Origin of the sequence: Methylobacterium longum, from assembly GCF_022179385.1 — a bacterium.
GTDB classification, from domain to species: Bacteria; Pseudomonadota; Alphaproteobacteria; order Rhizobiales; family Beijerinckiaceae; genus Methylobacterium; species Methylobacterium longum.
In genome coordinates this window covers 57,672-165,797 of the sequence record NZ_BPQS01000011.1, presented here as the reverse complement: position 1 = coordinate 165,797, position 108,126 = coordinate 57,672, and the positions used below count along the sequence as shown (strand labels likewise).

Annotated in this window: 101 protein-coding genes and 2 pseudogenes (1 of these 103 cut by a window edge); 63 read left to right on the top strand and 40 right to left on the bottom strand. The window is 72.5% G+C overall.

The features are described 5' to 3' along the window. Together MFF58_RS13000 and MFF58_RS12995 are read left to right on the top strand one after the other, a co-directional pair. Positions 1–102: pseudogene (locus MFF58_RS13000) on the top strand (CsbD family protein); the annotation flags it as partial. A gap of 225 nt (positions 103–327) precedes the next feature. After that, positions 328–1,056 (top strand): SDR family oxidoreductase, encoded by a 729-nt coding sequence (locus MFF58_RS12995; protein WP_238287913.1) that lies wholly within the window; start codon positions 328–330, stop codon positions 1,054–1,056. A 40-nt stretch (positions 1,057–1,096) separates the two neighbouring features. Here MFF58_RS12995 and MFF58_RS12990 read toward each other — a convergent pair whose 3' ends face one another. Together MFF58_RS12990 and MFF58_RS12985 are read right to left on the bottom strand one after the other, a co-directional pair. Then, on the bottom strand, positions 1,097–1,540 hold the full coding sequence (locus MFF58_RS12990) for a DMT family transporter (protein WP_238287911.1): 444 nt from the start codon (positions 1,538–1,540) through the stop codon (positions 1,097–1,099). A gap of 45 nt (positions 1,541–1,585) precedes the next feature. Then, on the bottom strand, positions 1,586–2,035 hold the full coding sequence (locus tag MFF58_RS12985) for a DMT family transporter (RefSeq protein ID WP_238287910.1): 450 nt from the start codon (positions 2,033–2,035) through the stop codon (positions 1,586–1,588). A gap of 213 nt (positions 2,036–2,248) precedes the next feature. Between MFF58_RS12985 and MFF58_RS12980 the strand changes: the two genes are divergently transcribed. The 3 genes from MFF58_RS12980 to MFF58_RS12970 all read left to right on the top strand — a co-directional run bounded on the left by MFF58_RS12980 (position 2,249) and on the right by MFF58_RS12970 (position 6,349). Continuing rightward, entirely contained in the window at positions 2,249–4,261 is a 2,013-nt protein-coding gene (locus MFF58_RS12980; protein ID WP_238287908.1) for an OPT family oligopeptide transporter, read from the top strand. 200 nt (positions 4,262–4,461) lie between these two features. After that, a complete protein-coding gene (locus tag MFF58_RS12975; RefSeq protein ID WP_238287906.1) occupies positions 4,462–4,971 on the top strand; it encodes a DUF2243 domain-containing protein in 510 nt (169 codons plus the stop codon). Between the two features lie 451 nt (positions 4,972–5,422). Then, positions 5,423–6,349, top strand: coding sequence for a dihydrodipicolinate synthase family protein (locus MFF58_RS12970; RefSeq protein ID WP_238287905.1), 927 nt, complete (start codon positions 5,423–5,425; stop codon positions 6,347–6,349). A gap of 7 nt (positions 6,350–6,356) precedes the next feature. On the opposite strand, the gene MFF58_RS12965 is transcribed toward MFF58_RS12970, so the two are convergent. Continuing rightward, positions 6,357–7,556, bottom strand: a complete 1,200-nt coding sequence (locus MFF58_RS12965; protein ID WP_238287904.1) for a pyridoxal phosphate-dependent aminotransferase — start codon at positions 7,554–7,556, stop codon at positions 6,357–6,359. Between the two features lie 259 nt (positions 7,557–7,815). On the opposite strand from MFF58_RS12965, the gene MFF58_RS12960 reads away from it, so the two are divergent. The 4 genes from MFF58_RS12960 to MFF58_RS12945 are packed head-to-tail and all read left to right on the top strand — an operon-like array spanning position 7,816 to position 11,007. Then, positions 7,816–9,234 carry a cytochrome ubiquinol oxidase subunit I gene (locus MFF58_RS12960; protein ID WP_238287903.1) on the top strand — a complete coding sequence of 473 codons (1,419 nt, stop codon included), beginning with the start codon at positions 7,816–7,818 and terminating at the stop codon, positions 9,232–9,234. Between the two features lie 7 nt (positions 9,235–9,241). Next, a complete protein-coding gene (gene cydB, locus MFF58_RS12955) occupies positions 9,242–10,249 on the top strand; it encodes a cytochrome d ubiquinol oxidase subunit II (protein WP_238287902.1) in 1,008 nt (335 codons plus the stop codon). Next, positions 10,249–10,371 carry a DUF2474 family protein gene (locus MFF58_RS12950; protein ID WP_238287901.1) on the top strand — a complete coding sequence of 41 codons (123 nt, stop codon included), beginning with the start codon at positions 10,249–10,251 and terminating at the stop codon, positions 10,369–10,371. The genes cydB and MFF58_RS12950 overlap by 1 nt, the downstream gene beginning before the upstream one ends. A gap of 42 nt (positions 10,372–10,413) precedes the next feature. Then, positions 10,414–11,007, top strand: a complete 594-nt coding sequence (locus MFF58_RS12945) for a GbsR/MarR family transcriptional regulator (RefSeq protein WP_238287899.1) — start codon at positions 10,414–10,416, stop codon at positions 11,005–11,007. Positions 11,008–11,111: 104 nt separating this feature from the next. On the opposite strand, the gene MFF58_RS12940 is transcribed toward MFF58_RS12945, so the two are convergent. Next, a complete protein-coding gene (locus tag MFF58_RS12940; protein WP_238287897.1) occupies positions 11,112–11,753 on the bottom strand; it encodes a GntR family transcriptional regulator in 642 nt (213 codons plus the stop codon). Positions 11,754–12,041: 288 nt separating this feature from the next. Continuing rightward, positions 12,042–13,040, bottom strand: a complete 999-nt coding sequence (locus tag MFF58_RS12935; protein ID WP_238287893.1) for a LysR family transcriptional regulator — start codon at positions 13,038–13,040, stop codon at positions 12,042–12,044. A 122-nt stretch (positions 13,041–13,162) separates the two neighbouring features. Here MFF58_RS12935 and MFF58_RS12930 point away from each other — a divergent pair, with 122 nt between their 5' ends. The 4 genes from MFF58_RS12930 (at position 13,163) to MFF58_RS12915 (ending at position 16,339) form a co-directional block, all read left to right on the top strand. Continuing rightward, positions 13,163–14,098 (top strand): ring-cleaving dioxygenase, encoded by a 936-nt coding sequence (locus MFF58_RS12930; RefSeq protein ID WP_238287891.1) that lies wholly within the window; start codon positions 13,163–13,165, stop codon positions 14,096–14,098. A gap of 60 nt (positions 14,099–14,158) precedes the next feature. Continuing rightward, a complete protein-coding gene (locus tag MFF58_RS12925; protein ID WP_238287886.1) occupies positions 14,159–14,791 on the top strand; it encodes an alpha/beta hydrolase in 633 nt (210 codons plus the stop codon). Between the two features lie 38 nt (positions 14,792–14,829). After that, positions 14,830–15,261 (top strand): DoxX family protein, encoded by a 432-nt coding sequence (locus MFF58_RS12920; protein ID WP_238287982.1) that lies wholly within the window; start codon positions 14,830–14,832, stop codon positions 15,259–15,261. Positions 15,262–15,361: 100 nt separating this feature from the next. Next, positions 15,362–16,339 (top strand): Gfo/Idh/MocA family protein, encoded by a 978-nt coding sequence (locus MFF58_RS12915; RefSeq protein WP_238287884.1) that lies wholly within the window; start codon positions 15,362–15,364, stop codon positions 16,337–16,339. Positions 16,340–16,503: 164 nt separating this feature from the next. Here the strand turns inward: MFF58_RS12915 and MFF58_RS12910 are convergent, their stop codons facing one another. From MFF58_RS12910 to argJ, 3 genes are read right to left on the bottom strand one after another with little or no spacing between them, the layout of a single operon-like run. Beyond that, positions 16,504–16,932 (bottom strand): (deoxy)nucleoside triphosphate pyrophosphohydrolase, encoded by a 429-nt coding sequence (locus MFF58_RS12910; RefSeq protein WP_238287883.1) that lies wholly within the window; start codon positions 16,930–16,932, stop codon positions 16,504–16,506. Then, complete coding sequence (locus MFF58_RS12905; RefSeq protein WP_238287882.1) at positions 16,929–17,642, bottom strand: SIMPL domain-containing protein; 714 nt, start codon at positions 17,640–17,642, stop codon at positions 16,929–16,931. Before MFF58_RS12905 ends, MFF58_RS12910 begins: the two co-directional genes overlap by 4 nt. After that, entirely contained in the window at positions 17,639–18,889 is a 1,251-nt protein-coding gene (gene argJ / locus MFF58_RS12900) for a bifunctional glutamate N-acetyltransferase/amino-acid acetyltransferase ArgJ (protein WP_238287880.1), read from the bottom strand. The genes MFF58_RS12905 and argJ overlap by 4 nt, the downstream gene beginning before the upstream one ends. A 196-nt stretch (positions 18,890–19,085) precedes the next feature. Here argJ and MFF58_RS12895 point away from each other — a divergent pair, with 196 nt between their 5' ends. Further along, the gene (locus MFF58_RS12895) at positions 19,086–19,520 is read left to right on the top strand and encodes a response regulator (RefSeq protein WP_238287879.1); all 435 of its coding nucleotides are present in this window, start codon (positions 19,086–19,088) and stop codon (positions 19,518–19,520) included. 429 nt (positions 19,521–19,949) lie between these two features. Here MFF58_RS12895 and MFF58_RS12890 read toward each other — a convergent pair whose 3' ends face one another. From MFF58_RS12890 to MFF58_RS12860, 7 genes are all read right to left on the bottom strand, one after another. Further along, a complete protein-coding gene (locus MFF58_RS12890; protein WP_238287878.1) occupies positions 19,950–20,801 on the bottom strand; it encodes a TetR/AcrR family transcriptional regulator in 852 nt (283 codons plus the stop codon). Between the two features lie 102 nt (positions 20,802–20,903). Continuing rightward, complete coding sequence (gene proC / locus MFF58_RS12885) at positions 20,904–21,707, bottom strand: pyrroline-5-carboxylate reductase (RefSeq protein WP_238287877.1); 804 nt, start codon at positions 21,705–21,707, stop codon at positions 20,904–20,906. Between the two features lie 26 nt (positions 21,708–21,733). Continuing rightward, positions 21,734–22,243: a type III secretion system chaperone family protein gene (locus MFF58_RS12880; protein WP_238287876.1), complete on the bottom strand. Its 510-nt coding sequence runs from the start codon at positions 22,241–22,243 to the stop codon at positions 21,734–21,736. A gap of 287 nt (positions 22,244–22,530) precedes the next feature. Then, entirely contained in the window at positions 22,531–22,806 is a 276-nt protein-coding gene (locus tag MFF58_RS12875) for an accessory factor UbiK family protein (protein ID WP_238287875.1), read from the bottom strand. Positions 22,807–22,958: 152 nt separating this feature from the next. Beyond that, complete coding sequence (locus tag MFF58_RS12870; protein ID WP_238287873.1) at positions 22,959–23,204, bottom strand: hypothetical protein; 246 nt, start codon at positions 23,202–23,204, stop codon at positions 22,959–22,961. A gap of 133 nt (positions 23,205–23,337) precedes the next feature. Further along, complete coding sequence (locus MFF58_RS12865; protein ID WP_238287871.1) at positions 23,338–24,054, bottom strand: PhoH family protein; 717 nt, start codon at positions 24,052–24,054, stop codon at positions 23,338–23,340. A gap of 414 nt (positions 24,055–24,468) precedes the next feature. Next, positions 24,469–26,838 (bottom strand): ATP-dependent helicase, encoded by a 2,370-nt coding sequence (locus tag MFF58_RS12860; RefSeq protein ID WP_238287870.1) that lies wholly within the window; start codon positions 26,836–26,838, stop codon positions 24,469–24,471. Between the two features lie 415 nt (positions 26,839–27,253). Here MFF58_RS12860 and MFF58_RS12855 point away from each other — a divergent pair, with 415 nt between their 5' ends. Next, positions 27,254–30,733, top strand: coding sequence for an AsmA protein (locus tag MFF58_RS12855; protein WP_238287868.1), 3,480 nt, complete (start codon positions 27,254–27,256; stop codon positions 30,731–30,733). Between the two features lie 45 nt (positions 30,734–30,778). On the opposite strand, the gene MFF58_RS12850 is transcribed toward MFF58_RS12855, so the two are convergent. Continuing rightward, a complete protein-coding gene (locus MFF58_RS12850) occupies positions 30,779–32,914 on the bottom strand; it encodes a S9 family peptidase (protein ID WP_238287867.1) in 2,136 nt (711 codons plus the stop codon). A gap of 577 nt (positions 32,915–33,491) precedes the next feature. On the opposite strand from MFF58_RS12850, the gene MFF58_RS12845 reads away from it, so the two are divergent. The 3 genes from MFF58_RS12845 to MFF58_RS12835 all read left to right on the top strand — a co-directional run bounded on the left by MFF58_RS12845 (position 33,492) and on the right by MFF58_RS12835 (position 36,348). Next, complete coding sequence (locus MFF58_RS12845) at positions 33,492–34,910, top strand: TadE/TadG family type IV pilus assembly protein (protein WP_238287866.1); 1,419 nt, start codon at positions 33,492–33,494, stop codon at positions 34,908–34,910. Positions 34,911–35,180: 270 nt separating this feature from the next. Further along, the gene (locus MFF58_RS12840; protein ID WP_238287865.1) at positions 35,181–35,417 is read left to right on the top strand and encodes a hypothetical protein; all 237 of its coding nucleotides are present in this window, start codon (positions 35,181–35,183) and stop codon (positions 35,415–35,417) included. A gap of 79 nt (positions 35,418–35,496) precedes the next feature. After that, positions 35,497–36,348, top strand: a complete 852-nt coding sequence (locus MFF58_RS12835; protein WP_373323340.1) for a DUF6456 domain-containing protein — start codon at positions 35,497–35,499, stop codon at positions 36,346–36,348. 28 nt (positions 36,349–36,376) lie between these two features. Here the strand turns inward: MFF58_RS12835 and MFF58_RS12830 are convergent, their stop codons facing one another. Beyond that, positions 36,377–36,805: a SufE family protein gene (locus tag MFF58_RS12830; RefSeq protein ID WP_238287863.1), complete on the bottom strand. Its 429-nt coding sequence runs from the start codon at positions 36,803–36,805 to the stop codon at positions 36,377–36,379. Between the two features lie 209 nt (positions 36,806–37,014). Then, complete coding sequence (locus MFF58_RS12825; RefSeq protein WP_238287861.1) at positions 37,015–38,112, bottom strand: sensor histidine kinase; 1,098 nt, start codon at positions 38,110–38,112, stop codon at positions 37,015–37,017. Between the two features lie 351 nt (positions 38,113–38,463). On the opposite strand from MFF58_RS12825, the gene MFF58_RS12820 reads away from it, so the two are divergent. From MFF58_RS12820 to MFF58_RS12800, 5 genes are all read left to right on the top strand, one after another. After that, positions 38,464–39,114 (top strand): helix-turn-helix domain-containing protein, encoded by a 651-nt coding sequence (locus MFF58_RS12820; protein ID WP_238287859.1) that lies wholly within the window; start codon positions 38,464–38,466, stop codon positions 39,112–39,114. Beyond that, positions 39,080–40,462, top strand: a complete 1,383-nt coding sequence (locus MFF58_RS12815) for a DNA-packaging protein (RefSeq protein ID WP_238287858.1) — start codon at positions 39,080–39,082, stop codon at positions 40,460–40,462. The genes MFF58_RS12820 and MFF58_RS12815 overlap by 35 nt, the downstream gene beginning before the upstream one ends. Positions 40,463–40,702: 240 nt before the next feature. After that, on the top strand, positions 40,703–41,902 hold the full coding sequence (locus MFF58_RS12810) for a phage portal protein (protein ID WP_238287857.1): 1,200 nt from the start codon (positions 40,703–40,705) through the stop codon (positions 41,900–41,902). 254 nt (positions 41,903–42,156) lie between these two features. Continuing rightward, positions 42,157–42,675 carry an HK97 family phage prohead protease gene (locus tag MFF58_RS12805; protein ID WP_238287855.1) on the top strand — a complete coding sequence of 173 codons (519 nt, stop codon included), beginning with the start codon at positions 42,157–42,159 and terminating at the stop codon, positions 42,673–42,675. Positions 42,676–42,713: 38 nt separating this feature from the next. Then, on the top strand, positions 42,714–44,006 hold the full coding sequence (locus MFF58_RS12800; RefSeq protein ID WP_238287853.1) for a phage major capsid protein: 1,293 nt from the start codon (positions 42,714–42,716) through the stop codon (positions 44,004–44,006). A 254-nt stretch (positions 44,007–44,260) separates the two neighbouring features. On the opposite strand, the gene dps is transcribed toward MFF58_RS12800, so the two are convergent. The 3 genes from dps to MFF58_RS12785 all read right to left on the bottom strand — a co-directional run bounded on the left by dps (position 44,261) and on the right by MFF58_RS12785 (position 46,759). Next, complete coding sequence (dps, locus tag MFF58_RS12795; RefSeq protein WP_238287852.1) at positions 44,261–44,806, bottom strand: DNA starvation/stationary phase protection protein Dps; 546 nt, start codon at positions 44,804–44,806, stop codon at positions 44,261–44,263. Positions 44,807–44,926: 120 nt separating this feature from the next. Beyond that, positions 44,927–45,838, bottom strand: a complete 912-nt coding sequence (locus MFF58_RS12790; RefSeq protein ID WP_238287851.1) for a S1 family peptidase — start codon at positions 45,836–45,838, stop codon at positions 44,927–44,929. Positions 45,839–45,994: 156 nt separating this feature from the next. Further along, positions 45,995–46,759 (bottom strand): S1 family peptidase, encoded by a 765-nt coding sequence (locus MFF58_RS12785; protein WP_238287848.1) that lies wholly within the window; start codon positions 46,757–46,759, stop codon positions 45,995–45,997. Between the two features lie 44 nt (positions 46,760–46,803). On the opposite strand from MFF58_RS12785, the gene MFF58_RS12780 reads away from it, so the two are divergent. The 7 genes and pseudogenes from MFF58_RS12780 (at position 46,804) to MFF58_RS12750 (ending at position 49,793) form a co-directional block, all read left to right on the top strand. Then, complete coding sequence (locus MFF58_RS12780) at positions 46,804–47,358, top strand: head-tail connector protein (RefSeq protein WP_238287847.1); 555 nt, start codon at positions 46,804–46,806, stop codon at positions 47,356–47,358. A gap of 23 nt (positions 47,359–47,381) precedes the next feature. Next, positions 47,382–47,735: a head-tail adaptor protein gene (locus tag MFF58_RS12775; RefSeq protein ID WP_238287845.1), complete on the top strand. Its 354-nt coding sequence runs from the start codon at positions 47,382–47,384 to the stop codon at positions 47,733–47,735. Continuing rightward, positions 47,732–48,148 (top strand): tail completion protein gp17, encoded by a 417-nt coding sequence (gene gp17 / locus MFF58_RS12770; RefSeq protein WP_238287844.1) that lies wholly within the window; start codon positions 47,732–47,734, stop codon positions 48,146–48,148. Before MFF58_RS12775 ends, gp17 begins: the two co-directional genes overlap by 4 nt. 60 nt (positions 48,149–48,208) lie before the next feature. After that, a complete protein-coding gene (locus tag MFF58_RS12765) occupies positions 48,209–48,619 on the top strand; it encodes a phage major tail protein, TP901-1 family (RefSeq protein ID WP_238287843.1) in 411 nt (136 codons plus the stop codon). Between the two features lie 3 nt (positions 48,620–48,622). Further along, a complete protein-coding gene (locus tag MFF58_RS12760) occupies positions 48,623–48,955 on the top strand; it encodes a gene transfer agent family protein (protein ID WP_238287841.1) in 333 nt (110 codons plus the stop codon). Positions 48,956–49,038: 83 nt separating this feature from the next. Next, a pseudogene (locus MFF58_RS12755) lies at positions 49,039–49,206 on the top strand (rcc01693 family protein); the annotation flags it as partial. 8 nt (positions 49,207–49,214) lie between these two features. Next, positions 49,215–49,793 carry a phage tail tape measure protein gene (locus tag MFF58_RS12750; protein WP_238287837.1) on the top strand — a complete coding sequence of 193 codons (579 nt, stop codon included), beginning with the start codon at positions 49,215–49,217 and terminating at the stop codon, positions 49,791–49,793. A gap of 153 nt (positions 49,794–49,946) precedes the next feature. Here MFF58_RS12750 and MFF58_RS12745 read toward each other — a convergent pair whose 3' ends face one another. After that, on the bottom strand, positions 49,947–50,864 hold the full coding sequence (locus tag MFF58_RS12745) for a TauD/TfdA dioxygenase family protein (RefSeq protein WP_238287836.1): 918 nt from the start codon (positions 50,862–50,864) through the stop codon (positions 49,947–49,949). A gap of 39 nt (positions 50,865–50,903) precedes the next feature. Then, positions 50,904–51,185, bottom strand: a complete 282-nt coding sequence (locus MFF58_RS12740; RefSeq protein ID WP_238287834.1) for a hypothetical protein — start codon at positions 51,183–51,185, stop codon at positions 50,904–50,906. Here MFF58_RS12740 and MFF58_RS12735 point away from each other — a divergent pair. Genes MFF58_RS12735 through MFF58_RS12715 form a run of 5 tightly spaced genes read left to right on the top strand, consistent with a single transcriptional unit; the run spans position 51,168 to position 58,132 of the window. Then, positions 51,168–51,809, top strand: coding sequence for a DUF2460 domain-containing protein (locus MFF58_RS12735; RefSeq protein WP_238287833.1), 642 nt, complete (start codon positions 51,168–51,170; stop codon positions 51,807–51,809). The genes MFF58_RS12740 and MFF58_RS12735 overlap by 18 nt on opposite strands. A 10-nt stretch (positions 51,810–51,819) precedes the next feature. Next, positions 51,820–52,695, top strand: coding sequence for a phage/gene transfer agent baseplate hub protein (locus MFF58_RS12730; RefSeq protein WP_238287831.1), 876 nt, complete (start codon positions 51,820–51,822; stop codon positions 52,693–52,695). After that, positions 52,692–53,189 (top strand): NlpC/P60 family protein, encoded by a 498-nt coding sequence (locus tag MFF58_RS12725; protein WP_238287830.1) that lies wholly within the window; start codon positions 52,692–52,694, stop codon positions 53,187–53,189. Before MFF58_RS12730 ends, MFF58_RS12725 begins: the two co-directional genes overlap by 4 nt. Positions 53,190–53,240: 51 nt before the next feature. Next, positions 53,241–57,134, top strand: coding sequence for a baseplate multidomain protein megatron (locus tag MFF58_RS12720; RefSeq protein ID WP_238287828.1), 3,894 nt, complete (start codon positions 53,241–53,243; stop codon positions 57,132–57,134). A 17-nt stretch (positions 57,135–57,151) separates the two neighbouring features. Then, positions 57,152–58,132, top strand: a complete 981-nt coding sequence (locus MFF58_RS12715; RefSeq protein ID WP_238287827.1) for a DUF2793 domain-containing protein — start codon at positions 57,152–57,154, stop codon at positions 58,130–58,132. Between the two features lie 606 nt (positions 58,133–58,738). Here MFF58_RS12715 and MFF58_RS12710 read toward each other — a convergent pair. Continuing rightward, on the bottom strand, positions 58,739–59,296 hold the full coding sequence (locus MFF58_RS12710) for a GDSL-type esterase/lipase family protein (protein WP_238287825.1): 558 nt from the start codon (positions 59,294–59,296) through the stop codon (positions 58,739–58,741). Positions 59,297–59,384: 88 nt separating this feature from the next. On the opposite strand from MFF58_RS12710, the gene MFF58_RS12705 reads away from it, so the two are divergent. The 19 genes from MFF58_RS12705 (at position 59,385) to MFF58_RS12615 (ending at position 79,247) form a co-directional block, all read left to right on the top strand. Next, entirely contained in the window at positions 59,385–59,888 is a 504-nt protein-coding gene (locus MFF58_RS12705) for a phage tail tip lysozyme (protein ID WP_238287823.1), read from the top strand. Positions 59,889–59,955: 67 nt separating this feature from the next. Next, positions 59,956–60,498, top strand: a complete 543-nt coding sequence (locus tag MFF58_RS12700; RefSeq protein ID WP_238287820.1) for a hypothetical protein — start codon at positions 59,956–59,958, stop codon at positions 60,496–60,498. Between the two features lie 70 nt (positions 60,499–60,568). After that, positions 60,569–60,919, top strand: coding sequence for a hypothetical protein (locus MFF58_RS12695; RefSeq protein WP_238287817.1), 351 nt, complete (start codon positions 60,569–60,571; stop codon positions 60,917–60,919). A 1-nt stretch (position 60,920) separates the two neighbouring features. Then, positions 60,921–61,205 (top strand): hypothetical protein, encoded by a 285-nt coding sequence (locus MFF58_RS12690; protein WP_238287815.1) that lies wholly within the window; start codon positions 60,921–60,923, stop codon positions 61,203–61,205. A gap of 124 nt (positions 61,206–61,329) precedes the next feature. Then, a complete protein-coding gene (locus MFF58_RS12685) occupies positions 61,330–61,701 on the top strand; it encodes a PepSY domain-containing protein (protein ID WP_238287813.1) in 372 nt (123 codons plus the stop codon). 35 nt (positions 61,702–61,736) lie between these two features. Beyond that, positions 61,737–62,414 carry a response regulator transcription factor gene (locus MFF58_RS12680; RefSeq protein ID WP_010684559.1) on the top strand — a complete coding sequence of 226 codons (678 nt, stop codon included), beginning with the start codon at positions 61,737–61,739 and terminating at the stop codon, positions 62,412–62,414. Positions 62,415–62,419: 5 nt separating this feature from the next. Beyond that, the gene (locus MFF58_RS12675) at positions 62,420–63,571 is read left to right on the top strand and encodes a 2-methylaconitate cis-trans isomerase PrpF family protein (protein ID WP_373323342.1); all 1,152 of its coding nucleotides are present in this window, start codon (positions 62,420–62,422) and stop codon (positions 63,569–63,571) included. Positions 63,572–63,586: 15 nt separating this feature from the next. Then, a complete protein-coding gene (locus MFF58_RS12670) occupies positions 63,587–65,005 on the top strand; it encodes a sensor histidine kinase (protein WP_238287809.1) in 1,419 nt (472 codons plus the stop codon). A gap of 199 nt (positions 65,006–65,204) precedes the next feature. After that, on the top strand, positions 65,205–66,680 hold the full coding sequence (gene ccmI, locus MFF58_RS12665) for a c-type cytochrome biogenesis protein CcmI (protein WP_238287807.1): 1,476 nt from the start codon (positions 65,205–65,207) through the stop codon (positions 66,678–66,680). Between the two features lie 157 nt (positions 66,681–66,837). Next, positions 66,838–67,344: a cytochrome c maturation protein CcmE gene (gene ccmE / locus MFF58_RS12660; RefSeq protein ID WP_238287978.1), complete on the top strand. Its 507-nt coding sequence runs from the start codon at positions 66,838–66,840 to the stop codon at positions 67,342–67,344. Positions 67,345–67,354: 10 nt separating this feature from the next. Continuing rightward, positions 67,355–69,355, top strand: coding sequence for a heme lyase CcmF/NrfE family subunit (locus MFF58_RS12655; RefSeq protein WP_238287802.1), 2,001 nt, complete (start codon positions 67,355–67,357; stop codon positions 69,353–69,355). Between the two features lie 197 nt (positions 69,356–69,552). Next, positions 69,553–70,023, top strand: a complete 471-nt coding sequence (locus MFF58_RS12650) for a cytochrome c-type biogenesis protein (protein ID WP_238287801.1) — start codon at positions 69,553–69,555, stop codon at positions 70,021–70,023. Positions 70,024–70,121: 98 nt separating this feature from the next. Further along, a complete protein-coding gene (locus tag MFF58_RS12645; RefSeq protein ID WP_238287800.1) occupies positions 70,122–70,778 on the top strand; it encodes a glutathione S-transferase family protein in 657 nt (218 codons plus the stop codon). Between the two features lie 403 nt (positions 70,779–71,181). After that, the gene (locus tag MFF58_RS12640; RefSeq protein WP_238287796.1) at positions 71,182–71,655 is read left to right on the top strand and encodes a formate dehydrogenase subunit gamma; all 474 of its coding nucleotides are present in this window, start codon (positions 71,182–71,184) and stop codon (positions 71,653–71,655) included. After that, entirely contained in the window at positions 71,652–73,211 is a 1,560-nt protein-coding gene (locus tag MFF58_RS12635; RefSeq protein WP_238287795.1) for a formate dehydrogenase beta subunit, read from the top strand. The genes MFF58_RS12640 and MFF58_RS12635 overlap by 4 nt, the downstream gene beginning before the upstream one ends. A 10-nt stretch (positions 73,212–73,221) precedes the next feature. After that, positions 73,222–76,095 (top strand): formate dehydrogenase subunit alpha, encoded by a 2,874-nt coding sequence (fdhF, locus tag MFF58_RS12630; protein WP_238287794.1) that lies wholly within the window; start codon positions 73,222–73,224, stop codon positions 76,093–76,095. A gap of 4 nt (positions 76,096–76,099) precedes the next feature. Next, positions 76,100–76,393, top strand: coding sequence for a formate dehydrogenase subunit delta (locus tag MFF58_RS12625; protein WP_238287793.1), 294 nt, complete (start codon positions 76,100–76,102; stop codon positions 76,391–76,393). A gap of 199 nt (positions 76,394–76,592) precedes the next feature. Next, positions 76,593–78,254 (top strand): OFA family MFS transporter, encoded by a 1,662-nt coding sequence (locus tag MFF58_RS12620; protein WP_238287792.1) that lies wholly within the window; start codon positions 76,593–76,595, stop codon positions 78,252–78,254. A 75-nt stretch (positions 78,255–78,329) separates the two neighbouring features. After that, the gene (locus tag MFF58_RS12615) at positions 78,330–79,247 is read left to right on the top strand and encodes a LysR family transcriptional regulator (RefSeq protein WP_238287791.1); all 918 of its coding nucleotides are present in this window, start codon (positions 78,330–78,332) and stop codon (positions 79,245–79,247) included. A gap of 27 nt (positions 79,248–79,274) precedes the next feature. On the opposite strand, the gene MFF58_RS12610 is transcribed toward MFF58_RS12615, so the two are convergent. Then, positions 79,275–79,451 carry a hypothetical protein gene (locus MFF58_RS12610; protein ID WP_238287790.1) on the bottom strand — a complete coding sequence of 59 codons (177 nt, stop codon included), beginning with the start codon at positions 79,449–79,451 and terminating at the stop codon, positions 79,275–79,277. 292 nt (positions 79,452–79,743) lie between these two features. Between MFF58_RS12610 and MFF58_RS12605 the strand changes: the two genes are divergently transcribed. Further along, positions 79,744–80,142 carry a response regulator gene (locus MFF58_RS12605; protein WP_238287788.1) on the top strand — a complete coding sequence of 133 codons (399 nt, stop codon included), beginning with the start codon at positions 79,744–79,746 and terminating at the stop codon, positions 80,140–80,142. Between the two features lie 41 nt (positions 80,143–80,183). On the opposite strand, the gene MFF58_RS12600 is transcribed toward MFF58_RS12605, so the two are convergent. From MFF58_RS12600 to MFF58_RS12560, 9 genes are all read right to left on the bottom strand, one after another. Further along, positions 80,184–81,455 carry an O-antigen ligase family protein gene (locus tag MFF58_RS12600; protein ID WP_238287787.1) on the bottom strand — a complete coding sequence of 424 codons (1,272 nt, stop codon included), beginning with the start codon at positions 81,453–81,455 and terminating at the stop codon, positions 80,184–80,186. Positions 81,456–81,506: 51 nt separating this feature from the next. Beyond that, complete coding sequence (locus MFF58_RS12595; RefSeq protein WP_238287786.1) at positions 81,507–83,030, bottom strand: lipopolysaccharide biosynthesis protein; 1,524 nt, start codon at positions 83,028–83,030, stop codon at positions 81,507–81,509. Next, positions 83,027–84,250, bottom strand: a complete 1,224-nt coding sequence (locus MFF58_RS12590; protein WP_373323341.1) for a glycosyltransferase family 4 protein — start codon at positions 84,248–84,250, stop codon at positions 83,027–83,029. The genes MFF58_RS12595 and MFF58_RS12590 overlap by 4 nt, the downstream gene beginning before the upstream one ends. Positions 84,251–84,360: 110 nt before the next feature. Further along, positions 84,361–85,608, bottom strand: coding sequence for a glycosyltransferase family 4 protein (locus MFF58_RS12585; RefSeq protein ID WP_238287783.1), 1,248 nt, complete (start codon positions 85,606–85,608; stop codon positions 84,361–84,363). Continuing rightward, positions 85,589–86,725 carry a glycosyltransferase family 4 protein gene (locus MFF58_RS12580; RefSeq protein ID WP_238287781.1) on the bottom strand — a complete coding sequence of 379 codons (1,137 nt, stop codon included), beginning with the start codon at positions 86,723–86,725 and terminating at the stop codon, positions 85,589–85,591. The genes MFF58_RS12585 and MFF58_RS12580 overlap by 20 nt, the downstream gene beginning before the upstream one ends. A 44-nt stretch (positions 86,726–86,769) precedes the next feature. Continuing rightward, positions 86,770–87,996, bottom strand: coding sequence for a glycosyltransferase (locus tag MFF58_RS12575; protein ID WP_238287780.1), 1,227 nt, complete (start codon positions 87,994–87,996; stop codon positions 86,770–86,772). Continuing rightward, positions 87,993–90,194 carry a GumC family protein gene (locus tag MFF58_RS12570; protein ID WP_238287779.1) on the bottom strand — a complete coding sequence of 734 codons (2,202 nt, stop codon included), beginning with the start codon at positions 90,192–90,194 and terminating at the stop codon, positions 87,993–87,995. The genes MFF58_RS12575 and MFF58_RS12570 overlap by 4 nt, the downstream gene beginning before the upstream one ends. 5 nt (positions 90,195–90,199) lie before the next feature. Further along, a complete protein-coding gene (locus MFF58_RS12565; protein WP_238287777.1) occupies positions 90,200–91,369 on the bottom strand; it encodes a glycosyltransferase in 1,170 nt (389 codons plus the stop codon). A 360-nt stretch (positions 91,370–91,729) separates the two neighbouring features. Beyond that, positions 91,730–92,818 (bottom strand): acyltransferase family protein, encoded by a 1,089-nt coding sequence (locus tag MFF58_RS12560; RefSeq protein WP_238287775.1) that lies wholly within the window; start codon positions 92,816–92,818, stop codon positions 91,730–91,732. Between the two features lie 386 nt (positions 92,819–93,204). Between MFF58_RS12560 and MFF58_RS12555 the strand changes: the two genes are divergently transcribed. From MFF58_RS12555 to MFF58_RS12525, 7 genes are all read left to right on the top strand, one after another. Beyond that, complete coding sequence (locus MFF58_RS12555) at positions 93,205–93,459, top strand: acyl carrier protein (protein ID WP_238287774.1); 255 nt, start codon at positions 93,205–93,207, stop codon at positions 93,457–93,459. Further along, positions 93,456–94,619 (top strand): acyl-CoA dehydrogenase family protein, encoded by a 1,164-nt coding sequence (locus tag MFF58_RS12550; RefSeq protein ID WP_238287773.1) that lies wholly within the window; start codon positions 93,456–93,458, stop codon positions 94,617–94,619. The genes MFF58_RS12555 and MFF58_RS12550 overlap by 4 nt, the downstream gene beginning before the upstream one ends. Further along, entirely contained in the window at positions 94,619–95,575 is a 957-nt protein-coding gene (locus MFF58_RS12545) for an amino acid--[acyl-carrier-protein] ligase (RefSeq protein ID WP_238287771.1), read from the top strand. The genes MFF58_RS12550 and MFF58_RS12545 overlap by 1 nt, the downstream gene beginning before the upstream one ends. A 4-nt stretch (positions 95,576–95,579) precedes the next feature. Beyond that, on the top strand, positions 95,580–96,551 hold the full coding sequence (locus MFF58_RS12540) for a DUF1839 family protein (RefSeq protein ID WP_238287770.1): 972 nt from the start codon (positions 95,580–95,582) through the stop codon (positions 96,549–96,551). A gap of 8 nt (positions 96,552–96,559) precedes the next feature. After that, the gene (locus MFF58_RS12535; RefSeq protein ID WP_238287769.1) at positions 96,560–98,995 is read left to right on the top strand and encodes a glycoside hydrolase family 2 protein; all 2,436 of its coding nucleotides are present in this window, start codon (positions 96,560–96,562) and stop codon (positions 98,993–98,995) included. Between the two features lie 49 nt (positions 98,996–99,044). Next, positions 99,045–100,793, top strand: a complete 1,749-nt coding sequence (locus tag MFF58_RS12530; RefSeq protein WP_238287768.1) for an alpha/beta fold hydrolase — start codon at positions 99,045–99,047, stop codon at positions 100,791–100,793. 94 nt (positions 100,794–100,887) lie between these two features. Then, positions 100,888–101,712, top strand: a complete 825-nt coding sequence (locus MFF58_RS12525; protein WP_238287766.1) for an alpha/beta hydrolase — start codon at positions 100,888–100,890, stop codon at positions 101,710–101,712. Between the two features lie 97 nt (positions 101,713–101,809). On the opposite strand, the gene rpmG is transcribed toward MFF58_RS12525, so the two are convergent. From rpmG to MFF58_RS12495, 6 genes are all read right to left on the bottom strand, one after another. Further along, positions 101,810–101,977 carry a 50S ribosomal protein L33 gene (gene rpmG, locus MFF58_RS12520; protein ID WP_238287764.1) on the bottom strand — a complete coding sequence of 56 codons (168 nt, stop codon included), beginning with the start codon at positions 101,975–101,977 and terminating at the stop codon, positions 101,810–101,812. A 106-nt stretch (positions 101,978–102,083) separates the two neighbouring features. Next, complete coding sequence (locus MFF58_RS12515) at positions 102,084–103,214, bottom strand: MFS transporter (protein WP_308445437.1); 1,131 nt, start codon at positions 103,212–103,214, stop codon at positions 102,084–102,086. A 53-nt stretch (positions 103,215–103,267) separates the two neighbouring features. Then, positions 103,268–104,011: an NUDIX hydrolase gene (locus MFF58_RS12510; protein ID WP_238287761.1), complete on the bottom strand. Its 744-nt coding sequence runs from the start codon at positions 104,009–104,011 to the stop codon at positions 103,268–103,270. Beyond that, positions 103,968–104,432, bottom strand: coding sequence for a DUF983 domain-containing protein (locus MFF58_RS12505; RefSeq protein WP_238287760.1), 465 nt, complete (start codon positions 104,430–104,432; stop codon positions 103,968–103,970). The genes MFF58_RS12510 and MFF58_RS12505 overlap by 44 nt, the downstream gene beginning before the upstream one ends. A 23-nt stretch (positions 104,433–104,455) precedes the next feature. After that, a complete protein-coding gene (gene rnr, locus MFF58_RS12500; protein WP_238287758.1) occupies positions 104,456–106,777 on the bottom strand; it encodes a ribonuclease R in 2,322 nt (773 codons plus the stop codon). Between the two features lie 133 nt (positions 106,778–106,910). Next, positions 106,911–107,249: a hypothetical protein gene (locus MFF58_RS12495; RefSeq protein ID WP_238287757.1), complete on the bottom strand. Its 339-nt coding sequence runs from the start codon at positions 107,247–107,249 to the stop codon at positions 106,911–106,913. 118 nt (positions 107,250–107,367) lie between these two features. Between MFF58_RS12495 and ydiJ the strand changes: the two genes are divergently transcribed. After that, positions 107,368–108,126, top strand: the start of a protein-coding gene (gene ydiJ, locus MFF58_RS12490; RefSeq protein ID WP_238287756.1) for a D-2-hydroxyglutarate dehydrogenase YdiJ. It continues 2,328 nt past the right edge of the window; only the first 759 of its 3,087 coding nucleotides appear in the window; the start codon lies at positions 107,368–107,370; its stop codon lies beyond the right edge, outside the window.

The window sequence follows — 108,126 nt, the reverse complement described above, 5'->3', positions numbered from 1 at the left end:
GAGGGCCAGGCGCAGGAGCTGAAGGGCGAGGCGCAGAAGACGGTCGGCGACGTCAAGGACGGCGCCAAGTCCCTGGCCGAGACCGTCACCGGACGGCGCTGAGCGCGCCCCCACGGCGCCGGCCGCGCCGGCGCTGCCCCGGCCGCGCCGCGACCCTGGCGGCGGCACCGGGCGGACCGGTGCCGCCCTGCGTGGCGGCGGCTCACCCACCCGCGCCAGAGTGATCCTTGCGAGTGATCCTTGCGAGCGTGCCTCGCGATTGTGCCTTGCGATCACGGTGATTGAGGCGATTGTCTTCGCCGTCACGCAGCCTGCAGGGAGCACACGATGACAGATCTCGCCGGGAAAACGGTCCTGATCACGGCGGCCGCGCAGGGAATTGGGCGTGCCAGCGCGCTCGCCTTCGCGCGGGCCGGTGCCCGGGTTCACGCCACCGACGTCAACGCGGCGGCGCTGGGCGACCTGCGCGCCGACAACCTCCAAACCGCGATCCTCGACGTTCTGGATGCCGGCGCCGTCACCACGTGCGTGAACCGGATCGGTCCGGTGGACGTGCTGTTCAACTGCGCCGGCGTGGTCCATGGCGGGACCATCCTGGAGATGCCCGATGCCGACCTCGACGTCGCCATCGACCTCAACGTCAAGGCGATGATCCGCACGATCCGCGCGGTGCTGCCCGGCATGATCGAGCGGCGGGACGGCGCCATCATCAACATGGCCTCGGTCGCCTCCTCGGTGAAGGGCGTGCCGAACCGCTTCGCGTACGGGCTCACCAAGGCGGCCGTGATCGGGCTCACCAAGGCGGTGGCGGCCGATTACGTCGCCCACAACATCCGCTGCAACGCGATCTGCCCTGGAACCGTGGAGAGCCCGTCGCTGCAGGAGCGCATCCGCGCGCAGGGCGACTACGAGCAGACCCGCGCGGCCTTCATCGCGCGGCAGCCGATCGGGCGGCTCGGAACGCCGGAAGAGATCGCCGACCTCGCCGTCTACCTGGCGGGGGCGACCTACACCACCGGTCAGGCCGTCACCATCGACGGCGGCTGGACCATCTGAACCCGACGGTACGGCGCCGCCGTCGTCGCCCTGCAGGGTCTCAGAACCGGGCGACGAGGCCGACGCCGCCGATCATCAGGGCGCCGCCGAGGAGGCGCCACAGGCCGGCCGGGTGGACCTTGAAGCCGACGAGGCCGAAATGGTCGAGCAGGATCGAGGTGACCACGCCGGCCGTGACGATCAGGCCGAGGAAGGTGGCGGCCCCGATCTCCTTCGAGAGGTAGAGCTGCGCCGCCGCGAGAACCGCGCTCATCAGGCCGCCGAGCCAGGCCCACCAGGGGACCTGCGCGAGGCGGTCCATCCCCGGCAGCCCGTACCGTCCCGTTACGAGCATGATCACCACGAACGCGCCGATGCTGACGGCGAGGCTCACCACGCCCGCCAGCAGGGGCCGCGCGAGGGATTTGGCGAGGGCCGCATTCTGGCCCGGTTCGACCGCGCTGGCGAGCCCCGCCAGCAAGGCGATGCCGTAGAGGAAGAGCATGATCGCATCCTGTCGGGTGGGGGTTGGGATCGGCGGCCGGACCCGTCAGAAGCCCGCCACCAGGGCGACGCCCGCGATCATCAGGATGCCGCCGAGGACGCGCCAGCGGCTCGCGCTGTGGCGTGCGAAGCCGACGAGACCGTAATGATCGAGGGCGATCGAGCCGATCACGCCCGCCGTGATGACGCAGCCCAGGAACGGCGCCGCCCCGACCTGCTCGGAGACGTAGAGCTGTGCCAGGACGACCGCCGCGCCGAGGATGCCGCCGGGCCACGCCCACCGCGGGACGGGAGTCGCCTCGCCGGTGGACGGCCGGTCGCGCCACCGGACCACCGCCATGACGCCCAGGAAGCAGAGGATCGCCACCGCGAAGCAGAACACCCCCGCCAGCATCGGCTGGCCGGTGACCTTGGCCAGGGTCGCGTTCTGGCCGGGTTCGATGGCGTTGGCGACGCCGGCCAGCAGGGCGAAGCCGTAGAGGTACCACTTGGACACGGTGAGGGATCCCGGCGCGTGACGTGACGGGCGCGCAGGCTGAACCCGGCGCGGGCGGTCTGCGGGGAACCCGCCGGGTCGGCCGGTGACTGCATCACATCGGCGGCATGACCCAGGGACAGATCGACTCAGGCCCTCCGGCCGGACACGTCGTCGGGTCGCGGGAAAGGTTTCGGCCTCCGGGCGGTTTGCGTACGGCAACCCGAGTGAGCGATGGACGCGCGAAGCCCGACGACCAAGCCGACGGGCCAGGACCGTCCGGCCGAACTGACACTGCGCGGCATCGTGCTCGGGGCGGGCATCACCGTCATCTTCATGGCCGCCAACCTCTACATGGGGCTGAAGACCGGGATGACGTTCTCGTCGTCGATCCCGGCCGCGATGATCTCGATGGGCGCGTTCCGGCTGATGGGCGGCGCCGGCCTCCTCGAGAACAACATCGTGCAGACGCAGGCCTCGGCGGCGGGAACGCTCTGCAATGTCATTCTCGCCCTGCCCGGCCTCGTCCTGATCGGGCACTGGCAGGGCTTCCCCTTCTGGCAGACCACGGCCGTCTGCATGCTGGGCGGCCTGCTCGGCGTCGCCTTCTCGATCCCCCTCCGTCGGGCCCTCGTCTCCGGCAGCGATCTTCCCTATCCGGAGGGTGTGGCCGCCGCCGAGGTGCTCAAGACCGGCCAGGAAGAGGAGGGGAGCCACGGCCTGCGCGACCTGCTCGCCGCCGCAGCGGCGGCGGGGACGATCGGCCTCGCCACCAGCGGGCTGCGGATCCTGGGCGACGGCCTGAACGGTGCGATCAGCCTCGGCGGCGCCGTGTTCCGCACCGGGACGGGCTTCTCGCTGGCGCTGGTCGGCGTCGGCTACCTCGTCGGCATCGGCGCCTGCCTCGCGCTGCTGACCGGGGTCCTGATCGCCTGGGGGATCGCCGTGCCGGTGCTGACGGCCCTGTCGCCCGATTCCGCCAAGTCCGCCGGTGAGGCTGCGGAGGCGATCTGGTCCGGGCAGGTGCGCCTCATGGGGGCCGGCATCATCGCGGTGGGCGGTCTCTGGACGGTGGGATCGCTGGCGCGCCCGATCCTGAAAAGCATCCGCTCGGCGTTGTCCGGAAGCGGCGGCCTCGGCAAGGATCATCCCCGCGAGGAGCGCGACCTGCCGATCACCTGGGTCGCCGCCGCGACGCTGGCCCTGTGCGCGCCGCTGGCGATCCTGTTCGGGTATTTTGCCAAGCCAGCCGATCTCGGCGGCCTGACGGTGGTGCTGGCCATCGCCGCGACCCTGTTCACGATCCTGTTCGGCTTCCTGATGGCGGCCGCCTGCGGCTACCTCGCGGGCCTGCTCGGGTCGTCGTCGAGCCCGATCTCGGGAATCGGGATCCTGACCACGATGGCGACCGCGCTGCTCCTGCCCTTCATCCTCGGGCATTCCGCCGGACCGGAAGGCGACCGGTTCGTCACCGGCATGGCGCTGCTGCTGACCGCCGTGGTCATCACGACCTCCTCCATCGCGAACGACAACCTGCAGGACCTGAAGACCGGCCAGGTCCTCGGCGCCACGCCCTGGCACCAGCAGGTCGCGCTCATCATCGGCGTCGGGGTGGGCGCCGTGGTGATCGCCCCGCTCCTGTCGCTGCTCTACGAGGCCTACGGCTTCGTCGGCGCGCCCGCACGCGACGGGCAGGATGCGGGAAGCGCCATGGCGGCGCCCCAGGCGGCCCTGATGACCCAGATCGCCAACGGCATCACGCACAGCGAACTGCCGTGGAACATGGTGCTGATCGGTGCGGGACTCGGCGTGATCCTGGTGGCCGCGGAAACATGGCTGAAGCGGCGCAACCTCACCTTCCCGGCGCTGACGGTCGGCATCGGCATGTACCTGCCGCTGTCGGTGGAGGTGACGATCGCCATCGGCGGCATCCTCGCCTGGGTCGCCGAGCGCCGGCTGCGCGCCCGGGTCGGTGGCAAGGGTGACGCGCGGGCCGCCGACAAGGCTCTGGGGGCGGCGCGGCGCCGCGGCGTGCTGCTGGCCTCGGGCTTCCTCGTCGGTGAGAGTTGCGTCGGCGTGTTGCTCGCCGGGACCGATCTCCTGGCCGGCCACAGCGCGGCGCTGGCCATCGTGGGCAAGGATTTCGCCCCCTACGCCACGGGGCTCGGCCTCGCGGTCTTCCTGGCGGGCCTCGCGGTCTATCACCGGATGGTCTCTGTCCCGGGCGAGGCACCGCGAAGGGGTTAGGGATCCATCGGGGTCCCGGGCGGGTTTCCGCCTCGGGGCCCCAGCACAGTCCGAAAGGCAGTCGAGGAGCGGTCCGAGCGCGGTGGGGTAATTCCGCCCCGCCCTGCTGATCGGTCCCGCGCCGCCCTGGATTGCCGCGCGATCCCGGGAATGAAACCCTCGACCTCCGTCATCCTGATCGTCCGGAGCCGGATTTGCGCATGGAAGCGGCCGAAGCCCGAGAGCGCGTCTTTCCCTTGAGCGCCGGCATCCTGTTCCGACTCGGGCTGGGCGGCTTCTTCGACGGGATCGTGCTCCATCAGGTGCTGCAATGGCACCACATGCTGAGCAGCTGGTACCCGATCGACACGATCGCGAACCTCGAGCTGAACACCCGCTGGGACGGCATCTTCCACAGCGCGACCTACGTCTTCGTCGTGCTGGGACTGTTCCTCCTCTGGCGAACCGCACACCGCGCACATCTCTACTGGTCCAACAAGCTGCTGATCGGGTCGCTGCTGATCGGCTGGGGCCTGTTCAACCTCGTCGAGGGCGTGATCGACCACGAGATTCTCGGCGTGCACCACGTCAACGAGTCGTTGCCGCGGACGCAGTGGATCTACTGGGACATCGGCTTCCTGCTCTGGGGCGGCGCCATGCTGGCGGCGGGGCTGGGCCTCGTGCAGGTCGGCCGGGCGGAGGAGGCGGCGATGGCGCGGGCCTCGGTTTGAGGGCCGGCCCGGATCGCCGGTCCGTCCTGCCCTGGCTCATCCTCACGGCCGGCCTGACCCTCGCAACCCTCCCGGCGTGGCGACCGCTCCTCTTCGGCTCGGCCCTGACCCTCGAAGACCTTCTCAGCCTGCGTTGCCTGTCGCGCTGAACCGCGCCGCCCTGTCGAAGGGGTTGGCCCCTGCGCGGCGGCCGATCTCGGAGCCGGCTCGGGAAGCGGCGCGCACGTCCAGGATTCGGCGGCCAGGTCCGGATCGAGGTCCGAGGTCGGCGCGTCGCGCAGCAGCAGGCGCGGGGAGGGGGCGCACGGGCACTGGTCGGACGCGCCAGGAGGCGCGATGATCGGGTCCGCACCGTTCGGCGCAGGTCCGTCGCGTGCTCAGACTCGGGCACGTCACGGCCGCGGTTGCGAATCGTCCGCGGAGATGCACGATCGCGGCAGAAGGACTGCCCATGACCTCACCCGCCCAAGCCTATCGCGGCGTCTTCCCAGTCGCCCCCACGGTGTTCGATGCCTCCGGCGCCCTCGACCTCGACGGGCAGCGCCGGGCGATCGACTTCATGATCGACGCGGGCAGCCAGGGCCTGTGCATCCTCGCCAATTTCTCGGAGCAGTTCGTCCTCACCGACGACGAGCGCGAGACCGTGATGCACGCGGTGCTCGACCACGTGGCGGGCCGGGTGCCGGTGATCGTCACGACGACGCACTTCGCCACGCAGGTCTGCGCCGAGCGCTCGCGCCGGGCGCAAGCGGCCGGAGCGGCCATGGTGATGGTGATGCCGCCCTATCACGGCGCCACGATCCGCGTGCCGGATCTCGGTATCTACGACTTCTTCCGCGGCGTCTCCGACGCGATCGCGATCCCGATCATGATCCAGGACGCGCCCGTGGCGGGAACGCCGCTCTCGGCGGCCTTCCTCGCCCGCATGGCCCGCGAGATCGAGCACGTCGCCTACTTCAAGATCGAGACCGCGGGCGCGGCGGGCAAGCTCCGCGAGCTGATCGCGCTGGGCGGCGACGCCGTGGTGGGTCCGTGGGACGGCGAGGAGGCGATCACCCTGATGGCCGACCTCGATGCCGGCGCCACGGGGGCGATGACCGGCGGCGCCTACCCGGACGGGATCCGGCAGATCACCGATGCCTACGCGGCGGGCCGGCGGGACGCCGCGATGGACGCCTACGCGCGCTGGCTGCCGCTGATCAACTACGAGAACCGGCAATGCGGGCTGCTCGCCTGCAAGGCCCTGATGCGGGAGGGCGGCGTGATCGCCCACGAGACCGCGCGGCTGCCGATCCAGCCGCTGCACCCGGCGACCCGCTCGGGCCTGATCGAGCTGGCCCGCCGGAACGACGCGCTGGTGCTGCGCTGGGGACGGTGAGGCGGTTTCAGCCCGCGCGGCGCAGGACGGCCGAGAGGCGCTCCACCGCCTCCCGCGCCAGCGCCGGGCTGATGGCGAAGCAGATCCGCACCAGACCCTCGCCCTCCGGTCCGAACGCGGTGCCGGGCGCCACCCCGACCTTCGCCTCCCGCAGCAGCCGAAGCGCCAGGTCGAGGCTGGGCTCGTCGCCGCCCATCCGGGCCATGAGGTAGAACGCCCCGTCCGGCGGCGCGGCGGTGACGCCCGGCAGGCCCGACAGCCCGTCCACCAGGATCGTGCGGGCCTCGGCGCAGCGGTCCACCATGGTGCGGATGAAGCCGTCGCCCTCCGCGAGGGCCGCGATGCAGGCGTGCTGGACGAAGGTCGAGATCGAGGTGGTGCTGTACTGCCCGAGCTTCGCGAACGTGGGTGCGAGGCCGCGGGGATAGATCACCCAGCCGGCGCGCCAGCCGGTCATGGCCCAGTTCTTCGAGAAGGTGTTGGTCACGATCAGCCGGTCGTCCTCGGTGCAGATCTGCAGGAAGGACGGGGCGATCCGATTGCCGTAGGTGAAGTGCGCGTAGACCTCGTCCGACAGGATCCAGAGGCCGCGGTCGCGGGCGAGGTCGCGCAGGGCCGTCATCTCCGCGAGCGGCATCGTCCAGCCGGTCGGATTGGAGGGCGAGTTCACCATGATCACGCGGGTGCGCGCTGTGATCGCCGCCGCGATGTCGGCGAGCGGCAGGGCGAAGCGCCCGTCCGGCAGCCTGCGATAGGGGACCGCGACGGGCACGCCGCCGGCGATGCGCACCGCCTCGCGCAGGTTCGGCCAGGCGGGGGAGGGGATGATGATCTCGTCGCCCGGTTCCAGCAGAACCTGCGCGGCCTGCATGATGGCGTTCATCCCCCCCGCCGTCACGGCGAACCGGTCGGGCGGGATGTCCACGCCCCAGTGCCGCGCATGATAGGCGCCGAGCGCCTCCCGCAGGGCCGGAAGACCGAGCGAGGTCGTGTAGCGCGTATGCCCGTCCAGCATGGCGCGGTGCGCCGCCTCGACGATGAAGGGCGGGGTCGGCAGGTCACCCTCGCCGATCCACAGCTTCACGACCTCCGGGTCGTCGCGCCCGCGGTCCGCCACGAGGCCGATCTGGCTCGTGCCGACACCCCGGATCCGGGCCGACAGGGCGGCCGCGAGGTCGACGGCGGCGGGGCTTGAGGTTTGGGCCATGGGATGCGGGCGGTTCTCGTGGTGTGCTGGCACGGCCGATGGGCGCGCCTCGCGGCGCTGTTGCCCGGAGGGGCACCGTGCCTGCCGGGTCTCGGCTCGTTGGAATGGCCCCGACCCTGCCGCGTTCGGCTCCGCGCGTCCAGGCCCGAGGATCCTCGCGGGTGCGACGCTCGCCGCCGATGGACCAGAATTATCGACTTTTCAGAAATTTCTGAAATTGCTATAACGCGAGTCGCAACCGCTGGGCCGGAGGTCCGTCGTGCTCGCCAATCTCGATCCGCTGATCCTCGCCCGCGTGCAATTCGGGTTCACGGTGGCGTTCCACATCGTGTTCCCGGCCTTCTCGATCGGGCTGGCGAGCTTCCTCGCCGTCCTGGAGGGCCTGTGGCTCGCCACGGGGCGCCAGGTCTTCATGGACCTGTTCAAGTACTGGATTAAGATCTTCGCGATCGCCTTCGCCATGGGCGTCGTGTCGGGGCTGGTGATGTCCTACCAGTTCGGCACGAACTGGTCGGTCTTCTCCGACAAGACCGGCCCGGTGCTGGGCCCGATGATGGCCTACGAGGTGCTCTCGGCCTTCTTCCTGGAGGCGGGCTTCCTCGGGGTGATGCTGTTCGGGATGCGCAAGGTCGGGCCGCGGCTGCATTTCGCGGCGACGCTGATGGTGGCGTTCGGGACCTTCTTCTCGGCGTTCTGGATCCTGGCGGTGAATTCCTGGATGCAGACGCCGGCGGGCTACGGCACGAACGCCGAGGGCCAGTTCGTGCCGCTGGACTGGTGGGCGATCGTGTTCAACCCGTCCTTCCCGTTCCGCCTCGTCCACATGGTGCTGGCCGCCTACCTCACGACGGCCCTGGTGGTGGGTGCGGTCGGCGCGTGGCACCTGCTGCGCGACCGGGCCAACCCGGCCGCCCGGACGATGTTCTCGATGGCGATGTGGATGGCCGCCCTGGTTGCGCCCGTCCAGATCCTCGCCGGCGACGCGCACGGCCTCAACACCCTGGAGCACCAGCCCGCCAAGGTCATGGCCATGGAGGGCCACTTCCAGAGCCACCCGGACGGCGCGCCGCTGGTGCTGTTCGGCCTGCCCGATCAGGAGGCCGGCACCGTGCGCTACGCGGTCGAGATCCCGAAGCTGTCCTCGCTGGTGCTGCAGCACGCCCTGGACGCCCCGCTGAAGGGACTCGACAGCCTGCCGCGGTCGGAATGGCCGCCGGTGCCGATCGTGTTCTGGTCGTTCCGCATCATGGTCGGCCTCGGGATGCTGATGCTGCTCCTGGGCGGCGTGAGCCTCGTGGCCCGCTGGCGCGGGGCGCTCTACGCGTGGCGCCCGCTGCACCGCTTCGCGGTGGCGATGGGCCCGGCCGGCTTCGTGGCGGTGCTGGCCGGCTGGATCACCACCGAGGTCGGGCGCCAGCCCTACACGGTCTACGGCCTGCTGCGCACGGCGCAGTCCGCCTCGCCGCTCCAGGCGCCGGCGGTGGCGGCCTCGCTCACCGCCTTCGTGGTGATCTACTTCGCGGTCTTCGCCATGGGCACCGGCTACATCCTGCGCCTGATGGGCAAGCCCCCGCAGGCCGGCGAGAGCGGGATCGAGCCCGGCGCGCCGATCCGGACGGCGGGCATCACGCCCGCCCCGGCGATCGATCCCGACCGCCACCTCCAGCCGGCCGAGTGAGGAAGCCATGGCCTACAGTTTCGACCTCACGGTGGTGTGGGCGCTCGTCATCGCCTTCGCGGTCTTCGCCTACATCGTCATGGACGGCTTCGATCTCGGCATCGGACTCCTGTTCCCCGTCCTGAGGCCCGGCGCGGAGCGCGACACCGCCATGAACTCGGTCGCCCCGGTCTGGGACGGCAACGAGACCTGGCTGGTGCTGGGCGGCGGCGGCCTGTTCGCGGTCTTCCCCCTGGCCTACGCGGTGATCCTGCCGGCGCTCTACGCGCCCATCATCGCGATGCTGCTCGGGCTGATCTTCCGCGGCGTCGCCTTCGAGTTCCGCTGGCGCGATCCCCGCCACCGCGCCGCCTGGGACTTGGCCTTCGCGGGCGGCTCGCTGGTGGCGGCCCTAGCCCAGGGGATCACGCTGGGCGCGCTCCTGCAGGGCATCGCGGTCAACGGGCGCGCCTATGCCGGCGGCTGGTGGGACTGGCTCACGCCCTTCAGCCTCCTCGTCGGCGCGAGCCTGGTCGTCGGCTACGCGCTCCTCGGCGCGACTTGGCTGGTGATGCGCACCGAGGGCCTGCTCCAGATGCAGGCCCGGCGCTACGCCCTGCGCCTCACCGTGGCGACGGTCGCGGCCATCGCCCTCGTCAGCGCGGTGACGCCCTTCCTCCAGGGCCGCTACTACGAGCGCTGGCTGGCGATGCCGAACGTGCTGATCACCGCGCAGGTGCCGCTGCTGGTGGCGCTCGCGGCCTACGCCCTGTGGCGCACCCTGCGGGGCGGTGCCGAGCGGGCGCCCTTCCTGATCGCGCTGGGCCTGTTCGCCCTGACCTTCCTGGGACTGGGCATCAGCATCTTCCCCGACGTGGTGCCGGGCCGGATCACGATCTGGCAGGCGGCCGCCCCCGAGGCGAGCCAAGTGTTCCTGCTGGTAGGCGCCTCGGTCCTGATCCCGATCATCCTGATCTACACCGCGTATTCCTACTGGGTGTTTCGCGGGAAGGTCGACGCGCACGGGTACCACTGATGACGGACGCCACGGCTCTCCCCCTCTGGAAGCGTCTCGCGTGGTTCGCGGCGATCTGGGCGTCCAGCATCGTCGGCCTCGGATGCGTCGCGACGCTCCTCCGGTTCTGGCTCAAGAGCTGATAAGCCGGCACCGAACCCGGACCCCCGCGTCGGACCGTCACCGTGCATCTGCCTCCCCTCGTCCAGACCTTCGTGCTGCACTTCGGCGAGATGGGCTCGCGCTGGGGCATCAACCGGACCGTCGGGCAGATCTACGCCCTGCTGTTCGTCGCCGAGCGGCCGCTCAACGCCGACGAGATCGTCGAGCGCCTCGGCGTCTCGCGCTCCAACGTCAGCATGGGCCTCAAGGAGCTGCAGGCCTGGAACCTCGTGCGCCTCCAGCACGTGCCGGGGGACAGGCGGGACTATTTCGCGACGCCGGAGGATATCTGGCAGATCGTCCGCACGCTGGTCGAGGAACGCAAGAAGCGGGAGATCGACCCGACCCTGACCCTGCTGCGCGAACTCCTGATGCAGGAGGCCGGCACGGAGGGGGAGCGCCACGCTCAGGCCCGCCTCGGCGAGATGCACGACCTGTTCGAGCTCTTCGCCGGCTGGTACGCGGACGTGCGCCGCCTCGAGACGGAGCGCCTCGTCCAGCTTCTCACCCTCGGTTCCAAGGTCCAGAAGGTGCTGGAGGTGAAGGACCGTCTCGTCCGCCTGCCGGGGCGCATCGGCGGCCGAGCGGCGAAGTCGGACATCAAGCCGACGGATTGAGGACGGCGGCCCGACCCGCGCACGCGGCCGGCCGTCCTCCCTCGGACGCGGTGACGGCCGCGTCGCCGAAGCGGGTCGCGCCCCCTCGGGGCGGACCGCCCCCGTCAGGCGTCCGCGAGCACGCGCCGGTAGATCGCGACGAGGGCGGCGCCGACATGCTCGACATGGGCGCGCAGGGCCGCGGCCGCCTCGTCGATCCTCCGCGCCTCGCACAGGTCGAGGATCCGCCCGTGCTCCTGCTCGGCTCGCGCCATGTCGCCGACCGTCGAGAGCTGGAGCCGGGTCGGCCGGTCGCAGTCCTGAAGGAGCCCGGACAGGATGCTCAGCGAGCGCGGGCGCTGCGCGTGGCGAAGCAGGTCGAGGTGGAAGCGCCGGTTCAGCTCGCCCCAGCGGAGGACCTCGCCCCCGGCCAGCGTATCGCTGTAGGCACTGGCCACGGCGCGGAGCGCCTGGATGTCGGCGGGCGTCAGGTGCATCGCCGAGACGACCAGCAATTGCGGTTCGAGCTGCCCGCGGAGCTGGAAGATATCCTCCAGCTCTTCCAGCGACACGCCCGTCACCACCGCGCCGCGATGCGGCATGATCTTCACGAGGTTGTTCGCTTCGAGCTGCAGGAGGGCTTCCCGGACCGGGATCCGGCTGATGCCGAACTGCTCGGCCAGGGCGTCCTGGCGGAGCTGAACGCCCGGTGGCAGCTCCCCGTTCAGGATTCTCTGGCGCAGCGAATCCGCGACCGCGGCAGCCATCGTCTTGTGCCGCAGCCGGTCTGGCTCCGGTCTGGTGGGGACCGCTATGTCCATCGGGGCCTCAACGTCACCGTATGCATCTAGACATAACGTGAAGCTGCATGAAAGTCTTGTAGATCCGGCACGGATACGACTTTTTGAAACTTCAGGTTTAGCCGGGCGAGCACGTCAGGGACCGAGCCCTCGCAAGTTCCAGGCCCGGGCCGTCCCGCTGCCGGTCTCGCCTGCAAGACACGCGCGATGACGCAGGCCCCGACTGCCTCGGGCGTCCAACCGGACGAGACCCCGTCATAGCGTGGGCGCGGATCCGGCTGGGTCAACTGATCCGCGTCCGGTTCCGTGTGCGGCAAGCGCGTCGGACCGCTCCGCGGGATGGTTCGGCCCGGCCCACGGCGCCCGCGCGAGCGCCTGGCCGAGATAACCGATGAGCGCCGTCACGCGCGCGGGTCGGGGATCGCCGTGCGGGGTTACCAGATGCAGCGCGATCGGGGGCGGCGACCAGCCGGGCAGGGCCCGTTCCAGCCGGCCGGTTTCCAGATCGTCCCAGATCATGAAATCGGGCTGCAGCGCCAGTCCGAGGCCCGCCCGGAGCGCGGGTGCCAGCGCTTCGGCGTTGTTCGCCCGGAGCTGGCCCGCGGGTTGGACCACTGCTTCGACGCCGGCGGCGTCGATGAAGCGCCAGCGGTCGGGACTCGGCAGGTAGGCGTAGCCGAGGCAGGTGTGGCGGGCGAGATCGTCCGGATGCGTCGGGCGGCCGTGCCGGTCGAGGTAATCCGGGGTTGCCACCAGGGAGCGGCGGATCGCGCAGAGGCGGCGCGCCCGCAGGGACGAATCCGGCAGGGCGGCGATGCGCAGCCCGATGTCGAAGCCGCCGCCGACGAGGTCGACCACCGCGTCGGAGAGGTGCAGGTCCACCGCGACGGAGGGGTGCCGGGCCAGGAAATCCGGCAGCAGCGGCGCCACGTGCATCACGCCGAAGGTCATCGGGACGGCCAGCCGCACCAGTCCGCGCGGTTCGGCTGAGCCCGCCATCGCGAGCGCCTCGGCCGCCTCACCCTCCGCCAGGATGCGCGCGGCACCGTCCTTCGCGGCCTGCCCCGCCTCGGTGAGGGCGAGCTTACGCGACGTGCGGTTGAACAGCCGGGCGCCGATCCGAGCCTCCAGCCGCGCCACCGCCTTCGAGACGGTCCCCTTCGATAGCGCGAGCTCCGCGGCGGCACGCCCGAAGGAGCCGGTCTCCACCACCTTGGCGAAGACAGCCCAGGCCTCGAAATCGGGCAGCCGCATGGGTCAATTCCAGAAACGATGGATTTCCATTGTTTCTATTTTATGGATCGGCGGCAAGGGGCACATTCCCGTCATCGGCAACGCGCCGCGCCTCTTGCGGCGGCCTCCCGGGAGACATCGCCATGGTTCAGACCGGCCTCCACCACGTCACGGCCTTCTCCGGCCCGGCCCTGCGCAACCTCGATTTCCACACCCGGATCCTCGGGCTGCGGCTGGTGAAGAAGACCGTCAACTTCGACGATCCGGGCACCTACCATCTGTATTACGGCGACGCCGCCGGACGGCCCGGCACGATCCTCACCTTCTTCCCCATCGAGCACGCGGCCCCGGGCCGCATCGGGGTGGGAGAGACGCAGGAGACCGCCTTCCGGGTACCCCGCGCCTCCATCGGCTGGTGGACCCACCGCCTGATCGAGAAGGGCGTCGCCCACGAGCCGCTCGTCCAAGTCTTCGGCGAGCCGACCCTGCGCTTCCGCGATCCGGACGGCATGATGCTCGCCCTGGTCGGGGTGGACATGGGCGCGGAGGGCGGGGACGCGGAGGGATGGGCCTCCAGCGAGGTTCCCGCCGAGCACGCCGTCCGTGGGCTGCACGGGGTGACGCTCCTCCTGGACAAGGCCGAGCCCACGGCCGCGATCCTCACGGAGGTGCTGGGTCTCGGGGAGGTCGCCCGCGAGGGCAACCTGATCCGCTTCGCGGGCAGCGCCGCGATCGGAGGGCTCGTGACCCTGCGGGCGGTGGGCGGCTTCCTCCGTGGCCGGCCGGGCGCCGGCTCGGTCCACCACATCGCGTTCCGGGCGGCGGACGACGCCGCGCAGGCCGCGATGGGTGAGAGGCTCACCGCCCGCGGCCTCCACGTCACCGAGCAGCGCGACCGGCAGTACTTCCGGTCGATCTACTTCCGCGAGCCCGGCGGCGTGCTGTTCGAGATCGCCACCGACGCGCCCGGCTTCGCGGTCGACGAGCCGGTGGAGGCCCTCGGCAGCGCCCTGAAGCTGCCCGCCGGCCTCGAGCCGCACCGGGCCGAGATCGAGGCCGTGCTGCCGAAGGTCGCCTGACCGTCGGGCCCGCCCCGCGCGAAGCGGGGCGGGCCCGCGATGTACCGCCAGGAGGATGCCATGACCCAGGACACCGTCGAGTTCATCCATCGCTTCGAGCCCGGCGCGGATGCCGCCAGGCCGCTGCTGCTCCTGCACGGGACGGGCGGCAACGAGACCGATCTTCTGCCGCTCGGCCGCATGGTCGCGCCGGGCGCCGCACTGCTCGCCCCGCGCGGGCCGGTGACCGAGAACGGCATGCCGCGCTTCTTCCGGCGCGTGGCCGAAGGCGTGTTCGACGAGGCGGACCTGCGCCGCCGCACCGGCGACCTCGCCGCCTTCGTGGCAGCGGCCCGGGAGCGTTACGGCCTCGGAGCACCCCTGGCACTGGGCTTCTCGAACGGCGCCAACATCGCCGCCTCGCTGCTGCTGCTCTGGCCGGAGACCCTGGCGGGGGCTGTGCTGATCCGCCCGATGGTGCCGTTCGCCGAGCCGCCCGCAGCGGATCTCGCCGGCCGGCCTGTCCTGATCCTCTCCGGGGCGATGGACCCCATCGTGCCGGTGGAGAACGCCCGGCGCCTCGCTGCGCAGCTCACCGCGTCCGGCGCGACCGTCGAGCACCGGATCCTGCCCGCCGGGCACGGCCTGTCGCAGGCCGAGGTCAGCGTCGCGGCCGGCTGGCTCCAGACCGCCGCGCTCCGGAGCGCGGCGTGAATTTCGCTTTCGACCCGCGTACAGGATGGAACATCATCATGATCTCCCCGAACCCGCCTGCCTCCACTGCCGCCGGCACGCGCGTCGCCGGCCTGTCCGCGACGGCCGGCCGCGTTCTACTGAGCGCGATCTTCCTGGTGAGTGGGGCCGGCAAGCTCGCCGCGCCCGGCGCGACGCTGGCCACGATCGAGGCCGCCGGCCTGCCGCTGCCGCCGGTCTCCTACGCGGCGGCCACGCTGGTGGAGATCGTCGGCGGCCTGCTGCTGATCGCCGGCTACCGCACCCGGCTCGTCGCGCTGATCCTGGCGGCCTTCGCCGTGGCGACCGCCGTGACCTTCCACGCGGCGCTGGGCGATCAGAACCAGATGTTCCACTTCCTGAAGAACCTCGCCATGGCCGGCGGCCTCCTGCAGGTCGCGGCCTTCGGGGGCGGCCCCTTCAGCCTGGACGATCGGCTCGGCCGGCGGTGACCGCAGGCGCCGTTCCGCCCGCGCCCTTCCCTGACTCCCGCCGGTTCCCTAAAGGCTGCAGCGGACCGCGGATCGCGGCCCATCACCCGCGGGACCCAGCATGCCGGCCACCGACGAACGCCTCGCCCTCGGGATCATCGGCGCGGGGATCATGGGCGAGCGCCTGCTCGACGCGATCCACGGGGCGCCGGACTCGCCCGTTCGCGTCGCGGCGATCTGGGATCCGGCCCCGGAGGCCCTGGCCCGCATCGCCGCGGCCTTCCCCGGCGTGCCGCGCGTGGCCGATGCCGCCGCCGTCGTGGCGGCGAGCGCCTGCGTGTACGTCGCGTCGCCGCCGGCCTCGCACCTCGCCCATGCCCGCGCCGCCCTGGAGGCGGGGCGAACCATCTTCTGCGAGAAGCCGCTCGCCATCGATCGCGCCGAGGCCCGCGCCTTCGTGGCGGCGGCCGGCGAGGCCGGCGCGGTGAACTTCCCCTTCGCCTCCTCGCCCGGGGTGGCGGCGCTGGAGCGCTGGATCGCGCACGGCGTCGTCGGGCAGGCCGAGCGGCTCGCCATCACGGTGGCCTTCGCGCGCTGGCCGCGCCCCTGGCAGGCCGATGCGGCCGGTTGGCTCGACGGGCGCGCCGAGGGCGGCTTCACCCGCGAGGTCGTCTCGCACTTCCTGTTCCTCGCCCGCCGCCTCCTCGGGCCGCTGCAGGGCCTCGAGGGACGCGTCGCTTTCCCGGAGTCCGGCCGGTCCGAGCGCGCCATCGACGTGACGCTCACGGCCGGCGGGGTCCCGGTGACCCTGACCGGACGGGTTGGCGGCACCGGGGCCGACGACCACAACACTTGGACGCTGGAGGGCGAGGCGGGCGCCGTCCGGCTGCGCGACTGGGCCATCGCCGAGCGCCGCGGGCCGGACGGGTCCTTCGCGCCGGAGCCGGACGCGATCCCCAACGAGCGGTTGCGGCCGATCACGCTGCGGCGCCAGCTCGACGGCGTCGTCCGGATGGCCCGCGGCCAGTCTCACCACCTCGCCACCTTCGCGGAGGCGCTCGACGTCCAGGAGGCGGTCGAAGGCATCCTGGCCCTGTGACGGCGGGCGCCCCGCCCGACCTCCGCTGAAGCCCTGCGCCGCCCCTGCGGGGGCCGCGCAGCAGGCCTGTGCCGTACCCGGAGATCCGAGGTCGCGCTGACCCGGGTCGCTTCGCTCGTGATGACGGGCATGGCCGCATCAACCTTGCGTCCGGAGGAACCCGATCAGACCTCCAGGAGATCGATCAGGAACGGGATCAGCGGCGCGTCCGCGGGGGGCATCGCGAGATCCCGCAGCGCCTTGGGGCGGACCCATTTCAGCGCCTGACCCTCCATCGGGCGCGGGGTGCCCGACCAGCGCCGACAGATGTAGAGCGGCATCAGCAGGTGGAAGTCCGAATAGGCGTGGCTGGCGAAGGTCAGGGGCGCCAGGCAGGGCTCCTCGACCCGGATACCGAGTTCCTCCGCCAGTTCCCGGATCAGCGTCGCCTCCGGGCGCTCGCCGGGTTCGACCTTGCCGCCGGGAAACTCCCACAGGCCGGCGAGCTGCTTGCCCGGCGGACGCTCGCTCACCAGCACCCGGCCGTCGGCGTCGACCAGGGCCACGGCGACCACCAGGAGGAGGCGCAGCGGCGGCTGTTCCGGCCCGCTCACGGCGTCACCGCGAAGGTGGCCGAGACCTCGGCGGACATCTCGATCGTGCCCGCCTCGATCGGGACGCGCCGTCCCTTCGCCGCCATGGGCGCCGGGAGCGCGCGGGCCATCATGGGCGTGGGCGCGGCGCCCGCGGTGCTCAGCGCGCAGAGTGGCCCGAGCTTGGCGCCCACCGCCTCGGCCATCGCCTCCGCCCGGGTTCGCGCATCCCGCGCCGCGGCGGTCTGGAGGGTCGATTCGGTCCTATCCGGATCGCGGAGCCCGAAGTTCACGCCGTCGATCCGGTTCGCCCCGGCGTCGAGGGCTTGGCGCAGGAGGTCGCCCAGGCGCCCCATGTCGCTGAGCCGGACGCTGACGAGGTTGCTGGCGCGGTAGCCGTCGGGCTCCTCCGCACTGGCCCCGCCGGGCCGCGTCACGGAGCGCGTGGCCGTCTGCAGCGTCACGGCAGCCGTGCCGATGTCGGCCGGCGGCACGCCGAGGGCCCGCGCCTGGGCCGAGACGCCGGCGACCGCCTTCGAGGCCGCATCGAGGGCGGCAGCCGCGGTCGCGCCGCGCGCCTCGATGCCCACCGTCACCTCGGCGAAGTCCGGCGCCCGCGCTTCCGCGGCCCGCCCGACGACGCTGATCTGGTGCCGGCACGCGGCGTCATCGGCCCGCGCCGTCGCCGCCAGCGCCGAGACGAGGATGGCTCCGACCAGGACGGCCCTCACGAGCGGTAATCCCCGTTGATCTCGATGTAGGCCTTGGTCAGGTCGCAGGTCCAGACGCGGGCGGTGCCGTCACCCAGGCCGAGATCGACCCGGATGCCGATCTCCGGCGCGCGCATCACGGCGCTCGCGGCGGCCTCGCTGTAAGCGGGGTCCCGTGCGCCCTCCACGGCCACCCGGACGTCCCCGAACCAGATCGCCAGCCGGTCCCGGTCGGCGGGCTCGCCGGCCTTGCCCACGGCCATCACCACGCGGCCCCAGTTGGCGTCCTCGCCCGCCACCGCGGTCTTGACCAGCGGCGAGTTGGCGATGGACATCGCGATGCGATGGGCCGAGGCGTCGCTCTCGGCGCCCGTGACCCGCACAGTGACGAACTTGCGCGCGCCCTCGCCGTCCTTGGCGACGAGCTGGGCCAGCTCGATCAGAAGGCTGTCCAGGGCCTCGCGGAAGCCGGAGAGGGCCGGGTCCGCGGGGTCGGACACCGTGGTGTTGCCGGCTTTGCCGGTGGCGAAGAGCATCAGGGTGTCGGAGGTGGACGTGTCGCCGTCCACGGTCACGCAGTTGAAGCTCGTCCGCGCCCCCGCCGACAGCAGGGCCTGCAGCACGTCCTGGGACAGAGCGGCATCCGTGAAGACGAAGGACAGCATCGTGGCCATGTCGGGCGCGATCATGCCGGCGCCTTTGGCGATGCCGTTGATCGTGACGCGCACCCCCGCGATCTCGGCGGTCCGGGTCGCCAGCTTCGGGAAGGTGTCGGTCGTCATGATGGCGCGGGCCGCCGCTTCCCAGGCGGCCGGCCCCGGTTCGGCCCGTTCCGCGCACGCCGCGAGCACGCCCTCGAATCGCTCCGCAGGGAGCGGCTCGCCGATTACGCCGGTGGAGGCAACGTACACCGCGCGCGAATCGCAGCCCGCCGCCGCCGCGGCGATCGCGACGGTGCGCGCCACGGCCTCGCGGCCGGCGCGCCCCGTGAAGGCATTGGCGTTGCCGGAATTCACCACCAGAGCCCGCGCCGCGCCGTCGGTCAGGGCTTCGCGGCACCAATCCACCGGCGCCGATGGGCATTTCGACCGGGTGAACACCCCGGCCGCCTTCGTGCCGTCCTCCAGGGCGACGTAGAGCACGTCGGTGCGGCCGCTGTAGCGGATGCCGGCCTGGGCGGTTGCGATGCGCACGCCCGGCACGGGCGGAAGCGTGGGGTTCGCCGTCGGCGCCAAGGGAGAGACGGGCGGGGATTTCGCGGACGACATCGGCTCGGGCTCCGGCAGCGCGCGGCGTGAGTCTCCGCGGCCGGCCGGTGTTGCCCGTGCACCCCCGGCGCCGTCAACCGCGCGCCCATCCGACGAACGCGTGATGCCGGCCTGCTTCGAAGCGGCGGACTTGCGCCCGGATTGTATCCCAGATTAGCATGCTGCATCGCAATGCCAGCGCGAAGTCGAGTGCGGAATGCCCCAAGCCGACATCGAGACTGACTCCGGCAAGCTTCCTCAGGGGAGCTGCTATCGGATCCAGGTTCTGGTGGTCGGCCGGCACAAACGCTGGCGCGATGAGGTGTCCGCGCAGGTCCGGATGCTGGGTTATCAGGTTACGGCCTGCGACCGCGGCGTGGACGCAATGACGGTCCTGGCCCTGGGACTGCCCGTCGACGTGCTGGTGGTGGACGCCGCCCTGCAGGGGGGACTGTGCTGCGCGCAGCTGGCGCTCGAAGCGCGCGCCCTGCGACCCGGCCTGCGCATCGTCCTCGCCAGCAATCCGGTCGATGCCCTCGACCGCAAAGCGACCATCGCGGTTCCCGACGCGCTTCTCGTCCCGCGGGACCAGTTCCAGAACGGTCTGATCGCCAGCACGATGCGCGAAGCCCTGGCCAATCGCGCCGCGTGAAGCGGTTTTCCAGCCCCTGCCGGGCTGCGCGCACTGCACTGTCGGGGTCTGAAGGGATTGCGGCGCGGACCCGCGCGGCGGCAGAGACGGTACTCGGCCGGCCCAATCCCGTCTGCCCGACGGCGCGTGGCGCGACGCTGGCGCGGGTTCGATGTGTCACGGTCATGCCGCGCCACGACCCACGACAGGAGGACGGCCTCCGGCAGGGGACGCTTTCACGCGCGCCGGCCCGGGCTTCGATTGCGGTGTTGCAACCTCTCCGTCGGCCGGGATCGCGTCGCGGGCCCGACGCCTGGGAGGCAGCGCCGGTAAGACCGGGGGGCGGCCTGTGCAGGTGATGAACGTCCCGGGCGCGGTCGACGGCTTTCTGGATGACATCCGGGCCGCCAGTCGCAGATCGGCGGCACCGGCTCGAGACCGCGACCCTCCTCAGATCGCGGCGGCGGGATCCGTCTCGTCGCCGTCTCGCCCGCGGCGCTCGCGCGGGCGGCGATCCAGGAACGAGCGCCCCAACGCGCGCAGCGGCGCCGTGAGCCGACGGACGTCCTCCGCCCGCTCCATGATGCGCTCGCCGTTGCGGATCTCCTTGTCGAGCCGCGCCATGGTACGGGCCAGGGCCGGATCGTCGTCGTCGAGCCAGACCTGGGTCACACGGGCGAACGCGATCACCACACCCTGCAGTTTGAGCTGCCCGAGCGGCCCTTCCGTGTCGATCCCGGCGGCGGCCAGCATGTAGCGGTGCGAGTTCAGCATCACGCCGTTCATCGCCAGCATCGAGAGCGGTTCGCCGCGCAGTGCGTAGGCGATCCGGCGCAGGGCGGGCTTGTAGGGCTCCATGGCGTCGAGGCGGCGCATCAGCACGTCGAACAGGCGCTCGCGGGTCGGCTCTTCCTCAAGGCCTTCGAGATCCCCTTCCAAGACCTTGCGGTCGATGATCCGCGTCAGGCCGCCGAGCACGGCTCCCTTGGAGGGAAACAGGTCGCGAAGTTCCGCGAGGCTCAGGCCGGCTTCCCGGGCGATGTCACTGATCTCGATGTCGCTCCAGGGCTGTTCCGCCGCGAGTCGCATGAGGGCTTCGACGGCAGCCTCCCGGGGCGAGGGCTTAGCCGGGCTCTCGCTCCGGGCGGCGCTCTCCTGGGCCGCGCTTCCGTGTGCCGAAGCGTCCTGGATCATGTCGTCCTGGATCATGCCGTCCTGTGTCGTGTTCGCGCCAACGGTGCTCGCCTTGGAGGGGGTCGCAGCCTTCCGGATCCGCTTCGACGGGGTTTTGCTTTCGGTCATGAGTCTGTCGCCCGCTCCTGCCGGTCGTCGGCTCTCATGTAGGCGGGGCGGCGGCGAAGGGCAGGGCCGTCGCGCGGCCATGCCGCACGGACGGGTGTTCCCTCAGCCGGAGAGTTCTCCCGCCCGACGCTTGGCCGCCGCCACGGCTTCCCGCATCAGCGCGGCGAGTCCATCCGGTCGCATCAGGACGTCGAGGGCCGCCGCCGTCGTGCCGCCCGGCGAGGTGACGTCGCGGCGCAACTCTTCGGCCTCGGACGGGCTCGCCTCAAGGAGCGCGCCGGCGCCCGTAACGGTCGCCCGAGCCAAGGTGCGCGCCACCGCCGGGTCGAGTCCGGCGGCGATGCCGGCCTCGGCCAGCGCCTCCACGAGGAGAAAGACGTAGGCCGGACCGGAGCCCGAGACCGCCGTCACGGCATCAATCTGCGCCTCGTCGCCGAGCCAGGCAACGGCTCCGTTCGCGCTGAACAGAGCCTCCGCGGCGCCGCGCTGGTCGGGCGTGACCTCGGCGGACGCGTACGCGCCGGTGGCGCCCCGGCCGATGCTGGCCGGAAGGTTCGGCATCGCCCGGACGACGGCCCGTGCCCGCGGGAGCCGGTCGCGCAGGTCCGCGACGGTCTTGCCGGCCAGGATCGAGACGAGGAGCGTGTCACGCCCGATGAGCCGGTCGAGGCCGGTCGCGGCCGAGGCGAGGCCCTGCGGCTTGATCCCCAGGACCAGCACGGAGCAGGGCCCGGGATCCGGCGGGTTCAGGGCGATGCCGTCCCGCGCGCACAGATCGACGATCTCGCGGGCGGGCACGGGATCGATGAGGGTGGTGCGGCGCGGATCGAGCCCGGCCTCGAGCCATCCGGCCAGCATCGCCCCGCCCATCCTGCCGGCGCCGGCCAGCATCAGGGACGCGGGCATCCCTGCCCCGGAAGGGCCCGGCGCCGTCACGCCTCGCCTTCGGTCTCGAACAGCACGGCGTCCAGCGCCTCGCGGGCGCTCTTGCCGGCCCAGAGCACGAACTGGAAAGCCTGGAAGTACCGCTCGCAGGCGTCGACCGCGCTCTTCATCATGGTCGCGCATTGCGGATGGGTCGGGACGACCCCGCCGGTCAGGAGGAGGGCGTGACGGAACATCACCACGCTGTCGCTTGACCAGAGATCGAAATGGCCGACCCAGAGCTGCTCGTTGATCAGCGCGATCAGGCGCATCACTTCGGTCCGCTGCCGCTCCGGCACCTTCAGGTCGAACGCGCAGGCCACGTGCAGGGCCTCGACGTCTTCGATCCACGTGAAGGCGATGTTGTAGTCGGTCCACCGACCGGGGCTCGTGACCGACATCTCGTCGGTCTCGGCCCGGTCAAAGATCCAGTCGCGCAGGGACGCCAGACGCTCGACGACGTCGAGCGGATGCTCGTTCCGGTCCGGGTCGTGGAAGTCGACGTTGAGAAGCGGCATGACGATCCAAAAGGACGGCCTGGACATGTCCAGGCCCGAAGTGACGGTGACGCGAAACCGGAGCGAGAACGCTCCGAGAACTGGAACGACCGGCAGATCTGCACCGGAGGTGACGCGATCGACTGTCAAAGCTCCGCGGACATCGCCCCGCAGCCCCCGAATCACCCTATGCCCACTATAGACCGGCCGTGACTCGCGACACAAAGTGCAGGCCCGGTTCAGTGAACAGGAAACCGGATCGTCGGCGCGGCTTCCTGTGTAAAAGCCCCGGGCGTTGCCGGGCGGACTCAGACCGCCTCGCTCAGGCCCGCGGCGGCGCTGCCGGCCTTCGCCTCCAGGGCGGCGACGCGGGCCGACAAGGCCTCGTTCTGCGCCTGCAGATTGGTCACGAGGTCGCGCAGCACGTCGAGTTCTTCCCGGGACGCGATGTCGAGGTCGCGGACGACGCGCTCGATCTGGGCCTTGACCACGGTCTCGGCCTCGCGGCGAACACCCTGGGCGGCGCCCGCGGCGTCGGTCATCAGGCGGGCGAGGTCGTCGAACAGTCGGTTGGAGGGGGGCATCCTGGTCTCCCGGATCGGCCGGCTGCCGCGTCGGCCGCCTGACTGCGCGATTCGAGGCGAGGAGATAGGAATCTTCCGGGGCCGGAGCAACGCCCGATGGCGACGGATCGGGGCCGATCGGGCCCCGTCCGCCGCCGATCATCGACCGACGATCACATACGGTGCATGCGGCGGTGCATCTGGTGACGCATCATCCGGCGCTCCATCCGCCGGTGCATCATCCGGCGCTCCATGCGGCGGTGCATCATCCGGTGCTCCATCGGGGTCATCCGGACCTGGGTGACCGCGTCGGGAGCGGCGACGGCGCCCGGCATGACGGGGGCCGCCGAGGCGGGCTGGACGAGGGCGGCGGCGCCGAGGCTGGACAGCACGGCGAAGGCGAAGGTCAGTTTCCTCACGAGGAGACTCCAATTCTCTGATGGCCGGGTATGGTGCCCGGTTCATCCTCCCGGACGGGAGGTGCGGAGAGCCGTCTCGTGCCGGGGGCCGGCACGGCGGGTCGTCGAGGACCCGCCGCCACTAACTGTTAGGTCAGAGATTAGTTTCCTCGAACGCCTTCACCCATTCGGCGCAGATGCCCGAGCGGACGATGTCGTTGCGGGTGAACTCCACCACCGGGATCGGCATCATCCGGCTCTTGATCATGTGCATCACGGTGCGCAGCCCCGAGGTCTCGCGGAGGTCCGTCTGGGAGACGTCGCCGTTGATGATGACCTGGCAGTCGTCGCCGATCCGCGTCAGGAACATCTTGATCTCGTTGACCGTGGTGTTCTGGGCCTCGTCGAGGATCACGAGGCAGTTCTTGAAGGTCCGGCCGCGCATCACCTCGAAGGGGACGATCTCGATGTCGCCGGTCTTCAGGGCGATCTCGAAGGCGGCTTCGCCCATGCGCTCCTTCATGGCCTCGGTCAGCGGGGCCACCCAGGGGGCGATCTTCTCCTCCAGGGTGCCGGGGAAGAAGCCGAGGGACCGGCCAGAGGGCACGTTCGGGCGGGTGATGACGACCTTGGCGATCCGGCGCTGGCGGAGCTGGTCGGCGGCGCGGGTGCCGGCGATGAAGGTCTTGCCGGTTCCGGCCGGGCCCAGGACGATCACCTGCGGCGAGCGGGCCAGGGCGTCGAGATACTCGGCCTGGCGTTCCGTGAGCGGCTGGATCGGGGCGAGGTTGCGTTCTTCGTCGAAGCGCGTGCGGTGAATGCGGGACGTGCGGTCTTCAACCAGTTCAAGTCGTGCGCGGCGTCTCTTCATGGATGTACACTCCAACGGGACTTGCCAACCTGGATCTGTCTCTGAACTGCCGTTTACCTGCGTGCTCCTGGATATACTCGCTTGCGGAACTAAATAGCGGCCCCTGACCGAAGGTTCCGCGCCGCGCTCGTCGGCCTGTGGAGAGCGTTACGACGTGCCGAACGCGACCGATTACGCGATGCAACTGCCGCACCAGCGTGCTTCGCGCCGCACGATGGCGCACGGGGTGTGACTACGGGGTGACGGTGGCGGCGGACGGTGGGAAGAAGCCGCGATGCTGGCGCGGGTGCAACAGGCCGGGGCCGGGAGAGACGGGATGGCGCGGCATCCGGCACGATCTCACGACCTCCCCGCCCGCAGGGGCGAAGCCGGCCGACCCTGCCGCCCTGGGACGTCCGGGCTTGGTCGGCGGGACTAGCTCGATCCAGCCTGGATGAAGCTGTCGAGGACCATCTTCCGGCCGGCCTTGTCGAAGTCAACGGTCAGCTTGTTGCCGTCGACGCCCGCGATGGTCCCGGGGCCGAACTTGGTGTGGAAGACCCGCTGGCCGCCCTGGAAGGCCGAGGGCGTGCCGGTGGATTTGGCGATCAGCTCGCCCTCGATCTGGCGCGGACCGCCCGTCGATCCGCCGGCCCGGCCGCCCGGCACCGAGCCGAAGCCGCGCCCGCCCGCCGCCGTGTTGGCCTGCGCCCGCTGCCAGCCGGGCGTGCCGTAGCTCGATCCGAAGGGCGTGGGGTTGCGGTCGAACCGCGAGGCGCCGGCCGAGAAATGGGCGGGCGCCTCGACCACGTCGACGGCCGATTCCGGCAGTTCGTCGATGAACCGGGACGGGATGGTCGAGGACCACAGGCCGTGGATCCGCCGGTTCACCGCGAAGGAGAGCTTGGCGCGCTTGCGCGCCCGGGTCAGCCCGACATGGGCGAGGCGGCGCTCCTCCTCCAGGCCGGCCCGGCCGCTCTCGTCCAGCGCCCGCTGACTGGGGAACAGGCCGTCCTCCCAGCCGGGCAGGAACACGGTGTCGAATTCGAGCCCCTTGGCGGCGTGGAGCGTCATCAGGGAGACGCGGTCGGCGCCCTCGGTCTCGGAGGCCTCCATCACCAGGGAGACGTGCTCGAGGAACGCCGCCATGTCGGGGAACTCCTCCATGGAGCGGACGAATTCCTTCAGGTTCTCGAGGCGGCCGGCGGCGTCGGCCGAGCGGTCCTTCTGCCACATCTCGACGTAGCCGGATTCCTCCAGGATGGTCTGCGCGACCTCGCTGTGGGGCTGCGACTCGATCAGCCGCGCCCAGCGCGCGAAGCTCTCGGTGACCGCCCGCAGGGTCGAGCGGACCCGGGGCTTCAGCTCGTCGGTCTCGCACAGGCGCTCGGCGGCGATCCGCAGGGGCAGCCGGTTGGCCCGGCCGTAGGTGTGGAGCTGCTGCAGGGTCGCGTCGCCCAGGCCGCGCTTGGGCGTGTTGACGATCCGCTCGAAGGCGAGGTCGTCGCTGACGTTCACGGTGGCGCGCAGGTAGGCCAGGGCGTCCCGGATCTCGGCGCGCTCGTAGAAGCGCGGGCCGCCGATCACCCGGTAGGGCAGGCCGAGCTGGACGAACCGGTCCTCGATCTCGCGCATCTGCGCCGAGATCCGCACCAGCACGGCGATCTCCGACAGGGGGTGCTGCTTCACCTGGAGCGATTCGATCGCCTCGGCGAGCAGCCGCGCCTCCTCCTCGGAATCCCAGGCCCCCGTCACGGTGACGCGCTCGCCCGGCTCGTCGTCGGTGCGCAGGGTCTTGCCGAGCCGGCTCTCGTTCCGGGCGATCAGTCCCGAGGCGGCCGCCAGGATGTGGCCGGTGGAGCGGTAGTTGCGCTCCAGCCGCACCACCACGGCGCCGGGGAAGTCGTGCTCGAAGCGCAGGATGTTGTCGACCTCGGCGCCGCGCCAGCCGTAGATCGACTGGTCGTCGTCGCCCACGCAGGCGATGTTCTTGCGGTTCTGCGCGAGCAGGCGCAGCCACAGGTACTGGGCGACGTTGGTGTCCTGGTACTCGTCCACCAGGATGTAGCGGAACCGGTCCTGGTAATTGGCCAGGACGTCGGGGTTCTCGCGCCAGAGCTTGAGGCAGAGCAGCAGGAGGTCGCCGAAATCGACGGCGTTCAGCGTCGCCAGTCGGGCCTGGTAGGCGCTGTAGAGCGTGCCGCCCTTGCCGAACGCGAAGGAGGCGGCCTCGCCGGCCGGCACCTGCTCGGGGGAGAGGCCGCGGTTCTTCCAGCCGTCGATGGCGTGCGACAGGGCGCGGGCCGGCCAGCGCTTCTCGTCGACGTTCTGATCGGCGATCACCTGCTTCATCAGCCGGAGCTGGTCGTCGGTGCCCAGGATGGTGAAGTCCGATTTCAGCCCGACGAGTTCCGCGTGCCGGCGCAGGATCTTGGTGCCGATGGCGTGGAAGGTGCCGAGCCAGGGCATGCCCTCGCCGGCCGGGCCGATCAGGCTGCCGATCCGGTGCTTCATCTCCCGGGCGGCCTTGTTGGTGAAGGTCACCGCCAGGATGTCGAAGGGGCGTGCCCGCCCGGTGGAGATGAGATGGGCGATGCGGGTGGTGAGCACCCGGGTCTTGCCGGTGCCGGCGCCGGCCAGCACGAGCACCGGACCCTCCGTGGTCTCGACGGCGTGGCGCTGCTCGGGGTTGAGCCCGTCGAGGTAGCCGGCGGCGTCGCGGCGGAGCGCGCCCATGGCGCGGGCGGCGATGGAAGAGGCGGGAGCGCCGTCCCCGGCGGGCTGCGCATGCGGGTTATTCTGCATCCCGCATCCCTGGACCAAATCGCGAACGGCGTCGAGGTGGTTTGGGCGCGACGCCTGCAACCGGCGGTGCGCGAAGTCGGGAGGCGCGGGCCGTCGGCGCGCCGAGAACGACGGTTCGGAGACCGTCGCGGCCGATCCCGGTCACGGGGATGCCCCGTCATGCCGGCGCGGCGCAGCGCAGACCGGAGTCGGGGCCCGCTGCCGCGCCGGGATCCCGCGCGGGCGGCGCCGCCGAGTCCGGGCCCGCCGGCGGCGCCGGAGCGACTGCGGCGCCTGAGGCACAGGGGCGGGATCGCAGACTTCGCCGCTGGCGCCCTGCGCGCCTGATCGTGCTATGGCCGTGGCGGCTTGCCCGCGGGGCACGCGGGACGGCGTCGGGGCAGCCCCGCGCGGACATGAGTGCGGAACGGGACCATTGCGTGATCTTCTGACCGCGCTGGCGGGCGCCGTCATCCTGGTTCTCGTGGCGGCGCTCGCCGTCCCGCCCTTCGTCGATTGGCAGGCCCACCGCGCGCTGGTCGACCGGGCGCTCGCCCGCTCCCTCGGCATCCCGACCCGGACAGACGGGCGGATCGAGGTCCGCCTCCTGCCGTCGCCGCGGCTGCGCGTCGACCGCCTCCATCTCGGGACCGATCCGGACCGGCCGTCCCTCGACGCCCGGTTCGTCAAGGCCGAGATCGCCCTGGCGCCGCTCCTGAAGGGCGAGTTCCGCTTCACCGAGACCCGGATCGGCCGGGCCGAGATCAGGCTCCCGGCCGCGGGGCCGGACGCCGTGAAGCTGCCCCCCGACCTCGGCGAGGCCCTGCGCGCCCGCGACCTCGCCATCGAGGCCCTGCACGTCCAGCAGTTCCTCATCACCACGCAGGTGCCGGCCACGGGCCGGACCGACCAGCTCTACGTGCAGGACCTGACCCTGCAGGCGCCGGCCCTCGTCGGACCGTGGCGGGCGGAGGGGACCAGCGGCGGCCTCCCGTTCCGGGCCGTCAGCGGCACCCCGGGGGCCGACGGGCGGCTGCCCGTGAAGATCTCCGGCGGCGGCGACGCGCATCCGCGCTTCGAGGCGGATGCGCGGTTCGGCCTCGCCCCCGCGGAGGCCGGCCGGGCCTCCCTGGTCGAGGCCGAGGGCACGGTCCGCCTCGTCGTCGGGCCGCCGACCCAGGCCGCGGGGACCTACCTGCCGTTCTCCATCGGCGGGGGCTTCAAGGCGCGCGGGACCCAGGTGCGGTTCGAGAACGTCGACCTCGCGGTCGATCCGGGCGGCCGGGCGCTGCGGCTCGGCGGCACCGGCCGCCTGGACCTGCGCCAGTGGCGCGCCGGGCTGAGCCTGGAGGCCCGCCGCCTCGACCTCGACGCCTTCCTGGCCTCGCCGGAGGGCCAGGCCCTGATCGCCCGCGGGGCCCCCCGGTGGGCCGGCGGCCTCCCGGCCATGCTCGACCTCGACCTCGCGGTGGGCAGCGCCGTGCTCGGCGGCGAGGAATGGTCGGACCTCGCCTTCGCCGGCACGGTGGAGCGGGCGGGCGGGCTCCTGCTGCGCCGCCTCTCGGTGACTGGGCCGGCGCAGGCGGCCCTGACGGCGAGCGGGCAGATCGAGACGGCGCCCCTGCGCCTGACCGGCCCGGTCAGCCTGACCGCCCCCGATTCGGACGCGCTGGGACGCTACCTGCGGCGCCTCGGCCTGGAGGGGCCGCTGCCGGCGCTCCTCGACGGGCGCCGGGTCGAGGCGGCCGCCGAGCTGTCGGCCGCCGCCGACAGCCTGTCCCTGCGCGACCTGCGCCTGACCCTGGGGCAGGCCCGGATCACCGGCAACGCCCGCTACAAGGCCGCGGAGGCCGGCGCGCGCGGGCGGTTCGAGGCCCAGATCCGCGCCCGCGGCATCGACATCGCCGGCCTGCCGCCGCTGGGCACGACGCTCGGCAGCCTGCGCGACCACGACCTCGCGCTGACCCTGGAGGCCCAGGACGTGCGCTTCGGAGCGGCGAATTCCGGGACCGGCACCATCGCGGCCAGCATCCAGTCCGACGGCGGCAGCCTCGTGGTCGACAGCCTCGACGTGACGAACCTCGCGGGCGCCAGCGCCAAGCTGTCCGGGCGGATCGGCGCGGACGGGACCGGCCGCGTCTCCGGCCGCCTGAAGGCCCCGGTGGCGGCGCCGCTGCTGGGCCTGCTCGAGCGGGTCTGGGTCGGCGACATCCGCCTGCTGCCCGCCTTCCTGCGGGACGCCCCCCTCGACCTCGCCGTGACCCTCGACCGGGAGGGCGGCGCCGCGGAGGCGCTCCGCACGCAGGCGAAGGGCGGGGCCGGCGGCGGCACCCTCGACCTGACGCTCGTGAGCCGCGGCACGCGGATCGAGGGCGGGACCGCCATCCTGACCGGCCCCCGGGCCGGCGCGTGGTTCGGCCGGCCCGACATCCCCGGCCTCCAGCTTCCCGCCGAACTGCGCCTGCGCGCCGAACGCGCCGGGCGCCGGGAGGGGGCCGAGCGCGGCGCGGGCGATGCCCTCGCGGTCACGGCCGACGGCAGCGTCGCGGGCCTGAAGATCGCCACCGGGACGCCGCTCCTCCTCGGGCCCGACGCGCTGCCCAGCCGTGGCGTCCTGCGGGTCGACGCGGCCGATCTGGCCCCCTTCCTGACGCTGGCCGGGGCCGCGCGCCTCCAGCCCGGCGCGTGGCCCGCCGAGCTGACCGTCACGCTGTCGGGGGACAAGGGCGAGGTCACCGCCGCCCTCGACGGCCGCGTCGCGGGCGCGGGCCTGAACGGGGCGCTGACGCGGGCGCCCGGCGGCGCCCTGAGCGGCCGCCTCACCCTCGACCGCCTGTCGCTGCCCCAGCTCGCGGCCGCGACCGTGCTGCCCCAGGACGGCAGCGGGCGGTTCGCGGCGCCGGCCGCGGCTCCGAGCCTCGCCCTCGACCTTCGCGTCGCCAGCCTGGACCTCGGGCGCGGGCTCGTGGCGACGGACGCGACCCTCGGCTTCGGCCTCGCCGACGCGGGCCTGACCGTGCGGGACCTGAGCGGGGCGCTGGCCGGGGGCCGGATCGCGGGGTCGGCCACGCTGTCGCGCCTCGGGGCCAGCGGGGCGATCTCCGGGGCGGGCCGCCTCGACGCCGTCGCGATCCCCGCGCTCGCCGGCGGCCCGATCGGCGGCCGCCTGACCGCGGATCTGCGCTTCTCCACCTCGGCCGAGACCGGTCCCGGCCTCGCCGAGAACCTCTCGGGCAGCGGCACCCTGGCGCTCGTCGATCTCACCGTCCCGGAGGCCGATCCCGCGGGGCTCGGCCGCGCCCTGGCGCGGGCCGCCGAGATGGACGATCCGCTGCGCGAGGGCCGGCTTCAGGCGGTGGTCGCCGAGGAGCTCGCCAAGGGTGGCGCGCGGGCGCGCGGCCCCGCCCGCGCCGCCGCCACCCTCGTGGGCGGCGTGCTGCGGGCCGGCCCCCTCGACATCGATCTCGGGGCGGCGCGCTGGTCCGGCACCCTCAGCTACGACCTGCGCGCCGGCCGCCTGGACGCCCGCGGGACCCTCTCGGGCGGCCCGGTGCCGCGGGGCTGGAACGCCGGTGCGCCGATGATCCAGCTCGGGCTCTCGGGCCCGGTCGCCGCGCCCGAGCGGACCCTCGACGTCGGCGCCCTGTCGAACGGGCTCGCCGCCTTCGTGCTGCAGCGCGAGCTGGAATCCATCGAGCTCACCGAGGCCGATCAGGTGGAGCGGCAGCGCCGCCGCGGCCGGATCGAGATGGACAAGGCGCGCGCCGCGGCGCTCAAGGCGGCGGCCGAGAAGGCCGCGGCGGAGAAGGCGGCGGCCGAGAAGGCGGCCGAGCGGGCCGCCGAGGAGGCGACGCGCCGGGCGCGGGCGCAGGAGGGATCGGCCCAGCCGGTCGAGCCCGCCGAAATCCGTCCCTGAGGCGCGCCGGTCCCGCGGTCGGACCCCGCCCCGGAGCCCGCCGGCCTAGGCCTTCCCCACCGCCGCGAGGGCGAAGGCGTAGATCAGCGCCACCTCCTCCAGCCGGTCGAACCGGCCGGCGGCGCCCCCATGGCCCGCCTCCATGTTGATCCGCAGCAGGACCGGGCCGCCCCCCGTCATGGTGGCCCGCAGCCGCGCCACCCACTTGGCCGGCTCCCAGTAGGTCACCCGTGGATCGGTGAGCCCGCCGAGCGCCAGGATCGCCGGATAGGCCTTGGGGGCGACGTTGTCGTAGGGCGAGTACGACAGGATCGTCCGGAAGGCGGTCTCGCTCTCGGCGGGGTTGCCCCATTCGGGCCATTCCGGCGGGGTCAGCGGCAGGTCCGCGTCGAGCATCGTGTTGAGCACGTCGACGAAGGGCACGTCGGCGACGATCCCGGCGAACAGCTCCGGCGCGAGGTTGGCCACCGCGCCCATCAGCATCCCGCCCGCCGAGCCGCCATGGGCGACGATGCGCGCCTCGGCCGTGTAGCCGGCCGCGATCAGCGCGCGGGCGCAGGCGATGAAGTCCGTGAAGGTGTTGGGCTTCTTCTCGCGCTTGCCGTCCAGGTACCAGCGCCAGCCCTTCTCGGTGCCGCCGCGGATATGCGCGATGGCGTAGACGAAGCCGCGGTCCACGAGGCTCAGCAGGTTGGTGCGGAACCCGGCCGGCATCAGCGTGCCGTAGGAGCCGTAGCCGTAGAGGAGCAGCGGCGCGCTGCCGTCGAGGATCAGGTCCCGGCGGTGCAGGAGCGAGACCGGCACCTGCTCGCCGTCCGGCGCGGTGGCGAACAGCCGCCGGGTGACGTAGGCGGCCGGGTCGTGCCCGCTCGGCACCGCCTGCCGCTTGCGCAGGGTCCGGGCCCGGCTGTCGCACGCGTAGTCCCAGGTCTCGGACGGCGTCGTCATCGAGGCGTAGACGAAGCGGATCGTGGCCGTGTCGAAGGCGAGCCCGGCGCGCAGGCCCAGCGAGTAGGCCTCCTCGTCGAAGGCGACGCTGTGCTCGGTGCCGTCGGCGAGGTCGCGCACCACGATCCGCGGCCGGGCGTTCTCGATCTCCAGCCGGACCAGGTGGCCGGCCAGCAGGTGGAGGTGACGGATCATCACCCCGGGCCGGTGGGGCACCAGGTCGGTCCAGTGCGCGCGCCCCGGATCGTCCAGCGGCGCGGTGACGATCTTGAAGTCCTCGGCCCCGTCCGCGTTGGTGCGGATGTACAGCCGGTCGCCCCGGTGCTCGACCCCGTAGATCAGCAGCGGCGTCCGCGGCTCGACGAGGCGCAGGGGCGCGGCCTCCGCGTGGCGGTCGAGCAGCCGGACCTCGGAGGTCTCGTGGTCGCTCGCGGTCACGTCGAGGAACGTGCCCGACTGGGTCTTGCCGATATGGACGAAATAGCCGGCATCGGCCTCCGTGTAGACCGTCTCGTCCTCGCTCTGCGCGGTGCCGAGGCGGTGGCGCATGACCTTGGCGGGGCGGTGGTTGGCGTCCACCGCCACGTACCAGAAGCTCTCCGCGTCCGCCGCCCAGACCGCCTCGCCGGAGGTCGCCTCGACCCGGTCGTCGCGGTCGAGGCCGGTGGCGATGTCGCGCACCCGGATCGTGTAGAGTTCCGAGCCCTTGGTGTCGGCGCTCCAGGCCAGCCGGCTGTGGTCGTCGGAATGGACCGCGGCGGCGATCTCGAAGAAGGGATGCCCCTCGCCCTCCCGGTCGCCGTCGATCAGGATGGTCTCGTCCGGGTCCGGCCCGGACTCGGGCACATCGGGCGCGGTCGACGGCCGCCGGCAGATCAGCGGGTGCTGCCCGCCCTCGCGGTGGCGGGTGTAGTAGGCGAAGGGCCCGTCCGGCTCCGGGACGCCGCTCTCATCCTCCTGGATCCGCCCGCGCATCTCGGCGACGAGCCGCCGGCGCAGCGCCGCGGTCCCGGAGAGCGCCGTTTCGGCGAAGGCGTTCTCGGCCTTGAGGTAGGCGGCGATGTCGTCCGGCAGGGCGGCCGGGTCCTTGAGGACTGTCTGCCAGTTCTCGGCCTTCAGCCACGCGTAGGGATCGGTGATCTCCTGCCCGTGGACGCTGAAGCGCCGCGGCCGAACCTCGGCGACCGGCGCGCCGGTGGGTTGAGCGAGCAGGCCGTGGCCGATCTCCGTCATCGTGTCTCCCGTCGGGTCCCGTCACGTTCGGGTGAGGGGATGTGTCCCGCCGGGCGCCGGGATGCAAGGTGGTGCGCGGCAGGGCGGCGCGATGCGGGGCGGCGGCCGACGGGCGACGACGGGGAGCCACGACGGGGTCGGGGTGCCCGCGGAACGCCCCTCGGCCGCATCGCCCCGGCGCGTCGAGACCATCCCGGCCACTCAGCCCCCCGGCCTCTCAGCCCCCCGGACGTGATCGGACCGGCGGCTCGGGCGGCGGCGCCCGGCCCGTTGCCGGCTCCCGCGGCGTCCGCATCCGGGGCGCTCCGCCGGGCGGAGCCGGGCGATCGGACGCGACGGTCTCGGGCCCATCGGCGGACAGGGGGCCCGCGGCCGCGGAAATCCGGCGGGCCGGAGGATCGGGATCGCCCGCTCGGCCCTCCGTCCATGGGCCCGGATCGCGGCCCCGATACCCGAGGCATTAAGCATAGTCCGACGCGTTCGGAGCAGCGGCGACTGCTGTGGGCGCTATTAACCGCCGCATCATCCGTAACTGCGAAGACCTTGGGCTCTATTGTTCGTCCAAGGCGCGAGCGGAATGTCGAAATCCGAAGGGGTCGTGCTCCGGCGCATCGAAGCGGTTCTGCGCGGGATCGCCTCAGGCGGACGCGACCTCGGCGGAAATCGCCGCGGCGGCGTCGCGGTGACTTTCGCCCTCGGTTCGACGGTGCTGATCGGCTTGGTCGGCGGCGGGATCGACTACGCGCATCTGGCCACCCGCCGCTCCCAGTTGCAGAACGCCGTGGACGTCGGCGTGCTCACCGGCGGCAACACCCTCAAGCTCGCCGCCTCCAGCATCGCGTCCGTCCAGGGCGTGACCGAGCAGGCCATACGCAACAACGCGCCGCCGTCGCCCGATCAGCCCTTCGCCGTGACGGTCGACGTGGCCGCCGACAAGACCAGCGTCTCGGCACGGGTCCAGGAGAGCGTGAAACTCGCCTTCGGCGGCTTCCTGGGGATGAGTGCCCGCACCGTGTCGGCGCAGGCCAGGGCCAGTGTCGTGGGCAAGATGCGGCTGTGCATGCTCACGTTGGACGCCGCGGCGCCCGGGGCTTTCAACCTTCAGAAGAACGCCCAGGTCACCGCCAACGGCTGCTCGCTGTACTCGAACTCCCTGAGCCCGACCGGGATGGTCGGCGGCGACAGCGCGATGGCCCGCGCCGACACGATCTGCTCGGCTGGCGGCTACCTGGGCCTGCGCGCCAATTTCGCCCCGACCCCGCAAACGGGCTGCCCGGTCATCGCGGACCCGTTGAAGGGGCGTGCCAACCCGCCGATCGGAAGCTGCGCGACTCTGCCCTATCCGTTCAACCTCTTGCCGATCGGCAAGACCGCGACGATCGACAAGGACGTGACGCTCTACCCGGGGACATACTGCGGCGGCCTGCAGATCAAGAAGAATGCCATCGTGACGCTGGCCCCCGGCATCTACGTCTTCCAAGACGGGCCGCTGATCGTGAAAGACAAGGCCTCGCTGACCGCGTCCGGCGTGGGGTTCTACTTCACCGGCGACAAGGGCGGCCTGCTCTTCGACAAGGATACCACGATCAGCCTCACGGCGCCGACGTCGGGGGAGATGGCGGGACTGTTGATGGCCGAGCAGACGACGGTCTCTGCCCCGCTCGACCCGGCACTCATCGCCAATGCCCTCGATCTCGGCGTGAGCATCCCGCCGACCCCGGCGCCGCTCGGGCAAACCAAACCGATGCGCATCTACCGGATCATCAGCAACAACGCCCGTTTGATGCTCGGCACGATCTACTTGCCGACGGGGCGCCTCGTCATCGATGCGACGCAGCCGGTGGCCGATCAGTCGGCCTACACGGTCGTGGTGGCGCAACAGGTGAATCTCTACGAGGGACCGAACCTCTACCTCAACGCCAACTACGATGCGACGAGCGTACCGGTGCCCAAGGGCGTGGGTCCGCTCAGCGGCAAGATCCTGATCACCCAGTAGGCCCCGGCCCGCGGCTGCGTCGGGGCACGATCGGCCGGGCGTCCCGCGGCGGGGTATCCCGCGGCGGCGTGCCCCGCCGCGGGCCTGGGTCGAAGGCCGAGGGTTGTCCCGGCCGGAAGACCTGCCCCTCCCGCCCTCGATCTGCCCGGCTCGCGATCCCGGAGCGGCCGACGCCCCGCCGCGACGGGAGCCCGTTCCAACCTCGGGCGTTGAACCGCCGGCCATGGCGCGTCCGCGCGGCGGCCGCCGGTTCGACGCCGAGGTGCCGTCATGGTCGCGATTTCCGATCCGCAGGACGATCCGCCCGAGCCGGATCTGGAGGGGATGAACGACCTCCTCGCCGAGTGGGCGGCGCGCTCGGCCGTCGCCAGCGCGGCGCTGATCGAGCGGTTCGAGGCGATGGGCTACGAGGTCCGCGGCAAGTCCGAGGACGAGATCGCCGAGATCCTGCACCGGCCCCCGACCCGCATGGCCCAGGGCGGCGCACCGCGAGAGCCAGGATCGTAGGTAAATATACCTTGACGCGCGGCCGGGTTGTGAGAGGATGGGACCCCGGCGACGTCCTGCGTTGAGACTGGAACAAATCATGAACAAGATGCCCGTCAATGCATCCGGCCGGGTCAATCGTCCCGGGCGTCCGCCCAGCGCGTCGGTGGCGCTGCCCGCGGAGGCGGCCCGCCTGCTGACGCGCCTGGGCGAGGCCGGCGCCTACGCGCGGCCCGATCCCCTCGCGGAGGAGGCCCTCCTGGTCCGGCGGGGCGGCGACGGGATCTCGGTGGGCAGCGGGCGCTTCGCCGCCGCGTCCGGCCGCTGCCTCGCCGCGGCCGACCTGGCGGCGTGGAACGACGCCGGCACGCAGCTGACGATCACCGCCGCCGGGCGGGCGCGCCTGCGCCGGCAGGCGATGCCGGGCGCCCTGGCGTATGCGGCGCAGCATCACGACCTCACCCTCGTGGACGGCGGCGCAGACGGCCCGACCCTGCGCAACGCCGCGGAGAATCCCCTGGCCTGGATGGTGCGCCGGCGCGACCGGGACGGCGCGCCGCTGCTCGACCCGGCATCCTTCGAGGCCGGGGAACGGCTGCGGCGGGACATGACCGCCGCCGCGCTGCTGCCCCGGATGGGATCGGATTTCGGCGCCCCCCGGGTCGACGGGGGCGGTCCGCGTGACCCGGCCGGCGCGGCCGACCACGTGATCGCCGCGCGGCAGCGGGTGCGCGGCGCCCTCGACGCGGTCGGGAGCGACCTGTCGGGCCTGCTGATCGACCTCTGCGGCTTCCTGAAGGGCCTGGAGCGGATCGAGGTCGAGCGGCGCTGGCCGGCCCGCTCGGCCAAGGTCGTGGCGCGCATCGCCCTGGGGCGGCTGGCCGAGCATTACGGGCTGGAGCGGGAGGCCACCGGGCCCGAACGCGGGCGCCTGCGCCTGTGGCGGGGCTGACGGGGGCGCCGCCCGCGGGCGGCGGCTCTCAGGCCTCCGCGGCGAGCCGGACCGCGTCGTGGTGGATGCGCTCGGCCATCGCCCGCACGCCGTTCGAGCGCTTCGACGTCACGTGGGAGCCGAAGCGGAGCTGGCGGAACAGGTCGAGGCCGTCGGTCTCGGCGGCCTCCTTCGGGGTCTTGCCGGTGTAGAGCGCCACCATCAGCGCGACGAAGCCGCGGACGATGAACGAATCGCTGAAGCCGTGCAGGACGAGGCGCGGCCCCCCGTCGGTCCGCTCCACCCCCGTGTCGATCCAGACCTGGCTCTCGCACCCGTGGACGCGGTTCGCGTCGGTCCGCTCCGCCTCGGGCATCGGCGGCAGGGCGCGGCCGAGCTCGATGAGGTACTCGAGCCGCATGTCGTCGTCCTCGACGATCTCGAAATTGTCGATGATGGTGTCGATCGGGGGAAGCATGCTCGGCCGGATCCGCGGTGATCTGCACCGCTATAAGCCGCCGGCCCCGTCGTGGCGACGGGGCCCGGCGCCGCGGCAGGGGTTGGTGTTGGTGTCAACGCGCCACCATCCGGCCCGGACCCCTGCCGGATCGTCGCTTCCGCCCGCCCGGTCCCGGCGGTGGCGATCCCGACGCCGGATCGTGGGCCTGCCGATGACCCAGCCGGCGCTCACGACGGGCCGGGATGCACCGGCGGCAGGGTCAGACGCAGGGGGTCGCCGGGGCTGGCATCGCCCCTGACGGCGATCTCGGCCTGGGCCGCGTAGGCTGCGATGAGGCGCGGCCCGAGCTTCGGCACGTTCGGCCGGCCGGAAGCGGTCATCTCGCTCACGCCCGAGACGATCGCCAAGCGCAGGGGCTCGCCGGCCTGGGCCTCCATGTCGATGGCGATCGAGCAGGCGACGTGCTCGGCGGTGGCGTCGAGGCACTCGGCCACGATCTCCGCGACGATCATGCCTAGGGCGTTGGCGGTGCGCGGTTCGACGAGGCCGTTCCCGGTCCCGCCGACCTGGACGCTGATGCGCCCCGCCCGTCGAAGCTGCCCGAGGCCGGAGGCGAGGCGGTACAGGTAGTCCTTCAGGTCGATCGACGCGATGTGGGGCGCCTCGTGGAGGTGCTGCTGCACGAGCGCGATCGCCCGGACCCGCTGGCCGAGCGCCTCGAAGCTGCCGCGGCAGGCATCCGGCGCCGCCCGTCCGTAGAGGCCGATCAGGCTCACCATCACCTGCAGGTTGTTGCGGACGCGGTGATAGACTTCGGCGAGCAGCGCCTCCTTCTCGGCCAGCGCATGCTCGATGTGCTCCTCCGCGTGCTTGCGGTCGGTGATGTCGAAGCAGGAGCCGAGATAGCCCTGGAACTGGCCGTCCTCCATGAGTGGGCGGGCCGTGTCCAGGAGCCAGCGGTAGACGCCGTCGTGCCGCCGCAGCCGGAACTCGACGGTGAACGGCTCCCGCGCCTCGAAGGCACTCGCGACGATCTGGGCGTGCCGCTCGAAATCCTCCGGGTGCAGCCCGTTGCGCCAGCCGAGGCCGAGCTCCTCCTCGAGGGGACGGCCGGTGAATTTCAGCCAGCACTCGTTGTGGTGGATCGCGTGGCCGGCCCTGTCGGAGCGCCACATCATCAGGGGCACGACGTCGGCGAAGCGCTTGAAGCTGTCGCTGAGGGCGGCGGCTTCCGCGGTTCCCTGCGCGGGACCCGTCCCGGGATCACCCGCGGGGCCGTCGTCCAGCGGCTTTGCCGCTTCGGACCCTGGTGGCTCACCGACCATTCTCTACTCGATTCGCTCTGAGGCTGTGTGTGTGTGAGACGAGGTGGCTGCGTGCGGATGGCGCCGGTCAACGTGTCGACCCGATTGCCGTTCCGGCTTCGGACAGCCGAACGAGCCTTGATTCATAGGGTTGATCGCGGTGAGACCGGTCGGCGCGTGCAGGATCCGCACGGCGGCGGCCGGCCCGACCCGCACGGTCTCGGGCCCGACCCGCAGTGCGGCGACCCCGCCATCGCACATTCGATGAGCCAAAAATCCTAAAACCTCCGAGTGATAGGAATTCTTGCTTGACGCCGGGCCGCTGCCGGGCTATCACCGGGGCACGGTCGAGACGTATGCGGAGAGGCGGCGATGCTCCGAAGCAGGGCTCACCCGGCCGGGTTGCGGGCCGAGGCCCTCCGGCTCCTCGCTGAGACCAATCTTCCCGTCTGCGAGATCAGCGCCCGGACCGGCGTCACCGCGCGGACCGTATGGTCGTGGAACGTCCGGGCCGGCTGGCTCAGGCCGCCGCGGCGCCGGTGGGTGGCGACCGCGCGCTGGCCGGCGGAGCGCCGGGCGGCCCTCGTCCGGCTGCTCTGCGCGCCGGGCAACGACCCCGGCGACGTCACCCTGGCCCTGGGCCTCGGGCGGCTCACGCCGGACATGATGGTCACGGCCTTCGGGACGGCGCTGCGGCTGCCGGCGGAGGTGCTGGTGCGCCCGGATCGCGGCGCGGCGACGGATCCGACGACCCTACGGCTGCACCTGCGGGCCCACATCGTCCGGCAGATCGCCGCCTTCGACGCGGCGCTGAGCGGCGCGGGGCCGGCCCTGCGCGATTCCGCCCGGGTTCTGCGCGACCTCGGCGGGCTCAAGCGGCTCCTCGACACGGTGGATGCGGACGGCGCCCGGCGCGCGGGCGGGGAGGAGGACGATGGCGACACCGAGCCCGACCTGCCCGCCCTGCGCGCGGAGCTCGCGCGCCGCTATGCTGGCTTTGTCGGCGGCCGGGCGGCTGCCTGACTTCCTCGCGACCCTGCCGCCGGCGCTGATCCGCGCGCTCGCCGACGACTGGCTGCACCAGGCCCGGCCCGACCAGCTCCCGCCGGCCGACCCGGAGCCCGGGTCCGGGGCGGCGAGGGCCGGGGAGATCCGGACCGGAGACGTCTGGACCGGAGGCCCCTCGACCGGAGGCCCCTGGACCACCTGGGCCGTGATCGGCGGCCGCGGCAGCGGCAAGACGCGCACCGGGGCCGAGTGGGTCGACGCCCTGGCGCGCGGCGATCCGGCCTTCACGGCGGAGCCGGTGGGCCGGATCGCGCTGGTCGGCGAGACGCATCTGGACGTGCGCGACGTGATGGTCGAGGGGCCGTCGGGCCTCCTGAGCCTGCCGGCGCGCGGCCGGGCCCGGCCGGTCTGGTCGCCGAGCCGGCGGCGCCTGGAATGGGCCAACGGCGCGGTGGCGCTCGCCTTCTCGGCCGAGGAGCCCGACGCGCTCCGCGGCCCGCAATTCGGCGCCGCGTGGTGCGACGAGGCCGCCAAATGGCGCCGGCCGGAGGCCACCTTCGACATGCTGCAATTCGGCCTGCGCCTCGGCGCCCGGCCGCGCAACCTCGTGACCACGACCCCCCGGCCGGTGCCGCTGATCCGGCGGCTGCTGGCCGACCCGCGCACGGTGATCAGCCGCGCCCGAACCCGCGACAATGCCGGCCACCTCGCGCCGGACTTCCTGGAGCGGGTGGTCGGGCGCTACGCCGGCACCCGTCTCGGCCGGCAGGAACTCGACGGCGAGCTGATCGCCGACCGGGACGACGCCCTCTGGGACCGCGCCGCCCTCGAAGCCGCCCGGGTCGCCGCCGCGCCGGAGCTGGGCCGCATCGTGGTGGCGGTGGATCCGCCCGCGACCTCCGGGGCGCGCTCGGATGCCTGCGGGATCGTGGCGGCCGGCCGCGCCGGAGGGCACGCCTACGTGCTCGCCGATGCGAGCCTCGCCCGCGCCACCCCCCAGGCCTGGGCCGGGACCGCGCTCGCCCTCTACCACCGCCTCGCGGCCGACGCCCTGGTGGTCGAGGTCAACCAGGGCGGCGAGATGGCCGCGGCCGTGCTGGCCCAGTGCGACCCCGCCGTCCCGGTGACGCGGGTCCATGCCACCCGCGGCAAGTATCTGCGGGCGGAGCCGGTCTCGCTGCTCTACGCCCGCGGTCTGGTCCACCATGTCGGGGCGTTCCCGGAGCTGGAAGACGAGTTGTGCGATTTCGGGCCGGACGGCCTGTCCGGCCACGCTTCCCCCGATCGGCTCGACGCTTTGGTCTGGGCGCTCACCCATCTGATGCTGGAGGCGCGCGCGGAACCGCGCATCAGGCGCCTGTAGAACGCTTTGAGACGAACGCCAAAACAATACGGCGCGCTTCGATGAGAAGCGCGCCGGGAGTCGGTTCGTGGTCTCTGGAACGAACTGCATCCTGTATACACAATTTCTTGAGCCATGCTGTAGCCGGGAGGCCACGGCGCGGCTTCCAACGGTACAAATTCCCCGGATTGTTGTGGGGTCGCGCCCGATAACTTGGGCACGATCAATCTGCGCGCGACCACAGCTCAGGAGCGGACCGGAATGGCGACTGTCGTCGAACGGCTGGCGCGGCTCGCGCGCCGCGCCGCGGGTGGCTCCGGCCCGGCGCCCGCCACCAAGGCCGCCCCGGCGCCGGCCTTCGCCCTCTATGCGGACGGGCGGGCCAACTGGACGCCCCGCGACCCAGCCGCGCTGGCCCGGGCCGGCTACGAGGGCAACCCGATTGTCCACCGGGCGGTCCGCCTCGTCGCCGAGAGCGCGGCGCGTCTGCCGCTGATCGCCACCGGGCCGGGCGCGGCGCGGGCCTGCGATCTCCTGGCGCTGCTGGCCCGGCCGAACCCGCGGGACAGCGGCACCCAGCTCCTGGAGACCGTCTACGCGGACCTCCTGCTCACCGGAACGGCCTACCTGGAGGCGGTCGACCTCGACGGACGGGTCGCGGCCCTGCAGACCCTGCGGCCGGCCCGGATGCGGATGCTGCCCGGGCCCGACGGCTGGCCGGCCGCCTATCTCTACACGGTGGGGGGACGCAGCCGCCGGTTCGACCTGCCGGCGCCGGGCGCGGCCGAGGTGGCGCCGGTCCTGGCGCTCGCCCTGTTCCACCCGGACGACGATGCCGGCGGCCTCGCGCCCATCGCGGCGGCGGCCACGGCGCTCGACATCCACAACGCCGCGAGCGCCTGGAACAAGGCGCTCCTCGACAACGCCGCGCGACCGTCCGGAGCCCTGGTCTTCGCCGGGGCGGGACTCTCCGAACCCCAGTTCGACCGGCTGAAGGCGGAGCTGGAGGCGAACTACCAGGGCGCCGCCAATGCCGGCCGGCCGCTCCTGCTGGAGGGCGGCCTCGACTGGAAGCCGCTGGCCCTGTCGCCGCGGGACATGGACTTCGTCGAAGCCAAGAACGCGGCGGCGCGGGAGATCGCGCTGGCCTTCGGGGTGCCGCCCCTGCTGCTCGGCCTGCCCGGCGACAACACCCACGCCAACTACGCCGAGGCCAACCGCGCCCTGTACCGGCAGACCCTGATCCCGCTCGCCGCCCGCACCGCGCAGGCGCTGGCCGGCTGGCTGGAGCCCGCCTTCGGGCCGGTGGACCTCGAGCCGGACCTCGACCGGATCGAGGCGCTCGCGGCCGAGCGCGAATCCCTGTGGCGCCGGATCCAGGCCGCGGACTTTCTGTCGGTGGCGGAGAAGCGCGAGGCGGTAGGCTACCCACCGGAGCGGGCCGGCGGGGCGGCGGCCTGACACGGCGCGCATCTCCCTTCCGCTCCGCGGGGGCGGGCGCGTCGGTCACCGGACCGCCGATCCATCGACCGGACGACGATCCTGAACCCGGCGCCCGAACCCGCTGCTCGAACCCGCTGCCCGAACCGGCCTGCCGGATCCCGAGAGGGGCCCGCCGCACGCGTCGGCCGCCCTGGGCGTCGCAGCGCTGAAGGGCGGGCGTGCGTCCGATCCAGGTCCGCTCCCCAGACACGTCCCACAGCCGAGGATACCCGATGGACGGCCACTTCACGGGCTATGCCAGCGTCTTCGGCGTGCCCGATCTCGGCCGCGACGTGGTCGTGCCGGGCGCCTTCGCGGCGAGCCTCGCCGGGCGCGGGCCGGCCGGCGTGCGCCTGCTGTTCCAGCACGACCCCGCCGAACCGATCGGCCGCTGGATCACCCTCCGCGAGGATGCCCGCGGCCTGTTCGCGGAAGGGCAGCTCAACCTCGCGGTGCAGCGCGCCCGGGAGGTCGACGCCCTGATGCGCGGGGGCGGCCTGGACGGATTGTCGATCGGCTTCCGCACGCTGCGCGCCCGGAAGGGTGGCGGGGGCGAGCGCCGGCTCCATCAGGTCGATCTCTGGGAGATCTCCCTGGTGACCTTCCCGCTGCAGCAGGCGGCCCGCGCGAGTCCGCGCCCGGATACGGGCGCGACGCCCCTGTCGGAGGAGATCCGCGGCCTCGCCCGCAGGATCGCGCCGCCGCGGCGCCCGCTTCCCGCCGTCCGTCCGCAGCCGGGCCTCCGGCCCTGACCGCCACCCCGACTTCCGCCCCCGCCGACGAGGACCCCATGAACGCCCATACCGCGCTCGCCAGCGCCGCCTTCGAGACCAAGGACGCTCTGCCCGACCTGGAGAACAAGGCCGCCCGCCCCGAGGGCGGCGAGGTCCGCTCGGCCCTCGACGACCTCGCCGCCGCCTTCGCGGCCTTCAAGGAGACGAACGACGCGCGCATCGGCCAGATCGAGGGCCGGCTCGGCGCCGACGTCCTCACCGAGGAGAAGCTCGCCCGGATCGATGCCGCCCTCGACGCCGCCCGTACCCGCCTCGACCGGATCGGCCTGGAGCGGGCCCGGCCGCCCCTGGGCCGGCCGGATCCCCGGGAGGGCACGGCCGCGCACGAGCACAAGGCCGCTTTCGACCTCTACGTCCGGGCCGGCGAGAGCGCCGGCCTCAAGCGCCTGGAGGCCAAGGCCCTGTCGGCCGGCTCCGGTCCGGACGGCGGCTACCTCGTGCCCGACACGATCGAGCGGACCGTGCTGACGCGGCTCGGCCAGATCTCGCCGATCCGGTCGATCGCCAGCGTGCAGCAGATCTCGGGCGCGCAGTACAAGCGCGCCGTCTCGGTCGGAGCGCCGATCACCGGCTGGGCGGCCGAGGCCGCGCCGCGCCCGGAGACCGCCGCACCCGCCCTGTCGGAGATCGCGCTCCCCGCCCTGGAACTCTACGCGATGCCGGCCGCCACGCAGACGCTGCTGGACGACGCCGTCGTGGACCTCGACGCGTGGCTGTCGTCCGAGGTGGAGACGGCGTTCGCCGAGCAGGAGGGCGTCGCCTTCGTCACCGGCAACGGCGCCAGCCGCCCCCGGGGTTTCCTCGCCTACGACACCGTGGCCAACGCCGCCTGGGTGCCGGGCAAGCTCGGCATCGTGGCGACCGGCGCGGCCGGCGCCTTCCCGTCGACCAATCCGGGCGACGTGCTGTTCGACCTGATCTACGGCCTGCGGGCGGGCTACCGCCAGAACGGCGGCTTCGTCATGAACCGGCGCACCCAGAGCGCGATCCGGAAGTTCAAGGACGCGGAGGGCAACTACCTGTGGCAGCCGCCGCTCGCCGCCAACCGGGCCGCGACGCTGATCGGCTTCCCCGTCACGGAGGCCGAGGCGATGCCCGATCTCGGGAAGGACAGCCTGTCGGTCGCCTTCGGCGATTTCCGCCGCGGCTACGTGGTGGTGGATCGTACGGGGATGCGGGTGCTGCGCGACCCGTACTCGGCCAAGCCCTACGTGCTGTTCTACACCACTAAGCGCGTCGGCGGCGGGGTACAGGATTTCGACGCGATCAAGCTGCTGAAATTCGGCTGAGCGCGGGCTCCCGCGGGCGTTCGCGAGGCGGGCGGGGGCCATCGCGGGGCGCGCTCAGGGGCGCGTGCGGAGACTGCCGATCCCCGTCCTCGGGCGCGGCTTCCCGGCCCCGGATGACGGTGGGGATCGTCGCCGACCGGCATGGCCCCGAAGGGACGCCGCCGGCCGGTAAAACGCGCCGCCCCATGGGCGGGCGGGCGTCGGTACCGGACCGCACCGGCTGGCGGTGCGGTCCGGTGGGTGCCACCCGGACGTCAGCGCCCGGAATTGCCGTCGCGCAGGGTGCCGGTGGGCTCCTGCACGTGGGCCTCCAGGAACCAGAGGTGCTTGTCGACCGCCCGCGAGATCTCGGTGAACAGGTCGGCCGTGTCGGGGTCGCCCGCCTCGTCGGTCTCGTCGATGTTCTGGCGCACCGCGTTGGCGTAGGCGGCGTAGCTGTCGATCAGCGCGGCGATGTGGTCGGCGATCGCGTAGATGCCGGTCGGGTAGGCCGGCAGCTTGGTGCGCTCAGCGACCGCCTGGGTCGAGCCGAAGGCCGTGGCGCCGAGCTGGACCGCGCGCTCGGCGACGGTGTCGTTGAGCTCGTCGAGCTGGGTGCGGAACCCGTCGAGCATCTCGTGGACGCCGATGAATTGCGGACCCTTGAGGTTCCAATGGGCCTGCTTGATCGCGAGCGCCAGGTCGATGCCGTCCGCCAAGCGCGCGTTGAGCGCCTCGATGGAGACCTTCTTGGCGTTCGAATCGGTGTTGTTGCGGGTCTTGTGAGTCCGCGGGGTGTTGGTGGTGCCGGTGTCGGCCATGCTCTCGCTCCGTATGCCTGAAAGGTTCGGAGGCGAAAGTTCGGATGCGGCCTCCGGTTCCCGCACGCGTGAACGATCCCGGCAGGATCCAGGGATGCCGACAGGTTCTGGCTGGGTGCCCTAGCGGGACCGGGCCGGGCGCGCCATCCAGTCCGAGCGGTTACCGCGCGGCATCGCGTCGCCCACCTGGATCCGCGACAACTCGGCCGAGCGCGCGGAGATCCAGCCGGCGTGCTCGGCCACCGGCGTGACGGCGGTGAAGCCGCCGCAGGCGGTCCGGCGGACACCCTGCTGCAGGGCACCGCTCGACCAGCTCACCACGCCGACGATCCGGTAGCCGCCGGACCCGCCCGCCAGGATCGGGCCGCCGGAATCGCCGAGGCAGGCCCCGGCCCCGGAGGTCTCGGCCATGCGCTGCCGGTCGGTCACTACGGTCACCCGGTTGGCGACCTGCAGCGAGCCGATGGAGACGAGATGCGCGAGCCGCAGGACCCGGGCCGAGCCCCGCCGGTTCTCGGCCACGACGCCGAAGCCCGCGATGTCCACCGCCGCGCCGGTATCGATCGCGGCGGCGCCGCGCGGATCGAGGGGGACGTAGTCGGCGCCGAGCGGCCGTTCGAGCTTGAGGAGCGCGAGGTCGACACCGGGCTGCTCCTCCGGCGTCGTGCCGGGCACGAAGTCCGGGTGCATGGTGGCGGCAATCACCGGGGTCCGGTGCTGGCGGAAGCCCCGGTCGACGCTGATCACCGTGTAGCCGGCCGGACGCATGACGCAGTGGGCGGCGCTGAGCACGAGGTCCGGGGCGATCAGGGTTCCGGAGCAGATCTCGCCCTCCGTGCTCTCGATGCGCACCACGAAGCTGCGCGCGCCGTTCGGATCACGGGTTGTGGTGCCGTTGATCACGGCCGCCGCGGGGGCCGGCATCAGGCCGGCGAGCGCACCGACGAGGGCCGCCCCGAGCAGGCCGCCCCCGAGGCTTCCGCACAGGAGACGCTCGAGAAGGCCGGCCTTGCGGATCGGGCGAGGGGACATCGAGCACTCCGGGGGCGCCGTCGGCGCGGATGGGGCGACGGGGCAGGGCAACGGGGCAGGGCGGCGGGGCAGGGCGGCGGGGCAAGGCCGACAGGTGAGCCTAGAGCAAGGCAATGAGCCGGCCAAGCTGCGGTTCCCTGCGGATCCGCGCGGGGTCTACTCCGCCCAGCGCACGCTCCGGCCCCAGCCGCCGAGGGTGCCGTCGATCCAGCCGCGCTGCGGCCCGACCAGGACACCCTGGGTGAGGCCGCCGCAGGCGCCGCCGACCCAGGCGGCGACCGCCAGGACGGCGCCGTCCGGCCCGGCGATCGGGCCGCCGGAATCCCCCTGGCAGGCGCCGCCGGCGCCGCCCTTCAGCCAGACCAGGATGCGGCTCGGCCCGTGGGGCTCGATGACCGGCAGGCCGAGGCCGCGATAGGTGCCGGTGGAGCGCGGGTCGCCCGGCTTGGCGGCGCCGTAGCCCGCCAGGGTCAGCCTCTCGCCGGCCCGCGGGATCGCGGCGCTCAGGGCCACCGGGACGAAGCGCGGCGGCAGCGGCGTCGCGGTGCGCAGGAGCGCGAGGTCGATGGAGCGGCGCCGGCCCGACGCCGCGCCCGCGTCGTAGCCCGGATGCACGGCGCGCGCGGCCACCGCCACGAGGACCGGCGCGCCGGCCTCGTCTCGAAAATGGATGCGGTGCTCCGGGGCGCCGGCCGCGCAATGCCCCGCGGTGAGCACCGTGTCGGGGCCGAGCACCACGCCGGTGCAGACGCCGCCCTGCGACGACAGGACCATCACGGCCCCGCCGGCCGGCACCTCCGCGCCGCCCACGATCGCCCGGGCCGGCAGGCTCGCCAGCGTCAGGGCCGCCAGCGTCAGGGCCGCCAGCGACGGGGTCGCCGGCACGGCGCGGGCCGGCGGGCGGCGCTTCGAGATCGGCATCAAACCACCTGAAACCACCTGAAACCACCTGGGTGAGGGACGCGATGATCCCGTTACGCATCGACGCCGCCGCCGTCGAGCCGGTGAGCGTGGCCGACCTGCGCGCCTACCTGCGCCTCGACTCCGACGACGGGGGCGCCGAGGACGACCTGCTCGGCGCCCTGATCACCGCGGTCCGCGCGAGCCTCGAGCTCGAGACCCGCCGGATCCTGGTGCCGGGCCGCTACCGGATCGCCCTGCCTGCCTGGCCGCCGGACGGCCGGGTGCCCCTGCCGCTGAGCCCGCTCGCGGAGCTCGCGCGCGCCGGGTTCGCGGTGGCCGGTGGAGACATCGCCCTCCTGGCCGACGGTCTCGTGCGCCTCGGGCCCGACCCGGTGGAGGACCCGTGCCTGCGGGTCGATCCGGCGGTGCCGGATCCCGCCGGCCGCACGATCCTGATCGAGGTCGCGGCGGGCTACGGCGGCGACGGCCCGCCGCTGCCGGCCCCCCTGCGGCTCGCGATTCTGCGCCTCGCCGCCGCCCGCTACGAGCATCGCGGCGACGAGCCCGAGGCGGAGGCGGCCGACCTGGCCGCCCCCTTCCGCCGGATGCGGCTGTGATGTCCTTCTCCGGAGCCCGGCCCATGACGACCGTCTCCCAGAGGCCGTCCCTCGGCGCCCGCCGCCGCCGCTTCGTGCTCGAACGGCCCGTGGAGTCGCCCGACGGCTTCGGCGGCGTGCTGCGCCGCTACGTCGCCGGCCCGGTCCTGTGGGGGGCGCTCGCCCCGGCCGGGATCGTCGACCGCCCGGCTGGAGGACGGACCGACACGCTGCCCGCCTACCGCATCACCCTGCGCGGCCGGGCCGACCTCGATCCGACGATGCGGCTCGCCGCCGGCCCCCGCCGCTTCGCGATCCGCGCCGTCGCCGAGCCGGACGCGCGGGGCCGCGACCGGGTCTGCCACGTCGAGGAGCTGCCGCGGGAGAGCCTGTCGTGACCGATCCGTGCCCGCTGCTGGCGCTGCGCGCCGGCCTGATCGCCCGCTTCTCGGCCGACGCCGCCCTCGCGGCCCTGCTGGGCGGACGGGTCCGGCTCTACGACGAGCCGCCCCGCGGCTCGATCCCGGTCTACGCCGTGTTCGGCGACGCCGAGATCCAGGACGATTCCGTCGACTTCGCCGAGCGCCACCGCCACCGCCACGACATCGCGGTGATCGCGCGGCCCGGCTCGGTCCGCACCGCCCTGGACGCCGCCGCGCGCATGGCGGCGCTGCTCGCCGACACCGCGATGCCGCTGACCGGCTGCCGGCTCGTCACCCTGCGGGTCCGCGCCATCGAGGCCCACCGCGACGCCCGGACCGGCGAGGCCCGGGCGCGCCTGACCCTCGAGGCCGTCACCGAGACGCTGTGAGGGGCGGGGCGGGCGACGACGCGCGGCGAGGTTTTCCATCAACCAGGCAGGAGGACGCCGATGGGCGCGCAGAAGGGCAAGGATTTGCTGCTCCGGGCCGGCGACGGCGCGGGCGGCTTCGTGGCGGTGGCGGGCCTGCGCACGCGGCAGATCACCCTGAACGCCGAGACCGTGGACGTGACCAACGCCGATTCCACCGGCCGCTGGCGCGAGCTCCTGGCCGGCGCCGGGGTGCGTCGGGCCGCGATCTCGGGCTCCGGCGTCTTCCGCGATCAGGCCTCGGACGCGCGGCTGCGGCTGATCTTCTTCGAGGGGGCGATCGAGACCTTCCAGGTCGTGGTGCCGGCCTTCGGCATCCTGGAGGGCCCATTCCAGATCGCGAGCCTCGAATACCGCGGCGACCATGCCGGCGAGGTCACCTTCGACGTGAGCCTCGATTCGGCCGGCGCGCTCGCCTTCGCGGCGGCGTGAGCCATGGCCAACCGGATCCGCGGCGAGGTGCCGCTCGCCCTGGGCGGTCGGCGCTACACCCTCTGCCTCACCCTCGGCGCCTTGGCCGAGCTGGAGGCCGCGCTCCAGGCCGGCGACCTTGCGGGCCTCGCCGACCGGTTCGCGGGCGGGCGCGTCTCGGCCCGCGACCTGATCGCCCTGCTGGGCGTGGCCCTGCGCGGCGGCGGCCACGACATCGACGACGCCGCGGTGGCGCGGCTGCCCCTCGCGGGCGGGCTCGACGCGGTCTCGGCCGCCCTCGGCGAGGTGCTGGCGGCGGCCTTCGGGGAGGGGCCGGCACCCGCAAACCCTCCGTAGAGCCGGGGTCGGAGGAACCGCAACCGACCCCGGCTCGAAACCCCCGCCGCCGCCCTCGCGGCGCCGCCTGCGGTTTCCCCTGGGACGACGCCCTCGCCCTCGGTCTCGGCGTGCTCCGCTGGAGCCCCGCCGCCTTCTGGACGGCGACACCCCGCGAGTTCGCCGCGGCGCTCGGCCGGGGCGCCCGGCCGGAGCCCCTGACCCGCGCCGCCTTCGAGCGGCTGCTCGCCGCCTATCCCGACCCGACCTGAGGCGCCCCATGGCCGACACCGACTCCGACACACAGGGCGATGCGCGGATCCAGCAGCTCGAAACCCTCGACCGGCTGGCGCAGAGTTTCGGCCGCAGCCTGGACGCGGCCCTGACCCGGGGCGCCGCCTCCGGCCGCAGCCTCGACGGGGTGCTGGGCACGATCGGGGCCCGCCTCGCCGGCACGGCGTCCCGGGCGGCCGCCGGCCCGATCCGCTCCGGCATCACGGGCCTCATCGACGCCGCCCTGGGGGCGGGATCCGAGGCCGCGGCCGGCTTCGCGCGGGGCGGCGTGTTCCGGGGCGGCCGGGTGCAGCCCTTCGCGGCGGGCGGCGTCGTGGCCGCGCCGACTTACTTCCCCATGACGGGCGGCACCGGGCTGATGGGCGAGGCCGGCCCGGAGGCGATCCTGCCGCTGGCCCGCGGCGTCGACGGCCGCCTCGGCGTCGCGGCGGGCGGGGCCTCGGCGCGGCCGGTCTCGGTGACGGTGCACATCGCCACGCCCGATCCGGGGGCTTTCCGCCGGTCCGAGGCCCAGGTGACCGCGAGCCTCGCCCGGGCCGTGGCACGGGGCCAGCGGGCGACGTGAGCGGGCGGGGGGCGCCAGCGCAGGGGCGCAGCCGCGCCTTCCTGCCCGTCGCGCTCCCCTCGCGGGCCGTGGTGCCCCGGCTCTCACGTCGGCGCGGGTACGCGATCCCTCACGGGGAGGGATGCCGGGGGCGGGGGCGGGCGCCGACCCCTGTCACGCCGCCTGCTGCGCCTGCGCCGCGCGCGCACGGCTGCGGCGGCCGTCGACGCTCACCGGGGCGACGCCCTGGATCGTCACGCGGCGGACCACGCGGGGGGCGTCGCCGTAATCGTCCACCGCTCGGTGGATGGTCGCCCGGTTGTCCCAGATCGCCACGTCGCCGGTCCGCCAGGACCAGCGCACGGTGTTCTCCGGCCGGGTGGCGTGGTCGTTGAAGATCGCCAGAAGGTGCTGGGAATCCGCCGTCGTCAGCCCGAGGATCCGCTGGACGAAGTGCCCGACGATCAGCGAGCGCTCGGCGGTCTCCGGATGCACGTGGACCAGGGGGTGCTCGGTCTCGAACACGGTCCTGGTGAACACCTCGTCGTAGCGCCGCCGCCCGGCCTCGGAGACGTTCACGCGCCCGCCGACGTAATCGTAGACGTTGGAGTGCAGCGCCCAGAGGCGATCGGCGAGGTCGCGCAGGGGCTCGGGCAGGTCGGCGTAGGCCGCCGCCGTGTTGGCCCAGAGCGTGTCGCCGCCGTAGGGCGGCAGCGTCACGGCGCGCAGGATCGAGATCGCCGGATAGGCCGGCACGAAGGTCACGTCGGTGTGCCAGGAGCTCGCCCGCTCGCCCCGGCTGCCGTCGATGTCGAGGACGCCCGCCGTCCCTGCCAGGGAGGGCACCGTCGGGTGCGGGACGAGGTCGCCGAGGCGCCGGCCGAACGCCTCCTGCCCGGCCTCGTCGAGGGTCTGGTCGCGGAAGAACACCACCTTGTGAGCGGTGAGCGCCTGCCGGATCGCCGCGACGATCCCGGCATCGAGGTCGCCCGAGAGGGCGACGCCGCGGATCTCCGCGCCGATCCGGCCGGCGACGCGGCGGAGGTCGAGGGCGGGGGTGGACGCGTGGAGGGGCTGGGGGACGGCGCTCATCGAAAGGCTCCCTGAGGGTTCGGCGAAGTGGCGCGCAGATCATGCGCGGTCGATGCAGGTGTTCCGGACCGGGATGATGCGGTCCTCGACGGTTTCGCCGCGCCGATCTTCGATCGACGGCCGTCCTTTGTCGATGAACGGTGTTTTTGATTTTCCCTCCCTTCCGGAAAGACTTTTTGCGAGCGGCCCGGGCCGGCAGCGATGACGTTCCCCGGCGTCGCGCAGGACCGGGGACGCGGCCCGGCCGACGGTGGCGGCCGGGGGATCGACGCGGACGCAGCCCGCCGAACCGGAGAGACCCCGATGGCCAGCGACTTCCACGAGGTGCTGTTCCCCCTCGACGTGTCGCTGCGCGCCGGCGGCGGCCCGCAGCGGCTGACCGAGATCGTCACGCTGGCCTCGGGCCGGGAGCACCGGAATGGCCGCTGGGCCGATTCCCGCCGCCGCTACGATGCCGGGTTCGGGATGCGCGGGCTCGACGCGCTCCACAGCGTGCTGGCCTTCTTCGAGGAGCGGCGCGGGCGGCTCTACGGCTTCCGCTTCCGCGACCGGGTCGACGGCCGATCCGGCCCGCCCGGCCGCGCCGTCGGCCCCCTGGATCAGCCGCTCGGCCTCGGCGACGGCGCGACCGCGTCCTTCCCGCTGGTGAAGACCTACGGCGGCGGCTTCGCGCCCTACCGGCGCCGGATCGCCAAGCCCGTGGCGGGCAGCGTCCGGGTGGCGGTCGGCGGCAGCGAGGTCGCGCCAGACGCCTTCGGGTGCGACCCGGCAACGGGGCTCGTCACCTTCGCGGCCGGGCATCTGCCGCCCGCGGGCGCCGCCGTGACGGCGGGCTTCGCCTTCGACGTGCCGGTCCGCTTCGACACCGACGACCTCATCATCGACCTCGCCGCCTTCGCGGCCGGCGAGATCCCGAAGGTGCCGCTCGTCGAGATCGTGCCGTGAGGAGAGTGCCATGCGCGACATCCCGGAGGCCTTCGCGGCCCATCTCGCGCAGGGCGTGACCACCCTGTGCCGCTGCTGGTCGCTGCGGCGGCGGGACGGGGTCGCCCTCGGCTTCACCGACCACGACCGCGACCTGACCTTCTCCGGCCTCGTCCACGAAGCCCGGACGGGGCTGGAGGCCGCCGAGGCCAGCGCGGAACTCGGCTTCGCGGTCTCGGGCGGCGATGTCGCCGGTGCGCTGAGCAGCCTCGGCCTCACCGAGGCGGACATCGCCGGCGGCCTCTACGACGGCGCCTCCGTGGAGACCTGGCTGGTCGACTGGACCCGGCCGGCGACGCGGCTCCTCCTCGATCTCGCCACCATCGGCGAGGTGCGCCGGGAGGGTGACGCCTTCGTGGCGGAGCTGCGCGGACTCACCCACCGCCTCGATGCCGAGCGCGGCCGCAGCTACCGGGCGACCTGCGACGCCGACCTCGGGGACGCGCGCTGCCGGGTCGACCTGGCCGCGTGGCGCACCGCAGGGCGCGTGACGGCGATCCCGGAACCCGCGACGGTCTCGGCCGTCCTGACGGGCGAATTCCCGGACGGCCTGTTCACCGCCGGCCGGCTCACCTGGACGGTCGGCGCCAATGCCGGGCATGCGGTCGATATCCGGCTCCAGCTCGGCGACCTGATCGAGCTCTGGACCGTGCCGCCCCGGCCCGTGGCGACCGGCGACGGCTTCACCCTCACGGCCGGCTGCGACAAGCGCCTCGGCACCTGCCGGGACCGCTTCGCCAACGCGGCGAACTTCCAGGGCTTCCCGCACATGCCCGGCAACGACGCGGTGGCCCGCACCGTGCCGGGCTCGGCGGCGATCCTCGACGGCGGGAGCCTGTTCCGATGAGCGCGATGCGGCGGGACACCGGCGCGGCGGCGCTGGGCGAGGCCCGCCTCTGGCTCGGCACGCCCTACCGCCACCAGGCCTCCCTGCGGGGTGTCGGCTGCGACTGCCTCGGGCTTCTGCGCGGGGTCTGGCGGGGGCTCTACGGGCACGAGCCCGAGGCCGTGCCCCCCTATGCCGGCGCCTGGGCGGAATCCGCCCCCCCGGGCACCGACCCGCTCACCGAGGCGGCGTCACGCCACCTCTCGGCCGTGCCCGGCCCCCTCGCCGACGCGTCGCCGCGTGCGGGCGACGTGCTGCTCTTCGCCTTCCGCCGCCATCTTCCGGCCCGCCACTGCGCCATCGCCACCGGCGACGGCGGCATGATCCACGCGCACGACGGCGCGGTGGTCGCCGAGGTGGCGCTGACCGCGTGGTGGCGCCGGCACCTGACAGGGGTGTTCCGGTTTCCGGAGGCCCCGTCCGGTTCTGCGCCCGGAGCGCAGCCGAGCCGGTAGCCGTCATCACGCCGCGCATGCTGCCCGACACCACGGATCTGGAGCCCCGCCATGGCCACGCTGATCCTGTCCTCGGCCGGCGCCGCGGTGGGAACCGCCCTCGGCGGCCCCATCGGCGGAATCGTCGGGCGGGTGCTCGGCTCGGTCGCGGGCTCGGCGCTGGGCGGCGCCCTGTCGGGCTCCGGGCGCACGCGCTTCGTCGAGGGGCCGCGCCTCGCCGACGTGGCCGGGCTCACCTCCACCGAGGGCGACCCGATCCCCCGCGTCTACGGACGCGCGAAGGTTGGCGGCAGCCTGATCTGGGCGACGCGCCCGCTGGAGGTCGCCAACACCACGGTGCAGCGCGCCGCGACGCCCGCCAAGGGCATGGGCGGCCAGAAGACCGTCGCGACCCGGTACGCCTATTTCGCCAACCTCGCGGTCGGGCTGTGCGAGGGCGAGATCGCCTTCGTCCGGCGGATCTGGGCGGACGGCCGGGAGATCGACCAAGTCGGCCTCGCGATCCGGGTCCACACCGGCGGGCCGGACCAGGCGCCCGACCCGCTGATCGTCGCCAAGGAGGGGCCTGAGAACGCGCCCGCTTATCGCGGCCTCGCCTACGTGGTGTTCGAGGGCCTGCCGCTCGCCGAATTCGGCAACCGCGTGCCGCAATTCGCCTTCGAGGTGATCCGCCCGGTCAACGGCCTGTTCGGCCGGGTCCGCGCCGTCGACCTGATCCCGGGGGCCGGCGAGTTCGCCCTCGATCCGGACCGGGTCACCGTCGATCTCGGCCTCGGCCGGACCGAGGCGGCCAACCGCCACCAGCTCCAGCGCATCACCGACGTGATCGCGTCTCTGGACGCCCTCCAGGCCCTGTGCCCGAACCTGCGCCGGGTCGCCGTGGTGGCGACCTGGTTCGGCACCGACCTGCGCGCCGGCACCTGCCGGGTGGTACCCAGGGTCGAGACCGGCCGGAAGCATGCGCGGCCGGAGGACTGGTCGGTGGCCGGGATCGCCCGCGGCGCGGCCGAGGTGGTCTCGACCCTGCCGGACGGGACGCCATCCTATGGCGGCACGCCCGCGGATGCCGGGCTGACCCGGCTTGTGGCCGAGCTGGCGCGCCGCGGCCTCGACGTTCTGCTCTACCCGTTCGTCATGATGGACGTGGCCGCCGGCAACGGCCTGCCCGATCCCCGCGCGCCGGGCGCGTCCCAGCCGCCCTATCCCTGGCGCGGGCACGTGACCTGCGACCCGGCGCCGGGCCGTCCGGGCAGCCCGGACGGGACCGCCGCCGCCGACGCGCAGGTGGAGGCGTTCTTCGCCAACGGCTACCGCGCCGAGGTGCTGCACTACGCCGACCTGGCGGCGCGCTGGGCGGCCGCCGGCGTGCGGCTCGCGGGCTTCGTCATCGGGAGCGAATTCGTCGGCCTCACCCGGGTGCGCGGCGGCGCCGGCTACCCGGCCGTGCAGGCGTTCCGGAGCCTCGCCGCCGACGTGCGCGCGCGCCTCGGGCCCGGGGTCGCCCTGGTCTACGGCGCGGACTGGACCGAGTACGGTGCCGATGTCCGCGACGGCGGCGCCACGGTGCGGTTCCCCCTCGACGACCTCTTCGCCGATTCCAACATCGCGGCGGTCGGAATCGACTGGTACCCGCCCGTCTCCGACTGGCGCGACGCGCCGGAGCACGCCGACGGCGCGGCGGCCGGCGACATCACCGACCGGGCCTATCTCCGGGCCCGCGGCGCCTCCGGCGAGGCCTTCGACTGGTACTACGCCGACGCGGCCGGCCGCGCCGCCCAGGACCGCCGGCCGATCACCGACGGCGCCGCCGGCAAGCCCTGGATCTTCCGGCCGAAGGATCTCGTCGCGTGGTGGTCGAACCCGCACGTGGAGCGCGACAACGGCGCCGAGACCCGCACCACCGCCTGGGTTCCCATGGGGAAGCCCGTCTGGTTCACGGAGGTCGGCGTGCCCGCGGTGGACAAGGGCACCAACGGCCCGAACGTCTTCCCGGACCCGAAGTCCCCCGAGGGCGCCTATCCGCCGGCATCCCGCGGCCTGCGCGACGAACTGATCCAGATCCGCGGGCTGGAGGTGATCCTCGCCCGCTTCGACCCGGCCGATCCCGGCTTCCGGGAGGCCGACAACCCGGTCTCTCCGGTCTACGGGGGCCGGATGGTCGATCCGGACGGGATCTTCGTCTGGGCCTGGGACGCGCGCCCGTTCCCGGCCTTCCCGACGGTCCGCGGCGTCTGGGCCGATACCGGCAACTGGCGCATCGGCCACTGGATCACCGGCCGGATCGAGGGCTGCGACCTCGACCTGCTGGTCCTCAAGATCCTGGGCGAATTCGGCTTCGACGCCGACGTGTCCGTGGAGGCCGCCGCCTATCTCGACGGCTACGTCGTCGACCGTCCGCTCACGGCCCGCGGCGCCCTGGAGACCCTGGCGCAGGTCTACGGCCTCGACGTCTCGGCCGTGGCCGGCATCCTGCGCCTGCGCGGCCCGCGCCGCGACCGGCCCGTGGTGCTCGCCGAGGCCGACCTCGTCGGGCTCGCGCGGGAGAAGCCGGTGCTCCGCCAGGTCCGCGCCGAGGAGAGCGCCCTGCCGCGCTCGGTGGAGCTCGGCATCACCGAGGCCGAGAGCCCGGAATACCGCCGCGCCACGGCGGCGGCCGTGCGACCCGCCGGTGCGCGCCGCCGCGAGACCCGGATCGAGGCGGCGATCGTCACGCGCCGCGAGACCGGCGACGGGCTGGCCGAGGCGATCCTCGACCGCACCCTCTCGGCCCGCGATACCGCGGCGTTCACCGTGAGCCCGCGCCGGATCGCGCTGGAGCCCGGCGATCTCCTCGCGATTCCCGCGGACGTGCCGGGCGGCACGGTGCTGCGCAGGATCGACCGGATCGACGACGCCCCCACGGGCCGCCGGATCGAGGCGAGCGGCGTGCCGCCCCGGGGTGGGCCCGGGCGCCTGCTCGCCCGAAGCCCGGCCCAGCCGGAGGCGCCGCCGCCGGTCTTCCCGGGGCCGCCGCTCGCGCTCGCGCTCGACCTGCCGGCGGACCGCGGCACCCCCACGGTTCTGCAATGGTGCGCGGTGGCGGCCGAGCCGTGGCCCGGCGCGGCCGCCATCTGGCGCGCGGAGGGCGCAGGCCCGCTCAGCCTGCACGGCCACGTCGATTACCCTGCCTGCCTCGGGCAGACCCTGTCGCCGCTGCCCGCCGGGCCGCTCTGGCGGATCCAGCGCGGCGTGCACCTCGACGTCACCCTGCGCCGGGGCGGCGCGCTCGCCGCCATCGGCGAGGCCGCGATGCTGGCGGGCGGCAACCTGTTCGCCCTGATCGGGCCGGACGGCAGCGGCGAGCTGCTCTGCGCGGCGAACGCCGTGCTGACCGGGCCCGACACCTACCGGCTGTCCGGGTTCCTGCGCGGCCTCGCCGGCAGCGAGGCCGCGGCGGGGCGGACGAGTCCGTCCGGAAGCCTGATCGTGCGCCTCGACGACGGCGCGGCGGTGCCGCTCGTCGATCGCCTGGACGAGGCCGGGCGGGGCTTCCGCTACCGGGTCGGACCCGCGGACCGCGATCCGGGCGACCCGTCGTTCACGGCGTTTTCCGCCACCGCCGGGTTCTCGGCGCTCCGGCCCCTGCGGCCCGTCCACCTGCGGGCGCGCCGGGTTGCCGACGGCGTCCGGCTCTCGTGGATCCGCCGGGCGCGGCGCGACGGCGATGCCTGGGAGGCCGCCGAGATCCCGCTCGACGAGGCCGAGGCCTACGACGTCACGGTCTTCTCGGCGTCCGGCGCTGCCCTGCGCACGCTCCGGGCAGACGCCCAGCAGATCCTCTACGCCGAGGAGGCGGCGGATTTCGGCGGCCCGCAGCGCAGCCTCGACGTGGCCGTGGCGCAGCGCGGCACCGTCGCGGGGCCCGGGCCCGCCTGCCGCGCCCGCATCCCCGTCCGCTCGGCCTGAACCACCGGAGGTGCCCCATGTCCGACGTCACGCCCCATCTCGGCCTGCCGCTGATCGCGGCGAGCCAAGCGCAGAAGCACGTCACCCACAACGAGGCGCTCGGCCTCCTCGACGCCCTGGTCCAGCTCGCCTGCCTGGACAAGGACCTGACCGCGCCGCCGCCGAGCCCGGCCGAGGGCGACCGCTACCTCGTGGTCGCGGCCGATCCCGGCGGGGCCTGGGCGGGTCTCGGCGGGCAGGTGGTGCGCTACGCCGACGGGATCTGGACCGGCTCGGCGCCGCGGGCCGGATGGTTCGCATACCTGATCGATGAGGCCGACCTCTACGTGTACGACGGTGCGGCCTGGACGAGCTTCCGCCGGAGCCTCGCGGCGATCGAGAGCGTGAGCCGCCTCGGGATCAACACGGGTGCGGATTCCTACAACCGCCTCGCCGTCAAGGCGGATGCCGCCCTGCTGACCTGGGACGACGCCACCCCCGGCTCCGGGGACATGCGCGTCGCGATCAACAAGAAGACCGCCGCCCGGGACGCCGCTCTGGTCCTAGAGACCGGCTACGCGGCCCGGGCGCTGCTGGGCCTCCTCGGCAGCGACGATTTCAGCCTCAAGGTGTCGGCGGACGGCTCCGCCTACGCGACGGCGCTCACCGCCTCGGCGAAGACCGGCGGCATCGACTTCACCTCCGCCGAGACCACGCTGGCTTCCGCCGCCGCCACCGATCTCGGCGGCACCGGCACGCGGCGGGTCTTGGTCACGGGTGCGGCGACGATCACGAGCTTCGGCGGCATCCCCGGCCGGGAGCGGCTCGTGCGCTTCGCCGGACGCGTGCGGCTGGTCCATGATGCGGACGCGCTCGCGCTGCCGACCCGGGCCGACATCGTCACGGCGGCCGACGACACCTGCCTCGCCCTCTCGGACGCGGCCGGCCGCTGGCGCGTGTGGCACTACCAGCGGGCCGACGGGACACCGCTGGCGGCCGGGACGCGGGCCGCTGCGTGAGCGGTTCCGCGGTATCGCTCAACCCCCTCTTGCCGCCTCTTGGCGCCGTTCGACTGACCCGCCGGTCGCTCCGGGCTCCGCTCCGCGGTCCCAGCGTGACGGATGAGGTTTCCACAATCCGGTCGCGCCGCCCAAGGCGTGATGCGGAAGGCGTGATGCCGAAGGCGTCGTTCAGATCGGACCGATCGGGGTTCAACTTCCGCGATCGGGCGGATCGTCCAGCCGCGCCGCCACTTCCCGGGCGCCCGCTCGCGCTCGATTGCCTCGACGACGCGGTCGTGGGGCGCGTACCGGACGGGTCGTGTCATGGCGCAGGTCGCGGCACCGCCGCGCCTGAGCCGCCGCCACGCGCGGGGACCCGACGCGCGCGCGTTCGCCGCGCCGGGATGGAGGGTGCCGTGCGGCCCGCTGGCCATCACGTACGCGTGGCAGGCCGTCGGGAAGCCGCCCGCGCCTCAGGATCGGACGCCCGGAGATACCCTGTGGGACCAGGCCCGGCCGTTCCGGGCTCGCCTGGGGCGTCCCGCAGCGACGGGCGATCCTCCGAAGGCTCCTGGCACCCCGGACCGTGCACGGGCGTGCTCCGAGAGGGCGGGGTCCCTGCGCTCACCCTGTCGCGAGCGCCGCCAGCATCACCGGCTCGATCGCCGCGTAGCCCGCCGGGTTGAGGTGGATGCCGTCGTCGGTCAGCGTCGGGCGAAGCGCCCCGGACGCGGTGGCGAGCGGCGCGTGATAATCGACGAGGCGGGCGGCGCCCGCCGCGCAGGTCGCGCGCAGCCACCCGTTCAGGGCGCGGATGCGCGCGACCGGCCGCAACTCGGGACGCCAGCCCTGAAAATCGCTCGGCATCACGGTGCCGATCCAGAGGGGCAGCCCCGCCTCGAAGGCGAGCCGCCCCATGGCGAGGATGTTCTCGCAGATCGCCCGGTCCGAGACCGGGCCGTCCACCTCGGCGATGTCGTTGATCCCGCAGAGCAGGTGAACGCCGCGCGCCCCCGCCGCGTCCCGGAGGAAGCGCGCCCGGATCTGCCCGCTGGTCTCGCCCGGCACGCCCCGCGCCAGGAGGCCGTGCCGCGCGAAGGTCTCGGCCCCCGTCACACCCCAGGCGGCGGTGATCGAGTCGCCGATGAACACCAGCGGCCGGTCCTGTCCGCGTCCCACCATTCACACCATCCACGCCGCCGCCCGGGGGACGGATCCCGCGGTGCCATAGCCCGGCGGCGGCCGGCCGGCCATCGCGGGGAGCACGCCCATGCAGACCACCCGATCCGCTCGGCCGCCCGCCCGCACCTTCGAGGAAGCGTGCCGGAGCCTCGGACCCCGCCTGATGCGCGACCTCGGCCTGACCGACGTCCAGGCCGCGGGCCTCCTCGGAAATCTCGGCCACGAGAGCGGCGGGTTCCGCGACCTTCAGGAGATCGCTCCCGCGGTCCCTGGTTCCCGCGGAGGCTGGGGGCTCGCGCAGTGGACCGGCCCGCGGCGCACCGCGATGGAGGTCTGGTGCCGGGCGCACGGCCTCGATCCGGCCGCGCCCGAGGCGAGCTACGGCTATCTCTGCGTGGAGCTGCGCACCACCGAGGCCCCGGCGCTCGCCGCCCTGCGGCAGGCCCCGACGCTCGAGGCCGCCACTGCGGCGGTCTGCCGGCGGTTCGAGCGGCCCGGCATCGTGGCGCTGCCGAGCCGCCTCGCCTGGTCACGGCGGGCGCTCGCCGCGCTCCGCGGCGGTGACGCGCGGAGCCCCGGCGAACCGCGCTGAGCCGGCCGCGCCGAAGCTGTTCCCGAGCCGGCCGGGTCCGCCGCGCGCCTGTCCACGGAGATCGTCCATGACGCACCGCATCCGAGCGGGGCTCGCCCTCGCCTGCGCCGCCCTCCCGTTCGCCGCCCTGCTGTCGCCCGCGCGGGCGGGGGACGGGACCGCCTCGGCCGTGAGCGTGCCGTGGGGCGACTGGCTGGTCGCCCTGCTCCAACCGGCCTCGGCCGTGCTCGTGCCGATCGCCGCCGCGGCGGTGACGGCCGGCATCGCCCGGGTCGCGCCCTGGGCCACCTCCGTGCTGACGCGGGACCGGGTCGAGGCGGCGATCCGGGCCGGCGCCGCCTATGGTCAGAACGCCGTGGCCGGCGCCGCCAAGGGTCGGACCGTCAGCGTCGATCTCGGCGCCGCCGTGGTGGCCGCCGGCGCCCGGCACGTCCTCGCCACCGCGCCGGCCCACGTCGTCCGAAGGGCGGGCGGAGCCGAGGGGGTCGCCGCCCGCATCTTCCGGGCGCTGCCCCTGGAGCCGCAGGCCAGCGCGGCCAACGTCCTCGCCCCGGCGCTGGCGGAGCTGCAGGGTCCCCCGGCCCGGAAGCCCGCCCTGCGACGCGGCTGAGGCCTCGTCGGGTTCCGGCACGACCACGACCGGGCGCCCCGCGCCCGGTCCACCGGCTCAGGGCTCGGCCATGACCATCATCCGCACGCCGCCCCGCAGACCCGCACGGGCGCCGCCCGAGGACGAGCCCAGGTCCGGCGCCGCCCTCGGGGGCCGGGCGCGGACGATCCGCTTCCCGCCCTTCTGGCACGCGTGGTTCGCGCGCCAGACCGAGACGCGCCTCGCCGTCCTGGACGAACTGATCGACGAACGGATCGAGCGGCGGGCCCTGCGCCGGTACCTCCACCGGCTGAAGCACGCGACGATCCTGGCCTTCGTCGCCGCGGCGGCGGCCGCGCACTGGTTCTCGGACCAGATCGCGTGGCTCGCGGGGCGCATCCCCGCCCTGCGGGCCCTCTGGACCGTGGTTGCGGGAGGTTGAGATGGGCGTGCAGCGGGACCGGATCCTCGATCGGCTCTGGCTGGCCCTGTCGGGGGGCGCGGCCCTGTCGATCGCGCTCCACGGGGGCGCGCAGCTCGGCCTCCGGCCCTGGCCTGGCGGCGGCGCCGCCCTCACCGCGGGGGCGACCGCGACCGGCGGGCTTGCCCGACCATCCCGGTTCGTCGCCGGCGGCCGCGACGGGGGCGCCGGGGGGCACGGTGAGGCAACCCGCATGGCCTGTGCGAACCGCCCGGGACGGGGGAACCCGGCGGCGCCTCACCCGTAATGCCGGCACCATGCCGTGCGCCATCCGATCGTTCACAACCCGCATAACCGGTCCCCCTGCCGCTCGGCGCGGCAAGCTGCGCATTCAGGGCGCATTCAGTGCCCTCGGCCCACATCTTCCGCCAATGCGCTACGCCATCGCCCTCGTCGCCATCAGCCTGACTGCAGCGGCCCTCGCCGCGGGCGGCCTCGGCTCCATGGCCGACGATGGTCCGGCCCCGCAGACGGGGGCGGTCTCCGGCCAGGCGCCGCTGCGGATCGAATCCTGCCTGTCCCCCGCCGACATGCGCGAGGAGGTCGGCGAGCGCCGGGTGATCCCGCCCGTTGCTGCGATCCGCGCGGCCCGCACGGTGATCCCCCGGGCCGAGATCCAGCGGGCGAGCCTCTGCCGCTACGAGGACACCCTCGTCTACATGCTGACCGCCTTGCGCCGGGACGGTCATTTCGTGCACGTCATCGTCGACGCGCGCACCGGCAGCGTGTCAGGACAATATTGAGCGGGTGCCGAAACCGCCTCGGAGGGGAATGAGCCGTGCGTCTGCTCGTCGTGGAGGATGACAAGGACATCAACCGGCAGGTCGTCGCCGCCCTGGAGGAGGCCGGCTACGTCGCCGACAAGGCCTATGACGGCGAGGAGGGCGGCTATCTCGGCGAGAGCGAGCCCTACGACGCCATCATCCTCGACATGGGCCTGCCCAAGGCCGACGGCGTCACGGTGCTGCAGAAATGGCGCCGGGCCGGCGTGAAAACTCCGGTGATCATCCTCACCGCCCGCGACCGCTGGTCCGACAAGGTCGACGGCTTCGATGCCGGCGCCGACGACTACGTCACCAAGCCCTTCCACATGGAGGAGCTGATGGCGCGGGTCCGCGCGCTGCTGCGCCGGGCCGCCGGCCACGCCACCAGCCAGATCGCCTGCGGGCCCGTGACCCTCGACACCCGCTCCGGCAAGGTCTTCGTCGACGGCGCCCAGGTGAAGCTCACGAGCCACGAGTACCGGCTGCTCTCCTACCTGATGCACCATACCGGCCGGGTCGTCTCCCGGGCCGAACTCACCGAGCACCTCTACGACCAGGATTTCGACCGGGACTCGAACACCATCGAGGTGTTCGTCGGGCGGCTGCGCAAGAAGCTCGCCGTCGACCTGATCCAGACGGTGCGCGGCCTCGGCTACCTCGTGGACCCGAACCAGCCGCCGGCGCGGGTGTGACGACCGTGTCGGCGCCCGGCACGCTGCCGGCGGTCTTCATGCGCGGCGGGACCAGCAAGGCGCTGATGCTGCACCGCCGGGACGTGCCCGGCGACTTCGCCGCCTGGGAGCCGGTCTTCCTCTCCGCCATGGACAGCCCCGACCCGTTCGGGCGCCAGCTCAACGGCATGGGCGGCGGCGTCTCGTCGGTCTCGAAGATCTGCGTGGTGGAGCGCTCCGCGCGGCCGGACGCCGATATCGACTACACCTTCGTGCAGGTGGTGGTCCGCGACGGCCGCATCGATCTCTCGGGCAATTGCGGCAACATGCTCGCGGCGGTCGGACCGTTCGCCGTGGACGAGGGCCTCGTGCAGGTTGCCGACGGCCCGGTGCGGCTGCGGATCTTCAACACCAACACGCGCAAGCTGATCGAGGCCAAGTTCGAGGTCCGGGACGGCCGCACCGTTTATCGCGGCGCCCTGGCGATCCCCGGCGTGGCCGGCACCGGCGCGCCGGTCCGCCTCGATTTCGTCGAACCGGGCGGTGCGACCACCGGACGGCTGCTGCCCACCGGCGCCGTCCGCCAGATCCTCGACGTGCCGGGCCTCGGATCGATCGAGGCCTCGCTGGTGGATGCGGCCAACGCCTGCGCCTTCGTCCGCGCCGCCGATCTCGGGCTTTCCGGCACCGAGCTGCCCGCCGCCCTGGAGGCCGTGCCCGGCCTCCTCGACCGGCTCGCACGGATCCGCCGGGCCGCTTCCGTGGCGATGGGCATCGCGCCCGATCTCGACGCGGCCGCCCGCATCGTCCACGTGCCGTTCGTCGGCCTCGTGGCGCGGCCGCAGGATTCCGGCAGCCTCTCCGGCACGGCCGTCCGCGCCGAAGAGGTCGACCTCACCGCGCGGATGATCTCCAACGGCGTGCCGCATCAGGCCCTGCCGCTCACCGCCACCCTGTGCCTCGCGGTGGCCGCCCGGCTCACGGGCAGCCTCGTCCACGAGGCCGCCCGCGCCACCGACGCGGCCCTGCGGGTCGGCATGCCCTCGGGCATCCTCACCGCCGACGCGTCCGTGACTCGCGACGGCGACGGCTGGCGGGCCGAGCGCGGCGCGTTCTTCCGGACGGCGCGCCCGCTGATGCGGGGCGCGGTGTACTACGATGCGCCGCCGCCCGTCTGAGCGATAGGCGCCGCGATGATCGACCTTCTCGGCCTCTTCTCCCTGCGCCGCCGTTCCATCGCGGTGCGCCTCGCCGTGTCGGCGTTCCTGTCGAGCTCGGCGATCCTGCTGATCGCGGCTTGGATCCTCACGACCCTCTACCGCGAGAACACCGAGCGGTCCTTCGACAGCCGGCTCCTCGTCTTCGCCAACAACCTCGCCACCGATCTCGTCTCGCCCAACGATCCCGAGAGCCGGACCTTCTCGCTGGGCGACCCGCGCTTCGACCTGCCCCTGTCGGGCTGGTACTGGCAGGTCGGCAAACCCGACGCGAAGCCCCGGGACGTACGCACCTCCCGCTCCCTCGTCGGCGTGCCGCTGCCGGCCGCCACGGATTCGGACGGCAAGGTCGGCGTCGGGCAGATCCGCCAGGGCTACGGCAGGGGGCAGGACGGGCGGCTCCTGCGCATCATGGAGCGCGACGTCGATCTCGGCGAGGAGGGGCGCTACACGGTCCGCGTCGCCGGTCCCGCCGACGAGATCGTCAACGACGTCGACCGGTTCCGCAATTCGCTGACCATCACGTTCGGGCTGCTCGGCCTGTCGCTGGCGATCACGACCCTGCTGCAGATCCGGTTCGGCCTCGCGCCCCTCAAGAAGATGCGCGCCGCGCTGGGCACCGTGCGCCGGGGCGAGGCCGACCGGATCACCGGCACCTATCCCCGCGACATCGCCCCGCTCACCGGCGAGGTGAATCTCCTGATCGAGACCAACCGGGAGATCCTGGAACGCGCCCGCACCCAGGTCGGCAATCTCGCCCACGCCCTGAAGACGCCGCTCTCGATCATCGTCAACGAGGTCGGCGCGTCCGACGCCCCCGAGGAACTGACGCAGAAGATCCGCGAGCAGGCCGCGGTGATGCGCGATCAGGTCAATTACCACCTCGACCGGGCGCGCGCGGCCGCGCTGGCCGGCACCCTCGGCACGTCCACCGAGGTCGAGCCGGCGCTCGCCGGCCTCGTCCGGACGTTCGGAAAGATCTACCGCGACAAGGACATCGCCTACGACGTCCACGTTCCGCCGGGACTGCGCTTCCGGGGTGAGCGGCAGGATTTCGAGGAGATGGTCGGCAACCTCGTCGACAACGCCTCGAAATGGGCCCACGGCCGCGTGGCGATCCGGGCCGAGGCGGTGGACAAGGACGATTATCCCCACCTCGTCGTCGCCATCGAGGATGACGGCCCCGGCCTGCCGCCCGAAGCCCGACAGGCGGTGCTCGGCCGGGGGCGGCGGCTCGACGAATCGAAGCCCGGCTCCGGCCTCGGCCTGTCGATCGTGGCCGATCTCGCCGCCCTGTACCGGGGGCGCTTCACCCTGGAGGAGGCGGCGCTGGGCGGCCTGCGCGCGGTGCTGGAGGTTCCGGGCGACGCGCCGGTGGGGGCCGCGACGCATTGAGACCGCGCCGAGCCGTGCCGGGCGCCTTCGCGCGCCTCCCCGGCGCCGCGGCGCGGCCTCATGGCCACGGCTAGGCCCTTGTCTTCGTGAGGGAGTTGCGTGACACCGTGCCACCGCCGGGGGGCGTCGTGGCGTCACGCCGCCGGCTCCACATGGTGTGGAGGGGTACGGGCCGGTCCGGCCCGCTGGCGAAGGTTTGATGACGGCGATCTGGTTCATCCTGGCGGCCATGACCGCGGCGGCCGTCCTCGGCCTGCTCTGGCCGATGTCGCGGCGCGCCGCCGTTCCGACGGGCGAGGCGGGCGGGTCCGGGCTCGCCACCGAGACCGCGTTCTACGAGGATCAGATCGCCGAGATCGGGCGCGACCTCGAGCGCGGCCTGATCGCCCCGGAGGAGGCCGAGACCGCCAAGGCGGAGGCGGGCCGGCGGCTGCTCCGGGCGAGCCGCGAGGCGCAGCGCGAGGCCGAGGACGACGACCTCGCCGAGGCTGCGCGCCCGGCCGAGCCGCGCCTGCGCCGGCGCCGGGCGGCGTCCGCCTTCGCGCTCTCCACCATCCCCCTGGTGACCCTGATCGCCTACGGCCTCTACGGCTCGCCCGAACTGCCCGCGCAGACCGAGGCCGACCGGCAGGCTGCCCGCGGCGGCACCGACGAACTGATGAAGGCGGTCGGCCAGATCGAGACGCGGCTCGCCCGCGATCCGAACGACGCCCGAGGCTGGGCGGTGCTCGCCCCGGTCTACATGCGCACCGGCCGCTTCGACGACGCCGCCCGTGCCTACGGGAACATCGCCCGGCTGAAAGGCGAGACCGCCGACCTCCTCGCCGATCAGGGTGAGGCGCTCACGGCGGCCAGCAACGGCACCGTCGCGCCGGAGGCCAAGGCGCTGTTCGAGAAGGCGCAGGCCAAGGACCCGAACGCGCCCAAGCCCCGGTTCTACCTTGCCCGGGCGGCCGAGCAGGCGGGAGACACCGGCGAGGCGATCCGCCAGCTCACGACCCTCGAAGCCGCCGGGCCGCCCGACGCCCCCTGGCTCGGGGTGGTCCGGCAGACCCTCGCCCGCCTGAAGGGCGAGCCGCCGCCGCCCGAGGCGCCCCCGACCGCTCCGACGATTCCGGCGGAGCAGCAGGCGGCGATCCGCGGCATGGTCGACGGGCTCGATGCCCGGCTCAAGGGCGGTGGCGGCACCGCCGACGAGTGGCTGCGGCTCGTCCGCTCCCGGGTCGTGCTCGGCGAGCACGATCAGGCGGCCGCCGCCCTGGCCCGAGCCCGCGTGGCGCTGGCCAACGATCCACAGGGTTTGGCCCAGGTGGAGCAGGCCGCCCGCGCCGTCGGCCTGGACAATGCGCCGTCCCAGCCGGCGGGGCCCGGCGGACCGGCGGCCCGGGCCGAGACCGAGGCCGCGATGGCGGCCGTGCGCGCCATGCCGCAGGCCGACCGCGACGCGGCTATCCGCGGCATGGTGGAGGGCCTCGACCGGCGCCTGGCCGCGCGGGGCGGCATGCCGGACGAGTGGCTGCGCCTCGTGCGCTCCTACAGCGCGCTGGGCGAGCGCGACAAGGCGATCAGCGCCCTCGACCGCGCCCGGATGGCCCTGGCGGCCAACGGCGAGGCGGTGGCCCGCCTCGACGGGCTCGCCCGGGAACTCGACCTGCCGGTCAAGCCCAGTCCCTGACGCCGGGCCGGCGCGCCGCGCCGCGCGTACGACAATCCGTCTCGACGGCTGCCCTTGACCCGCGCCCGCACGGAGCCGACACCTTCAGGAAGCTAGAATGAGAACGGTTCGGGTCTGGGCGGAGCGCCGCCTGCCGGACCGCGGGGTGGACGTAACCGTGACGCGTAAGAGCCGCCGCCTGATCCTGATCGCCGCCTGCGGCAGCGTGCTCGCGCTGGCCGTGGGGCTGATCCTGTTCGCCATGAGCGGCTCGATCGTGTTCTTCCGGTCGCCGACCGACATCGCCCAGCAGGCGATCGCGCCGGGCACGCGCCTGCGGCTGGGCGGCCTCGTGAAGGACGGGTCCCTCAGGCGCGGACCGGACCAGACGGTGGATTTCTCCGTCACCGACACGAACGCCACCGTGGCGGTCCACTACAAGGGCCTGCTGCCGGACCTGTTCCGCGAGGGGCAGGGCGTGGTCGCCGAGGGCGTCCTAGAGCCGGGCGGGCAGTTCCGCGCCGACACGGTGCTGGCCAAGCACGACGAGTCGTACATGCCGCGCGAGGTGGCCGACGCGCTGAAGGCTCAGGGGCGCTGGCAGGAGGGTGGCCCGAACAAGGGCGGCCCGAAGCCCGCCACGGCCGCGGCCGATACGACCCTCGGCCCGCGCAGCGAGCGCTAAGGGAAACCGCATGATCGTCGAGACCGGCCACTTCGCCCTCGCGCTCGCGCTGGCGATCTCCCTCGTCCAGATGGTGATGCCGATCTGGGCCGCGCGCTCGGGCGACCCGGCCCTGCGCCAGACCGCCTCGCAGGCGGCGCTCGGTGCCTTCGCCTGCGTGCTCTTCGCCTTCGCGGCGCTCACCTGGGCGCACGTCAAGTCGGACTTCTCGGTCCAGAACGTCGTCGAGAACTCGCACACGCAGAAGCCGCTCATCTACAAGATCTCCGGCGTCTGGGGGAACCACGAGGGCTCGATGCTCCTCTGGGTCCTGATCCTCACCCTGTTCGGCGCCTGCGTGGCGGCCGCCAGGAACTCCGTGCCGCCGCGGCTGCGCGCCAGCACGCTGGGCGTGCAGGGGCTGATCACCTTCGTGTTCCTGCTGTTCATCATCACGACCTCGAACCCGTTCAGCCGCGTGATCCCCGCGCCGCTCGAGGGCAACGATCTCAACCCGCTGCTGCAGGATCCGGGTCTCGCGATCCACCCGCCGCTCCTCTACGTCGGCTATGTCGGCTTCTCGATCAGCTTCGCCTTCGCGGTGGCCGCGCTGATCGACGGGCGGATCGACGCCGTCTGGGCCCGGGCGGTGCGCCCCTGGACGCTCACCGCCTGGAGCTTCCTGACGCTGGGGATCGCGATGGGCTCCTACTGGGCCTATTACGAACTCGGCTGGGGCGGCTGGTGGTTCTGGGACCCGGTGGAGAACGCCTCCCTGATGCCGTGGATCGCCGGCACGGCGCTGCTGCACTCCACCGTGGTGATGGAGAAGCGCGACGCCCTGAAGGTCTGGACGGTGCTGCTGGCCATCCTGACCTTCTCGCTCTCGCTGATCGGCACCTTCCTGGTCCGCTCGGGCGTGATCACCTCGGTGCATTCCTTCGCCACCGACCCGACCCGCGGCGTCTTCATCCTGGCGATCCTGATCCTGTTCATCGGGGGCTCGCTGACGCTCTTCGCGTGGCGCGCGCCGCTGCTGCGGCAGGGCGGGCTGTTCGCGCCGATCTCCCGCGAGGGCTCCCTCGTCCTCAACAACCTGTTCCTCGTGGCGGCCTGCGCCACCGTGCTGGTCGGCACCCTGTACCCGCTGGTCCTGGAGATGCTGACGGGCGAGAAGATCACGGTCGGGCCGCCCTTCTTCAATTTGACCTTCGTGCCGCTGGCGATCCCGCTCCTGCTGATCGTGCCCTTCGGGCAGGCCCTGGCGTGGAAGCGCGGCGACGTGCTTGCCGCGTCGCAGCGCCTTTTCGCCGCCCTCGCGGTGGCCCTGGTGATCGGCCTCGCGGTGCTGGCCATGACGTGGGGCGGCCCCGTCATGGCGCCCGTCGGGATCGGCCTCGGCGCCTATCTGCTGATCGGCTCCGCCCTGGAAATCGTCTCCCGCGCCCGCGGCTACGGCGCGAGCCGGGCGCGCTCGCTCGGCCAGATCGGGCGGCGCGCGGTCGGGTTGCCGCGCTCGGCGTGGGGCACGGCGCTCGCCCATGCCGGGGTCGGCGTGGTGGTACTGGGCATCGCCGCGCAGGGCTGGGCCGCCGAGGGGCTCGCGACGTTGAAGCCCGGTCAGAGCCTGACGGCCGGACCCTACACGGCGACCCTCGACAGCGTCGGTCCCCGCCAGGGCCCGAACTACGAGGAGGCCGCCGCCACCCTGACGATCCGCACCCGCGCCGGCGACGAAGTCGGGCACGTGGAGACCGGCAAGCGGTTCTATCCGAGCCGCAAGATGGCGGTTACCGAATCCGGGCTGCTGACAATCGGCGCCAGCCAGGTCTATGCCAGCCTCGGCGAGATGAGCCAGGACGGCGGCGTCGGCCTGCGGCTGTACTACAAGCCGCTGGTGCTGCTGATCTGGCTCGGGGCCGTGGTGATGGCGCTGGGCGGCGGGCTCTCGCTCACCGATCGGCGGATGCGCGTGGGCGTCCCCGCCAAGGCGAGGGTGCGGCCGCTGCCCAACGCAGTGCCGGCCGAGTGAGGGCGCAGATGGAGGCTTCCGCGATTCTCGCTCCCCCGGCCGCGGGGAAGGGTGGCGCAGCGTGCGGCCGTCGCGTCGGCCGGGAGAGGGAAACCCGGCGGCCGGATGAGGCTGCGGCCGTCCCCTCGGGCGCGACCGGGGCTGACTCGGCGCACCCCTCGTTCCCGTTGCTGCGCAGGGTACCGGCCCGCGCAGGAATGGCGGGGAGGGCGCGCCCATGGATCGGCGTGGCGGCCTTGCTCCTGGCCGCATGCATCACCCCCGCCTGCGCCGTCCAGCCCGACGAGGTGTTGAAGGATCCTGTCTTGGAGCACCGCGCCCGGGAGATCTCGGCGGAACTGCGCTGCCTCGTCTGCCAGAACCAGTCGATCGACGACTCCGATGCGCCGCTCGCCAAGGACCTGCGCGTGATCGTGCGCGAGCGTCTGGGCAAGGGCGACAGTGACAAGGCGGTGCTCGCCTACGTCGTCGATCGCTACGGCGAGTTCGTGCTGCTGCGCCCGGTCTTCGCCCCGCACACCCTCCTGTTGTGGTTGACGCCAGTGCTCGCGGTTCTGCTCGGTGGGTTCGGCATCTGGCGCCTCGCGCGCCGCCGGCCGGCGGCCCCCGCGCGAAACCTCTCGGCCGCCGAGGAGGCGGAGGTCGCCGCGCTCCTGCGGCGGGAGTAGGATCGCCGCAGGGGTGCGATTCGTCGAGGCCGCTCGGCACGAGTCTTGGATGAGGCATCGCAGACCGTAGGATCGGCGACGCGCCCCGGGGCAGGACGATGACGGCCGCTACCCTCACCATATCGAGCCGCAACTACTCCTCGTGGTCCCTGCGGGGCTGGCTGATCTGCCGGATGGCGGGCCTCGACTTCGAGATCGAGGTCCTGTCGGGCACCGATGCCACCAGCCGGGCGGAACTGCTCCACCTCTCGCCGTCCTTCCTGGTGCCGCGCCTGCGCCACGGCGACGTGGTCGTCTGGGACGCGCTCGCCATCGCCGAATGTCTCGGCGAGATGTTCCCGGAAGCGGGCCTGCTGCCGCGGCCCGTGACCGAGCGGGCCCATTGCCGGTCGATCTCCGGCGAGATGCATTCGGGCTTCGTGAACCTGCGCTCGGCGCTCCCGATGAACCTGCGCGCCTTCCACCCCGCTTTCCCGCTGTTCAACGGCGCGAAGGCCGACATCGAGCGGATCGTCACCATCTTCGACGATTGCCTGGACCGCTACGAGGGCCCGTACCTGTTCGGCGCGCGCCCCTGTCTGGCGGACGCCATGTTCGCGCCGGTCTGCACCCGCTTCCGCACCTACGACGTCGCGCTGCCGCCCCGCGCCGCCACCTACCGCGACACGATCCTGCACTGGCCCCTGATGGTCGAGTGGGCCGAGGCCGCCGCCGAGGAGCCGGAGGAGATCGAGGAACTGGAGATGGAGTTCTGACCGGATCGAACGGTCCGGTTCAGTCCCGCGGATGAGGTGCCGCAATCCGATCGCGGTGCGGTCGACGACGCTGGGCTCCGGGTCGTCGCATGGCACCCGCGCGCAGAGCGGTCTTGCCGCTGCGGCACAGCGAGCGCCCCGTTCGGGCGTTCGACCGGCTCAGCCCTGCAATTTCATGCATGGCACAAAGTGATGGTGCATTGCACGCGGGGCCGGCGGGCTGCGGCGTCGATACGAAAATGCGTTTCCAGCCAAACATTTAGTTCGTATTCACACGATCCGCCCAGGCTGGGTGACAGCTCGACAAATATCCTTTGTCGAGCGACCGGACTGCTCGATTGAAGCGAACTGGCATTTCTGTTCCTGTTCAGCCTTAGAACAGGAACAGACTGGGCTGGAAACCATGGCGCGTCACGAGCCCTGGAGCGCCGAGCGCGCATCCGGGATCATCGCCGAACACACCCATCTCGAAGGGGCCACGCTGCCGATCCTGCACGCGCTGCAGGCGACGTTCGGCTACGTGGATACCGGCGCCGTCCCGCTGATCGCGGACGCGCTCAACCTGTCCCGCGCCGAGGTGCATGGCTGCGTCACCTTCTACCATGACTTCCGCGCCCATCCCGCCGGCCGCCACGAGGTGAAGCTGTGCCGGGCCGAGGCCTGCCAGGCCATGGGTTCCGACAAGCTCCACCGCGAGATCCTCGGCCGCCTCGGCTGCGGCTGGCACGAGACCACCGCGGACGGCAGCGCCACGGTCGAGCCGGTCTACTGCCTGGGCCTCTGCGCCAACGGTCCCGCCGCGCTGGTCGACGGCGAGCCTTTGGCTCACCTGACCGCCGACGCCCTCGAAGCCGCCTTGACGGAAGTGCGCCAGTGAGCGTCACCCTTTACGTTCCCCGCGACGCCGTCGCTCTCGGCCTGGGCGCCAACAAGGTCGCCCGGGCCCTGTTCGCCGGCGCCGAGCGCCGCGGCCTCGACGTCACCGTCGTGCGTACCGGCTCCCGCGGCTTGGCGTGGCTGGAGCCGATGGTCGAGGTCGGCACGCCTGAGGGGCGCGTCGCCTACGGGCCGGTGAAGCTCGTGGATGTCGAGGCCCTGCTGGATGCCGGCCTGACCACGGGGGGCGACCACACCCTGCGCCTCGGCGATCCCGAAAAGATCCCGTTCCTCGCCCGGCAGCAGCGCCTGACCTTCCACCGCTGCGGCGTGATCGACCCGGTCTCCGTGGACGATTACCGGGCGCATGGCGGCTACCGCGGCCTCGAGGCCGCCCTGAAGCTCGATGCCGAGGGCATCGTCGCGGCGGTGCGCGATTCCGGCCTGCGCGGCCGGGGCGGTGCCGGCTTCCCGGCCGGCATCAAGTGGAACACCGTGATGCTCGCCAAGGCGGACCAGAAATACGTGGTCTGCAACGCCGACGAGGGCGATTCCGGCACCTTCGCCGACCGGATGATGATGGAGGGCGATCCCTTCAACCTCATCGAGGGCATGACCATCGCGGGCGTCGCGACCGGCGCCACCCGCGGCTACATCTACCTGCGCTCCGAGTACCCGCAGGCCTTCGCCACCCTGAAGGAGGCGATCGCCAACGGCGTGACGGCCGGCGTGCTCGGCGACAACGTCCTGGGCTCGGGCAAGAGCTTCCACCTGGAAGTGCGGCTGGGCGCCGGCGCCTATATCTGCGGCGAGGAGACCTCGCTGCTGGAGAGCCTCGAGGGCAAGCGCGGCATCGTGCGGGCCAAGCCGCCGATCCCGGCGCTCAAGGGCTTCCTCGGCAAGCCGACGCTCGTCAACAACGTCATGACCTTCACGGCCGTGCCGTGGATCCTGGAGAACGGCGCCAGGGCCTACGCCGATTACGGCATGGGCCGGTCGCTCGGCACGCTGCCGATCCAGCTCGCCGGCAACATCAAGCACGGCGGCCTGATCGAGATGGCCTTCGGCATCACCCTGCGGCAGGTCATCGAGGATTTCGGCGGCGGCACGCGTTCGGGCCGGCCGGTCCGGGCCGTGCAGGTCGGCGGGCCGCTGGGCGCCTACTTCCCCGACCATCTCCTCGACACGCCCCTCGATTACGAGGCGATGGCGGCCAAGAAGGGCCTCGTCGGCCACGGCGGCATCGTGGTGTTCGACGACACCGTCGACATGGCCGCCCAGGCCCGCTTCGCCTTCGAGTTCTGCGCCACCGAATCGTGCGGCAAGTGCACCCCCTGCCGTATCGGCGCGACCCGTGGCGTCGAGACCATGGACAAGGTGATCGCCGGCATCCGGCCGGACGCGAACCTCAAGCTGGTCGAGGATCTCTGCGAGGTCATGACCGATGGGTCGCTCTGCGCCATGGGCGGGCTCACGCCCATGCCAGTGATGAGCGCGATCACCCATTTCCCCGAGGATTTCAGGCGCGCCGGCGATCTGCCGGCTGCGGCCGAGTGAGGAGCGGTCGATGGGCCTAATCAAGGAGATCGACTACGGCACGCCGATCCGCGTGTCGGAGCAGACCGTCACCCTGACGATCGACGGCATGGAGGTCACGGTGCCGGCCGGCACCTCGGTGATGGCGGCGGCGATGCAGGCCGGCACGCAGATCCCGAAGCTCTGCGCCACCGACTCGCTGGAGCCGTTCGGCTCGTGCCGCCTCTGCCTCGTGGAGATCGAGGGTCGGCGTGGTACGCCTGCCTCGTGCACGACCCCGGCCGAGAACGGCATGGTGGTGCACACGCAGAACGAGAAGCTCGCCAAGCTCCGCAAGGGCGTGATGGAGCTCTATATCTCCGATCACCCGCTCGACTGCCTGACCTGCGCGGCGAACGGCGACTGCGAGCTGCAGACCCAGGCCGGCGTCGTCGGCCTGCGCGACGTCCGCTACGGCTACGAGGGCGACAACCACGTCCGGCCGAGCTCGGAAAAGTACCTGCCGAAGGACGAGTCGAACCCGTACTTCACCTACGACCCGTCGAAGTGCATCGTCTGCAACCGCTGCGTCCGCGCCTGTGAGGAAGTGCAGGGCACCTTCGCGCTGACCATCGCGGGCCGCGGCTTCGACAGCCGCGTGGCGGCCGGCCCGACCAATTTCTTCGAGTCCGAGTGCGTCTCCTGCGGCGCCTGCGTGCAGGCGTGTCCCACGGCCACGTTGCAGGAAAAATCGATCCACGAGTACGGCCAGCCCGAGCACGCGGCGGTGACGACCTGCGCGTATTGCGGCGTCGGCTGCTCGTTCAAGGCCGAGATGCAGGGCGAGCGCGTCGTCCGCATGGTCCCCTACAAGGGCGGCAAGGCCAACGAGGGCCATTCCTGCGTGAAGGGCCGCTTCGCCTACGGCTACGCCACCCACAAGGACCGCATCACCAAGCCGATGATCCGCGAGAAGATCACGGATCCGTGGCGCGAAGTTTCTTGGAAAGAAGCCATCGACCGGGCCGCGAGCGAGTTCAAGCGGATCCAGGCGAAATACGGAAAAGACTCGGTCGGCGGCATCACATCGTCGCGCTGCACCAACGAGGAGGCCTACCTCGTCCAGAAGCTCGTGCGCGCCGCCTTCGGCAACAACAACGTCGATACCTGCGCCCGCGTCTGCCACTCGCCGACCGGCTACGGCCTGATGTCGACGCTCGGCACCTCGGCTGGCACCCAGGACTTCAAGTCGGTCGAGAACTCCGACGTGATCCTGGTGATCGGCGCCAACCCGACCGACGGCCACCCGGTCTTCGGTTCGCGGATGAAGAAGCGCCTGCGCCAGGGCGCGAAGCTCATCGTCGCCGATCCGCGCAAGATCGACCTCGTGAAGTCGCCCCACATCAAGGCCGACTATCATCTGCCGCTGAAACCCGGCTCGAACGTCGCCTTCATCAACGCGCTGGCGCACGTGATCGTCACGGAAGGGCTGGTCGACGAGGCCTATATCCGCGAGCGCTGCGACCTCGCCGAGTTCGAGTCCTGGGCCCGGTTCATCGCCGATGAGCGCCACTCCCCGGAGAGCCAGCAGCAATTCACCGGCCTCGACCCGGCGGAGGTCCGCGGGGCGGCCCGGCTCTACGCCAAGGGCGGCGCGGCCGGCATCTACTACGGGCTGGGCGTCACCGAGCACAGCCAGGGCTCGACCATGGTCATGGGCATGGCCAACATCGCCATGGCCACCGGCAACATCGGCAAGCTCGGCGCCGGCGTGAACCCCCTGCGCGGCCAGAACAACGTCCAGGGCTCCTGCGACATGGGCTCGTTCCCGCACGAGCTCACCGGCTACCGCCACGTCTCCGACGACGCCACCCGCGAGAGCTTCGAGGCCCTCTGGGGCGCCAAGCTCGACAACGCGCCGGGCCTGCGCATCACCAACATGCTGGACGAGGCCGTCGAGGGCACGTTCAAGGGCCTGTACATCCAGGGCGAGGACATCGCCCAGTCCGATCCCGACACGCACCACGTGACCTCGGGCCTGATGGCGATGGAGTGCATCGTCGTCCAGGACCTGTTCCTGAACGAGACCGCCAAGTACGCCCACGTCTTCCTGCCGGGCGCCTCGTTCCTGGAGAAGGACGGGACCTTCACCAACGCCGAGCGCCGCATCTCCCGGGTCCGCAAGGTCATGGCCCCGATGGGCGGCTACGGCGACTGGGAGGGCACGGTGCTGCTCTCCAACGCGCTCGGCTACCCGATGAGCTACAGCCATCCGTCCGAGATCATGGACGAGATCGCCGGCCTGACCCCGAGCTTCACCGGCGTCTCCTACGCCAAGCTCGACGCGCTGGGCTCGGTGCAGTGGCCCTGCAACGAGAAGGCGCCGCTCGGCACGCCGATGATGCACGTGGACTGGTTCGTCCGCGGCAAGGGCCGGTTCATGATCACCGAGTTCGTGGCCACCGAGGAGCGGACGGGGGCGAAGTTCCCGCTGATCCTCACCACGGGCCGGATCCTGTCCCAGTACAATGTCGGCGCGCAGACAAGGCGCACCGAGAACTCGCGCTGGCACGAGGAGGACGTGCTGGAGATCCACCCCTTCGACGCGGAGCTGCGCGGCATCGTCGACGGCGACTTGGTCGCCCTGGAGAGCCGCTCGGGCGACATCGCGCTGAAGGCCAAGGTCTCCGAGCGGATGCAGCCGGGCGTGGTCTACACCACGTTCCACCACGCCAAGACCGGCGCCAACGTCATCACCACGGACTACTCGGACTGGGCGACCAACTGCCCCGAGTACAAGGTGACGGCGGTGCAGGTCAGGCGGACCAACCGGCCCTCCGACTGGCAGGCGAAGTTCTACGAGGAGGATTTCTCGTTGACGCGCATCGCCAATTCCCAAGACACCACGCTCGACGCGGCGGAGTGAACCGATGCGCGCGGTGAGTCAGGAGGACAAGCTCCTCCGCATGGCCAACCAGATCGCCACCTTCTTCCGGTCATACCCGGAAGAGGAGGCGGTCGCCGGCGTCCACAAGCACATCACGGCCTTCTGGACGCCCAAGATGGTCTCGAAGCTTGAAGCCGCCCTGCCGGCGATGGGCGACCGGGCCGACGATCTGGTGCAGCGGGCCCTGCGCGGCGCCGAACCGCAGGCCGAGAGCCCGGTCCGGCCCGCGACCCGCGATCCGCAGAAACTCGGCGACGGTGCCAGCGACGCGGGCTGATCCCGGCGTCGAACTGCGCAGGGCGCGCGATCAGGACTCCTGGACGGGCCTCTTTCCTTGGTCGTTGCGCATGCAGACTGCGGCGATCGGGCGTAAACGTGTCGACTGAGTGATCGGCGACGCTGGCACGTTGCACACAGATCGCGCATCATCCTCCCACGAGCCGCCCATCCACGTGGCTGCCGAAGAGGATGACGTCATGAGTCTTGGGGTTACGGGTGCGGTCGCGCCCGATGCCGCGCCGGGTCTGCTCTCGCGCGAGCGTATCGTCGCCAAGCCGGGCTTCAACCGGTGGCTGGTCCCGCCCGCGGCCCTCGCGATCCACCTGTGCATCGGCATGGCCTACGGCCTGTCGGTGTTCTGGCTTCCGCTGACGCGGGCGCTCTCGGTCGGCAAGCCCGCTGCGGCGGCCTGCCCCGACATGGGCGTGATGACGGCCCTGTTCACCACCACCTGCGACTGGCGGGTGAGCGACCTCGTGACGGTCTTCTCCATCGGGATCGTGGTGCTCGGCCTGTCGGCCGCCCTGTTCGGCGGCTGGCTGGAGCGCGCGGGCCCGCGCAAGGCCGGCATCGTCGCCGCCCTGTGCTGGGGCGGCGGCTTCCTGATCGGCGCCTTCGGCGTCTACATCCACCAGCTCTGGCTGGTCTGGCTCGGCATGGGCCTGATCGGCGGCATCGGGCTGGGCCTCGGCTACATCTCCCCCGTCTCCACGCTGATCAAGTGGTTCCCCGACCGCCGCGGCATGGCCACCGGCATGGCGATCATGGGCTTCGGCGGCGGTGCGATGATCGGCTCGCCCCTGGCGGACAGCCTGATCAAGGGCTTCCGGACCGCGGACTCGGCCGGCGTCTGGCAGACGCTGGCGGTGATGGGCGTGGGCTACATCCTGTTCATGCTGGGCGGCGCCTTCGGCTACCGGGTGCCGCCGGCCGGCTGGCGACCGGACGGCTGGACGGCGCCGGCGGCCAAGAACGCCATGATCGCCTCGGGGCACGTCCACCTCCGGGACGCGCACAAGACCGTCCAGTTCTGGATGATCTGGCTTGTCCTGTTCCTCAACGTCTCCGCCGGAATCGGCGTCCTGGCGCTGGCCTCGCCGATGCTCCAAGAGATCTTCGGCGGCGAGCTGATCGGCCTGCCGGGCACCGGCTTCTCCGCCCTCGATGCCGGCCAGAAGGCGCAGGTGGCAGCGATCGCCGCCGGCTTCGTCGGCCTGCTGTCGCTGTTCAACATCCTGGGCCGGTTCTTCTGGGCCTCGATGTCGGACCGGATCGGCCGGAAGGTCACCTACGCGATCTTCTTCGCGCTGGGCGGCCTGCTCTACGCGGCGGCACCCTGGGCGGCCGGCATCGGCTCTCAGGCCCTGTTCGTCGCCATCTTCTGCGTGATCCTGTCGATGTATGGCGGGGGCTTCGCGACGGTCCCGGCCTACCTCGCCGACGTGTTCGGCACGCAGTTCGTCGGCGCCATCCACGGGCGCCTGCTCACCGCGTGGTCGATGGCGGGCATCGTCGGACCCTTCGTCATCACCAAGATCCGCGAGGCGCAGGTCGCCGCGGGCGTACAGGGGGCGGAACTCTACGGCCGGACCATGTACGTGCTGGCGAGCTTCCTGGCGGTCGGCTTCCTCTGCAACCTGCTGGTCCGGCCCCTGGCCCAGCGCTGGTTCATGTCCGATTCCGAGCGGGCGTCCCTCGACGTCCGCACCGGCGCCACGGTCGGCGGAGCCTCGGGTTCCTTCGGCATCGGGCGCGGCGGTTTCAGCCCGGGCGCGGCCGTGGCCTGGGCGGTGGTCGGCATCCCGATCGTCTGGGGCATCGGCATCACCCTGTCGAAGGCCTTCATCCTGTTCCGGTAAGGCCCAACCCCGGTTGTGGCCGGCACGACGGGTCGCTAGGCTTCCGGCGCCTCGCCGTGCCGGGATCCCTCCGTCGTGATCGACAAGCTGGACTTCCTGCTCGCGCTCGCCCGCGAGCAGCATTTTGGCCATGCCGCCGAGGCCTGCGGGGTGACCCAGCAGACCCTGTCGGCGGGCGTGAAGCAGCTCGAGAACCGCTTCGGCGTGCAGCTCGTGCTGCGCGGCTCCCGCTTCCAGGGCTTCACCCCCGAGGGGGAACGGGTGCTGGAATGGGCGCGGCGGATCGTGGCCGACGCGCGGGCGATGCACGAGGAGGTCACGGGGCTGCGCCGGGGGCTGACCGGCCATCTGCGCATCGCCGCGATCCCGACCGCCCTGCCGATGGTCGTGGCACTGACGACCCCGTACCGCGAGCGCCACCCGGACGTGCGGCTCTCCGTCGAGTCCGCGACCTCGGCCGATATCTTCTCGCTGATCGAGAATCTGGAGGCGGATGCCGGGCTCACCTACCTCGACAACGAGCCGCTGGGACGCGTGGTGTCGGTCCCGCTGTACCGGGAGCGCTACCGCCTCGTGACCGCCATCGGCGGGCCGTTCGACGGGCGGGCGAGCGTTAGCTGGGCCGAGACCAGCAGCCTGCCGCTCTGCCTGCTCACGCCGAACATGCAGAACCGGCGGATCATCGACCAGCAGATCCGCGAGGCCGGCGCGGACCCCGCCGCGACCCTCGAGTCGAACTCGATGATCGTGCTGCTGACCCACGTGCGCACCCTGCGCTGGGCCTCGATCATGCCGGAGATCCTGGTGGACGCCCTGGGTCCCATGGACGGCGTTCGCGCCATCCCGATCACCGCGCCGGATCTGGAACACACGATCGGCCTCGTCGCCCCCCGACGGGAACCGTCCACCCCGATCGTGACCGCCCTCGTGGCCGCCGCCCGCTCGCTCGCGCGGACCCTGGATCCGGCCCTGTCCGGACCCGGGCCGGCGTGATTGCCCGGTGCCGGTCCTGACGCCGGTTCAGGGGCGGATGAAATCGGGCTCCGGCGGGGACGGCATGTTCTGCCGGCAGGACCAGACGAGGCCGCCCGCCACGACCTCGGTGAGGATGCCGACGCCCGGCACATCGGCTAGGAAGGTGCCCATGGCGCGACTGGCGGCCTCGATCGCCGCGTTGACGGTCGGAGCCTCAATCATCTGGGAGGCGATGTCGACGCTCCCCTGAGCACGACGCCTCGCTATGCGCAACCGATATTGCATTCGGATCTGCAATTCAATCTAAAATCTCAGCACATCGTGGCACTAGTCTTTATAAAAATCATAACTCCTGCAAAAATGCAATATCTTCAGCATTTTACCCAGGGGAACAGGGTCAATTTGCTACTTTTAGCTACATCAAAAGATAAATTGCAACTCTGCGTGGCTTGATCGGGGCGGCGAATTGATAGTTCATGCACCGTGAATCGGCCGCTGTGGGGAAGTTTGAGCGATGTATCCAGTCTCGAGCGCGTCACATGCCCAGAAACCAGCTGTACTCATCGTGGAAGATGAAATCATCGAGCGGATGGCGGCTGTCGACGTGCTGGAAGTTGCTGGTTACGAGGCCGTCGACGTTTGCACCGCCGCGGATGCCGTATGCGCCTTGGAAAATAGAGACAATATTCGAGTTGTCATCACAGATATCGATCTGCGCAGTGGACTTGATGGCATCGTTCTGGCGGCGTGCATCGACCGGCGCTGGCCGAACGTCGGCATCATCATGACGTCCGGCAAGGTCGAGCCGGTGCCCGGCGACGTGCCGAGCCGGGCCCGATTCCTGCGCAAGCCCTACGCCCGGGCGCGGATGCTGGACGCCGTGCGGGGGATTATCGAGCAGCACGCCGTGTGACTGCGCCGGCCGCGGCTTTGCTCTGCCCAGGCTTGCCCCCGTCAGCCCGGTCCGGTGCGCAGGGCTCCGGGTTCGCGCGCGATCGCCAGCGACGCGACGACGAGCGCCATGAAGAACAGGACGTACTGATTGACCGAGAGCTCCTCGAACATCAGCGACGGGATGAGGAACAGCGCGGTGTAGGTCAGCAGCGGACCGGCGGCGCCGGGCGCCAGGAGGATCCGCACCAGCCCGGCGACGAGCAGCAGGAGCGTCGCGAGTCCGCTCTGGAGCGCGAGGGAGACGAACCCGTTGTGCGGCGTCACCAGGCCGGTGAGCGCCTGGAGTCCGGAGCGGCGGGCGACCTCGCCGACGCCGAACGGATACGCGACGACGAGCTGGAGGGCGGAGATTCCTGACAGGAACCGCTCGTCGACGTTGCTGGAGACGTTGGTGTCCTCCGCGAAACGTCGCTCGATCGCCTGCGACAGGGTCCCCGGCAGGGGGATCTCCCCCGTCACCGACCAGGCGACCAGCAGGGCACCCAGGATGCCGAGCGCGGTCAGGATGGCGGGTGCCTTCAGGTTCCGCCGCATCAGCACGGCGAGGAACAGGAGCGGCATGATCAGGCCGGCCCGGTTGTTGGTCAGCGGGAAGCTGGTCAGGAGGGCCGCGAAGTAGACGAGGTAGACCGCCTTCGTGCGGTAGCGCAGGCTCAGCAGAAGCGCCGCGGCCCCGGCCAGCGCGAAGACGTGGCCCGTCTCGTTCCCGGAGATCCAGAGGCCGCCCAGCTTGTCCTGGAAGAAGAGCTTCAGGTCCTCGTCGAGGCCGTCGGTCGGGACCGCGAGGCCGAAGCGCTCCAGGGAGGCGCCCGTCGAGGTGAGCAGCAGGACCGCCAGGGAGCCGAGGAGTCCCGCGAGCAGGCCGGCACAGAACGCGCTCTCGATGCGCGCGTCGCGGAAGAGCACGAGCAGGATGAAGGCCTGGACGACGTAGAGCAGCAGCACGAGCGTCAGGTAGACGTCGCCCGCGAGGATGTGCGCCTTCAGCACCAGGGAGGCCGCGATCACGACGACGATCCCGGAGAGCGGCGCCACGCTGCGCATGGCTTCCGCGAGGACCGCGCGCCGCAGGCCGAGCCACGGGATGAGCAGAAAGGGCAGGAGGTCGGACAGGCGCTGAAACGGCAATCCGAAGCTGGACGTCAGCACGTTGAACTGCAGGGCGGCCCCGAGCAGGAACACCGCCGCGCCGTCGACGGCGACGGAGGCTGTCGGCGCCCGCTCCTCGATCGCCACCGCCTGTCCCGTCATGGCCCCGATCCATTCGAACACGCGCGCATCCCGTCGTCAGTCTCACCGGCAAAGGTTGGCGGAGGGTGCCGATCAGGCGGCACGGCGCAGGAATAAGCCCAGCGCCGTCCGGACCGTGTCGCGCATGTAGGTCTGGGCGAGCCCGGCATAGGCCAGGATGCCGATCCCGACGGACGCGAACAGGCCGAGCCGGTCCCCGAGGGCATCCTGGATCGGCCCCTGCACGAGCAGGACGAGGCCGGCCATCACGATCGCGCAGGCCGTCACCGGCGTGAGCACGCGGAAGACGGACCGGTTGCCCACCGGCACAAGGCGCCCGACCCTGTCCACGATGAAGGGCGTGAACAGGTAGGCCCGCACCACGTGCCCGGCGGCCAGGGCTGCGAGCCCCAGGGGCGCGGTCACGACGGCCGCCGCCGCGCCGAGGGCGAACTGCGCCCCCGCGAGCCGGAGGGCCATTCCGGTCTGCCCGAGCGCCGTGAAGATCATCCACAGCATCGAGGTCGCGACGAATTCCGGTGCCAGGAGCGCCAGGATCCGCAGGACCGGCGCCGCGTCGTGCCACTGGTCGCCGAACAGGAACGGGACCAGCGTCGGCGCAACGGCCGCCATGCCGAAGAAGGCCGGCACCGCCAGGAAGGCCGAGGCCGCGGTGAAGCCGTGGAAGGTCGCGGCGAGGTCGGCGGGCCGATCCTGCAGGCGGGCATAGGTGGTCAGGCCGACCGTCGTGAGGGGGATGACCGCCACTTGGCTGACGAGGTCGATGCAGCGCCACGCGAGGCGGAGGTATCCGACGTCGGCGGCCGACAGGAAGTAGGCGGCGATCACCTCCTGGCTGCGGATCGCCGCGACGAGCAGCAGGTAGGTGCAGAACACCCGGGAGCCGAAGGCGATCTGCGCCCGCGCGGCCGCGAGGTCGAGGCGGCGGGCCGGCACCCAGCGGGACGCCGCCCAGGTCAGCAGGGTGGTCGCCGTGGCCGCGACGAGGCGCTGCACGACGAGGCTCCAGACGCCGTAGCCCGACACTGCCAGCGCCAGGGCGGCCGCCCCGCCGAGGATGTTGGAGCCGAGCGCCCGCAGGGCGAGCTTGCGGAAGCCGAAGCTGCGCTGCAGGCGCGCCTCGTGGATCGCCCCGGCGGCGGTGATCACGAAGCAGGCCGAGAGCGCGCACAGGACGGGGCGCAACTCCGGCAGGTCGAACATCGCGGCGATCGGCCCTGCCACGGCCACCAGCGCCGCCGCACACAGGGCACCCGTGCCGAGCATCACCCAGAAGGCGGTTGCGGCGAAATCCTCGTCGAGGTCGGCGCGCTGCACCACCGCGTCCGGGAGGCCGCAGCGCGCCACGATCTGCAGGATGTCGATGAAGACGGCGGCGATCGCCACCATCCCGAACTCCGCGGGCCCGATCAGCCGGGCCAGCACGAGGAAGACACCGAAGCTCAGGACGACGTTGCCCACGGAGGCGAGTGCGACCCACCGCGCCGCGTCGAAGGAGCGGCCGGTCACCTCCGCGCCGGAGACGAGGCCCGGCGCGCGCTCGGCGGCCTCCGCGGCCGCCGCCGCCTCGGTCAGGACTGGTGCGCCCACGCTCACGGGCGGGCCGCCCGGTGCTCGGCAACGAGTTCGGCGTAGAGGTCGAGATACTTCTCGGCGACGCGCTCCGAGGTCGATTCGCGGATGACGTGCTGGAAGCTGCGCTCGTCCGGGAGACCGCGGCGGCCCCGGGCGATCACGGACCCCAAGCGCGCGGCGAGGTCGGCATCGTCGCCCGGCGTGAACAGCCAGTCGGCGTTGTCCGCGCCGATCAGCTCGGGGATGCCGCCCGAGGCCGCGCCGATCACCGGCACGCCCATCGTGTAGGCCTCGTAGATCGTCCGCGGCGAGGGCTCGGCCCAGAACGAGGGGACCACGAGCACGTCGATCTCGCTGAGGAAGTCGGCGGGCTTGGCCCAGCCGACGAACTCCACCGGCAGGCCCGCGGCCTGCGCCTTGAAGCGCTCGATCGAGTCGTCCATCGCGTGGCCGGCCACGAGGCAGCGCCAGTCGCCGGGGCCGATCCGCTTGAAGGCGTCGACCAGCGTGCCGACCCCCTTCTCGGTGTTGATCCGGCCGAGATAGCCGAACGTCATGGGCTTGCCCGTCCGGTCGATCCGGCGGCGGGCCTCGGGGTCACCCTCGGGGACCGTACAGGAGTAGAAGATCACCCGGCGGCGCTCCGGCGCGAGATGCGTGAACAGGCCGTGATTGACGTGGGTCTTCAGGATCTCGGTGCCGACGCTGACGACGGCGTCCACCGACCGGTTGGTGATCTGCTTGCCCGCATTCACCACCTTGCAGCCGAGGTGCCACCGCTCGCAGGGCTTGCCGTTCTTGAACATGGCGGCGTTGCCGCAGATCAGATCGTACTCACAGACCGTGTGGACGATCGGGATCCCGCGCTTGGCCGCCTCGCGCCAGACCAGGGTCGAGACGTCGAGGAGCGAGTGGGTGTTGACGATGTCGGGGCGGAAATCGTCGAGGACGCGGCCGAACTCGGCCGCGATGGCGAAGTTCCACTGCTGCTTGAGCTTCGCCCAGGCCCGCTCGACGCGGGTCGCCTTGGGCCAGTCCTCCAGCCAGAAATCGTTGTGGTGCGCCATCCGGTAGACCGTGACGCCGCCGCGCACGCTCTTGGGCTCGGGCTCCCGGGCGATGCAGGCCGCCGCCACCGTGTGACCCGCCGCGACCAGTTCCTCGGCGAGGTGTTCCACCGAGCGCTCGGCACCGCCCACGATGTAGGGCGGGTAGAGGGCGCTGAGATGCAGGATCCGCAGGGGCGTCGTCGAGGCCCGCAGGGCCGTCCCATCAAACCGTGTGTCGCGCCCCGTGACGGTCGGCGCGCCCGGCAGAAGCCGCGCGTAGGCCTGGGGAAGGGAGGAGGCGGTCATGGGCGGCACTCGCTGAGGTGCTGGCGCGCAGCATGCGCGGGCGCTGGGTCGGAGCTGGCCGCGCTGCGGGCCGCGGCATAGAGGTCGAGGTAGGCGGTCGCGACGGCCGTCGGGTCGGTCCCGGCGCGGACCGCCGCGGCGCGGCCGAGCCCATCGGCGAGCCGGCCGGGCTCGGCGACGACGCGCGCCATCGCCGCCGCGAGGGCGGGGGCATCGCCGGGCGGCACCAGCCAGGGGCCGTATCCGATCTGCTCGCCGATGCCGCCGGTGGCGGTCCCGATCACCGGTACGCCTCGGCTGTAGGCTTCCGCCACAGTCCGGCCGAAGGCTTCGGGCCAGATCGGCGGGACGACGAGGCAGTCGATGGTGTCCAGGAAGGCGTCGCGCTCCGCATAGCCCACGAAGGACACGGGCAATCCCTCGGCCCGGGCGCGGTACCGGTCGATCCCGTCCGCGGCGCGGCCCGCCACGGCGAGCCACCAGCCCTGGGGCGGCAGCCGCCGACAGGCGTCGAGCAGCACGTCGGTGCCCTTCGCCGGCTCGATGCGCCCGAGATAGCCGAACGTCACCGGCGAACCGGACGCGCGCGGGCGGCGGATCGCCGGGGCGCCCGGCGGGATCGGGTTCCAGATCACCCGCCGCAACGCCGCCGGAACCGCGTCGAAGAAGCCGGCCGCGACGTGCCGCTCCAGGATGTCGGTGCCCACGGCCGCGACGGCCGCGACCGACCGCTGGCAGCGGCGGTGCGGCTCCGCGTAGATCCGGCACTTGAGGTGCTGGCCGTCGCAGGCCTGACCGTGGCGCGCCATCGCGCCGTTGGTGCAGAGGCTGGTGAAGTCGTGCAGCGTGTGAACTGCCGGCACGCCGAGCCGCCGGAGCATCGGCCAGATGGCCGGGGACAGCTCCGAGATCGAGTGCGTGTTCACCACGTCAGGCGCGAAATCCCGCACCGCCGCCGCCATCTGGACGAGGGTGTGACGGTTCCACTGGGCCGCCAGCTTGTAGCGGAGGCGGTCGAGGCGCCCGCGCTCCGGCCAGTCGAGGATGTGGAACGGCGTCCCGTAGCCGGTCCGATAGACCGTGACGCCGTCCTGCAGGGTCGGTGCCTCGACCTGCCGGGCCGTGCAGGCGACCGCGACGGCGTGGCCCGAGCCGGCCTGGCTGCGCGCCAGGGTCTCGACCATCAGCTCGGCGCCGCCGACCTGCTCGGGCGGGTAGAGCGAACTAAGGTGCAGGATGCGCATGCGGCACCTCCCGGGCGGGGTGTTCGCGCGCGGCGTCCCGGAGCGCGTCGAGCAGCAGGGTCTCGTAGCGGCGCGCGGTCTCGGCCCAATCGTACCGGCGGGCGTTCTCGTAGCCGCGGGCGATCAGCGAGGCCCGCAGCCCGGGCTCGTCGATGAGGCGGCTGAGGCACGCGGTGAGGGACGCGGCGTCGGCGGGATCGAAGGTCAGAGCGCCAGCGCCGGCGATCTCGGGGGTGGCCGACCGGTCCGAGCAGAGCACCGGACAGCCGAGCGTCTGCGCCTCCAGAACCGGCAGGCAGAACCCCTCCGCGAAGGACGGCACGCACAGGCACAGGGCGCGCCGGTAGAGCTCCGCGAGCTGGCCCTCGCCGATCCGCGACAGCCGGGTCAGCCGGACCGGCGCGTCGCCGAGGGCGGCGGCGATCGCCTCGTCCGGGTCTTCGCCCACGTGGACGACCCCGATCCCGGGGCGCGCGAGCGCCGCGACGGCCCGTGCGAGGGTCGCGAAGTTCTTGTTGTAGAGGGCGTTGCCCACGGCCAGCACGAACGGTCCTTCCGGGACCGCGAAGGTCGGGTCGGTCGCGGCGGGATCGAGCATCGCGGCGGAGGGGACCGTCCGGGTCCGGTCTCGCAGGAACGGATAGTGGCGCCCGAGGTCGGCCCGCGTCGTCTCGGAGACCGCGATGACCCGGGCGCTGTTTCCGAGGACGAGCCGGAAGATCGGGTCCGTGGTCCGGGCTTCCCGGGAGCGCGTTCGCTCGGGCATCGTCCGGAAGTAGAGATCATGGACGACGCTCACCCGCGCGCGCCCGCCGAAGGCGGCGCCGTAGGGATCGGCGTTCAGCACCACGTCGATGTTCAGGGAGCGGCACAGCCGCGGCACGGTCACGGCCTGGCGCAGGACGTCGAGCAGCATGATGCGCGGGCGCGCCACGGTGACGACCTCGATCCGGTCGCGGATCGCTGCGGGAAGCTGCGCGCGGGTCCAGGGCGAGCGCAGCACGACCGAGACGGAGCCGCGCTCGACCAGTCCGGCGATCACCCGGAAGGCGACGAGCGCGACGCCTGACGGCCGCCCGGCATGCTGGGTCGGCATGTTCACGAGGACGCGCGGCATGGCGGCTCCGACAGCTCCGTACATGGCAGGGGATCGCCGGCCGCTCACGCGCGGGCGGCGACCCGGAGGATGAGGTCGGCGAGGGCGCGCTGCATTTCCGCCGCCCCGTAGCGGGCGATCGCCCGCTCCCGGGCGCGGCGCGTGCGCGCGACGAACGCGTCCGGCGCGTCGAAGAGTTCGGCGAGGGCGGCGGCGAGGCGGTCGGGTCGCCGCGGCGGCACGAGGGTGCCAACCGCGCCGCCGTCGAGGATCTCCGCGGAGGCCCCCGCATCGGTGGCGATGACCGGCACGCCGGCCAGCATCGCCTCGACGAGGGTCCGGCCGAAGGGTTCGGGGTCGACCGAAGGGTGCACGACCGCGTCGACCGCCTGCATCAGCGCGGGCACGTCCCCGCGCTGCCCGAGGAACAGCACCCGGTCGGAGAGACCCCGCGCCGCCGCGCGGTCGCGCAGGTGCGCGGCGTAGGCGTCCTCGCCGAACAGCGGCGCGCCGACCACGATGCACCGGACGCCGGGGAGCTCGGCCAGCGCCTCGAGCACCACGTCCTGCCCCTTCCAGGGCGCGAGTCGGCTGAACACACCGATCAGGGGACCCGCGGGCAGGCCGAGTTCGGCCCGCAACGCCGCGGCGGGGCGGGGGTCGCGGTCAAGGTCGAGGCCGTTCGGCACGACGGTCACCAGGGACGGCCGCCCGCCGGCGCGCAGGAAGGCGTCCGCCGCGGCCTGCGAGGGCACGACCACCCGGGCCGCGCAGAGGTTCGCGAGGCGCGCCTGGACGAGGCGCTGGGCGCGGCCGAAATGCGCGCCGTCGAGGATGTCGTGCAGGTGCCAGATGAGCGGACGGCCGACCAGCCGGGCCGGCAGCGAAGCGAGCAGGAAGGCCTTCTGCGAATTGGCGTAGACCACGTCGCAGGCGCGCGCCGCGCGGGCCACCTCCAGCGCGAGGCCTCCGAGGCGACCGAGCATCGGAAGGGCGCGCAGGGGCGAGGCGTCGCGGCGCAGTCCCGTCAGCGCGGCGCCGCTCCGGGCGAGGCGAACCTTCAGCCCCAGGTCCCGCAGGGCGCCCGCGAAGGCTCCGTCCTCGAACAGGAGCGCCGTCGAACCCGCCCAGGGGCGCACGGCGTCGCGCAGGACGAGCTCCGCACCCGACATCGTACCGGTGTGGCTCACGAACAGGACGCGAGGGTGCGTGCCATGGCCGGGGCTGGCGACGCGGGCGCCGTCCAGGGGCCCGCGATCGGCGAGGGTCTCGACGGGCAGGACGCCGCTCATCGCGCCGCCTCGGCGTAGCGCGGCTCGGGGAGCGCCATCGCGTCGTAGGTCGTCTGGCGTCCCGGCCGGACCATCGTCATCGCGATGCCGAGGACGGCGCCGCCCGCCCGGCGGAGATTCGCCACGGTCTCGATCGTGTCGGAGAGCTGCGACTGGCCGTAGCGGGCGCAGCAGAGGACGCCGTCCACGTGCCGGGCCAGCAGCGAGGCATCCATCAGCAGGCTCGTCGGCGGGGTGTCGAGGAGGACGAGATCGTAGCGGCGGCTCCACGCGAGGAAATCGACCATGCGCGAACTCATCAGGAGCTCCGTCGAGTCCGGCGTGGGCGTCCCGGCCGGGATCACGTCGAAGCGTCCGGCCGAGACCACCGCCTCGGCCGGGCTGATCTCGCCGCGCAGCACCCCGCCGAGGCCCGGGCCCCGCCCGAGGCCGAGCGACGACTCGAAGTTCGGCCGGCGGAGGTCGCACTCGATCAGCAGCACCCGGCGCCCGTTCGCGGCGCTGACCCCGGCCATCGCGAAGGCGGTGAAGGACTTGCCTTCGCGGGGCTTCGACGAGGTCACCAGGATGACCCGCGAGGCACCGCCGCCGGCCAGGACCAAGTGGGCGTGCAGGTTCCGCAGCACGTTCTGCATCGTCGGGTCCACGCGCGCCCGTTCCAGGGCGTCGGGCAGGTCGAGCTCCCGGTGCCGGTCGGAGAGGCGTCCGACGAGGCCGGGCGCCTCCAGGCACGGCAGCTGGGCGAAGACCGGGGCGCCGGTGCCGGCCATGAGCTGCGCGGAGGTGCGGACCCGGCGGTCGGTCACGTCGCGCAGCAGCGCCGCCGCTGCCGCCAGCACGCCCGCCAGGACAAGGCCGCCCGCCAGGAGCGGCACGGCCTTGGGTGAGAACGGCTCCTGCGGCAGCTCGGCGAGGCTGACCAGGCGGGTGCTGCCGGTGAGGATGCGCCGCTCCGTCTCCAGCTCGCCCGTCCGCTTCACGAGGTCGGCGTAGCGCGTGCGCTTGATCTCCGCGTTGCGCACCATGCCCTCGATCGAGGCCTCGTCGTCCATGGCGGCGGCGGCCTCGGTCTTGGCCGCGTCGAGCTGCGCGCGCAGCGACCGGGCGAGGGTGCTCGACGCCTCGAAGGTCTTGCGCAGCCCCTGCGCGACGTTGCCGATTTCCTGCTCGATGCGCGCCCGCAGGCTCGCCCGCTCGGTCGTCAGAGCGCGGATCGCCGGGTGGTTGGCGCCCAGCAGGGTGCTCTGGTTGGCGAGCTGCGCGCTGACGCCGCTGAGCTGCTGCTTCAGCGACACGATGGTCGGGCTCGCCAGGACCGCGGGGGCGCTCTCGGCGCCGCTGGGGCCCCGGCTCTCGATCTCGCCGAGACGGGCGGCGGCGTCGGCCTTGGCGGCCTCGGCGCTGGCGAGCTGATGGCTGATGTTGGTCAGGCGCTCGGCGCTGATCGGTGCGCTGGCGCCCTTCAGCAGCCCCTTGCGGCGGCGGAACGTCTGGATCCGGGTCTCGTCCGCACGGATCGACTCGTCGAGCTGCCCGATCTCGGTGTGCAGCCAGTCGGCGGCGGCCTTGCGGCTGGAGGCCTGCGCTTCGCGCTGATCCTCGAGGAAGGCGTTGATGAGGCCGTTGGCCATCGTCTGCGCCGTCTCGGGCAGCGGCGACTTGTACCCGATGGTGATGATGCGGGACCGGCCGGAGCTGGTGACGGCGTAGCGCTTCTGCAGGTACTCGACGAGGGCATTGTTATCGGTCGTGAGCTTCAGGCACGCCGCGTCCTTCTTCTCCGAGATCGTTCCGGGCCGCCCGCCGCTGGCGGCGTAGCGGCATTCGGCCAGGACGGAGGCGGCGAGGCCGCCCTCGATCGCGATCCGCAGCAGCCGGGGGGAACGGATCACCAGGATCTGGCTCTCGATGTCGGCCGGATCGCCGATCTTCTGGATCCAGGCCATCGAGGCGTTGTTGGCGCCGGGTTCGGCCTCCGCCACGATGACCGAGCCGCTCGCCACGTATTGCGGGGGGATCATCACCAGGGCGGTGACCGCCAGTCCGAAGATCGTCGCGAACACCGCGGCGAACAGGGCGCGGCGGCGCCAGATCCGGGCGAGGGGCGCCGCCAGGGGGCCCCCGCGCTCCTTCTCCTGCGAGGCGGGGCGGACTGGCGACCGGTCGGCCAGATCGACGGTCAGGAGCGAGGAGGACATCGGTCTCAACCCACGGCTTCGAGGCGGGGCAGGATGCGCGGCCGGGTCTCACAGGCCGCCCGATGCAGGGCGAGCTGCTCCTCCACGAAGCGGGAAAACCGGATCCGGAACAGGTCGGCCGAGAACATCTCGGCCTGCGCGCGGCACGCCTCGCGGGTGAAGCGGTCCTCCTGCTCGATGAATCCCCGCACGCAGGCCGCGACGGCCTCGGGATCGGGGGTGTCGAAGAACATCCCGGTGCGCTGCGGTCCGCGGACCTGGACCGTCTCCCGCACGCCGCCGCGGCCGAGCGCGAGGACGGGCGTGCCCTCCGCGGAGGCCTCGAGCACGATGATGCCGAAATCCTCCTCCGCGGCGAAGATGAAGGCGCGGGCGGTGGCCATGAGGTGGCGCAAGCCCTCGTCGGAGACGAAGCCCGCGAACGATACGTTCGGTCCCGCGATCGCGCGCAGGTGCGCGGCGTCCGGGCCTGAGCCGGCCACGACGAGCTGGAGGTCGGGCAGCCGCGCGAAGGCGCGCACGACCGCCTCGACGTTCTTGTAGGGGACGAGCCGACTCGCGACGAGGAAGTGGTTGCCGCGCGGTCCGTCGAAGCGCTGGCTGGACAGCGTGATGGGCGGATGGATCACCTCGGCGGTGCGGCCGTAGACCTTCTTGATGCGCCGCGCCACGAACGCGGAATTGGCCACGATGGCGTTCGGCCCGGCCGCCGTGCGGAAGTCCCACACGCGCATGTGATGCAGGATGAAGCGGGCGACGAGGCTCTTCGCGCCCGCCTCGCAGCCGCTCTCCCGCAGGTAGGTGTGCTGCATGTCCCAGGCGTAGCGCATGGGCGAGTGGACGTAGGAGATGTGGAGCTGGTCGGGCCCGGTCAGGACGCCCTTCGCCACCGCGTAGCTGCTGGAGATGATCAGGTCGTAGGCGGAGAGGTCGAACTGCTCGATCGCCAGCGGCATCAGCGGCAGGTAGTTCCGGTGCCGCGTGCGCGCGAAGGGCATGCGCTGGAGGAAGCTGGTCCGGGCGTGCGCGTAGCCGAGCCGGGCCCGATCCGCCTCCGGCAGGAAATCGAACAGCGCGTAGACGTCCGCGCCGGGATAGATCCGGAGCAGTTGCTCGAGGACACGCTCGGCACCCCCGACCACATACAACCAGTCGTGTACAATCGCGACGCGCATCGCAGCTTCCTCGCCGGTGCGCCGAACCCCTGAGCCAGAACGCCGTCCAGCGGGTCTCAACTTGGGATTTAGGCGGTGCCGGTCGCCAGTAGAGTTTCCAGCCCTAAAAAAGAAGTCAACACCTGGAATTCGAAGCCGAAATAAGATTGGTTTGGCAACAAAAGTGCGGAGGTAGGATTAATCGCCATATAATATTAATGTTAACGCCGGCGACGGGGTGGGTGATCGGTCTGTTCCTGGGCGATACACGGGCATGCCGGGCGATCGGTGGCCGCGCCTCGCGGCCTCGGCGGCCGGATGCGACCCGACCCCCGCCGAGGGGCGCGGCCGTGCGGCCGACCGGATCGGCCTTTCATTGCGTCACGGGGTCAAGGCCTCGCCCAGGGGCACGGACGCGGGCCGCTGGTCGAACCGGCGCCGAATGGCCGCGCTCAAGGGCGCCTCGACATGCCGGAACAGGCCTTCGCCGACCGCGGCCGAGGCCGCGAAGGCGATCACGAAGATCAGGGCGACGCGCGGGAGGCCCGGATCCAGGAGGACCGAGGCGATCTTCGCGGCGGTGTGCAAGAGCAGGTTGTGGACCAGATAGAAGGAATAGCTGGCGTTGCCCTGCGAGAGCAGCCAGCGTGCGCGCAGCATGACGCCGCCCCGCTCCAAGAGGAGCATGGCACCGACGATCAGGGTCGCGGCGGAGCCCCAGACCAGGGGTCGGGCGAAGCCCGTCAGTTCGGCGCCGGATCCGTAGGCGTCGCCCACCAGCTGACCGCTGAGAGCGACCAGGCCCGCGGTCGCGAAGGCCGCGCCCGCCACACGCCGCACCGGGAAGCCGGCCGGGAGCGCGTCGAGGCGCCGATAGGCGTAGCCGAGCCCGATCCCGGCCGCGAACTCGATCACGATGGGCTTCGTGTAGAAGGCCCAGTAGAGCCCCGGTAACGGCAGGAGCCCGAGCAGCGCCAGCCCGAGGAAGATCGCGGCTGCGGCCAGCGCTCGCCAGGCGAGATTTGGTATCCCCAGCAGACCGGCGAAGACTGCGTAGAAAAACATCTCGTAGTCGAGTGTCCATCCGACGGAGACCAGGGGCTCGATATATCCGCCACGCGAGAACGGCAGGAACAGGAGGGATTGCAACAAGTATTCGGGCCGGAATTCGGTGATGCCGATGGGCTTCAAGCCGGTCGCCGCGATGAGGGAAAGGCCCGCGGTGACGAGCCAGTAGACCGGCACGACCCGCGCCGCCCGCCGCAGCAGGAATCCCCTGGCATTCTCACGGCGCCCGGCGGTGCTCATGAACATGATGAAGCCGGACAGGACGAAGAAGATGTCGACGCCGGCCGCTCCGACCGCGAAGAGATCCGGCCGCGGCAGGATCGGCGCCGCGTAGGGGCCGAAATGGGTCAGGAAGACCAGGTACGCCGCCAGCGCGCGCAGGATCTGCAGGTTGTAAATCATGGCGCGCCGGCCGCTCGCGGGTGATCGCCCGCCCGATCCGGAGAAGGCGCGGCCACCATGCCGGATCCCCATCGGCCGAGTCACGGACTCTCGAGATTCTTCCTAAATGACCCGTCCTTATAAACTCCGGATACAGGGTAATTAGGCCACGACCGTCCCGAACTTCTCCACAAGTCCAGGCTGAGACAATCGAAAAGCCAAGCTAGAAAGTGCTTGGAAAGGCGACGCGATCAAAGTGGGCCGACCGACGCCGCTCAGGTCATCGGAGCCGGACTGCTTAACTCCGCCGCGGGCGCGGCAAACGCATTTACTATTAACGAATAGACACTTGACGGCAGGACTGTCTGCTCAATAGTGTGACGACAATTGAACGGAGGGGTTCCGCCTTGAATATCACGCAAGCTATCCGCGACATCCTCGGCTCGAACGAAGCATTCGCCGGCAAGGCCGATCAGCTTTCCGAGGACGACAGCCTGTTCGACATGGGCCTCGACTCGTTCGGCTCGGTGCAGCTGATGCTGGCGCTGGAGGAGCGCTTCAGCGTCGAGTTCCCCGATGCTCTGCTGAACCGCAAGTCCTTCGCGACGATCCGCGCGATCCGTGACGCCGTCTCCACGCTGGTCCGTCAGGAAGCCGCATGAGCACCCTGGCCGCGCGCGCAGAGCGGGCGGCGGCGGTGGCGGCGCGCCACGCCGACGCCGTCGACCGCGAGGGCCGCTTCCCCGAGGAGGCGGTCGCAGCCCTGAAGGCCGAGCGCCTCCTGGGCCTACAGATTCCGAGCCAGTTCGGCGGCGAGGGAGCCGGGCTCACGCAGATCGCGGAACTGTGCAGCACGCTCGGCCATGCCTGCAGCGCGGCCGCGATGGTCTTCGCGATGCACCACATCAAGGTGTCGAGCCTCGTCACCCACGCCCTCGACAGCGCGTGGCACTGCCGGCTGATGGAGCGGATCGCCCGCGAGCAGCTGCTCGTGGCCTCCTCGACCACCGAGGCCGGCATCGGCGGCGACCTGCGCAACAGCCTCTGCGCGGTGGAGACGACCGGCGAGGTCTTCGCGCTCGGCAAGGACGCGTCGGTGATCTCCTACGGGGCGCAGGCCGACCTGATCCTGGCCACGGCGAGGCGCAACCCGGACGCCGCGACCTCCGATCAGGTGCTCGTGGCGCTCCTGGCCGATCAGATCTCCCTGGCGCGCACCGGGGAGTGGGACACGCTCGGCATGCGGGGGACCTGCAGCGAGGGCTTCCGTCTGGAGGCCCGGGACGTGCCCGTCGAGCAGATCCTGCCCAAACCCTTCGCGGAGATCGCCGCGCAGTCGATGCTGGCCTCGTCGCACCTGCTCTGGAGCAGCGTCTGGTACGGGATCGCGAGCTACGCCGTCGATCGCGCCCGGGCCTTCGTGCAGGCCGAGGCGCGGCGGCGGCCCGGACAGGTCCCGCCGACGGCCCTGCGCCTGGCCGAGGTCTCCAACGCGCATCAGGCGATGCGCGGGACGATCGTGACCGCGCTCCGCCGGTTCGAGGATGCCCACGGGGACGCCGACACGATCGGCTCGCTCGGCTTCTGCGTGATGCTCAACAACCTGAAGGTCACCGTCTCCGACATGGCGGTGGACATCGTGCGGCGCGCGCTCTCGATCGTCGGGCTCGCCGGGTACAAGAACGACACGCCCTTCAGCCTCGGCCGACCGCTCCGCGATGTCCTGTCGGCGCCGCTGATGATCGGCAACGACCGCATCCTCGCCAACACCGCCAAGCTCCTGCTCGTGCAGAAGAGCAGCGGCCAGCTCATGAGCGCGTGATGGAATCCTTCTCCTCTCCCTCCGACGAAGCCCTGCTCGATGACGAGGCGGCGGGCGGTCCGACTTTCCTCGACCGCCTGTTCGACCACGGCCTGCTGATCCGCACCGGTGTCGATGGCCTGTACGGCCGCAGTGGCGCCTTCGAGAGCGTGGTCGATGCCCTCGACCGGCTGATCACCCGCCTCGGCGCGGCGGACGGTGCCGAGGTGATGCGCTTTCCGCCCGGCATGAGCCGGCCGGCCTTCGAGCGGAGCGGCTACCTCAAGGGCTTCCCGAACCTCGCCGGTACCGTCCACAGCTTCTGCGGCGACTCCGCGGGCCACGCCGAGATCCTCGCCTGCGTCGAGGCCGGGCGTGACTGGACGGGGCAGCAGGAGGCCAGCGACATCGTCCTGACGCCCGCCGCCTGCTACCCACTGTATCCCGTGGCCGCCGCCCGGGGCGCGCTGCCGGCCGAGGGGCGCCTGTTCGACCTGCAATCCTACTGCTTCCGGCGCGAGCCCTCGCTGGAGCCGACACGGATGCAGCTGTTCCGGATGCGCGAGTACGTCCGGATGGGCAGCCCCGAGCAGGTTCTGGCGTTCCGCGAATCGTGGCTCGAGCGCGGCACCGCCATGATGCGCGACCTCGGCCTGCCGCTGGCCATCGACGTGGCCAACGACCCGTTCTTCGGGCGGGCCGGCCGGATGCTCGCCAACAATCAGCGGGAGCAGGGGCTCAAGTTCGAGCTCAACGTGCCGGTCAACAGCGTCGAGAAGCCGACCGCCTGCCTCAGCTTCAACTACCACCAGGACCATTTCGGCAGCACCTGGGAGCTGCGCCAGGCCGATGGCGGCGTCGCCCACACGGCCTGCGTCGGCTTCGGGCTGGAGCGGATCACCCTGGCGCTCCTGCGCCATCACGGCCTCGACCTCGCCGCATGGCCCGCGGCGGTCCGCACCGCGCTGTGGGGCTGAGGCGGTGACCGCCGCGCTGCGCCTGCCCACGGGGCTCGGCCCAGCGGGACCCTACGTCCCGCACCGGCTCCACGGTACCGACCGGGACTGGCCGGAGACGAACTGCTACGTCGACCTCTGGATCGAGCTGCTGCACGGCCGCGGCCTCGTGCCGGAGGCGATGCTGGGCTTCACCCTGCGGCAGGATTTCGAGGGCGACCAGTTCACCTTCTTCAAGCCGCCGCCCGGGGACATCGAGCGGCTCTACGGCCTGGAGGTGCTGGAACTCGCCGTCTACAACGGCCTTGAGGCGCATGCGCTGATCCAGGCGCAGGCCGGCCGGCCGGTGCTGGTGGAGGTCGACGCGATTCACTTGCCCGATACGAGCGGGACGACCTACGGCCGCGACCACGCCAAGACCACCATCGGAATCCTGGCCCTCGATCCGGAGGCCGGGGAACTCGATTACCTCCACAATGCCGGCCGCTTCCGGCTGTCGGGAGGAGATTACGCCGGGATCTTCGGTCCGGCGGTGCTGCCGCCCTACGCCGAGTTCGTGAAGGCGGTCGCGCCGCCCATGAGCCTATCCGACCTGCCGGGCGCGGCTCGCGACCTGCTGTTGCGGCACCGCGCTCGGGCGCCCCGGCACAATCCGGTCCTCGCCTTCCGCGACGCGCTCGCCGCCACCGCCGAGGGCCTGGTCAGCCGGCCGCTCAGCGTGTTCCACGCCTACGCGTTCAACACGACCCGCCAGCTCGGTTCGAACTTCGAGATGCTGTCCAGTCACCTCGCGTGGCTCGAAGTCCAGGGCGTCGGCGCCTTCGCCCCAGCCGCTGAGGCCGCTGCCGACCTGAGCCGGGAGGCGAAGGCCTTCCAGTTCCAGCTCGCCCGCGCCTTCCACCGGCGCAGCGCCGCGGGGCTGGCCGCGCGACTCGATCCCCTCGCGGCGACCTACGAGCGCGTCTTCGCGTCCCTGGACCGGACGCTGGTCGCCTAGGTCACGCGATGGCCCGCATCCGCAGCGTCGACGGCCGGGGCCCGCAGCCTCTCTCCGGACCCTGGCGCGTCGCCGCGACGCCGGCGGGTGCCTGCGCGGGCCCCGGCGATCTCGACCGCGTGACCGACTGGATCCCGGCCTGCGTCCCGGGCACGGCCGCCGACGCCCTGCGCGCGGCCGGGCGTTGGACAGAGGCCGCGCCCGGGCCAATCCACGACCGCGACGTCTGGTACCGCACCTCCGTCGCCGGATCCGGACGGGTCCGCCTGCGCTTCGAGGGGCTCGCGACGCTGGCCGAGATCTGGCTCGACGGCGTGCCGGTCCTGACATCCCGCTCAATGTTCGAGGCGCAGGCCGTCGAGGCCGATCTCGGCGCGGAGGCCGATCTCGCGATCTGCTTCCGGTCGCTGCGCGCGGAGCTCGACCGCCCGGCCCCGCGCGGCCGCTGGCGCCCGCGGATGATCACGCCCGGGTCGCTGCGCCACGTCCGCACCAGCCCCCTCGGGTTCATGCCGGGCTGGTGCCCGGAGATCGACGGCGTCGGCCCCTACGGCCCGGTGACGATCGAGCCGGTCCGCCCCGGTCCTGCGTCGACCGACCTGCGCGCCATCCTCGACGGCGAGACCGGCCGCCTGGTCGCGCGCCTGCGGATGGAGGGCCGGCCGGCCGATGTGGCCCTCCTGTGCGGCGGGCACGAAGCGCCGCTCACCGAGGCTGAGCCCGGCCTCTTCACGGGGGAGCTCGCGCTCCCCGGCGTCGCGCCCTGGTGGCCCCACACCCACGGGACCCCCCATCTCCACGCGGTATCGGTGCGCGTCGACGGCGCGCTGGTCGATCTCGGCCGGGTCGGCTTCCGGACCGTGTCGCTGGCCAGGCCCTTCGAGGACGGCCTGTCGCTCGCGGTCAACGGCGTGCCGGTGTTCTGCCGCGGCGCCAACTGGACGCCGCCGGATCTCGTCGGGCTCGGCACCGACGGCACCCCGACGCTGCTCGCGCTCGCCCGCGAGGCCGGCATGAACATGCTGCGCGTGCCCGGCACCACGCTCTACCCGGCGTCGGACTTCTTCGACCTCTGCGACGAACTCGGCATCCTGGTCTGGCAGGACCTGATGCTGGCGAATTTCGACTATCCGCACGCCGATCCCGAATTCGCCGCCGGCCTCGCCCGGGAGGTCACGGCGTTCCTCGACCGCACGCAGACGGCGCCGTCGCTCTGCGTGCTGTGCGGGGGCAGCGAGGTCTGGCAGCAGGCCGCCATGCTCGGCGCCCCGCGCGCCGTCTGGGCCGACGCCTTCTGCGAGACGACCTTGCCGACGCTCGCCGCAGCCCTGCGCCCCGACCTCGTCGTGGTGCCCAACTCGCCCTCCGGCGGTACCCTTCCGTTCGGGCCGCGCGAGGGCTGCACGCATTACTTTGGCGTCGGTGCCTATCGCCGCCCTCTGGAGGATGCCCGCCGGGCGGAGGTCGGCTTCGCCAGCGAGTGTCTCGCCTTCGCCAACCCCCCCGAGCCCGGGACCCCGGGTCCGGCGGGGCCGGGCGATCCGCTCTGGGCCGCCGGCATCCCGCGCGACCGCGGCGCCGACTGGGACTTCGAGGACGTGCGCGATCACTACGTCGGCCTGCTCTACGGGCTCGATCCGGTCGCGCTGCGCGTGCACGACCCGGAGCGCTACCTCGAACTCGGCCGCGCGGCCGTGGCCGAGGTGATGGAGGCGACGTTCGCGGAGTGGCGCCGCCCGCGCTCGCCGACGGCGGGAGGCCTCGTCCTGTGCCTGCGGGACCTGGGACCGGGGGCGGGCTGGGGCGTCATCGACTGGACGCACCGCCCGAAATCGGCGTGGTACGCCCTGAAGCGCGCCTTCCGCCCCGTGCAGGTCGTCATCACCGACGAAGGCCTCGACGGGCTGCACCTCCACCTGCTCAACGAGACCGACGCGTCCCTTGAGGGCTCGCTGGCGCTGACCCTGTCCGATGCCGGCGGCCGTGTCGCGGCGCGGGCCGAGCGCGCCGTGGTGCTGGCCGGCCGTTGCGGCCTGACGCTGTCGTCCGCGAACCTGCTGGGCCGGTTCTTCGATGCCGCCGACAGCTACCGGTTCGGGCCGCGGATCCACGACGTCGCGCACGCGCGACTGACCGGCGCGGACGGGACCGTGATCGCCGAGAGCTTCCACTTTCCCGGCATCCGCCCGAGCGCGCGGGAGTCGGTGGGGCTGTGCGTCGAGCCCGTGACGACGGTCTCCGGTCCGGGACTGCACGTCTCCGCGAAGCACCTCGCCCTCGGCGTCCAGGTGCAGGCACCCGGAGGCCGCCCCAGCGACAATCACTTCCATCTCGCGCCCGGGACGACGCGTACCCTCGTGTTCCCGGGGAGCGACCAGCTTCCGCGCGGCAGCGTCCGCGCGCTCAACAGCAACGAGATCGTGGAATTCGGTCATGATGGTTGAGGCGAGATCCGGGACCGGGCCGTCCGGCGGGCCATCCGAGCCGGCCCCGGTGACCTTCGGCGGCCTCTTCGGATGGTTCCACCCGGCGGCCGGACGGCGCGGCGTGGTCCTCTGCGGCGCGCACGGGTTCGAGCAGATGGCGGCGCACCGGCCCTGGCGGGTCCTGGCCGGTGAACTCGCGGCTGCGGGCTGCCCGACGCTGCGCTTCGACTACCCCGGAGAGGGAAACTCGGCCGATCCCCCAGAGGCGCGACTCGACGGATGTGTCGCGGCGGTCCGTCAGGCCATCGGCTTCCTGCGCGATACGGCCGGGGTGACCGAGATCGTCCTCGTCGGCCTGCGCCTGGGCGCGGCCTTCGCGGCGCTGGCCGCGGAGGAGGCGGCGGTGGACCGCCTCGTCCTGCTGGCGCCCGTCACCAGCGGACGCGCGTACCTGCGCGAGATGCGGCTGCGTGGCCAGACGATCGGGCGCCTGCCGGATGGTTCGGCCCCGCCGCAGGAGCCGGACAGCCTGCTGGTCGGCGGGTTTCGCATGGAGGCGGACTTCCTGGCCGATCTCGCGACCCTCAACCTCGCGCGGATCGGGCGGCCGCCGGCCCCGCGGATCCTGCTCCTCGCACCGGACGCCAGGGGGCTGGCCGGACACCTCGACACGCTGGGCTGTACCGTGACCGCGGGACCGTTCCCGGGGCTCGCGCAGCTGGTCGGCGACCCGATCTTCGCGAGCGTGCCAGAGGTGGATTTCAGGCGCATCACGGCCTTCGCCACGGACATGATGGCGCCGGACATGATGGCGAAGGACGCGATCGGGCCGGCGTATCTGCCTCCGGCGCATCTGGCGGGACCGGGATGGACGGAAGAGCCGGTCCGGTCCGTCCCGGGCCTGTTCGGGGTCCGGTGCGGACCGCCGATCCCGGATGCGGCCGCGCCCACGGTGCTCTTCGTCTCGACCGGCATGACCGTGCATTCCGGGTGGGGGCGGCAGACCACGAACCTCGCCCGGAGCCTCGCCGCCGAGGGCGTCCGCTCGGTCCGCTTCGATCTCCGCGGCATCGGCGACAGCGCGGAGCGGTCGGACGGCCGCAAGCCGCTCTTCGCGCCGGATGGATCGGGCGACGTGAGCGCGGCCATCGATCACGTTGCCGGCACGGGCGGTCCGATCATTCTCGTCGGCGGGTGCAGCGGCGCCTACGCGGCGTTCCACGCGCTCTGCCGGGACGCGCGCGTCGACGGGGCGCTCTTGATCAATCTGTACTGCTTCGACTGGGATCCTGATCAGGATCTCGACACCGTCATCCGGCAGACGTTCGGGAGCGTCAACACCTACGCGGGGCTTCTCGCGCAGGGTTCGACGTGGCGTCGTCTGCTCACCGGGAAGATCCGCGTTCGAGCCATCGCCGGGGCCCTGGCCCGGCGGGGCGCCGAATCGGCGCTCCGGCGCCTCCGCCGGGCATGGCGTCCCGGTGCACCGGGCGGCTCTGTCGCCCGGCGCGTCGCCGGACTCCGGCGCCGGGGCGCCCGGATCCACCTGCTCTACAGCGCAGGCGATCCCGGCCTCATGGCCGTGCGCCGCCACCTGGGTCGCTTCCCGGGTTGGGCCGAGCGGCGCCTCGGCGCCCCCGTGACGGTGGTGCCGGGGGCCGACCACAATCTCGGCTCACCACAGGCCCAGGTGCTGCTCGCACAGGCGCTGCGCGACCTCCTGCGCGCCGCACAGCGCGCCCCGGCGGTACGGCCGGGGGATGAAGCCCGTCCCCGCATCCCCGAGCCCGTCCTCGCCACGCCGGGATGGACGTGAGGCGTCGCGGCCATCGCGGCGTGACCGCCCGCACCGTCCGGACCGGGGGCGGAGCGCCTTCGCGACGTCGGTCAGAGACGCGGACCGGGCGATCATGCTGAGCTACCTGACCGAGCGGCTGGCCCACGCCATCCTTGTGATCCTGAACCTGCTCGCACCGCTCGAAGTCCGCGTGCAGAAAGACCTCGCCTACGCCGCGGGCGGCCAGCATCAGGCGGATGTCTATCGGCCGGCCTCCAACAGCCCCCGCCCCATCGTGGTGTTCCTGTACGGGGGCGGATGGCGCGAGGGCACCAAGGATGCGTTCGCCTATGTCGGTGCCGCCCTGGCGCGGCAGGGCTTCGTCACGGTCATTCCCGAGTACCGCCACTTCCCGACCGCAAGCCTGCCGGACATCCTGGGCGACAACGCCGCCGCACTCGCCTGGACCATCGCCAATGCCGCGGCCCTGGGCGGTGACCCGCGTCGCGTCGTGATCGCCGGACACTCATCCGGCGCATGGGCCGCCGCGATGCTCGGGCTGGACCCGGTCTGGCTGGAGCATGTCGGATCGAGCCCGGCCGCGCTGGCCGGAATCATCGGGCTTTCCGGGCCCTACGCCGTCTCGGCCCTGACCGAGCCGGCGGATGTGAAGGTCTTCGCCGGCAGCGACCCCGGCCTCCAGCCCGTCGCGCACGCTGCAGGCCGGCATCCAGCCATGATGCTGCTCGCGGGCTCGGCGGACCTAGACGTCAGGCCCGCCGCGACGGTCGCGCTGGCCGACCGCTTACGGGCTGCCGGAAACGACCCGGACCTGCACATCTACCCGGGTCTCGGTCACGCCCAGACGGCGTGGTCGATCAGTTTCCCCTTCAGCCTGCAGGCCCCCGTCGCGGACGACATCAAGCGCTTCGTCGATAAGGTGCAGGCCGGACGCTAGCGCCCCGCTGGGGCACCGCGCAGGCTCGCATCGCCAACGAGAAAAGCCGCCCCGGCGAGGGCGGCTTCCACGATCGTCAGGCGATGCGCGCCAACGATTACTTGATCTTGGATTCCTTGAAGTCGACGTGCTTGCGCACGACCGGATCGTACTTGCGCATCGTCAGCTTCTCGGTCTGCGTACGCGAGTTCTTCTTCGTGACGTAGAAGTACCCGGTGTCGGCGGTGGAGATGAGCTTGATCTTGACGGTGACGGCCTTGGCCATGGCGCGGCGCTCCTGCAGGGTGCGGCATTCCGCGTGAGCGAAACGCAAATGGCCGGGGAGACCCGGCCGAATACGGGCGGGTGAATGCCCGATCGGGCCCGTCAGGTCAAGAGCGGGCCCGCCCCCCGCCCGTCGCGGCGAGCCAGCCCGCGAAGGCCAGGAACAGGACGAGCAGGGCCAGCGCGAAGCCGTGCGGCGGCACGAGGTCGAGCCCGCCGCCGATCAGCGGCGGCCCCAGCATCAGCCCGACATTGTAGAGCACCACGAAGGCCGCGTTGGCGCCCGCGAGATCGTTCGGCGGCGTGCGGTCGCCGAGCATCGCGAGGCCGACCGTGTAGAGGGTGCCGGCGATGCCGCCCCAGACCAGCAGGAGCAGGCCGAACGCCACGGGACTCCCGGCCGTGAGCGGGATCAGGGCCGAGCCAGCGGCGCCCGCGAGGCCGGCTCCGAGCAGCACCGCGCCGCGGTCGAGCCGGTCGGCGAGCCAGCCGAACGGGATCTGAAACAGCACGTTGCCGAGCGCGATCAGGCTCACGAGTCCGGCCGCGCCCTGCGCGTCGTAGCCGAGGCGCAGACCGTAGAGGGGCAGGATGGCGAAGATGCCCGTCTCCACGGCCCCGTACGCGAGGGCGGCCGCCAGCGCGCCGGGGGCGAGCCGAATGTAGCCGAGGATACCCCGGCCCGAACCCGCCGCGATCGTCGGCGACAGACCGCGGGCCAGCATGATCGGCACGCCGCCGGCCAGCATCAGGGCCGCCCCGGTCGCGTAGGGCGCCAGTCCCGTGGTGCCGACCAACGCCAGCAGGAGCGGTCCGACCGCGAATCCCGCCGCCAGGACGGTCGCATAGATGCCCATCACGAGGCCGCGGCGCTCGGGTGGGGCGGCGGCGTTGATCCAATACTCGGAGAGAACGAACAGCGCCCCGAGCGTCGCCGAGAAGACGAAGCGCAGGGGAAACCACAGGGCGATGCCCGGCAGGATGGGGAACAGCGCGAGGCTGATCGCCCCGATGACGAGCGCCAGCCCGAGCAGGGGGGCGACGCCGATCCGCGCCGCGAGCCGCGGCACGAACGGCACCGTGCAGATGCTGGCGATGCCCGCCACCGCGGTGTTCAGCCCGATCAGCGTGCTCGACGCGCCGCGCCGCTCCAGCTCGATCGACAGGAGCGGAATCGAGAGGCTCAATCCGATGCCGACGACGGTGACGCAGGTCACGGCCGCCGAGATCGCCGCCACATCCTCCGATCTGATTGTCCGCCGCGCCTCCCGTCCCAGCTTCTCCGAACGGCTCACAAGGCCACCCGCTCGCGGCGACCGTAGCGTTCGTAGTGGAAGGGGATCACCCGGTGCGGGGCGAACTCGGCGGCGATCTGCGGCTCCAGGTCATCCAGGACGGCGCGGGTGATGTACGGCAGGTCGAGCCTGCGCGCCGCGTCGAGACGGACCCAGGCGAGCTCCGTCAGTTCGGCGTCGGCGGTGATCCGCCCCGGCTCCTCGGCCGCCACCATCCGGCGGTCGATGGCGAAGAAGCGCGTGTCGAAGCGGCGGACCCGCTTCGGCGGGGTGATCGCGCGGGCCACGAGGTGCAGCGCCTCGAGATCGGGCAGCACGCCGTGCAGGGCGAAGCCCTCCCATCCCGTCGGGACGTCCTCAGGGGCGCCGTGCTCCGTCGTGCCGAGGAGCAGGCCGGTCTCCTCGTAGGTCTCGCGGATGGCGGCGAGCGCCAGAGCCCGGCCGAGATGGTGTGGCGGCCGGGAGACCTGCCGGGTCAGCGCCGCCTCCGCGTAGTCGGGGAGCGCCCCGGCCACCGGCATGTGGCGGTCGCCGAGCTCGATACGGCCACCCGGGAACACGAACTTGCCCGGCATGAAGGCGAGGTTCGGGTTGCGCCGGCCCATCAGGACCTTGGGGCCGCCCCGCCCGCGCCGGTCGATCACGATCAGGGTCGCGGCGTCCCGCGGCCGCAGGCGCGCGGCGGCGGGCTTCCGCTCAGGAGCTGTGGCGATCTGGGGCTCCTGCTGCGGCAGCGGCAAGGCGTGTCTCCTCCGGCCCCGAGGCGGGTCGGCTCCGCGGTAGCGTGGCGAAGCCGTGCATGCCAAGGGCGTATTGCAACCCGACGACGGCGCCCTTGACCGGCTGGAGCAGGCCCAGCGCGAACAGGAGCGTGAAGACGGGCCAGACCCCCATCTCGACCCAGAGGGGTACCTCGTAGGCGCTCTCGGTCTCCAGGATCAGGTAACCGACGATGTGGGCGACGATGAAGATCACCACGTAGGGCGGCAAATCGTCGGCCCGATGATGGTGCAGTTCCAGGCCGCACTCGTCGCATTCCGGCCGCACCTTCAGGAAGCGTCCGAACATCCGGCCCCGGCCGCAATGCGGGCAGCGGCCGATGAAGCCTCTCGCCATGGCGGGGATCAGGCGGGTGCGGTCCGGGGGCGCGTCGACGACCATGGCCAGGGTCTACACTGCCCGGGTCAGCGGCGCGAGCCGCGATGGCGCGACCCGGTGTTGCGGATGCCGAAGGGGCGCCCGGGCGGCGCGGCCTTGAAGGGACGTCCACCGGGCTTCTTGCCCGGCCCGGCGTTTCGCGCGCCGGTCCGGGTCCGGCCTTCGCTGAGAAGCTCGAAGCGCAGCGCGCCCGCCACCGGCGCGGCCTCGACGAGGCGCACCTCGACCCGGTCGCCGAGGCGGAACGTCTCGCCGGTCCGCTCGCCCACCAGGGCGTGGCGGCCCTCCTCGTGGCGGAAGTAGTCAGCGCCGAGCTGCGACACCGGAACGAAGCCGTCCGCGCCGGTCTCGTCGAGCTTGATGAACAGCCCGGCCCGGGTCACGCCGGCGATCTGGCCCTCGAAGGTCGCCCCGATCCGGTCGGCGAGGTGGTGGGCGATCAGCCGGTCGATCGTCTCGCGCTCTGCCGCCATGGCGCGGCGCTCGGCCGCCGAGATCTGCTCGCCGACCTGCGCCAGCTCGCCGAGTGAAACCTCGTTGGCGAGTCCGTCGTCGCCGAGCTTGCAGGCGGTGATCAGCGCCCGGTGGACGATCAGGTCGGCGTAGCGGCGGATCGGCGACGTGAAGTGCGCGTAGCGGCGCAGGTTCAGGCCGAAATGCCCGAGATTCTCGGCGGCGTAGACGGCCTGGGCCTGACTGCGCAGGATCACCTCGCTGAGGAAGACTCCGTGCTCGGTCTCGGCGGCCTGAGCCAGGATCCGGTTGAACAGGGCCGGGCGCAGCGCGCCTTCCTTCGGCAGCTTGATGCCGACCGAGGCCAGCACCTCGCCGAGCGCCCGCACCTTCTCCAGGGCCGGCTCGTCGTGCACCCGGTAGATCAGGGGCTGGCGCGCCTGCTCCAGGGTCTCGGCGGCGGCGACGTTCGCCTGGATCATGAACTCCTCGATCAGCCGGTGCGCATCGAGGCGCTGCGGCACGATCACCCGGTCGACCGCACCCTCCGGGCTGAGGAGGATCTTGCGCTCGGGCAGGTCGAGGGCCAGCGGCCCGCGCCGGTCGCGCGCCGCGCGCAGGGCCGCGTAGGCCGCCCAGAGGGGGCGCAGCGCCGTCTCCAGAAGCGGCTCCGTCGCGGCGTCCGGCTGGCCGTCGATGGCCGCTTGCGCCTGGGCGTAGGCGAGCTTGGCACCGGAGCGCATCATCACCCGGTGGAAGCCGTGGCGGCGCTTCTCGCCGTCCGCGGCGATGATCATCCGGACCGCGAGCGCCGGCCGGTCCTCGCCCTCGCGGAGCGAGCAGAGGTCGTTCGAGATCCGCTCCGGCAGCATCGGCACGACGCGGTCGGGGAAATAGACCGAGTTGCCCCGCTCCAGCGCCTCGCGGTCGAGGCTCGACCCCGCCCGCACGTAGGCTGCGACGTCGGCGATGGCGACGGTGACGATGAAGCCGCCGGGATTGGCCGGATCGGGATCGGCCTCGGCCATGACGGCGTCGTCGTGGTCCTTGGCGTCGGGCGGGTCGATGGTCAGGAGAGGCCTGTCCCGCCAATCCTCCCGGCCCTGCAGGCTCGCCGGCTCGGCGGCATCGACCTCCGCCAGGGTCGCGTCCGCGAAGACGTGCGGGATGTTGTGCAGGTGCAGGGCGATCAGGCTCACCGCCTTCTCGGAGCCCAACGAGCCCAGGCGTTCCCGGACGCGGCCCCGCGGCAGACCGAACCGCGTCTCCCGTTCCAGGGAGACGCTGACGAGGTCGCCATCGCGGGCCTGACCCTCCTCGCCGGGCGGGATCAGGATCTCGCGGCCCTGGGAGCGCTTCTCCACCGGCACGATCCGGCCGCCCTGCGCGCCGGCCCGGTAGACGCCGATGATCTCCGCGCGGTTCTTGCCGATGACCTTGATCACGCGGCCGCTGTAGCCGCCCTCGGCGTCGCGCTCGACGCGCACCAGGGCGCGGTCGCCGATGCCCGCCGCCGGGCGGTTGCCCTTGCGGGGGCCGCGCGGCTGCGTCAGCACGATGGAGGGCGGCTTGCCCGCGCCGGCCCACTCCACCGGGACCGCCAGGAAATCGCCGTGGCGGTCCCGGGAGCGGATGTCGGACAGGACGACCGGCGGCAGATGGCCCGCCGGCGCGAGGCCGCCGCGGCCGCGGTCGAGGGCGCCGTCCTCCTCGATCTCCTTGAGGATGCGTTTCAGGTCGATCTTGGCGGCACCCTTGATGCCGAAGGCCTGGGCGATCTCCCGCTTGCCGACGCGCTCCTTCGACTCCGCAACGAAGGCGAGGATCTGCTCACGGCTGGGAAAGGGCGGGGGAGCGGCTGGCTCGTCCGCCGGTGCGGTGGTGCGTCGTGCCAAAAGGTGGATGCCGGACAAGTCTCAAAAACAGGACCCGCGAGCGGGCATGGGACCGGACTTCGATCCTGTGATCTTAAGATGGGTGTCCGGACCGCCGGCGGCAACGCCGCCCCGTCCGTCCTCAACAGGCGCGTCAGCCCGTGGAGGCGATCTTCCGGATGTGGTCAACCGCCGCGTCCACGTCGAAGCCGGGCGCGAGGATCTCCGCGAGGGCGAACGGGCAGGCACGCGGCAGAGTCAGGTTCACCTGCCCTTCCTGCGGTGCCAGCTCGGGGGCTTCCGCATCGGAGATCGCCAGTGTCCAGGCGCCGTCCATGCGCAGGCGCGAAGGGTCCGGCGGCTCGGCGGCGAGCGCCGCGATCCTGCTGCGCGCGGCCTCCCGGCAGGCGAAACTGAGACCATCGTCGGAGAGGAGGGCTGCCTTGATCAGTTCGGCGAGGGCGCCCCTGACCTGTTCCACGCTCGCGTTCATGCGCATCCATTCCTTGCGGGACCCTGCCCAGGGCAAGCGCGATGCCAGCCCATGCGGTGGAAGGGCGCGGCGGAACCGCCGACCTTCCCACGCGATCCACCAAGTGTAGAAGGCAAGGATGATCCCGGTCCTGACCCGCCATACCGTGGCCGTGCCGCTCTATGCCGCGGCCTGCGCCGAGCTGCGCCTGCGCGGCTTCGAAGGCGACCTGACGCTCTCGGATGCCGACCGCACCGTCTTCGCCACCGACAACTCGATCTACCAGGTGGAGCCGGGAGCCGTGGCCTTCCCGCGCAGCCGCGACGACCTCGTCCGCATCGCCAAGCTTCTGGAGGATCCCCGGTTCTCCGAGATCGTGATCCGGCCGCGGGGCGGGGCGACCGGCACCAACGGGCAGTCGCTGGGCCACGGCCTCATGGTCGATACGTCCCGGCACATGAACCGCATCCTGGAGATCGACGTCGCCGGCCGTACGGTCCGGGTCGAGCCGGGGGTGGTGAAGGACCAACTCAACCGGGAACTCGCCAAGCACGGCCTGTTCTTCGCGCCCGAACTCTCGACCTCGAACCGCGCCACCCTCGGCGGCATGATCTCCACCGATGCCTGCGGGCAGGGCTCGTGCCTGTACGGCAAGACCCGGGACCATGTCCTGGCGCTGAGCTGCGTGCTCACCGACGGCACGGTCTGGACCGCCGAGCCGCTGGACGCGGCGGGCCTGGAAGCCGCCAAGGCGCGCAACGACCGCGTCGGCGAGATCCACCGCGCCGTCGACGCCGTCGCCACCGAGAACGCGGCCCTGATCGCCGAGCGCTTCCCCAAGCTCAACCGCTGCCTCACCGGCTACGACCTCGCCCATCTGCGCGACGCGTCGGGGCGC

What these genes read in the sequence shown, in the direction of transcription:
- MFF58_RS12550 (WP_238287773.1), top strand. Translation starts at nt 93,456, where the DNA reads ATGAGCACCCTGGCCGCGCGCGCAGAGCGGGCGGCGGCGGTGGCGGCG.
- MFF58_RS12645 (WP_238287800.1), top strand. Translation starts at nt 70,122, where the DNA reads ATGACGGCCGCTACCCTCACCATATCGAGCCGCAACTACTCCTCGTGG.
- MFF58_RS12575 (WP_238287780.1), bottom strand. Translation starts at nt 87,996, where the DNA reads ATGAGCGGCGTCCTGCCCGTCGAGACCCTCGCCGATCGCGGGCCCCTG.
- MFF58_RS12860 (WP_238287870.1), bottom strand. Translation starts at nt 26,838, where the DNA reads ATGCAGAATAACCCGCATGCGCAGCCCGCCGGGGACGGCGCTCCCGCC.
- rpmG (WP_238287764.1), bottom strand. Translation starts at nt 101,977, where the DNA reads ATGGCCAAGGCCGTCACCGTCAAGATCAAGCTCATCTCCACCGCCGAC.
- MFF58_RS12620 (WP_238287792.1), top strand. Translation starts at nt 76,593, where the DNA reads ATGAGTCTTGGGGTTACGGGTGCGGTCGCGCCCGATGCCGCGCCGGGT.
- MFF58_RS12535 (WP_238287769.1), top strand. Translation starts at nt 96,560, where the DNA reads ATGGCCCGCATCCGCAGCGTCGACGGCCGGGGCCCGCAGCCTCTCTCC.
- MFF58_RS12780 (WP_238287847.1), top strand. Translation starts at nt 46,804, where the DNA reads ATGATCCCGTTACGCATCGACGCCGCCGCCGTCGAGCCGGTGAGCGTG.
- MFF58_RS12695 (WP_238287817.1), top strand. Translation starts at nt 60,569, where the DNA reads ATGACCATCATCCGCACGCCGCCCCGCAGACCCGCACGGGCGCCGCCC.
- MFF58_RS12705 (WP_238287823.1), top strand. Translation starts at nt 59,385, where the DNA reads ATGCAGACCACCCGATCCGCTCGGCCGCCCGCCCGCACCTTCGAGGAA.
- MFF58_RS12880 (WP_238287876.1), bottom strand. Translation starts at nt 22,243, where the DNA reads ATGCCGCTTCTCAACGTCGACTTCCACGACCCGGACCGGAACGAGCAT.
- MFF58_RS12685 (WP_238287813.1), top strand. Translation starts at nt 61,330, where the DNA reads ATGCGCTACGCCATCGCCCTCGTCGCCATCAGCCTGACTGCAGCGGCC.
- MFF58_RS12850 (WP_238287867.1), bottom strand. Translation starts at nt 32,914, where the DNA reads ATGACGGAGATCGGCCACGGCCTGCTCGCTCAACCCACCGGCGCGCCG.
- MFF58_RS12915 (WP_238287884.1), top strand. Translation starts at nt 15,362, where the DNA reads ATGCCGGCCACCGACGAACGCCTCGCCCTCGGGATCATCGGCGCGGGG.
- MFF58_RS12525 (WP_238287766.1), top strand. Translation starts at nt 100,888, where the DNA reads ATGCTGAGCTACCTGACCGAGCGGCTGGCCCACGCCATCCTTGTGATC.
- MFF58_RS12785 (WP_238287848.1), bottom strand. Translation starts at nt 46,759, where the DNA reads ATGCCGATCTCGAAGCGCCGCCCGCCGGCCCGCGCCGTGCCGGCGACC.
- MFF58_RS12990 (WP_238287911.1), bottom strand. Translation starts at nt 1,540, where the DNA reads ATGCTCTTCCTCTACGGCATCGCCTTGCTGGCGGGGCTCGCCAGCGCG.
- MFF58_RS12810 (WP_238287857.1), top strand. Translation starts at nt 40,703, where the DNA reads ATGGCGACTGTCGTCGAACGGCTGGCGCGGCTCGCGCGCCGCGCCGCG.
- MFF58_RS12730 (WP_238287831.1), top strand. Translation starts at nt 51,820, where the DNA reads ATGCGCGACATCCCGGAGGCCTTCGCGGCCCATCTCGCGCAGGGCGTG.
- MFF58_RS12750 (WP_238287837.1), top strand. Translation starts at nt 49,215, where the DNA reads ATGGCCGACACCGACTCCGACACACAGGGCGATGCGCGGATCCAGCAG.
- MFF58_RS12890 (WP_238287878.1), bottom strand. Translation starts at nt 20,801, where the DNA reads ATGACCGAAAGCAAAACCCCGTCGAAGCGGATCCGGAAGGCTGCGACC.
- cydB (WP_238287902.1), top strand. Translation starts at nt 9,242, where the DNA reads ATGGCCTACAGTTTCGACCTCACGGTGGTGTGGGCGCTCGTCATCGCC.
- MFF58_RS12815 (WP_238287858.1), top strand. Translation starts at nt 39,080, where the DNA reads ATGCTGGCTTTGTCGGCGGCCGGGCGGCTGCCTGACTTCCTCGCGACC.
- MFF58_RS12925 (WP_238287886.1), top strand. Translation starts at nt 14,159, where the DNA reads ATGACCCAGGACACCGTCGAGTTCATCCATCGCTTCGAGCCCGGCGCG.
- MFF58_RS12865 (WP_238287871.1), bottom strand. Translation starts at nt 24,054, where the DNA reads ATGAAGAGACGCCGCGCACGACTTGAACTGGTTGAAGACCGCACGTCC.
- MFF58_RS12765 (WP_238287843.1), top strand. Translation starts at nt 48,209, where the DNA reads ATGGGCGCGCAGAAGGGCAAGGATTTGCTGCTCCGGGCCGGCGACGGC.
- MFF58_RS12715 (WP_238287827.1), top strand. Translation starts at nt 57,152, where the DNA reads ATGTCCGACGTCACGCCCCATCTCGGCCTGCCGCTGATCGCGGCGAGC.
- MFF58_RS12670 (WP_238287809.1), top strand. Translation starts at nt 63,587, where the DNA reads ATGATCGACCTTCTCGGCCTCTTCTCCCTGCGCCGCCGTTCCATCGCG.
- MFF58_RS12790 (WP_238287851.1), bottom strand. Translation starts at nt 45,838, where the DNA reads ATGTCCCCTCGCCCGATCCGCAAGGCCGGCCTTCTCGAGCGTCTCCTG.
- MFF58_RS12735 (WP_238287833.1), top strand. Translation starts at nt 51,168, where the DNA reads ATGGCCAGCGACTTCCACGAGGTGCTGTTCCCCCTCGACGTGTCGCTG.
- MFF58_RS12995 (WP_238287913.1), top strand. Translation starts at nt 328, where the DNA reads ATGACAGATCTCGCCGGGAAAACGGTCCTGATCACGGCGGCCGCGCAG.
- MFF58_RS12980 (WP_238287908.1), top strand. Translation starts at nt 2,249, where the DNA reads ATGGACGCGCGAAGCCCGACGACCAAGCCGACGGGCCAGGACCGTCCG.
- MFF58_RS12725 (WP_238287830.1), top strand. Translation starts at nt 52,692, where the DNA reads ATGAGCGCGATGCGGCGGGACACCGGCGCGGCGGCGCTGGGCGAGGCC.
- MFF58_RS12965 (WP_238287904.1), bottom strand. Translation starts at nt 7,556, where the DNA reads ATGGCCCAAACCTCAAGCCCCGCCGCCGTCGACCTCGCGGCCGCCCTG.
- ccmI (WP_238287807.1), top strand. Translation starts at nt 65,205, where the DNA reads ATGACGGCGATCTGGTTCATCCTGGCGGCCATGACCGCGGCGGCCGTC.
- MFF58_RS12720 (WP_238287828.1), top strand. Translation starts at nt 53,241, where the DNA reads ATGGCCACGCTGATCCTGTCCTCGGCCGGCGCCGCGGTGGGAACCGCC.
- MFF58_RS12495 (WP_238287757.1), bottom strand. Translation starts at nt 107,249, where the DNA reads ATGAACGCGAGCGTGGAACAGGTCAGGGGCGCCCTCGCCGAACTGATC.
- MFF58_RS12940 (WP_238287897.1), bottom strand. Translation starts at nt 11,753, where the DNA reads ATGGCTGCCGCGGTCGCGGATTCGCTGCGCCAGAGAATCCTGAACGGG.
- MFF58_RS12570 (WP_238287779.1), bottom strand. Translation starts at nt 90,194, where the DNA reads ATGTCCTCCTCGCTCCTGACCGTCGATCTGGCCGACCGGTCGCCAGTC.
- MFF58_RS12825 (WP_238287861.1), bottom strand. Translation starts at nt 38,112, where the DNA reads ATGGTCGGTGAGCCACCAGGGTCCGAAGCGGCAAAGCCGCTGGACGAC.
- dps (WP_238287852.1), bottom strand. Translation starts at nt 44,806, where the DNA reads ATGGCCGACACCGGCACCACCAACACCCCGCGGACTCACAAGACCCGC.
- MFF58_RS12820 (WP_238287859.1), top strand. Translation starts at nt 38,464, where the DNA reads ATGCTCCGAAGCAGGGCTCACCCGGCCGGGTTGCGGGCCGAGGCCCTC.
- MFF58_RS12610 (WP_238287790.1), bottom strand. Translation starts at nt 79,451, where the DNA reads ATGATTGAGGCTCCGACCGTCAACGCGGCGATCGAGGCCGCCAGTCGC.
- MFF58_RS12655 (WP_238287802.1), top strand. Translation starts at nt 67,355, where the DNA reads ATGATCGTCGAGACCGGCCACTTCGCCCTCGCGCTCGCGCTGGCGATC.
- MFF58_RS12560 (WP_238287775.1), bottom strand. Translation starts at nt 92,818, where the DNA reads ATGATTTACAACCTGCAGATCCTGCGCGCGCTGGCGGCGTACCTGGTC.
- MFF58_RS12895 (WP_238287879.1), top strand. Translation starts at nt 19,086, where the DNA reads ATGCCCCAAGCCGACATCGAGACTGACTCCGGCAAGCTTCCTCAGGGG.
- argJ (WP_238287880.1), bottom strand. Translation starts at nt 18,889, where the DNA reads ATGTCGTCCGCGAAATCCCCGCCCGTCTCTCCCTTGGCGCCGACGGCG.
- MFF58_RS12565 (WP_238287777.1), bottom strand. Translation starts at nt 91,369, where the DNA reads ATGCGCGTCGCGATTGTACACGACTGGTTGTATGTGGTCGGGGGTGCC.
- MFF58_RS12650 (WP_238287801.1), top strand. Translation starts at nt 69,553, where the DNA reads ATGGCGGGGAGGGCGCGCCCATGGATCGGCGTGGCGGCCTTGCTCCTG.
- fdhF (WP_238287794.1), top strand. Translation starts at nt 73,222, where the DNA reads ATGGGCCTAATCAAGGAGATCGACTACGGCACGCCGATCCGCGTGTCG.
- MFF58_RS12800 (WP_238287853.1), top strand. Translation starts at nt 42,714, where the DNA reads ATGAACGCCCATACCGCGCTCGCCAGCGCCGCCTTCGAGACCAAGGAC.
- MFF58_RS12545 (WP_238287771.1), top strand. Translation starts at nt 94,619, where the DNA reads ATGGAATCCTTCTCCTCTCCCTCCGACGAAGCCCTGCTCGATGACGAG.
- MFF58_RS12580 (WP_238287781.1), bottom strand. Translation starts at nt 86,725, where the DNA reads ATGCCGCGCGTCCTCGTGAACATGCCGACCCAGCATGCCGGGCGGCCG.
- MFF58_RS12745 (WP_238287836.1), bottom strand. Translation starts at nt 50,864, where the DNA reads ATGAGCGCCGTCCCCCAGCCCCTCCACGCGTCCACCCCCGCCCTCGAC.
- MFF58_RS12975 (WP_238287906.1), top strand. Translation starts at nt 4,462, where the DNA reads ATGGAAGCGGCCGAAGCCCGAGAGCGCGTCTTTCCCTTGAGCGCCGGC.
- MFF58_RS12950 (WP_238287901.1), top strand. Translation starts at nt 10,249, where the DNA reads ATGACGGACGCCACGGCTCTCCCCCTCTGGAAGCGTCTCGCGTGGTTC.
- MFF58_RS12505 (WP_238287760.1), bottom strand. Translation starts at nt 104,432, where the DNA reads ATGGTCGTCGACGCGCCCCCGGACCGCACCCGCCTGATCCCCGCCATG.
- MFF58_RS12760 (WP_238287841.1), top strand. Translation starts at nt 48,623, where the DNA reads ATGGCCAACCGGATCCGCGGCGAGGTGCCGCTCGCCCTGGGCGGTCGG.
- proC (WP_238287877.1), bottom strand. Translation starts at nt 21,707, where the DNA reads ATGCCCGCGTCCCTGATGCTGGCCGGCGCCGGCAGGATGGGCGGGGCG.
- MFF58_RS12875 (WP_238287875.1), bottom strand. Translation starts at nt 22,806, where the DNA reads ATGCCCCCCTCCAACCGACTGTTCGACGACCTCGCCCGCCTGATGACC.
- MFF58_RS12585 (WP_238287783.1), bottom strand. Translation starts at nt 85,608, where the DNA reads ATGCGCATCCTGCACCTTAGTTCGCTCTACCCGCCCGAGCAGGTCGGC.
- MFF58_RS12935 (WP_238287893.1), bottom strand. Translation starts at nt 13,040, where the DNA reads ATGCGGCTGCCCGATTTCGAGGCCTGGGCTGTCTTCGCCAAGGTGGTG.
- MFF58_RS12605 (WP_238287788.1), top strand. Translation starts at nt 79,744, where the DNA reads ATGTATCCAGTCTCGAGCGCGTCACATGCCCAGAAACCAGCTGTACTC.
- MFF58_RS12625 (WP_238287793.1), top strand. Translation starts at nt 76,100, where the DNA reads ATGCGCGCGGTGAGTCAGGAGGACAAGCTCCTCCGCATGGCCAACCAG.
- MFF58_RS12775 (WP_238287845.1), top strand. Translation starts at nt 47,382, where the DNA reads ATGACGACCGTCTCCCAGAGGCCGTCCCTCGGCGCCCGCCGCCGCCGC.
- MFF58_RS12845 (WP_238287866.1), top strand. Translation starts at nt 33,492, where the DNA reads ATGTCGAAATCCGAAGGGGTCGTGCTCCGGCGCATCGAAGCGGTTCTG.
- MFF58_RS12930 (WP_238287891.1), top strand. Translation starts at nt 13,163, where the DNA reads ATGGTTCAGACCGGCCTCCACCACGTCACGGCCTTCTCCGGCCCGGCC.
- MFF58_RS12805 (WP_238287855.1), top strand. Translation starts at nt 42,157, where the DNA reads ATGGACGGCCACTTCACGGGCTATGCCAGCGTCTTCGGCGTGCCCGAT.
- MFF58_RS12710 (WP_238287825.1), bottom strand. Translation starts at nt 59,296, where the DNA reads ATGGTGGGACGCGGACAGGACCGGCCGCTGGTGTTCATCGGCGACTCG.
- MFF58_RS12840 (WP_238287865.1), top strand. Translation starts at nt 35,181, where the DNA reads ATGGTCGCGATTTCCGATCCGCAGGACGATCCGCCCGAGCCGGATCTG.
- MFF58_RS12690 (WP_238287815.1), top strand. Translation starts at nt 60,921, where the DNA reads ATGGGCGTGCAGCGGGACCGGATCCTCGATCGGCTCTGGCTGGCCCTG.
- MFF58_RS12640 (WP_238287796.1), top strand. Translation starts at nt 71,182, where the DNA reads ATGGCGCGTCACGAGCCCTGGAGCGCCGAGCGCGCATCCGGGATCATC.
- MFF58_RS12920 (WP_238287982.1), top strand. Translation starts at nt 14,830, where the DNA reads ATGATCTCCCCGAACCCGCCTGCCTCCACTGCCGCCGGCACGCGCGTC.
- MFF58_RS12830 (WP_238287863.1), bottom strand. Translation starts at nt 36,805, where the DNA reads ATGCTTCCCCCGATCGACACCATCATCGACAATTTCGAGATCGTCGAG.
- MFF58_RS12970 (WP_238287905.1), top strand. Translation starts at nt 5,423, where the DNA reads ATGACCTCACCCGCCCAAGCCTATCGCGGCGTCTTCCCAGTCGCCCCC.
- MFF58_RS12700 (WP_238287820.1), top strand. Translation starts at nt 59,956, where the DNA reads ATGACGCACCGCATCCGAGCGGGGCTCGCCCTCGCCTGCGCCGCCCTC.
- MFF58_RS12835 (WP_373323340.1), top strand. Translation starts at nt 35,497, where the DNA reads ATGAACAAGATGCCCGTCAATGCATCCGGCCGGGTCAATCGTCCCGGG.